At 44.4% G+C, this 115,343-nt stretch carries 104 protein-coding genes, 1 tRNA gene, 1 pseudogene and 1 riboswitch; of the genes and pseudogenes, 36 read left to right on the plus strand and 70 right to left on the minus strand.

Translation table 11 applies throughout. The annotated features are described in order from the left end of the window. The 15 genes from L1271_RS19125 to deoC all read right to left on the minus strand — a co-directional run. Window positions 1-691 (minus strand): GTP-binding protein (locus tag L1271_RS19125; protein WP_235368562.1); only part of this gene is annotated, 691 nt, incomplete at its 3' end. A 57-nt stretch (window positions 692-748) separates the two neighbouring features. Continuing rightward, window positions 749-2,863 carry an elongation factor G gene (gene fusA, locus L1271_RS19130; protein WP_102055956.1) on the minus strand — a complete coding sequence of 705 codons (2,115 nt, stop codon included), beginning with the start codon at window positions 2,861-2,863 and terminating at the stop codon, window positions 749-751. A 27-nt stretch (window positions 2,864-2,890) separates the two neighbouring features. Further along, window positions 2,891-3,361 carry a 30S ribosomal protein S7 gene (gene rpsG, locus L1271_RS19135; RefSeq protein WP_010376219.1) on the minus strand — a complete coding sequence of 157 codons (471 nt, stop codon included), beginning with the start codon at window positions 3,359-3,361 and terminating at the stop codon, window positions 2,891-2,893. A 101-nt stretch (window positions 3,362-3,462) separates the two neighbouring features. Beyond that, window positions 3,463-3,837 (minus strand): 30S ribosomal protein S12, encoded by a 375-nt coding sequence (gene rpsL / locus L1271_RS19140; RefSeq protein ID WP_010367657.1) that lies wholly within the window; start codon window positions 3,835-3,837, stop codon window positions 3,463-3,465. 350 nt (window positions 3,838-4,187) lie between these two features. After that, on the minus strand, window positions 4,188-8,369 hold the full coding sequence (rpoC, locus tag L1271_RS19145) for a DNA-directed RNA polymerase subunit beta' (RefSeq protein ID WP_039494556.1): 4,182 nt from the start codon (window positions 8,367-8,369) through the stop codon (window positions 4,188-4,190). A 109-nt stretch (window positions 8,370-8,478) separates the two neighbouring features. Then, window positions 8,479-12,504, minus strand: a complete 4,026-nt coding sequence (gene rpoB / locus L1271_RS19150) for a DNA-directed RNA polymerase subunit beta (RefSeq protein WP_102055954.1) — start codon at window positions 12,502-12,504, stop codon at window positions 8,479-8,481. A 350-nt stretch (window positions 12,505-12,854) separates the two neighbouring features. Continuing rightward, the gene (gene rplL, locus L1271_RS19155) at window positions 12,855-13,217 is read right to left on the minus strand and encodes a 50S ribosomal protein L7/L12 (protein ID WP_070982798.1); all 363 of its coding nucleotides are present in this window, start codon (window positions 13,215-13,217) and stop codon (window positions 12,855-12,857) included. Between the two features lie 71 nt (window positions 13,218-13,288). Then, window positions 13,289-13,783, minus strand: a complete 495-nt coding sequence (rplJ, locus tag L1271_RS19160) for a 50S ribosomal protein L10 (protein ID WP_010376227.1) — start codon at window positions 13,781-13,783, stop codon at window positions 13,289-13,291. Between the two features lie 337 nt (window positions 13,784-14,120). Further along, complete coding sequence (gene rplA, locus L1271_RS19165) at window positions 14,121-14,825, minus strand: 50S ribosomal protein L1 (RefSeq protein WP_010376228.1); 705 nt, start codon at window positions 14,823-14,825, stop codon at window positions 14,121-14,123. Window positions 14,826-14,831: 6 nt separating this feature from the next. Next, window positions 14,832-15,260 carry a 50S ribosomal protein L11 gene (gene rplK, locus L1271_RS19170; RefSeq protein WP_010376229.1) on the minus strand — a complete coding sequence of 143 codons (429 nt, stop codon included), beginning with the start codon at window positions 15,258-15,260 and terminating at the stop codon, window positions 14,832-14,834. Between the two features lie 167 nt (window positions 15,261-15,427). Further along, window positions 15,428-15,985, minus strand: a complete 558-nt coding sequence (gene nusG / locus L1271_RS19175; RefSeq protein WP_010376230.1) for a transcription termination/antitermination protein NusG — start codon at window positions 15,983-15,985, stop codon at window positions 15,428-15,430. A 4-nt stretch (window positions 15,986-15,989) separates the two neighbouring features. Further along, window positions 15,990-16,367 (minus strand): preprotein translocase subunit SecE, encoded by a 378-nt coding sequence (gene secE, locus L1271_RS19180; protein WP_010376231.1) that lies wholly within the window; start codon window positions 16,365-16,367, stop codon window positions 15,990-15,992. Window positions 16,368-16,500: 133 nt separating this feature from the next. Continuing rightward, a tRNA-Trp gene (locus L1271_RS19185) sits at window positions 16,501-16,577 on the minus strand. A 96-nt stretch (window positions 16,578-16,673) separates the two neighbouring features. Then, the gene (locus tag L1271_RS19190; protein ID WP_102055952.1) at window positions 16,674-17,174 is read right to left on the minus strand and encodes a hypothetical protein; all 501 of its coding nucleotides are present in this window, start codon (window positions 17,172-17,174) and stop codon (window positions 16,674-16,676) included. Next, window positions 17,158-17,907 (minus strand): deoxyribose-phosphate aldolase, encoded by a 750-nt coding sequence (gene deoC / locus L1271_RS19195; protein WP_102055951.1) that lies wholly within the window; start codon window positions 17,905-17,907, stop codon window positions 17,158-17,160. The genes L1271_RS19190 and deoC overlap by 17 nt, the downstream gene beginning before the upstream one ends. A 663-nt stretch (window positions 17,908-18,570) precedes the next feature. Here deoC and cysG point away from each other — a divergent pair. The 6 genes from cysG to cysQ are packed head-to-tail and all read left to right on the plus strand — an operon-like array spanning window position 18,571 to window position 25,489. Beyond that, window positions 18,571-19,992 carry a siroheme synthase CysG gene (cysG, locus tag L1271_RS19200; protein WP_235368563.1) on the plus strand — a complete coding sequence of 474 codons (1,422 nt, stop codon included), beginning with the start codon at window positions 18,571-18,573 and terminating at the stop codon, window positions 19,990-19,992. A 42-nt stretch (window positions 19,993-20,034) separates the two neighbouring features. Further along, the gene (cysD, locus tag L1271_RS19205; RefSeq protein ID WP_010376235.1) at window positions 20,035-20,934 is read left to right on the plus strand and encodes a sulfate adenylyltransferase subunit CysD; all 900 of its coding nucleotides are present in this window, start codon (window positions 20,035-20,037) and stop codon (window positions 20,932-20,934) included. Further along, a complete protein-coding gene (gene cysN / locus L1271_RS19210; RefSeq protein ID WP_235368564.1) occupies window positions 20,934-22,349 on the plus strand; it encodes a sulfate adenylyltransferase subunit CysN in 1,416 nt (471 codons plus the stop codon). Before cysD ends, cysN begins: the two co-directional genes overlap by 1 nt. Before the next feature lie 33 nt (window positions 22,350-22,382). Further along, a complete protein-coding gene (locus L1271_RS19215) occupies window positions 22,383-24,107 on the plus strand; it encodes an SLC13 family permease (RefSeq protein ID WP_029215936.1) in 1,725 nt (574 codons plus the stop codon). An 11-nt stretch (window positions 24,108-24,118) separates the two neighbouring features. Then, a complete protein-coding gene (cysC, locus tag L1271_RS19220; protein WP_235368565.1) occupies window positions 24,119-24,715 on the plus strand; it encodes an adenylyl-sulfate kinase in 597 nt (198 codons plus the stop codon). 3 nt (window positions 24,716-24,718) lie between these two features. Then, entirely contained in the window at window positions 24,719-25,489 is a 771-nt protein-coding gene (cysQ, locus tag L1271_RS19225; protein ID WP_235368566.1) for a 3'(2'),5'-bisphosphate nucleotidase CysQ, read from the plus strand. 48 nt (window positions 25,490-25,537) lie between these two features. Here cysQ and L1271_RS19230 read toward each other — a convergent pair whose 3' ends face one another. Next, window positions 25,538-26,368 carry an arylamine N-acetyltransferase family protein gene (locus tag L1271_RS19230; protein ID WP_102055941.1) on the minus strand — a complete coding sequence of 277 codons (831 nt, stop codon included), beginning with the start codon at window positions 26,366-26,368 and terminating at the stop codon, window positions 25,538-25,540. A gap of 133 nt (window positions 26,369-26,501) precedes the next feature. Further along, entirely contained in the window at window positions 26,502-29,060 is a 2,559-nt protein-coding gene (locus tag L1271_RS19235) for a putative bifunctional diguanylate cyclase/phosphodiesterase (protein ID WP_233525199.1), read from the minus strand. A gap of 228 nt (window positions 29,061-29,288) precedes the next feature. Here L1271_RS19235 and L1271_RS19240 point away from each other — a divergent pair, with 228 nt between their 5' ends. After that, a complete protein-coding gene (locus L1271_RS19240) occupies window positions 29,289-30,296 on the plus strand; it encodes an extracellular solute-binding protein (RefSeq protein WP_102055939.1) in 1,008 nt (335 codons plus the stop codon). On the opposite strand, the gene L1271_RS19245 is transcribed toward L1271_RS19240, so the two are convergent. Both L1271_RS19245 and L1271_RS19250 read right to left on the minus strand, forming a co-directional pair. Next, window positions 30,273-30,935: a hypothetical protein gene (locus tag L1271_RS19245; protein ID WP_010607807.1), complete on the minus strand. Its 663-nt coding sequence runs from the start codon at window positions 30,933-30,935 to the stop codon at window positions 30,273-30,275. The genes L1271_RS19240 and L1271_RS19245 overlap by 24 nt on opposite strands. An 84-nt stretch (window positions 30,936-31,019) precedes the next feature. Continuing rightward, a complete protein-coding gene (locus tag L1271_RS19250; protein WP_010607806.1) occupies window positions 31,020-31,289 on the minus strand; it encodes a hypothetical protein in 270 nt (89 codons plus the stop codon). 198 nt (window positions 31,290-31,487) lie between these two features. Between L1271_RS19250 and L1271_RS19255 the strand changes: the two genes are divergently transcribed. After that, a complete protein-coding gene (locus tag L1271_RS19255; protein WP_235368567.1) occupies window positions 31,488-31,856 on the plus strand; it encodes an RNA-binding S4 domain-containing protein in 369 nt (122 codons plus the stop codon). A gap of 268 nt (window positions 31,857-32,124) precedes the next feature. Continuing rightward, a complete protein-coding gene (gene acnA, locus L1271_RS19260) occupies window positions 32,125-34,860 on the plus strand; it encodes an aconitate hydratase AcnA (RefSeq protein WP_010607804.1) in 2,736 nt (911 codons plus the stop codon). A gap of 49 nt (window positions 34,861-34,909) precedes the next feature. Here acnA and L1271_RS19265 read toward each other — a convergent pair whose 3' ends face one another. Next, a complete protein-coding gene (locus tag L1271_RS19265; RefSeq protein WP_010607803.1) occupies window positions 34,910-35,671 on the minus strand; it encodes a hypothetical protein in 762 nt (253 codons plus the stop codon). Between the two features lie 95 nt (window positions 35,672-35,766). Here L1271_RS19265 and L1271_RS19270 point away from each other — a divergent pair, with 95 nt between their 5' ends. From L1271_RS19270 to L1271_RS19280, 3 genes are all read left to right on the plus strand, one after another. Continuing rightward, complete coding sequence (locus L1271_RS19270) at window positions 35,767-36,204, plus strand: hotdog fold thioesterase (protein WP_010607802.1); 438 nt, start codon at window positions 35,767-35,769, stop codon at window positions 36,202-36,204. A 77-nt stretch (window positions 36,205-36,281) separates the two neighbouring features. Further along, complete coding sequence (locus L1271_RS19275) at window positions 36,282-36,500, plus strand: hypothetical protein (protein WP_102055937.1); 219 nt, start codon at window positions 36,282-36,284, stop codon at window positions 36,498-36,500. Window positions 36,501-36,571: 71 nt separating this feature from the next. Continuing rightward, window positions 36,572-37,657, plus strand: a complete 1,086-nt coding sequence (locus L1271_RS19280) for an NAD(P)/FAD-dependent oxidoreductase (protein WP_235368568.1) — start codon at window positions 36,572-36,574, stop codon at window positions 37,655-37,657. Here the strand turns inward: L1271_RS19280 and L1271_RS19285 are convergent. The 5 genes from L1271_RS19285 to L1271_RS19305 all read right to left on the minus strand — a co-directional run bounded on the left by L1271_RS19285 (window position 37,654) and on the right by L1271_RS19305 (window position 43,438). Further along, window positions 37,654-38,193, minus strand: a complete 540-nt coding sequence (locus L1271_RS19285; RefSeq protein WP_235368569.1) for a DUF4124 domain-containing protein — start codon at window positions 38,191-38,193, stop codon at window positions 37,654-37,656. The two genes, L1271_RS19280 and L1271_RS19285, sit on opposite strands and share 4 nt — an antisense overlap. A gap of 13 nt (window positions 38,194-38,206) precedes the next feature. Beyond that, a complete protein-coding gene (locus L1271_RS19290; RefSeq protein WP_102055933.1) occupies window positions 38,207-38,971 on the minus strand; it encodes an amino acid ABC transporter substrate-binding protein in 765 nt (254 codons plus the stop codon). 104 nt (window positions 38,972-39,075) lie between these two features. After that, window positions 39,076-39,816 carry a phosphoadenylyl-sulfate reductase gene (locus L1271_RS19295; RefSeq protein WP_010607797.1) on the minus strand — a complete coding sequence of 247 codons (741 nt, stop codon included), beginning with the start codon at window positions 39,814-39,816 and terminating at the stop codon, window positions 39,076-39,078. Between the two features lie 38 nt (window positions 39,817-39,854). Further along, the gene (cysI, locus tag L1271_RS19300; protein ID WP_235368570.1) at window positions 39,855-41,576 is read right to left on the minus strand and encodes an assimilatory sulfite reductase (NADPH) hemoprotein subunit; all 1,722 of its coding nucleotides are present in this window, start codon (window positions 41,574-41,576) and stop codon (window positions 39,855-39,857) included. 44 nt (window positions 41,577-41,620) lie between these two features. Then, window positions 41,621-43,438: an assimilatory sulfite reductase (NADPH) flavoprotein subunit gene (locus L1271_RS19305; RefSeq protein WP_235368601.1), complete on the minus strand. Its 1,818-nt coding sequence runs from the start codon at window positions 43,436-43,438 to the stop codon at window positions 41,621-41,623. A 299-nt stretch (window positions 43,439-43,737) separates the two neighbouring features. On the opposite strand from L1271_RS19305, the gene L1271_RS19310 reads away from it, so the two are divergent. Then, window positions 43,738-45,348 (plus strand): endonuclease, encoded by a 1,611-nt coding sequence (locus tag L1271_RS19310; protein ID WP_235368571.1) that lies wholly within the window; start codon window positions 43,738-43,740, stop codon window positions 45,346-45,348. 67 nt (window positions 45,349-45,415) lie between these two features. Here L1271_RS19310 and L1271_RS19315 read toward each other — a convergent pair whose 3' ends face one another. Together L1271_RS19315 and L1271_RS19320 are read right to left on the minus strand one after the other, a co-directional pair. Then, window positions 45,416-46,585 (minus strand): DUF3103 family protein, encoded by a 1,170-nt coding sequence (locus L1271_RS19315; RefSeq protein ID WP_235368572.1) that lies wholly within the window; start codon window positions 46,583-46,585, stop codon window positions 45,416-45,418. A 118-nt stretch (window positions 46,586-46,703) separates the two neighbouring features. Continuing rightward, the gene (locus L1271_RS19320; protein WP_010376275.1) at window positions 46,704-47,084 is read right to left on the minus strand and encodes a hypothetical protein; all 381 of its coding nucleotides are present in this window, start codon (window positions 47,082-47,084) and stop codon (window positions 46,704-46,706) included. Window positions 47,085-47,239: 155 nt separating this feature from the next. Here L1271_RS19320 and L1271_RS19325 point away from each other — a divergent pair, with 155 nt between their 5' ends. The 4 genes from L1271_RS19325 to L1271_RS19340 all read left to right on the plus strand — a co-directional run bounded on the left by L1271_RS19325 (window position 47,240) and on the right by L1271_RS19340 (window position 50,698). Next, a complete protein-coding gene (locus L1271_RS19325; protein WP_235368602.1) occupies window positions 47,240-47,950 on the plus strand; it encodes a hypothetical protein in 711 nt (236 codons plus the stop codon). 85 nt (window positions 47,951-48,035) lie between these two features. Then, the gene (locus L1271_RS19330) at window positions 48,036-48,656 is read left to right on the plus strand and encodes an endonuclease (protein ID WP_010607791.1); all 621 of its coding nucleotides are present in this window, start codon (window positions 48,036-48,038) and stop codon (window positions 48,654-48,656) included. Between the two features lie 63 nt (window positions 48,657-48,719). Next, complete coding sequence (locus L1271_RS19335) at window positions 48,720-50,312, plus strand: S41 family peptidase (RefSeq protein ID WP_010607790.1); 1,593 nt, start codon at window positions 48,720-48,722, stop codon at window positions 50,310-50,312. Beyond that, entirely contained in the window at window positions 50,312-50,698 is a 387-nt protein-coding gene (locus L1271_RS19340; protein WP_010607789.1) for a hypothetical protein, read from the plus strand. Before L1271_RS19335 ends, L1271_RS19340 begins: the two co-directional genes overlap by 1 nt. 23 nt (window positions 50,699-50,721) lie before the next feature. Here L1271_RS19340 and L1271_RS19345 read toward each other — a convergent pair whose 3' ends face one another. Then, on the minus strand, window positions 50,722-51,609 hold the full coding sequence (locus tag L1271_RS19345) for a LysR family transcriptional regulator (RefSeq protein ID WP_010607788.1): 888 nt from the start codon (window positions 51,607-51,609) through the stop codon (window positions 50,722-50,724). A gap of 107 nt (window positions 51,610-51,716) precedes the next feature. On the opposite strand from L1271_RS19345, the gene L1271_RS19350 reads away from it, so the two are divergent. Beyond that, window positions 51,717-52,283, plus strand: coding sequence for an NADPH-dependent FMN reductase (locus L1271_RS19350; RefSeq protein ID WP_235368573.1), 567 nt, complete (start codon window positions 51,717-51,719; stop codon window positions 52,281-52,283). Window positions 52,284-52,404: 121 nt separating this feature from the next. Further along, complete coding sequence (locus L1271_RS19355) at window positions 52,405-53,091, plus strand: 4'-phosphopantetheinyl transferase family protein (RefSeq protein ID WP_010607786.1); 687 nt, start codon at window positions 52,405-52,407, stop codon at window positions 53,089-53,091. A gap of 156 nt (window positions 53,092-53,247) precedes the next feature. Here the strand turns inward: L1271_RS19355 and L1271_RS19360 are convergent, their stop codons facing one another. The 4 genes from L1271_RS19360 to L1271_RS19375 form a co-directional block, all read right to left on the minus strand. Continuing rightward, complete coding sequence (locus tag L1271_RS19360; RefSeq protein ID WP_010607785.1) at window positions 53,248-53,763, minus strand: DUF2489 domain-containing protein; 516 nt, start codon at window positions 53,761-53,763, stop codon at window positions 53,248-53,250. After that, a complete protein-coding gene (yihI, locus tag L1271_RS19365) occupies window positions 53,763-54,350 on the minus strand; it encodes a Der GTPase-activating protein YihI (RefSeq protein WP_235368574.1) in 588 nt (195 codons plus the stop codon). The genes L1271_RS19360 and yihI overlap by 1 nt, the downstream gene beginning before the upstream one ends. A 24-nt stretch (window positions 54,351-54,374) precedes the next feature. Further along, window positions 54,375-55,028, minus strand: coding sequence for a class I SAM-dependent methyltransferase (locus L1271_RS19370; RefSeq protein ID WP_235368575.1), 654 nt, complete (start codon window positions 55,026-55,028; stop codon window positions 54,375-54,377). A 636-nt stretch (window positions 55,029-55,664) separates the two neighbouring features. Next, a complete protein-coding gene (locus L1271_RS19375) occupies window positions 55,665-56,297 on the minus strand; it encodes a c-type cytochrome (RefSeq protein WP_010607782.1) in 633 nt (210 codons plus the stop codon). Window positions 56,298-56,750: 453 nt separating this feature from the next. Here L1271_RS19375 and yihA point away from each other — a divergent pair, with 453 nt between their 5' ends. Then, window positions 56,751-57,389, plus strand: a complete 639-nt coding sequence (gene yihA, locus L1271_RS19380) for a ribosome biogenesis GTP-binding protein YihA/YsxC (RefSeq protein WP_010607781.1) — start codon at window positions 56,751-56,753, stop codon at window positions 57,387-57,389. A 17-nt stretch (window positions 57,390-57,406) separates the two neighbouring features. Here the strand turns inward: yihA and L1271_RS19385 are convergent, their stop codons facing one another. The 3 genes from L1271_RS19385 to polA form a co-directional block, all read right to left on the minus strand. Continuing rightward, window positions 57,407-57,937: a DUF1285 domain-containing protein gene (locus L1271_RS19385; RefSeq protein ID WP_235368576.1), complete on the minus strand. Its 531-nt coding sequence runs from the start codon at window positions 57,935-57,937 to the stop codon at window positions 57,407-57,409. Next, window positions 57,924-58,493 (minus strand): YceI family protein, encoded by a 570-nt coding sequence (locus tag L1271_RS19390; RefSeq protein ID WP_102055922.1) that lies wholly within the window; start codon window positions 58,491-58,493, stop codon window positions 57,924-57,926. Before L1271_RS19390 ends, L1271_RS19385 begins: the two co-directional genes overlap by 14 nt. Window positions 58,494-59,108: 615 nt before the next feature. Next, on the minus strand, window positions 59,109-61,865 hold the full coding sequence (polA, locus tag L1271_RS19395; RefSeq protein WP_235368577.1) for a DNA polymerase I: 2,757 nt from the start codon (window positions 61,863-61,865) through the stop codon (window positions 59,109-59,111). Between the two features lie 432 nt (window positions 61,866-62,297). On the opposite strand from polA, the gene elbB reads away from it, so the two are divergent. The 3 genes from elbB (at window position 62,298) to L1271_RS19410 (ending at window position 66,378) form a co-directional block, all read left to right on the plus strand. Then, entirely contained in the window at window positions 62,298-62,948 is a 651-nt protein-coding gene (gene elbB / locus L1271_RS19400) for an isoprenoid biosynthesis glyoxalase ElbB (RefSeq protein WP_039494621.1), read from the plus strand. A 244-nt stretch (window positions 62,949-63,192) separates the two neighbouring features. Beyond that, on the plus strand, window positions 63,193-63,585 hold the full coding sequence (locus L1271_RS19405) for a c-type cytochrome (RefSeq protein WP_010607776.1): 393 nt from the start codon (window positions 63,193-63,195) through the stop codon (window positions 63,583-63,585). A gap of 222 nt (window positions 63,586-63,807) precedes the next feature. Beyond that, a complete protein-coding gene (locus tag L1271_RS19410) occupies window positions 63,808-66,378 on the plus strand; it encodes a sensor domain-containing diguanylate cyclase (protein WP_211867561.1) in 2,571 nt (856 codons plus the stop codon). Here L1271_RS19410 and rep read toward each other — a convergent pair. Next, complete coding sequence (gene rep, locus L1271_RS19415; RefSeq protein WP_235368578.1) at window positions 66,364-68,379, minus strand: DNA helicase Rep; 2,016 nt, start codon at window positions 68,377-68,379, stop codon at window positions 66,364-66,366. The two genes, L1271_RS19410 and rep, sit on opposite strands and share 15 nt — an antisense overlap. A 191-nt stretch (window positions 68,380-68,570) precedes the next feature. Between rep and ubiK the strand changes: the two genes are divergently transcribed. Next, on the plus strand, window positions 68,571-68,840 hold the full coding sequence (ubiK, locus tag L1271_RS19420) for a ubiquinone biosynthesis accessory factor UbiK (RefSeq protein ID WP_010607773.1): 270 nt from the start codon (window positions 68,571-68,573) through the stop codon (window positions 68,838-68,840). A 66-nt stretch (window positions 68,841-68,906) separates the two neighbouring features. Here ubiK and can read toward each other — a convergent pair whose 3' ends face one another. From can to ilvG, 9 genes are all read right to left on the minus strand, one after another. Beyond that, entirely contained in the window at window positions 68,907-69,575 is a 669-nt protein-coding gene (can, locus tag L1271_RS19425; protein ID WP_235368579.1) for a carbonate dehydratase, read from the minus strand. After that, complete coding sequence (locus tag L1271_RS19430; protein ID WP_010607771.1) at window positions 69,575-70,771, minus strand: methyltransferase; 1,197 nt, start codon at window positions 70,769-70,771, stop codon at window positions 69,575-69,577. The genes can and L1271_RS19430 overlap by 1 nt, the downstream gene beginning before the upstream one ends. 27 nt (window positions 70,772-70,798) lie before the next feature. After that, entirely contained in the window at window positions 70,799-71,851 is a 1,053-nt protein-coding gene (locus tag L1271_RS19435; protein ID WP_235368603.1) for an ABC transporter substrate-binding protein, read from the minus strand. Between the two features lie 122 nt (window positions 71,852-71,973). Further along, the gene (locus tag L1271_RS19440; RefSeq protein ID WP_235368580.1) at window positions 71,974-72,408 is read right to left on the minus strand and encodes a hypothetical protein; all 435 of its coding nucleotides are present in this window, start codon (window positions 72,406-72,408) and stop codon (window positions 71,974-71,976) included. Window positions 72,409-72,465: 57 nt separating this feature from the next. After that, complete coding sequence (ilvA, locus tag L1271_RS19445; RefSeq protein ID WP_235368581.1) at window positions 72,466-74,007, minus strand: threonine ammonia-lyase, biosynthetic; 1,542 nt, start codon at window positions 74,005-74,007, stop codon at window positions 72,466-72,468. A gap of 2 nt (window positions 74,008-74,009) precedes the next feature. Continuing rightward, window positions 74,010-75,866, minus strand: coding sequence for a dihydroxy-acid dehydratase (gene ilvD, locus L1271_RS19450; RefSeq protein WP_102055915.1), 1,857 nt, complete (start codon window positions 75,864-75,866; stop codon window positions 74,010-74,012). A gap of 92 nt (window positions 75,867-75,958) precedes the next feature. Further along, on the minus strand, window positions 75,959-76,882 hold the full coding sequence (locus L1271_RS19455; protein WP_235368582.1) for a branched-chain amino acid transaminase: 924 nt from the start codon (window positions 76,880-76,882) through the stop codon (window positions 75,959-75,961). A gap of 20 nt (window positions 76,883-76,902) precedes the next feature. Further along, window positions 76,903-77,145: an acetolactate synthase 2 small subunit gene (gene ilvM / locus L1271_RS19460; protein WP_010376329.1), complete on the minus strand. Its 243-nt coding sequence runs from the start codon at window positions 77,143-77,145 to the stop codon at window positions 76,903-76,905. Beyond that, window positions 77,142-78,803, minus strand: coding sequence for an acetolactate synthase 2 catalytic subunit (gene ilvG / locus L1271_RS19465; RefSeq protein ID WP_102055913.1), 1,662 nt, complete (start codon window positions 78,801-78,803; stop codon window positions 77,142-77,144). The genes ilvM and ilvG overlap by 4 nt, the downstream gene beginning before the upstream one ends. A gap of 528 nt (window positions 78,804-79,331) precedes the next feature. Here ilvG and L1271_RS19470 point away from each other — a divergent pair. Next, a complete protein-coding gene (locus L1271_RS19470; protein ID WP_102055911.1) occupies window positions 79,332-80,207 on the plus strand; it encodes a TraB/GumN family protein in 876 nt (291 codons plus the stop codon). A gap of 159 nt (window positions 80,208-80,366) precedes the next feature. Continuing rightward, a complete protein-coding gene (locus tag L1271_RS19475; RefSeq protein ID WP_010607762.1) occupies window positions 80,367-80,984 on the plus strand; it encodes a hypothetical protein in 618 nt (205 codons plus the stop codon). Here L1271_RS19475 and L1271_RS19480 read toward each other — a convergent pair. Next, entirely contained in the window at window positions 80,970-82,697 is a 1,728-nt protein-coding gene (locus L1271_RS19480; RefSeq protein ID WP_235368583.1) for a response regulator, read from the minus strand. The two genes, L1271_RS19475 and L1271_RS19480, sit on opposite strands and share 15 nt — an antisense overlap. Before the next feature lie 142 nt (window positions 82,698-82,839). Continuing rightward, window positions 82,840-83,018: riboswitch (Lysine riboswitch) on the plus strand. Window positions 83,019-83,133: 115 nt separating this feature from the next. Between L1271_RS19480 and dapA the strand changes: the two genes are divergently transcribed. The 5 genes from dapA to L1271_RS19505 all read left to right on the plus strand — a co-directional run bounded on the left by dapA (window position 83,134) and on the right by L1271_RS19505 (window position 88,325). After that, window positions 83,134-84,018, plus strand: coding sequence for a 4-hydroxy-tetrahydrodipicolinate synthase (gene dapA, locus L1271_RS19485; protein ID WP_235368584.1), 885 nt, complete (start codon window positions 83,134-83,136; stop codon window positions 84,016-84,018). A 10-nt stretch (window positions 84,019-84,028) separates the two neighbouring features. Continuing rightward, the gene (locus L1271_RS19490) at window positions 84,029-84,769 is read left to right on the plus strand and encodes a 2,3,4,5-tetrahydropyridine-2,6-dicarboxylate N-succinyltransferase (RefSeq protein WP_235368585.1); all 741 of its coding nucleotides are present in this window, start codon (window positions 84,029-84,031) and stop codon (window positions 84,767-84,769) included. Continuing rightward, the gene (locus tag L1271_RS19495) at window positions 84,769-85,974 is read left to right on the plus strand and encodes a PLP-dependent decarboxylase (protein ID WP_235368586.1); all 1,206 of its coding nucleotides are present in this window, start codon (window positions 84,769-84,771) and stop codon (window positions 85,972-85,974) included. Before L1271_RS19490 ends, L1271_RS19495 begins: the two co-directional genes overlap by 1 nt. A 2-nt stretch (window positions 85,975-85,976) precedes the next feature. Further along, window positions 85,977-87,089 (plus strand): succinylglutamate desuccinylase/aspartoacylase family protein, encoded by a 1,113-nt coding sequence (locus tag L1271_RS19500; protein ID WP_235368587.1) that lies wholly within the window; start codon window positions 85,977-85,979, stop codon window positions 87,087-87,089. Window positions 87,090-87,302: 213 nt separating this feature from the next. Next, on the plus strand, window positions 87,303-88,325 hold the full coding sequence (locus L1271_RS19505) for a phospholipase A (protein ID WP_235368588.1): 1,023 nt from the start codon (window positions 87,303-87,305) through the stop codon (window positions 88,323-88,325). A 73-nt stretch (window positions 88,326-88,398) separates the two neighbouring features. Here L1271_RS19505 and L1271_RS19510 read toward each other — a convergent pair whose 3' ends face one another. Next, window positions 88,399-89,298, minus strand: coding sequence for a bifunctional GNAT family N-acetyltransferase/hotdog fold thioesterase (locus L1271_RS19510; RefSeq protein ID WP_010607756.1), 900 nt, complete (start codon window positions 89,296-89,298; stop codon window positions 88,399-88,401). Window positions 89,299-89,471: 173 nt separating this feature from the next. Between L1271_RS19510 and L1271_RS19515 the strand changes: the two genes are divergently transcribed. After that, the gene (locus L1271_RS19515) at window positions 89,472-90,161 is read left to right on the plus strand and encodes a spermidine synthase (RefSeq protein ID WP_010607755.1); all 690 of its coding nucleotides are present in this window, start codon (window positions 89,472-89,474) and stop codon (window positions 90,159-90,161) included. Window positions 90,162-90,193: 32 nt separating this feature from the next. Here the strand turns inward: L1271_RS19515 and dtd are convergent, their stop codons facing one another. The 3 genes from dtd to L1271_RS19530 are packed head-to-tail and all read right to left on the minus strand — an operon-like array spanning window position 90,194 to window position 92,543. After that, window positions 90,194-90,634, minus strand: a complete 441-nt coding sequence (dtd, locus tag L1271_RS19520; RefSeq protein WP_010607754.1) for a D-aminoacyl-tRNA deacylase — start codon at window positions 90,632-90,634, stop codon at window positions 90,194-90,196. Window positions 90,635-90,653: 19 nt separating this feature from the next. Next, on the minus strand, window positions 90,654-91,598 hold the full coding sequence (locus tag L1271_RS19525) for an alpha/beta fold hydrolase (protein ID WP_102055905.1): 945 nt from the start codon (window positions 91,596-91,598) through the stop codon (window positions 90,654-90,656). Between the two features lie 42 nt (window positions 91,599-91,640). Further along, on the minus strand, window positions 91,641-92,543 hold the full coding sequence (locus L1271_RS19530; RefSeq protein WP_442793313.1) for a virulence factor BrkB family protein: 903 nt from the start codon (window positions 92,541-92,543) through the stop codon (window positions 91,641-91,643). Window positions 92,544-92,679: 136 nt separating this feature from the next. On the opposite strand from L1271_RS19530, the gene L1271_RS19535 reads away from it, so the two are divergent. Further along, on the plus strand, window positions 92,680-93,327 hold the full coding sequence (locus L1271_RS19535; RefSeq protein ID WP_010607751.1) for a DUF2959 domain-containing protein: 648 nt from the start codon (window positions 92,680-92,682) through the stop codon (window positions 93,325-93,327). 168 nt (window positions 93,328-93,495) lie between these two features. On the opposite strand, the gene L1271_RS19540 is transcribed toward L1271_RS19535, so the two are convergent. The 6 genes from L1271_RS19540 to L1271_RS19565 form a co-directional block, all read right to left on the minus strand. After that, window positions 93,496-95,451 carry an LTA synthase family protein gene (locus tag L1271_RS19540; protein WP_235368589.1) on the minus strand — a complete coding sequence of 652 codons (1,956 nt, stop codon included), beginning with the start codon at window positions 95,449-95,451 and terminating at the stop codon, window positions 93,496-93,498. 279 nt (window positions 95,452-95,730) lie between these two features. Then, entirely contained in the window at window positions 95,731-96,390 is a 660-nt protein-coding gene (locus L1271_RS19545; protein WP_235368590.1) for a 3-oxoacid CoA-transferase subunit B, read from the minus strand. Next, on the minus strand, window positions 96,390-97,094 hold the full coding sequence (locus L1271_RS19550) for a CoA transferase subunit A (RefSeq protein WP_235368591.1): 705 nt from the start codon (window positions 97,092-97,094) through the stop codon (window positions 96,390-96,392). The genes L1271_RS19545 and L1271_RS19550 overlap by 1 nt, the downstream gene beginning before the upstream one ends. Before the next feature lie 8 nt (window positions 97,095-97,102). Then, window positions 97,103-97,858 (minus strand): 3-hydroxybutyrate dehydrogenase, encoded by a 756-nt coding sequence (locus L1271_RS19555; RefSeq protein ID WP_235368592.1) that lies wholly within the window; start codon window positions 97,856-97,858, stop codon window positions 97,103-97,105. 13 nt (window positions 97,859-97,871) lie between these two features. Continuing rightward, complete coding sequence (locus L1271_RS19560) at window positions 97,872-99,050, minus strand: E22 family MetX-like putative esterase (protein ID WP_235368593.1); 1,179 nt, start codon at window positions 99,048-99,050, stop codon at window positions 97,872-97,874. Window positions 99,051-99,065: 15 nt separating this feature from the next. Next, window positions 99,066-100,370, minus strand: coding sequence for a GntP family permease (locus tag L1271_RS19565; RefSeq protein WP_235368594.1), 1,305 nt, complete (start codon window positions 100,368-100,370; stop codon window positions 99,066-99,068). Between the two features lie 248 nt (window positions 100,371-100,618). Here L1271_RS19565 and L1271_RS19570 point away from each other — a divergent pair, with 248 nt between their 5' ends. Further along, a complete protein-coding gene (locus tag L1271_RS19570) occupies window positions 100,619-102,901 on the plus strand; it encodes a TonB-dependent receptor (protein WP_235368595.1) in 2,283 nt (760 codons plus the stop codon). 97 nt (window positions 102,902-102,998) lie between these two features. Further along, window positions 102,999-103,664 carry a response regulator transcription factor gene (locus tag L1271_RS19575; RefSeq protein WP_235368596.1) on the plus strand — a complete coding sequence of 222 codons (666 nt, stop codon included), beginning with the start codon at window positions 102,999-103,001 and terminating at the stop codon, window positions 103,662-103,664. 4 nt (window positions 103,665-103,668) lie between these two features. Here the strand turns inward: L1271_RS19575 and L1271_RS19580 are convergent, their stop codons facing one another. Further along, entirely contained in the window at window positions 103,669-107,127 is a 3,459-nt protein-coding gene (locus L1271_RS19580; protein ID WP_235368597.1) for a PAS domain-containing hybrid sensor histidine kinase/response regulator, read from the minus strand. Between the two features lie 166 nt (window positions 107,128-107,293). Here L1271_RS19580 and L1271_RS19585 point away from each other — a divergent pair, with 166 nt between their 5' ends. Next, window positions 107,294-107,506, plus strand: coding sequence for a hypothetical protein (locus L1271_RS19585; RefSeq protein ID WP_158299091.1), 213 nt, complete (start codon window positions 107,294-107,296; stop codon window positions 107,504-107,506). A 6-nt stretch (window positions 107,507-107,512) separates the two neighbouring features. Here L1271_RS19585 and L1271_RS19590 read toward each other — a convergent pair whose 3' ends face one another. The 13 genes and pseudogenes from L1271_RS19590 to rpsJ form a co-directional block, all read right to left on the minus strand. Continuing rightward, window positions 107,513-109,465, minus strand: coding sequence for a methyl-accepting chemotaxis protein (locus L1271_RS19590; RefSeq protein ID WP_235368598.1), 1,953 nt, complete (start codon window positions 109,463-109,465; stop codon window positions 107,513-107,515). Between the two features lie 361 nt (window positions 109,466-109,826). Further along, window positions 109,827-109,974: pseudogene (locus L1271_RS19595) on the minus strand (small ribosomal subunit protein uS17); the annotation flags it as partial. A gap of 291 nt (window positions 109,975-110,265) precedes the next feature. After that, window positions 110,266-110,523 carry a 30S ribosomal protein S17 gene (rpsQ, locus tag L1271_RS19600; RefSeq protein ID WP_023398452.1) on the minus strand — a complete coding sequence of 86 codons (258 nt, stop codon included), beginning with the start codon at window positions 110,521-110,523 and terminating at the stop codon, window positions 110,266-110,268. Then, complete coding sequence (gene rpmC, locus L1271_RS19605; protein ID WP_058031280.1) at window positions 110,523-110,714, minus strand: 50S ribosomal protein L29; 192 nt, start codon at window positions 110,712-110,714, stop codon at window positions 110,523-110,525. The genes rpsQ and rpmC overlap by 1 nt, the downstream gene beginning before the upstream one ends. Beyond that, window positions 110,714-111,127, minus strand: a complete 414-nt coding sequence (rplP, locus tag L1271_RS19610) for a 50S ribosomal protein L16 (protein ID WP_095728988.1) — start codon at window positions 111,125-111,127, stop codon at window positions 110,714-110,716. The genes rpmC and rplP overlap by 1 nt, the downstream gene beginning before the upstream one ends. Before the next feature lie 13 nt (window positions 111,128-111,140). After that, window positions 111,141-111,842, minus strand: coding sequence for a 30S ribosomal protein S3 (gene rpsC, locus L1271_RS19615; RefSeq protein WP_010376374.1), 702 nt, complete (start codon window positions 111,840-111,842; stop codon window positions 111,141-111,143). Between the two features lie 12 nt (window positions 111,843-111,854). After that, on the minus strand, window positions 111,855-112,187 hold the full coding sequence (rplV, locus tag L1271_RS19620) for a 50S ribosomal protein L22 (RefSeq protein WP_010376375.1): 333 nt from the start codon (window positions 112,185-112,187) through the stop codon (window positions 111,855-111,857). A gap of 12 nt (window positions 112,188-112,199) precedes the next feature. Then, window positions 112,200-112,478: a 30S ribosomal protein S19 gene (gene rpsS, locus L1271_RS19625; protein WP_010376377.1), complete on the minus strand. Its 279-nt coding sequence runs from the start codon at window positions 112,476-112,478 to the stop codon at window positions 112,200-112,202. Between the two features lie 16 nt (window positions 112,479-112,494). After that, window positions 112,495-113,319, minus strand: a complete 825-nt coding sequence (rplB, locus tag L1271_RS19630) for a 50S ribosomal protein L2 (protein ID WP_010607737.1) — start codon at window positions 113,317-113,319, stop codon at window positions 112,495-112,497. A 17-nt stretch (window positions 113,320-113,336) separates the two neighbouring features. Then, the gene (rplW, locus tag L1271_RS19635; RefSeq protein ID WP_095728987.1) at window positions 113,337-113,639 is read right to left on the minus strand and encodes a 50S ribosomal protein L23; all 303 of its coding nucleotides are present in this window, start codon (window positions 113,637-113,639) and stop codon (window positions 113,337-113,339) included. Continuing rightward, window positions 113,636-114,238 carry a 50S ribosomal protein L4 gene (rplD, locus tag L1271_RS19640; protein ID WP_088529602.1) on the minus strand — a complete coding sequence of 201 codons (603 nt, stop codon included), beginning with the start codon at window positions 114,236-114,238 and terminating at the stop codon, window positions 113,636-113,638. The genes rplW and rplD overlap by 4 nt, the downstream gene beginning before the upstream one ends. Window positions 114,239-114,255: 17 nt before the next feature. After that, window positions 114,256-114,891, minus strand: a complete 636-nt coding sequence (rplC, locus tag L1271_RS19645; RefSeq protein WP_010376387.1) for a 50S ribosomal protein L3 — start codon at window positions 114,889-114,891, stop codon at window positions 114,256-114,258. A 27-nt stretch (window positions 114,892-114,918) separates the two neighbouring features. Continuing rightward, window positions 114,919-115,230, minus strand: coding sequence for a 30S ribosomal protein S10 (rpsJ, locus tag L1271_RS19650; RefSeq protein ID WP_010376390.1), 312 nt, complete (start codon window positions 115,228-115,230; stop codon window positions 114,919-114,921). Window positions 115,231-115,343: the final 113 nt, after the last annotated feature.

Consider the following 115,343-nt stretch of genomic DNA (forward strand, 5'->3'; position numbering starts at 1 on the left):
GGCCTGTTACTACTGTACCACGACCCTGGATTGAGAATACGTCTTCGATAGGCATGATGAATGGCTTATCGATGTCACGCTCTGGCTCTGGGATGTAAGAATCTAGTGCTTCTGCAAGCTCAACGATCTTCGCTTCCCACTGCTCTTCGCCTTCTAGTGCTTTAAGCGCTGAACCTTGGATTAGTGGTAGGTCATCACCTGGGAAGTCGTACTCAGAAAGTAGCTCACGAACTTCCATCTCTACTAGCTCTAGTAGCTCTTCGTCGTCAACCATGTCACATTTGTTCATGAATACGATGATGTAAGGTACACCAACCTGACGAGAAAGTAGGATGTGCTCACGTGTTTGAGGCATAGGACCGTCAGTAGCTGCAACTACTAGGATCGCGCCGTCCATCTGTGCAGCACCTGTGATCATGTTTTTAACATAGTCAGCGTGTCCTGGACAGTCTACGTGTGCATAGTGACGAGTTGGTGTGTCATACTCAACGTGTGAAGTTGAGATTGTGATACCACGCTCACGCTCTTCTGGAGCGTTATCGATTGATGCGAAGTCTTTTGCTTCACCACCGTATACTTTTGCAAGTACGTTAGTGATTGCTGCAGTTAGAGTTGTTTTACCGTGGTCAACGTGGCCGATTGTACCTACGTTTACGTGCGGTTTTACGCGTTCAAACTTTTCTTTTGCCATTTTCAAATTTCCTATAAAGAAATTAAAGTCCAGCCCTAAGACCGGACCGAACTAAAATTACTTAACAGCGCGAGCTGCAATTATTGCATCAGCTACGTTTTTAGCCGCTTCAGCATACTTTAGGAATTCCATAGAGTATGATGCGCGCCCTTGTGTAGCGGAGCGTAAGTCTGTTGCATAACCAAACATTTCAGAAAGCGGTACCTGAGCATTAATTTGCTTCGAGCCACCAAATGCTTCTTCCATGCCTTCAATTATGCCACGACGACGGTTTAAGTCGCCTACTACATCACCCATGTTTTCTTCAGGGGTGATTACTTCTACTTTCATGACAGGCTCAAGTAGAACCGGACTTGCTTCAAGCGCGCCCTTTCTAAAGCCCATCGAACCTGCGATCTTAAACGCCATCTCGTTTGAGTCAACATCGTGGAACGAGCCATCAAACAGAGTAGCTTTAACACCCAATAGCGGATAACCGGCAAGAACACCTTGCTTCATCTGCTCTTGAATACCTTTATCAACCGCTGGGATATACTCTTTTGGTACTGTACCACCTACGATTTCGTTAACGAATTCGTATATTGGCGCATCATCATCAGAGACATCCATTGGTTCTAGCTTCAACCAAACGTGACCATATTGACCACGACCACCAGATTGGCGCACAAACTTACCTTCAGCTTCAACAGAAGCTCGGATAGTTTCGCGGTATGCAACCTGAGGCTTACCAACGTTACAGACAACGTTAAACTCACGCTTCATCCGATCGACAATGATATCTAAGTGAAGTTCACCCATACCAGAGATAATCGTCTGACCCGATTCTTCGTCCGTTTCTACACGGAATGAAGGATCTTCTGCTGCAAGTTTACCAAGCGCAACGCCCATTTTTTCTTGGTCAGCTACTGTTTTAGGTTCTACTGCGACCGAGATTACAGGCTCAGGAAACTCCATACGCTCTAACGTAATTGGCGCTTCTTGAGCACAAAGTGTATCACCAGTAGTTACATCTTTTAGGCCGATAGCAGCCGCGATGTCACCCGCATGAACTTCTTTAATCTCTTCACGCGAGTTTGAGTGCATTTGAACAATACGTCCAAAACGCTCTTTTTTACCTTTAACAGGATTTAGTACCGAATCACCTTGGCTAACTTTACCAGAGTAAACTCGGAAGAAAGTAAGTGTGCCAACGAATGGATCGGTTGCGATCTTAAATGCAAGCGCCGCAAACGGTGCATTATCGTCAGCTTCACGCGTATCTTCGGATTCGTCTTCTAAGACACCTTGGATAGCTTTTACTTCAGTAGGCGAAGGCATGAATTCAATCACAGCGTCAAGCACAGCCTGAACACCTTTGTTCTTGAATGCACTACCTGTCGTCATTGGCACAATTTCATTGGCCAATGTGCGTTGACGAAGGGCTGATTTAATCTCTTCTTCGCTCAACTCACCATCTTCAAGATATTTTTCCATTAGCTCTTCAGAAGCTTCTGCAGCGCTCTCAATTAGATGAGAACGCCATTCTTCAGCAAGCTCAAGAAGATCTGCAGGGACCTCTTCATAGTTGAAAGTCATTCCCTGGTCTTCTTCATTCCAGTTAATCGCTTTCATCTTGATAAGGTCAATAACACCTTTAAATTCATCTTCAGCACCAATTGGTAGCTGAATAGGCACAGGTGTAGCACCGAGACGTTTTTTAACTTGTTCAACAACAGACAAGAAATTAGCCCCCGTACGATCCATCTTATTGACGAAAATCATACGTGGTACTTCGTATTTATTTGCCTGACGCCAAACGGTCTCAGTTTGCGGTTGCACACCTGATGAAGCACATAACACAACAACAGCACCATCAAGTACGCGCAATGAACGCTCTACTTCGATAGTAAAATCTACGTGTCCTGGAGTATCGATGATGTTTACACGATGCTCATCAAACTGAGCATCCATCCCTTTCCAGAAACACGTTGTTGCAGCAGAAGTGATCGTGATACCACGCTCTTGCTCCTGCTCCATCCAGTCCATAGTTGCGGCGCCGTCGTGTACTTCACCAATCTTATGAGAAAGACCAGTATAGAAAAGTACACGTTCGGTTGTAGTTGTCTTACCCGCATCTACGTGAGCGCATATACCGATGTTACGGTAACGCTCAATCGGAGTTGTCCGTGCCATAATATCCTCTTAAAGGGTGTTAGCAGATTACCAACGGTAGTGAGCGAATGCTTTGTTCGCTTCAGCCATACGGTGAACGTCTTCACGTTTCTTAACCGCAGTGCCTTTGTTTTCAGCAGCGTCGATCATCTCTTGAGCAAGACGAAGACCCATTGATTTCTCGCCACGCTTACGTGCAGCTTCAACCAACCAACGCATACCTAGTGCGTTACGACGCACTGGACGTACTTCAACTGGTACTTGGTACGTTGAACCACCAACACGGCGAGATTTAACCTCTACCTGTGGGCGAACGTTATCAAGTGCAGATTCAAAGATTTCTAGGTGCGACTTGCCTGATTTTTCAGCAGCCACGTCTAGCGCACCATATACGATTTTTTCAGCAGTAGATTTCTTGCCGTCAAGCATTACTACGTTAACGAATTTAGCAAGAAGCTCTGATCCGAACTTCGGATCTGGAAGAATTTTACGTTGACCTATTACGCGTCTTCTAGGCATTTTCTTTCTCCGGTATCTTCAGGTCCGTGCTAAACACGGATTCCCAAAACAATATATAAAAATTTAAAACTTAAGTGCTTGGCCTTACTAACGGAGAACCATTAGCCCTTAGGACGTTTTGCACCGTACTTAGAACGAGCCTGTCTACGGTCGTTTACGCCTGCACAGTCAAGTGCACCACGAACAGTGTGGAAACGCACACCTGGTAAGTCTTTAACACGACCACCACGGATTAGGATTACACTGTGCTCTTGTAGGTTGTGACCTTCACCACCAATGTATGAAGTTACTTCGAAACCGTTAGTTAAACGTACACGCGCTACTTTACGTAATGCAGAGTTTGGTTTCTTAGGTGTTGTTGTATATACACGAGTACATACACCACGCTTTTGTGGACAAGCTTTAAGAGCAGCTGAGTTGCTCTTTGTAACCTTGCTACGACGTGGCTTACGCACTAGCTGGTTAATAGTTGCCATTAAATAGCTCCTGAATTAATAAATTACTACTGAAAAATAAAATCTTACCATTTAGGTCAAATCCAATTTTCTTGAACGACTAAAATGGGTGGCCGAATTTTAATGACCAAAGTTTAACCTGTCAACCAAAAGTCGTCATCAGCGCTAAGTAAATGCATGCAATTCGGATGGTTTTGTCTGCGAAGCTATTGAAAGTTAACAAAAGTTGACGATTGCATTGAAAAACCTTTGTTGCAGTATACATATTGATGTGACGCTTTGATGGCAATTCGACCAGCGAGTTGAAAAGGCATAAAAAAACCGCTGCATTCACACAGCGGTTTTTCAATTAATTAGCTAAATGGCGAGGATTACTCGTTGCCACCTAGTAAATCAGCGTTTAGTGCGTCTGTTAGCGCTTGAGTTGCCTCTTCAGCACTTACTGTTTGCTCTTCAACAGCTGCTTCACCTTGCTTACGACGGTTGATACGCTCTTCATGGTATGCGAAACCTGTACCCGCAGGGATCAAACGACCCACGATTACGTTTTCTTTCAAACCACGTAGCTCATCGCTCTTACCGTTAACCGCAGCTTCGGTTAGAACACGTGTTGTTTCCTGGAACGATGCCGCAGAAATAAACGATTCAGTCGCAAGTGACGCTTTAGTAATACCCATTAGTTGGATTTCAAACTTAGCTGGGATCTTACCTTGCATTTCTAGTTCACGGTTAGCGATGTTTACACGTGCAACTTCAGCTTGCTCGCCTACTAGGAACTCACTGTCACCACCATCAAGGATGATACACTTACGAAGCATCTGACGAACGATAGTCTCAATGTGCTTATCGTTAATCTTTACACCCTGTAGGCGGTATACTTCTTGTACTTCGTTAGTGATGTAGTTAGATACATCAGTAACACCACGTAGACGTAGGATGTCGTGCGGAGACTCTGGACCATCGGCGATTACTTCACCTTTAGCCACTTGCTCACCTTCGAACACGTTAAGCTGACGCCATTTCGGGATCATCTCTTCGTATGCATCACCCTCTTCCGGTGTGATCACAAGACGTTTCTTACCTTTAGTCTCTTTACCGAAGCTAACGGTACCTGTGATTTCTGCAAGAATTGCAGGATCTTTTGGCTTACGCGCTTCGAATAGGTCAGCAACTCGAGGTAGACCACCCGTGATGTCACGAGTCTTCGAACCTTCTTGTGGAATACGAGCCAGTACCGAACCAGGTAGTACTGTTGCACCATCTGTGATTTCAATCGTTGTGAATGAAGGTAGACGGATCTCTTGAAGACCACGTTCTTCGTTCTCAATGATTAGTTTAGGCTCTTTCGCGTTTACTTTCGCAAGATCCTTAACAACCACACGTGTTAGACCAGTTAATTCATCAGTCTGTGCTTCAGTGTTTGAATCATCAATATCGCTGAACGATACTTTTGACTCATGTTCAATGATGATTGGGTGACTATGCGGGTCCCAAGTAGCAACGATATCGTTACCTTTAACGTCAGCACCATCTTGTACAGTTAATACTGCACCGTAAGGAACTTTATAACGCTCTTTCTCACGACCGTGCTCATCGATTATCGTGATCTCAGTTGAACGAGACGTGATAACGATTTTGCCATCAGCATTGATTACAAACTTAGCATTGTGAAGTTTCAGATTACCATTGTTCTTAACTTGAACACTGTTCTCTGCAGAAGCTCGTGATGCCGCACCACCGATGTGGAATGTACGCATCGTAAGCTGTGTACCCGGCTCACCGATTGACTGTGCCGCGATTACACCAACTGCTTCACCAGGGTTGATGATGTGGCCACGTGCCAAGTCACGACCATAACAGTGTGCACACACACCAAAGTCGTTTTGACAGGTGATTACAGAACGTACTTTAACTTCGTCTACTGAGTGCTCTTCTAGAAGGTCACACAGTTTTTCGTCAATCATTACGTTACGTTCAACCAGTACTTCTGTTGTACCAGGCTTAACCACGTCTTCAGCAACAACACGACCTAGTACACGCTCACGAAGCGGCTCTACAACGTCACCACCTTCAATTAGCGGCTTCATTACTAGACCTTCTTCGGTACCACAGTCTGATTCATTGATAACCAAATCTTGTGCTACGTCTACTAGACGACGAGTTAGGTAACCCGAGTTCGCTGTCTTAAGTGCCGTATCCGCTAGACCCTTACGCGCACCGTGCGTCGAGATAAAGTACTGTAGTACGTTTAGACCTTCACGGAAGTTCGCTGTAATTGGCGTTTCGATGATTGAACCATCTGGACGTGCCATTAGACCACGCATACCCGCTAGCTGACGGATCTGAGCAGCACTACCACGAGCGCCAGAGTCTGCCATCATAAACACTGAGTTAAATGACGGTTGCTCTTCTTCGTTGCCTTCAGCGTTGATGACCGTTTCTTTTGAAAGATTAGCCATCATCTCGCGAGAAAGGTTTTCGTTTACACGTGACCAGATATCGATAACTTTGTTGTATTTCTCACCGGCAGTTACAAGACCTGATTGGAACTGTTGGTTGATTTCTGCAACTTCAGCTTCCGCACGATCGATGATCTCACCTTTAGTTGGTGGGATTACCATGTCATTGATACCGATAGAAACACCTGATTTCATCGCGTAGTGGAAACCGGTATACATCACTTGGTCAGCAAAGATAACAGTATCTTTAAGACCTAGACGACGGTAACACTCGTTAAGAAGACCAGAAATTTGTTTCTTACCTAGTGGTTTGTTGATCAGTTCAAACGGCAAGCCTTCAGGGATATTCAATGAAAGGATTGCACGACCTACTGTCGTATCTACTAGGTGAGTTAACGTGCCGCGCTCACGTGTTTCTTCGTCGATAGTCACTTCTGTGATACGCACTTTAACACGAGCGTGAAGCTCAGCTGCACCTACACGGTATGCTTTTTCTGCTTCTTTAGCATCTTTAAATACAGTGCCTTCACCTTTACCGTTGATACGATCGCGAGTCATGTAGTAAAGACCTAGTACAACGTCCTGTGAAGGAACGATGATTGGTTCACCGTTAGCTGGTGCTAGGATGTTGTTGGTAGACATCATCAATGCACGCGCTTCCAACTGCGCTTCAAGCGTCAGTGGTACGTGAACAGCCATTTGGTCACCATCGAAGTCAGCGTTATACGCCGCACACACTAGCGGGTGCAGGTGAATCGCTTTACCTTCGATAAGTACAGGTTCGAATGCTTGGATACCTAGACGGTGAAGTGTTGGCGCCCGGTTAAGTAAAACCGGGTGCTCACGGATAACTTCGTCTAGTACGTCCCAAACTTCTGGTACTTCACGCTCAACCATCTTCTTCGCAGCTTTGATGGTTGTCGCCATACCACGGCGCTCTAGTTTACCGTAGATAAATGGCTTGAATAGCTCAAGTGCCATCTTCTTAGGTAGACCACACTGATGTAGTTTCAGCGTAGGACCAACGGTGATAACAGAACGGCCTGAGTAGTCAACACGCTTACCTAGAAGGTTTTGACGGAAACGACCTTGCTTACCTTTGATCATGTCAGCAAGCGACTTCAGTGGACGCTTGTTAGAACCCGTAATTGCACGGCCACGACGACCATTATCAAGTAGCGCATCAACCGCTTCTTGAAGCATACGCTTTTCGTTACGTACGATGATGTCTGGTGCAGCTAGGTCTAAAAGACGCTTCAAACGGTTGTTACGGTTAATCACACGACGGTAAAGGTCGTTCAGATCTGAAGTCGCAAAACGACCGCCGTCTAGTGGTACTAGCGGACGTAGATCTGGTGGAAGAACCGGTAGCACGCTCATTACCATCCACTCAGGGTTGTTACCTGATTGGTGGAACGCTTCCATTAGTTTAAGACGCTTAGTGATTTTCTTACGCTTAGTTTCAGAGTTGATTGTTGGCAACTCTTCACGCATTTCAGCGATTAACTGACCAAGGTCTAGGTCACGAAGTAGATCAAGTACAGCTTCTGCACCCATCTTCGCTTCAAACTCATCACCGTGCTCTTCAAGTGCATCTAGGTATTCTTCTTCACCTAGTAGTTGACCGCGCTCAAGCGTAGTCATACCTGGCTCAGTTACCACGAATGATTCGAAATAAAGTACGCGCTCGATATCACGAAGCGTCATGTCTAGCATTAGACCGATACGTGACGGAAGTGATTTCAAGAACCAAATATGCGCAACTGGGCTAGCCAGCTCGATGTGACCCATACGGTCACGACGTACTTTAGTTAGCGTTACTTCAACGCCACACTTTTCACAGATAACACCACGGTGCTTCAAGCGCTTGTATTTACCACACAAACACTCGTAATCTTTTACTGGGCCGAAGATACGGGCACAGAATAAGCCATCACGCTCAGGCTTGAAAGTACGGTAGTTGATTGTCTCAGGTTTCTTTACTTCACCGTAAGACCATGAACGCACCATGTCTGGCGAAGCAAGACCAATGCGAATTGCATCGAATTCTTCGGTCTTATTTTGTTGCTTCAGAAACTTAAGTAAGTCTTTCACCTTAGCTCTCCTGTCGGAGGTTAATCTTGAGGGCAAGCCACGCTCACCCCTACATTCTTTTCAGTCCGGTTGCAGTTATGCAACGCCGCAGCGCACTGCGGCGGTCGGATTAAATTTCTTCCAACTCGATGTTGATACCTAGCGAGCGGATTTCTTTCAACAGTACGTTGAACGACTCAGGCATACCCGGCTCCATCTTGTGGTTACCGTCTACGATGTTCTTATACATCTTAGTACGACCGTTAACGTCATCCGACTTCACTGTCAACATTTCTTGTAGTGTGTAGGCAGCACCGTATGCTTCTAGTGCCCATACCTCCATCTCACCGAAACGCTGACCACCGAACTGTGCCTTACCACCCAGCGGCTGCTGAGTAACTAGGCTGTAAGAACCTGTTGAACGCGCGTGCATCTTGTCATCAACAAGGTGGTTCAGTTTCAGCATGTACATGTAGCCTACTGTTACTTGACGCTCAAATGCATCACCAGTACGACCATCATATAACGTTACCTGACCACTTCTTGGATAACCACCAAGCTCTAGCATGTCTTTGATTTCAGCTTCACGTGCACCATCAAATGCTGGTGTTGCGATTGGAAGACCACCTTTAAGGTTATCTGCCAAGCGACGGATTTCATCATCAGAGAAGTTAGCAATATCTACTTTCTGACGGCAGTCACCGATTTCGTAAGCTTTCTTGATGAATTCGCGTAGCTCGTGAATTTCACGTTGCTCTTTCATCATTTCTTCAAGACGTTCACCGATACCACGAGCAGCTAGACCCATGTGAGTTTCTAGGATCTGACCGATGTTCATACGAGATGGTACACCCAGCGGGTTAAGTACGATATCTACAGTACGACCTTTATCATCGTAAGGCATGTCTTCAACAGGAACGATAGTTGAGATTACACCCTTGTTACCGTGACGACCCGCCATCTTATCACCAGGTTGAATACGACGTTTAACAGCTAGGTATACTTTAACAATCTTAAGTACGCCAGGCGCTAGGTCATCACCTTGAGTGATCTTACGACGCTTGTTCTCGAAACGCTTATCGTAGTCAGCTTTAAGCTCGTCATACTGTGCAGCTAGTTGCTCAAGCTCTGCTTGATGCTCTTCATCAGCAAGACTTTGCGTTAGTAGCTTCTCAGTATTAAAGCCAGCAAGCTGCTCTTCACTCATACCTGATTTAATCAGTAGGTTACGAGCGTGAGTCAGGATACCGCCTTCAAGGATTCTGAACTCTTCGTTGAAGTCTTTCTTCGCTTCGCGAAGCTGCATATCTTCAACTTCTAGTGCACGTTTGTCTTTTTCAACACCATCACGCGTAAACACTTGTACGTCGATAACCGTACCAGATACAGAGTTTGGTACACGTAGTGAGCTGTCTTTAACGTCAGACGCTTTTTCACCGAAGATAGCGCGTAGTAGCTTTTCTTCAGGTGTTAGCTGCGTTTCACCTTTAGGCGTTACTTTACCTACAAGGATGTCGCCGCCTTTCACTTCAGCACCGATATATACAACGCCTGATTCGTCAAGCTTACCTAGTGCAGATTCACCTACGTTTGGAATATCCGCAGTGATTTCTTCTGGACCAAGCTTAGTATCACGAGCAATACACTGAAGCTCTTGAATGTGGATAGTCGTTAGACGATCTTCTTTTACAACATTCTCTGAAAGTAGGATTGAATCCTCGAAGTTGTAACCATTCCAAGGCATGAACGCTACACGTAGGTTCTGACCAAGTGCTAAATCACCTAGGTCTGTTGAAGGACCATCAGCAAGCACGTCACCACGTACCACCGGCTCACCAACCATACAAGTTGGTTTCTGGTTGATACAAGTGTTTTGGTTTGAACGTGTGTACTTAGTTAAGTTATAGATGTCGATGCCCGCTTCACCTTGGATGCGCTCATCTTCATTAACGTTAACAACAATACGGCTTGCATCAGCATACTTAACGATACCGCCACGCTTAGCAACGATTGTTACACCAGAGTCTTTCGCTAGTGTACGCTCAATACCGGTACCAACTAGCGGCTTATCAGCACGTAGTGTAGGTACAGCTTGACGTTGCATGTTCGATCCCATCAATGCGCGGTTCGCGTCATCGTGTTCTAGGAATGGGATAAGCGCTGCAGCCACAGAGATTACCTGCTGTGGAGATACGTCCATATACTGGATGCTGTCGCTTGGCATAAAGGTTGATTCACCTTTAAAACGACATGGAATCAATTCTTCAGCAAATTGGTTGTCATCAGTTAGCGTTGTATTCGCCTGTGCGATAACGAACTGACCTTCTTCAATTGCTGATAGGTAATCAACATCGTCAGTAACGATACCGTCTACTACTTTGCGGTATGGAGTCTCTAAGAAACCATAGTCGTTTGTACGCGCGTAAGTAGATAGCGAGTTGATTAGACCGATGTTTGGACCTTCAGGCGTTTCGATAGGACAAACACGACCGTAGTGCGTTACGTGTACGTCACGTACTTCGAAGCCAGCACGCTCACGAGTTAGACCACCCGGACCTAATGCAGAAATACGACGCTTGTGCGTTACTTCTGAAAGCGGGTTGTTCTGGTCCATAAACTGTGAAAGCTGTGAAGAACCAAAGAATTCTTTTACTGCTGCAGAGATTGGCTTAGCGTTGATCAAATCCTGTGGCATAACGTTATCTAGGTCACCAAGACTTAGACGCTCACGTACCGCACGCTCAACACGTACAAGACCTACACGGAATTGGTTTTCAGCCATTTCACCTACAGAACGGATACGACGGTTACCTAAGTGGTCGATGTCATCAACATCGCCTTTACCGTTACGGATGTCGATCAATACCTTCATCACGCTCACGATATCTTCTTTAGATAGTGTACCGTCACCTTCGTCTGAATCATAACCAACACGGCTATTGAACTTCATACGACCAACGGTTGAAAGGTCGTAGCGCTCTTCAGAGAAGAATAGGTTATCAAATAACGCTTCTGCAGCTTCTTTTGTTGGTGGCTCACCAGGGCGCATCATGCGATAGATTTCTACCAATGCTTCTAGGCGATTGTTAGTAGAATCAACACGTAATGTCTCTGACATGTACGCACCGCTGTCTACTTCGTTGATGTAAAGCGTATCGATCTTTGAGTGACCTGCCTTCACCAATTCAGCCATAAGCTCTAGTGATAGTTCAGAGTTCGCTTCTGCAATCACTTCGCCTGTTGATTCGTCGATATAGTTTTTAGCAACAACACGACCGATGATGTACTCATGCGGTACTTCAAGAGTGTCGATGCCTTGCTTTTCGATGCTCTTAATGTGGCGTGCAGTAATACGACGGCCTTTTTCAACCAATACGTCACCGTTTGCATCTTTAATATCAAATGCAGCGGTTTCACCACGTAGGCGTGAAGGCACAAGTTCCATCAACACTTTGCCATCTTTTACTTCGAAACTTGTCGTTTCAAAAAATAGTGCCAAGATTTCGTCTGAAGTGAACTCTAGCGCACGTAAGATGATAGATGCTGGTAGTTTACGGCGACGGTCAATACGAACGTAAAGGTTATCTTTAACGTCGAATTCAAAGTCAAGCCATGAACCACGGTAAGGGATCACACGTGCGTTATATAACACTTTACCAGATGAGTGTGATTTACCACGGTCGTTATCAAAGAATACACCAGGTGAACGGTGTAGCTGAGAAACGATAACACGCTCAGTACCATTGATTACAAAAGTACCGGTGTCTGTCATGAGCGGGATTTCGCCCATGTAAACTTCTTGCTCTTTTATGTCTTTGACTGTGCCAGGTGCATCTTTGTCCATTAGCACAAGACGTAGTTTAACGCGAAGTGGAGCAGAATATGTCACACCGCGAATTTGACATTCTTTAACGTCAAATACTGGCTCGCCAATACGATAACTGACGTATTGAAGTTCAGAATTGCCCGAGTAGCTCTTGATAGGGAATACAGAACGGAAAGCAGCTTCCAATCCAGTATCGCCATCGGCATCAGGCGCAATGAACTTATCGAACGATTCCAACTGCATTTGCAGTAGGAAAGGTATGTCCAAAACCTGTGGACGTTTACCAAAATCCTTACGGATACGTTTCTTTTCAGAATAAGAGTAAGCCATGGGGTTCCTCAGCTTGCTGATCTTTGACCCAACCTGTCCAAAATTGAACAGACTTCACTGGCATCTAAGCCATGATAACAACATCTAAATTGTCACACTAACTTGCTTAACTAACGGCTTAAATGAGCACAATTCAGGCTATATTCAAATCGTTAATGTCATCAAATTAGTGTTACTTCAAATGCCATTGCGATTTTCAACAAAAACTTCTAAGTTATTGAAAATTACAGTGAAATTCGAAGATTTATGCACGATAGAAATGCATATCTCTATAGCGCAAAAGGGCCGGTGATTAAATAATCACCAGCCCTTGCCTGATTTCTCAGGCAGCGAACCTAGCGGGAGCTAGATTACTTGATCTCAACTTCAGCACCAGCTTCTTCAAGATCTTTCTTAAGCGCTTCAGCTTCTTCCTTAGATACACCTTCTTTGATAGGTGCAGGAGCAGACTCAACTAGCGCTTTAGCTTCTTTAAGGCCTAGACCTGTTGCGCCACGTACCGCTTTGATTGCAGCAACTTTGTTACCGCCAGCAGCAGCTAGGATTACGTCGAACTCAGTCTTTTCTTCAGCAGCTTCAGCAGGACCAGCAGCAACAACAGCAGCAGCTGCAGTTACACCGAACTTCTCTTCCATAGCTTCAACTAGTTCAACAACTTCCATTACTGACATTTCAGCAATAGCGTCAAGGATTTGGTCTTTAGTTACAGACATTTCAAATTTCCTAATTATTTACGAACCCATGCGGTTCAAAAAATTTATTAAAGAAAGGAGCGTTGCTTAAATTAAGCAGCTTGCTCAGCTTTCTGTACACGTACCGCTTCAATTGTTTTACACAATTTGCCAGCAGACGCTTCTTTCATAGCGCTCATTAAGCGTGCAACAGCTTCGTCGTAAGTAGGTAGCTTAGCAAGCATATCTACGTCAACGATTTTGCCTTCGAATGCAGCAGTTTTAAGCTCAAATGCTTCGTTCTTTTTCGCGAAATCTGCAAAGATACGCGCAGCAGCACCAGGGTGCTCTGAAGAGAAAGCGATTAGGCTTGGACCAACTAGTGATTCATTTAGGCATTCGTAATCAGTGCCTTCTACCGCACGTCTAGCTAGGGTGTTACGAACAACTTTCATCCATACACCAGCTTCACGAGCTTCTTTACGAAGAGCAGTGATTGCACCTACTGTTACACCACGAGAATCAGCAACAACTGCTGAAAGAGCACCTTTGGCAGCTTCGTTGACTTCAGCAACAATTGCTTTTTTGTCTTGAAGATTTAAAGCCATGGGTGTTACTCCTGGTTTATAGAAAAACAAACACGTTTTTCAGTTCTACTCTACCCTGCTAAAAACTTTAGCAGAGATGCTTTTTACGGCGAGAGCCAGAAGATTAGGAAAATCTAGCTGGGATTCACACCGTCTACGTAGGACGATTAAGGCCGAAGCCACCTACGGTCTTGGACGGAAGCGCAATTTATCGATTCATTGTAGACCATGATGGAAACAATTTTCGAAATTATACGCTTCAACCCGAATTCTTTGCTTTGTAAAGAAGCACACTTCTCTACAAAATGGCGCAAAATTATAGTCTAATTTTTACGCCATGTAAACGCTAAACTCTAAATTATACTACTTGAGTATTTAGAGTAGCTTGGTCTAAAGCAACACCAGCACCCATCGTAGTAGAGATGCTTACTTTCTTCACGAAAGTACCTTTTGCAGTAGAAGGCTTAGCCTTCTTAAGCGCGATGATTAGCGCTTCAAGGTTTTCTTGAAGTTGGTTAGCGTCAAAGTCTACTTTACCGATAGTAGTGTGGATGATACCGTTCTTATCGTTACGGTAACGAACCTGACCAGCTTTAGCGTTCTTAACAGCTTCTGCAACGTTAGGCGTTACAGTACCTGTCTTAGGGTTAGGCATAAGACCACGTGGACCTAGGATTTGACCTAGCTGACCAACAACGCGCATTGCATCTGGAGAAGCAACAACAACGTCAAAGTTCATTTCGCCTTTCTTAACTTGCTCTGCAAGGTCTTCCATACCTACTAAATCAGCACCAGCTTCTTTAGCAGCTTCAGCATTTGCACCTTGAGTGAATACCGCTACGCGTACATCACGACCAGTACCGTGAGGTAGTACAGTTGCACCACGTACGTTTTGGTCAGATTTACGAGCATCAATACCTAGGTTTACAGCAACGTCAACACTTTCAACGAACTTAGCAGTAGCAAGTTCTTTTAGAAGAGCAACAGCTTCGTTGATTTCGTACTCTTTAGTCGCATCCACTTTCTCGCGGATAGTACGCATACGCTTAGTTAATTTAGCCATTCTCAATTACTCCTCTACGTTCAAGCCCATTGCACGTGCAGAACCTGCAATCGTGCGTACAGCTGCGTCCATATCAGCAGCAGTAAGATCTGGACGTTTCGTCTCAACGATCTCTTCAAGTTGAGCACGAGTAACTGTACCAACTTTTTCAGTGTTAGGACGACCAGAACCAGACTTGATACCAGCAGCCTTCTTAAGAAGGTATGCCGCAGGTGGAGTCTTCATTTCAAAAGTGAAAGAACGGTCACTGTAAACAGAAATAACAACAGGAACAGGTGCGCCTTTTTCGATAGACTCTGTACGTGCGTTGAACGCTTTACAGAATTCCATGATGTTTACACCGTGTTGACCTAGTGCAGGACCTACTGGAGGACTAGGGTTAGCCATACCAGCAGCAACTTGTAGCTTGATTAGAGCTTCAACTTTCTTAGCCATGATAATACCTCAATTGTGGGTCTTTGCCTCGTGCGCGTGAGGACGCGTACTCAAACGGCTTCCCAGTTAAAAAATTCAGTCTTTTTGCCGCATATTTTTGCGTACAACAAAAAGGCCGCTGATTATAGATTAATCAGCGGCCTTTGACAACTTTTTCAAGTTAGAATTTATTTGTCTTTCTCAACCTGACCAAATTCTAGATCTACAGGCGTTGAACGACCGAAAATAAGTACCGAAACTTTCAGGCGACTCTTTTCGTAATCCACTTCTTCAACCACACCGTTGAAGTCAGCAAATGGACCATCTGTAACACGAACCACTTCACCCGGCTCAAATAAAGTAGCAGGTTTCGGTGCTTCAGCATTTTCTTGCAGACGGTTAAGAATACGATCCGCTTCTTTTTGACTGATTGGTGCAGGACGGTCTGACGTACCACCAACAAAGCCCATTACACGCGGTGTACTATTCACCAAGTGCCAAGACGCATCGTCCATTACCATTTGAACTAATACATAGCCAGGGAAGAATTTACGCTCAGATTTACGTTTCTGACCTGCACGCATTTCAACCACTTCTTCAGTCGGCACAAGGATCTCACCGAATAGGTCTTCTAACCCTTCGATTTTAATATGCTCGATAATGGTTTGTGCTACGCGTTTTTCAAAACCCGAAAACGCTTGGATCACGTACCAACGTAATTTCTTTTCTTTGTTCTCATCCGACATGGGATCAGATCTCCAATCCAGTTAAAAAGCCTACTGCACGGAAAAGTATACCATCTAATCCCCATAGGATTAATGCCATAATCACCGTTGCAATGATCACGATGAAAGTAGTGTGAGTCGCTTCCTGACGCGTTGGCCAGATAACTTTACGTACTTCAATACGTGATTCTTTAGCAAAAGCGATAAAGGTACGGCCTTTTTCAGTCGTTACCAAAATGCCCAAAGCCGCAGCGATAGCTGCAACTACGCCAACAGCGCGTACTAAAACAGATAAATCGGCATATAGATAATTACCAACTACGGCACCAGTTAGAAGTGCAATAGCAGCTAGCCACTTTACCGTGTCCATCGAGCTTGACGAGTTTTCAACATTAGTGCTCATAATCAATTTTACCTTAAATACAGACACAACAACCCCGCATAGAACAGGGTAAATCCATTCAATCCAAATTTACAAATAAGCGACTTAAGTGGTTTTGGGTCACGTTATTTTAAATGTGGACTTGTTGCTGAATTGGCAGGGGCGGCAGGACTCGAACCCGCAACCATCGGTTTTGGAGACCGCTGTTCTACCAATTGGAACTACGCCCCTGCAAAGTGGATGCCCATTATACTGACGAAGCAAACGAAAACAAGTGTAAAAGATATGCAAAGTAACATTTAATCTAAACTTGGTTTTACGACGTCTTCAGAAAAGACGCAATAAATCTCCGTGATAAAAATCACAAAGCACCCAAACTTGCTCAAATGGATGACAATCAGGGATCTCCCAAGTGGCTTTTAAGCGCTTAAAATCATCAAGATGATAGATGGGGCTAGCATTTCGAATTAACAACCAAACACGTTGTGAATCATAGTATTTTTTGGCTTTTTGATTGAGCAGCCGCTGTAAGCCGATACTCAGTTGATCGGAGTCAGCGGCTTGACTCATTGCCGCCAGCTCTCTTTGCGTGGAGAGAGACAGCTGACGTCCAAGCACAGCCATCGCTTCTTTCTCACTTGCATAAAAATGGGCTATTTCTATATCAAGCTGTATTTTTCCTTGATAACAACTGACGTCCGGTTTATTGGGCTCATTGTGCCAAATATGGCGCATATGCACTGCAAACTGCTTTTCATAACTGCGTAAAAACAGTTTAGCCGCGTCATGCTCAAGTTTTATTTTTTCTGCTTCACTCGCTCTGTCCATTCACAACCACTGCTACATCACTCAATAAGCTTGAAGCACCGAATCTAAAATTCTTGGCATTGAGCCACTCGGCCCCCATAATTTCTTCAGCCAATCGTAAATATCGCTGTGCTTCAACTACTGACTTTACTCCACCGGCCGCTTTAAATCCAACCGATTTACCGCTGCTTTTGATTGTCTTAAGGATAACTTCAGCCGCTTCAGGTGTAGCATTGACAGCAACCTTTCCTGTACTTGTTTTAACAAAGTCCGCGCCCGCCATAATGGCAAGCTGCGCGGCTTCCGCAATGAGCTTTGGTTTAGCCAATACGCCACTTTCGATGATGACCTTGAGCTTTGCTTTACCTTGACAAGCAAGCTTGCTTGAATGCACATATTGCCAAGGTGTATCTGGGTCACCCGCCATCAGCTGCTGATAAGGAAGCACAAGATCAATTTCGTCGGCACCATCTGCGATTGCTGAATGAGTTTGTGCAACGACCTGCTGGAGCTTTTGTTCTCCAGATGGGAAGTTGGTCACCGTTGCCACTTTTATCTGCGGCCACTCACGCTTTTCCAACTCTTCTTTTACTAACATCACAAACTGCGGATACACACAAATCGCCGCTGGTAGTCCAATATCAGGGTTAATGCTATTCAATAATGCGAGAATACTTGCCGGCGTATCGTCCTCTTTCAAAGAGGTTAAATCCATTAAACTCAGCGACAACCGAGCATCAGATTGTAAAGTCATTACCGTGTTCCTTTTCATTCTATGTAATAAGCCTAGGGCCTGTTCATCTTTCAAGTTTGTTTTTGCAGCAACTTGATTGGTATTTATACAAGGCAGAGCCTGCGTAGCATAGTTGCTCTATGTGAGCTAGGCGATAAAGACTTTGTGCTCCTGCAAAGTCACCTTACCCCACATCCTTGTGGGGCAACACAGAAAAATGCCAATCAAGCGCTGCCCTTTGGGTTCACCTGAGTGCGCTTTGTTCATTGTTGCTCAACTTTTGCCTAGATTACTAGGCGGCAAATTGAGCGCCGCGACCAAAACCCACTCAGAAGAACAAAAATCAAACAGCAAAGGTCAACAGACCCTAGTTAAATGCATACAGCAGGACCAACAATAGGACAAATGTCCGCATACAATTACCTGTCGGACGCGGTTTTTACTATTGTTCATTAAATGAATATCTCATAACCAAACACTATAATCGTCAAATCACAGCAAAAACTTAAGTTAACCACATGAAACAAAAAGAAAATTACATTTAACTGGTTTTTTTATAACTTTTGGTTATATGGAGTCGGTTTAAATTATTTTTTCCCACATTTGCAACTCTATATGCTGCGCTCTATTACTGATATCAATCAATATTGATATCAACCGTCGTGATGTTTAGCAGAGGTTATCGTGCAATACTTGCCAATTTTTACCAAACTAGAAAATAAACCTGTATTGATTGTAGGTGGTGGTGAAGTTGCGCTGAGAAAGTGCCGCGCCTTTTTGAAAGCCAATGCAGCAGTCACTTTGGTTTCACCTGAGTTTTGCACTGAGCTTTTATCACTAGCAGCGGATGCAAGCGTTGCACTTCGACATAAGCCATTTGATGCATCAGACCTAGATAATGCCATGTTAGTCGTTGCGGCAACGGATATTGAGGCCGTAAATGCAGAGGTAGCAGAGCTTGCTGAAGCCCGTAACCTTTTCGTTAACGTAGTCGACGACCAACCAAAGTGTAATTTTATTTTTCCTTCAATCGTGGATAGAAACCCTATAACGATTGCCATATCCAGTGCTGGAACTGCGCCCGTCCTTGCAAGACGATTACGAGAGAAGTTAGAAACCCTTATTCCACAGCATATAGGTCCGCTGGCAACACTTGTCGGTCAATTCAGACATAAAGTGAAAGCGCACTTTAAACACTTTGCTGACCGCCGTCAGTTTTGGGAATCTGTCTTTGATTCAAATGTGGTAAGTGAAGTACAAGCTGGTAACAATGAAAATGCACAAATTCAACTTGAAGCCATGCTAGAAAGCACTCCCTCCCCTGAAGGCGAAGTTTATGTCGTCGGTGCGGGTCCTGGCGACCCTGAGCTACTGACGCTTAAGGCATTACAACTAATGCAACAAGCCGATGTGGTAGTGTATGATTATCTGGTATCTGACGAAATAATGGATCTTGTACGTCGTGACGCTGATTTAATCTGCGTGGGCAAAAAAGCCGGTAATCATAGTGTTAAACAAGAACACACCAACGAGATTTTGGTTGACTTAGCCAAACAAGGTAAAAAGGTTTGTAGGATAAAAGGCGGCGACCCATTTATTTATGGTCGCGGTGGCGAAGAAGTGCAAGTGTTGGCCGAAAATAGCGTTAAATATCAAATCGTTCCGGGCATTACTGCTGCTGCAGGATGTAGCGCATACGCTGGTATTCCATTAACTCATAGAGATCATGCTCAAGCTATTCAATTTGTGACTGGGCATTGCAAGCAAGATGGACAAGAACTCGACTGGGAAGGCTTAGCTAAGGCGAATCAAACGCTTGCAGTATACATGGGAGTGATTAAATCGCCGCACATTCAGGCGCAATTACTCGCTCATGGCCGCTCGCCGAATACACCTGTAGCAATTGTTGAGAATGGCACGCGTAAATCTCAGCGTGTAGTAAGAACACAATTAGATCAACTTGCACAGACTATTACTGCGCATGATATTCAGTCGCCAGCACTATTGATTATTGGTGAAGTAGCAGCATTACATGAGCAATTAGCTTGGTTTAATAAGAACAATCAAATCAGTAGCTTTGCTCAACCCATTACGCAAGTCGCGTAATAACCGTAACAGATAGTTAAATTTATAAGTAGGACATTAATCATGGCTTTAACCCATCTCCAGCAACTCGAAGCTGAGAGCATAAAGATCATCCGAGAGGTTGCCGCAGAGTTTGAAAACCCGGTAATGCTGTACTCGATTGGTAAAGACTCGTCGGTACTGCTTCATCTTGCTCGTAAGGCTTTCTACCCTGCGAAGATCCCTTTTCCTCTACTCCACGTTGATACCAATTGGAAATTTAGAGAAATGATCGAGTTTCGCGATAGATTAGCAAAAGAGTATGGATTTGAACTGCTTGTGCACAAAAACCCAGAAGGGCTAGAGATGAACATAAGTCCATTTGTTCATGGTTCATCTAAGCATACCGATATCATGAAAACACAAGGCCTTAAGCAAGCGCTAGATCAATATGGCTTTGATGCGGCTTTTGGTGGTGCGCGCCGTGATGAAGAAAAATCTCGCGCAAAAGAAAGAGTTTACTCATTTAGAGATAAACACCATCGCTGGGATCCTAAAAACCAACGTCCGGAGTTATGGAATACGTATAACGGCCAAGTGAACCCTGGCGAAAGCATTCGAGTTTTCCCATTATCAAACTGGACAGAGCTCGATATTTGGCAATATATCTACCAAGAAGGTATTGAGATAGTGCCACTTTACCTATCTAAGCCAAGACCGGTTGTCGAGCGTAACGGAACGTTAATTATGGTCGATGATGACCGTATGCCACTTGCAGAAGGTGAAGTGCCTGAAATGAAATCAGTACGCTTCAGAACGCTAGGCTGTTACCCACTAACGGGGGCTGTTGAATCAGAAGCCGATACACTTACCGGAATTATCGAAGAAATGTTGTTATCTACGTCGTCAGAACGTGAAGGACGAGTGATTGATCACGATTCGTCAGGGTCAATGGAGAAGAAAAAGCGCGAGGGGTATTTCTAATGTCAACAGCAAATGAAGTGAAAGAATTAGGCATTGAAACCTACTTAGCACGTCAGCAAGACAAGAGTTTGTTGCGCATGATGACCTGCGGCAGCGTAGATGACGGTAAATCAACGCTGATCGGCCGTTTGCTGCACGATAGCCATCAAATCTATGAAGACCAATTAGCTGCGCTACACAAAGACAATGAAAAAGTCGGCAATGCGGGTGAAGATCTAGATTTAGCGTTACTTGTTGATGGCTTACAAGCAGAGCGTGAGCAAGGTATTACCATTGATGTGGCTTACCGCTATTTCTCAACTGCGAAGCGTAAATTTATTATTGCCGATACGCCAGGACACGAGCAGTACACCCGTAATATGGTTACGGGTGCTTCGACCAGTGATTTGGCCATTATTCTTGTCGATGCCCGTTATGGTGTCCAAGTTCAGACTAAACGCCATAGCTTTATTTGTGATTCACTGGGTATCAAACAGTTCGTTGTCGCGATAAACAAGATGGATATTGTTGATTTTGATGAGGCCGTATTTGAGCGCATAAAGGCCGACTATTTGAAATTTGCTGAACAACTGAACGTACGAGATATTCGCTTTGTGCCAATGTCAGCACTTAAAGGCGACAATGTTGTAAATCGCTCAGAAAAAACGCCTTATTATCAAGACAAACCATTGCTGGAACTGCTGGAAGACTCTCCTGCGGCAGAGCCTAATCATGGTTTTGAAGCGCGCTTCCCGGTGCAATATGTTGTGCGTCCTAATCTAGACTTTCGTGGTTTCCAAGGCACATTAACCTCTGGTAGCTTAAGCGTTGGCCAAGCGGTTAAAGTATTGCCATCAGGTAAGACTTCAACCATTAAAGAACTCGTGACTTTTGATGGCAATCTAACTCAAGTGGAAACCGGACAAGCATTCACTATCACCCTAGCAGATGAAGTCGATGTGAGTCGTGGCGACGTGATAGTGCCTGTAGAGTCGACTGCTCAGGTGACGAATCAGATCACTGCTAAGCTGGTATGGATGCACGAAACACCACTACAATTGGGTAAAAGTTATAACCTTAAATTGGGTAGCAAGAAAACCGCGGCAATCGTGAAAAATATCGAGCACACTATCGATGTGAATACACTTGAGCACGGCCAAGCCGATTCATTGTCATTAAATGAAATTGCTATCGTAACCATCGAGCTGACAGAAAATGTCGTTGCGGATGAGTATTTAAATAATCGTGAAACCGGCTCGTTTATCTTAATTGATCGCCTATCTAACCTAACGATAGGTGCAGGTATGGTGGAAACGGTTCAAGCCGCAACAGCAACGTCCTCAAGTCAGTTTAGTGAATTTGAGATTGAGTTTAATGCATTAGTTCGCAAGCACTTCCCTCATTGGCAAGCGCTTGATATTTCGAAGCTAAAATAATGCAATTTAGCCTGTTAGACGAGGTATGACGTCATTATGGAACAAGTCATTTTAACAGGCATTATGCTAGCGTTAGTCGTGTGTCTTTTTGCCACACGCATTAACGCTGCATGGCTATTCACAGGCGCAATCGCCACAAGTTATTTGACTGGCCTCATCGATCTTGAATCGATGTTGGTGAATTATGCGAACCCGTCTTTAATCACGCTTGTGCTGCTTATCCTAGTTTCTATTGCGATTGAAAAAACAACCTTAGTCAAAAAACTCGCCCACTCAATGGCACAAGGTAGTCTCGCAAAAGCGGTGATTAAACTGGGTTTATCCACCGCCTTTTTGTCTTCTTTTACCAATAACACTGCGGTGGTTGCTTCGCTGATCACCACCGTTAAAGAGAGCAAAACACACGCGCCTTCTAAGCTGCTATTACCGCTTTCTTATACCGCTATTTTAGGTGGTACGTTAACGCTAATAGGTACTTCTACCAACCTTATTGTTAATGGCTTTGCCGTAGAAGCAGGGATGGCACCGCTGGGCTTTTTTGACTTTACCTTAGTTGGTCTTGCCGTCCTGAGTGTTGGTTTATTGACCATCACGATTATGCTCAAATATTTGCCCGACAACGGCAAAAATAATGATGAGGTCGTGCCGTTTTATTTAGAAGGGAAAGTTGAGCCAAGCTCCAAGCTAGTTGGCCGCACGGTTGAAGAAAACGGCCTGCGCGACCTCAAAGACTTATTTCTTGCTGAAATCATTCGTGGTGAACGACGGATCTGCGCCGTTACGCCACAACAAGAAATTCTTGCTGGTGATGTTCTGCTATTTGTGGGCGACATCAACTCAGTGCCACTGTTACAGCGTTTCGATGGATTAAAGATAGTCCATGATAAACACGAGAAAGACGTTGAGCACTTGGTGGAAGTGGTCGTCAGTCAGTCTTCACGCTTTCTTGGAAAAACCATTAAAGAGATCCGCTTTAGAGAGCAGTTTCATGCTGCTATTATTGCGATACGTCGTGGTCATGATCGCCTACAAGGTGGAATCGGTCAGGTCGAATTACAAGCGGGTGACTCTTTAATACTAGCACCAAGCAGCGATTTTTATGCACTCCCCAATCTCAAACGCGAATTTGTGTATATCTCGGGCCTAGATTTACAAACACATCTATCTCGCAATAAGTCCAACACCGTACTTGCGAGTTTTGCGACAGTGGTTGGCCTTAGCATCTTTGGAGTTGTACCGCTGGTAAAAGGGTTAATCGTGTTACTCGCTGCCCTTGTGGTGCTCGGTACAATTAAAGTCCCAGAGATGAAACGCCGTTTTCCTATTGAGCTTGTCGCTATTGTTGGCAGTGCGATAGGACTGGCGAAGTTAATGATTGAAACCGGGCTGGCAGCCGAGATTTCTTCGAGCTTATTGTGGTTGTTAGGGGATTTTGGTCCTTACGGTGCATTTATCGCCATTTTTGTGATGACTGTGATATTTACCGAACTCATCACTAACAATGCCGCGGCAGCACTTTCATTCCCAGTAGCTTATGCGCTGGCAAGTGGCTTTGATGTAAGTCCATTGCCATTTGTAATGGCGGTAGCCTTTGGCGCATCCGCGAGCTTTATCTCACCTTTTGGCTATCAAACTAACCTCATGGTGTATAGCGCAGGCAACTATCGAATTCGTGATTACGTCACCATGGGACTGCCCTTGTCGTTGATTTATTCAGCGACGGTACTGACTGTTATTCCATTTGTCTTTCCATTTTAATAGAGCAAAGTATGGACGAAAATATTGTTTGGCATAACTATGCCGTAGATAAAACAAAACGTAGCGAATTAAAAGGTCATAAGCCTTGCGTGCTGTGGTTTACAGGCTTTTCAGGCTCAGGTAAAAGCACCGTGGCCAATGCTCTTGAGCATACACTGCAAGCAAAAGGCATACATACCTACCTCCTTGATGGAGATAATGTCAGGCATGGACTGTGTAAAGACTTAGGGTTCAGCGATGAAGACCGAGTCGAAAACATTCGTCGAGTGGGTGAACTCAGCAAACTCATGGTCGATGCGGGACTAATGGTACTCACCGCTTTTATCTCTCCTTTTCAAGCAGAACGAGATATGGTGCGTAACTTAGTCGCAAGCGGCGAGTTTATTGAAGTATATCTAGATACGCCGCTTGCAGTTTGCGAGCAACGAGACCCTAAAGGTTTGTATAAAAAAGCGCGTGCTGGAGAAATAAAACATTTTACTGGCATAGATTCGGCGTATGAGCCCCCAATTAGTCCAGAAATATGTTTAAATACTTCCGAGCAGTCGCTGGAAGAATCTGTCCAGCAGCTAATACACTATCTACTGTCAAAAAATTTAATAGGGTAAGTCATGAATCATACGGATCTGCTGGAAGAAGTATTAAATCTGAGTATTCGCGCTGGTGAAGCGATTATGGAGATTTATGCCAAGGACTTTAATGTTGAATATAAAGAAGATGAAAGTCCCGTCACTGAGGCAGATCTCGCTGCACATCAAATTATTGTTGCAGGCCTAAAAACCCTCACTCCCGAAATGCCGATATTAAGCGAAGAAAGCGCAGGAATAGATTGGCAAGAGCGCCAACAATGGCAAGAGTATTGGCTGGTTGACCCCATTGATGGCACCAAGGAATTCATCAAGAAAAATGGCGAATTTACGGTAAATATTGCACTTATTAATAACGGTGAACCCATTCTTGGTGTTGTTCATGCTCCAGCACTTAATGAAAGCTACCTTGCAGAAAAAAGTATTGGCGCGTTCAAGCAAACGGGTGAAGCTCGCATAGAGCTAAAAGTCACGACAAAGCCCAATCAAGGTTTAATCAAGGTAGTTGGCTCACGCTCACACCCTTCACCAGATTTGGCTGCGTACCTTACCCGCTTCGAGCAAGTCGACATGGTACCTAAAGGCAGTTCACTTAAGTTATGTTTAGTGGCCGAAAGTAAAGCCGATGTTTACCCTCGCCTTGGCCCAACTTCAGAGTGGGATACCGGGGCCGGACACGCGGTGGCGAGTATCGCTGGGGCAAAAGTCAGCCAAGTGAATGGCGAGCCTCTGCGCTATAATCAAAAAGCCGAGTATCTTAACCCCTATTTTGTGGTTTCTAGGTTGGAAGACTAAGCTAGAAGGTGGTAATACCGTAAACTAATTCACGTAAAACCAGTCGAATTAACGTTCGACTGGTTTATTTGCGACGCGAGTTAGGAGTTTATCGTATACGCTTTTTAAAACCGCTCTTGGCGTTTCAAGCAAAAATGTCTCTTTTACCAACTGCTCCAGCTGAGCAAAGCTCTCAACTGCAGTTTCAGTAACACTGCCATCACATTCATGCCATTCAAAATAACTCTGATTACGCAGTAAATAACGATGGCAATCTGTAATTCGAGAAACCACTAAGTTATTCACAAACGCCGCTTCAGGATGTTGATGGGAATAAAAGTGTGCCACTTCACAATCGGATTCGAACACTTCAGCAAGGTCGACATGATATAAAGTGAGCGGTGCTTCTCCTTCCTCTAACAAAGTAACTTTAACTGTGTCTGCTGTTTTTTGTACCTGATAAGTCTGCCGACCTTGGATAGTTAAGGCCTGATTGATGTTAATCGGTACACGAGGAGACTTCACTCCAAACCCCACATCAACCAAATACTGCTCGCCGTCCAAATTTAACAATGTCATCCGATGAGAACGAGGATTGGAGAGGTTACCATTTAGCATTACTCTCGCAAGAACCGGCCTTACCGTAAACCCAAGCTGTTGCAACGCTAAAAATGCCACCTTGTTATGCTCAAAGCAGTAGCCTCCTTGTTTGTTGATCACTAAGCGGTTAAATAGTGGTAATGGGTCAAGCAACAGACGCTCACCATACATGGCATTAATACTTGAGAAGGCGTAACGAGAGAGGTGTTTTTGTTGTAACTCGGTGACCAGCTCAATCCCAGCAAAGTGCTGTAACGATAAGCTGCTAAGATATTGATTGATATTCGCTTCTAATTCCATGACTGACTCCTAAAGTTGATGAAGGCAGGTTAAAACCTCAACCCATGTTAAGGTCAATAGGTATTTTTACTTTTTCAACCATTGTTTCTATCACCTCATAAGATGTCACTTTGTTATCCAAACCTCAGGTTAACTAGGCAAATAACTGATGCACTTTTTTGCTCGGCAAAGCGAGGCGTTTAGCTTCTGCCACAACCAGCGGCTTCGACATAAGATAGCCTTGCGTTTGATGGCAATAAAGCCTTGATAACGTATCAAGCTGTGCTGCCGTTTCAATGCCCTCGGCTGTCACTACTAGATTAAAACTGTGCGCAATCGCGCAAATCGCTTCAATGAGTTGCGTCGCCTTACCACCCAGCTCAATGCCGGACATAAAAGCTCTATCTATTTTAATGCCATCCACGGGAAGATGATTGAGCCGGGCAAGGCTGCTATAACCTGTGCCAAAGTCATCAATATAGATGCCAAATCCCGCTTGATGAAGTTGCTCCAGCGGCCCTATAAGCATGTTTTCCTCTGCCATCATGGCGGATTCTGTCAACTCAAGCTTAATTTGTTTCATCGCAACATTTTCATCCTCACAGCGAGACACTAACCAATCGATAAATTCCTGCGACTGGAGTTGCAACGGAGAAACATTAACCGCGACAAAAAGGGTACTGTCTCCTATGGCATTGATAAAATTGAGCGCCTGATCAAATACCCAGCGACCAAGCTCTGAAATCTTCGCACATTGTTCTGCGATGGGAATAAACTCTGCGGGACTTACTTCTCCGAGCATTGGACTATTCCAGCGTAGTAGCGCTTCAAACCCTTTTAAATTCTGCCCTTTTTGACAATAGATGGGCTGCAAATTCAGGCTTAATTCGCGAGACATGACTATTGCCTGTAGCGCTTGCTCAATCTGGATCTTTCGACCCGCTTCGCAAGCGATAGCATTAGTGAATATATGATAAGTGTTCTTACCTCGCTTCTTTGCCTCATACATTGCAATATCGGCATCATGTAGTAGTTTCTCTGCATCGCAATGTAGACACGGAGCGGTAAAGTGACGTACGCCAACGCTACCACTTACACAATGACTGTTACCCTGATACAGAAATGGCGCTCGGATCCGCGCAAGAATATCTTCAAGCACCCCCTCAATTGGTTCAAGTAGATGCTCATCGTAAATAAGGACGGCGAATTCATCACCACCAAGCCGGGCAATATCGGCATAGCTACTAAGCAGCATACGCATTCTTGTTGCAAATTCAATAAGCAGCTTATCGCCGGCTTGATGGCCTAAGGTATCGTTTATTAGCTTAAAGCGGTCTAAGTCAATATATAGCAAAGTAAACTTGGCGCGTTTACGCTCACGAAGCTTATCAACCAAAGACACAAAGCTCTGACGATTTAGCAGATCGGTCAAGCTGTCATGTTGCGCTTTATATCGCAATTGCTCTTGGAACAGTTTAGCCTGAGTAATATCCGTCACTCTCCCCTCATACAGGCAACTATCCGGTTGATGCAGCCAATGCCCTGAATGTCTAAGCCAGATATGCTCTCCCGATTCTGCTTTTGCTAACCACTCCATTTCTTGGTGAGCTTGCTTCGTGGCAACAATCTGGTTCCACTGCTCATGACACTCAGAGTCTCGCATAAGCGCACTAAAGTCTGTATTTGGCGAAGGAATACGCCCACCAAAAAGTAACGCATTGAAAGCGGGGTTGGAGTCAATGATATAGCCCTCGCGGTCTAGTACAAATAAACCTTCATGGCTATTAACGAATAAACTCTTATACTTACGCTCTGCAGCGACCTGTTGCTGCAAAGCCCCTAAGCGCTTATTAGATTCGACTTGTAACCTGTGGTTAGACACCTCTAGGCTTTTAGTTCTTTCAACAACTAAATTATTGACAGTTTCATTGCGGTTTTTCAGTTGTCTTAGCTGGATCCACACCAATAAAATACAGGCGGCCAAAATACCTAAAAAGAGTATAATCAGTACGCTATGGTTATTTAACCAACTTGGATGTAAACACGCCTCATCATACAACTGCATGGTAATGGGCAAACCATAAAAATTAATGGTGTGTACCGCACTTGGCGTTAAATTCTGAAGGTCGAAACGTGTCTGCCAATCGGAGCTATAAATAATTTCTTTTTTTGAAGAGACCAATAAGTGTTGCTTACGCTGCTGATATAATTGGCCAAATAGTGAATCCAATAAAAAAGGTAACTCAAAACTTAATCCCAGTAGCGTTTTAAACTCTCCAAAACGCGGTTGCTCTATCAATACACTGAGTTTTTGCCTATTTGGCCGGACATAGGTCGTTAAGTCATTCTCATCCCGCTCTGCAAAAATATCTCTCTCAAGTACCTCCGCCTGCCCGACTGTCTGGCCAACTTCAGACACAGGTGCGGCACGGGTAACCACCAGCCATTGGTTAGCCTGATCATCTACATTGCCTCTAATTTTAAAGTCAAAATACCCTCTTTCTCGCTGCACTTTCTCTAATGTAGAGAATTGCTCAGGTGAAACCACTGCGTATGTTTCCATACTCAACCCTAAGTTCGCCGTGGTGAGCTGTGATTGCGCTATCTCATAAAAATCTGCATCTTGATGGGTGTTGAGGTAGGCATCTATCGAATACAGTAGGTGGGCAACGTGTTGCAACTTACTATCCAGTAAGTATTCTAATCGTGTCAACTCCTGCGCACTTTTGCTTTCTGATTGGTTCTGGTAGTAAATATTCGCTATCAAGCCAACATATATCAAACAAGCAAACAACAATATGAACCCCAACACAGGAAATCTTTGCTTAAAAACCTGTTGAGCACTATGGAGAATGGCATTTGTAAAAACGCGTCGTTTAAGTCTGGACATCTTCATCGAACATTGTATGCTACACCTATTCGATAATAATTCTTATTTGCAATGAATAAAAGTAAACTTTTTCTTTTTTTACTCTTTTGGGTACATTTTGATCAAGCGGTTGCGAAGCAACCCCACACCTCGCAAGTAAACGTCTATTCATTTAGAAAATATGAATTAATTCAACCTGTCCTCCAGGCATTTGAAAAAGAGACTGGGATCACCGTAAACCTCGTAAATGGTAAATCAGCACAACTGCTTGAGCGTCTCAAAAGCGATGGCGCGGACTCAAAGGCCGATGTGTTGCTCACCTCCGATCTAATTCAGCTGCATGATTACAAAGCACTACTGCGTCCTATCGACAAGATCACAAATTGGCAAGCAGTAAACCCTGAACTCAAGGATGATGATAAGCGTTGGCTCAGTGTTTCGATAAGGACACGCGCATTATTCCGTAAAAAAGGTGTTTCTACACCCTTGCCCGAGCACTTTTCGGATTTAGATAAATCGCTTTACAAGGGTAAATTTTGCATTCGCCAGTGGTCTCATAGTTATAACTTGACGTTAGCATCGAGCCTCTACGCTTCTTCAAATAGCAATGACTCCTCATGGCTCAACCACGCTAATACGCTATTAGCAAAGCGTCCTGCTGGAGGAGATAGAGATCAACTGCGAGCGCTTGCACAAGGCCAATGTGAATTTGCGCTGGCGAATCACTATTACTGGAGCATGATGCAGCACTCCGAGAATAAGCGCGATAAGGCACTTGCCGAACAGCTAGAGATCCACTTTCTGAAGATGCACTCGGGAAAAACGCCTATTTCTACCACCACGGTTGCGATAGCAAAGCATTCACCCAATGCACACAATGCCGAGCTATTTATTGATTTCTTGCTGAAACCGAGTACTCAATCCATGTATGCTAATTTGCTTCATGAATATCCTGTGATTCAGAGCTCGCAAACGGCTCCTACTCCATTTGTCCCCGCCACGAAACAGGTGAAGCTCGGCCTGCAGCAAGTGTCACGAGCCCAACGAGTTATTAACTCACTCAGCAAAGATCACTTGTAAGTCACAGTTAAATACAGGCACAGGCCCATCGAAAAGCTGCTGGCGGGTAAATGTTTTTGCAGGCTTGGGTCCCTGTAATGTCTGCACTGTATGTTCACGCTCGGCATACACTTGCTGGTAGGGGTGCTGCTCGGATTTCTCATGCCACGTGAGCGTAAGAGAATTACTTTTATAGATCCAACGCCCCCGATACTCAGTGCCAACCTGCTGCCAATGACCATTGGGTTTCAGCTGCAATTGGATAGAATCATCTTTACATTGGTGGGCAAACAATAGATCTGGCAATGCTTGAGCAGCTCTGTTTTGCACCAGATACAACCCCGCGTTATTCGGTGTATAACGGTGCCCTTCCATATTAAATTCTGAAATTGTCAGCGTATCAAAACCAATCTCTTTCACTACATATTCAATATCCCTAAGCCAATTGTCGCCTGAAGTCATCGGTGGAATATTTAATTGTGCACTCTCATATTGTAGCGGTACGGGAAGCTCGGTAAAACGATAATGAATATCTCGCTTTTCTAATGCTTGAACTAAGTTAGCTCTAGTACCTTCATCGAGGCCGGATTCAAAGATATGTAAAGTTTGGGTGCTACAGCCACTCAACAATAAAGTAGCAATTGCGAAAATACGTTGCATTGTCATCCTTGGTGTTACGCCTCGGTTTGAAATGCACCTTCCTAGGGAAGTATGCTTCAACCTCAGTCTTATTAATGCTTCAAATTAACACCTAGACAACCAATTTTCAACAGAAGATTTAGGGTAAAGAATATCTTTAAACAATCGATGCTGTTGATGACGTAAGTGCAGTTCCTGACTTGGCAGCCCTGCTTGCACCTGACTATGATGCTCATTAAATCGGGAGATGACAGAAAGCTTATCCTTGGCTTGTGTGAGAGACTCATTGACATAGTGACGTACATCATCCGCGGTCATTAGATCTGTCTTATCTACATTCATAAGCTCTTTTCTTAATGCTGTGCGAATACCCATCGTTGCCTCCATAAAATACTGATAAAAACAAATCGCGTGGACGGCGTGCAAGATACACACCAAATGCTTCAGTAATGTTAAAGACCCCGGATTTAACGAAAAAGTTTCGTCATTCACCGCAGTAATTTTATATACTGTCGTATAAGGCAATAAGACACTGGCTGTGTTAGGTAAATACGGCATGTTGAGGTTATGAAAATGCAAGATGGGTTTATTGAAATTGAGCTCGAAGAAGAGCCGATAGAATTGTGTAACCTTTTGAAAGTACTCGACTTAGCAGAAACTGGCGGACATGCTAAGTTATTGATCACTGAAGGTTGTGTAGCAGTCAACGATGAAATATGTACGCAAAAACGTAAAAAGATTTATTCAGGCGATATTCTGCATTTTGATGGTGATGAATTTCATTTAACCTTAGCACCTGATGCAACGCCGCAACCGCGTGCAGTTGCCACTCCACGCGCCGAAACGGCACCAACGCCGAGTAAGAAAAAACGACAAAAGTCAGGAAAATCTTACACACAAGTGGACAAAAATACAGGCCGAAAACCCATTTCCTTTGGCTAGCAATCTCACACGTTGACGTATTTAATTACAAAAACGCTCACCTTTTTAGTGCACCGATGCTTCGCGAAAGTGCACTTCCCCCTTGAAAAAGTGTCCAATCAACACTAGGACTATAGCAGTACAAAAAAACGGCAAGTCTGCAACTGGTACATTCTATGCACCTTGTTATGCATTTTTAGAACAAAACCAATTCATTTAATTGGATGCTCTACTTCCCTCTTATATAGAGCAAATCTTAAGTGCAGTTGGTATAAGGAAAGGGTCAAGCATGAATAATTCATATAACACTCTGACTCAGCTTACCGTCGGCGAGCGTCAGGTCCATATTCACTCACTTCCAGCTTTAAGCGATAGGGCAAGAAGATTACCGTTTTCGCTTAAAATTTTATTAGAAAATTTACTGCGTCATGAAGATGGCAAGAACGTGACTGCTCAAGACATCGATGCCTTACTCAACTGGAAGCCGGAAGATAAACCCAGTAAAGAAGTTGCATTTACGCCCGCGCGTGTCGTGATGCAAGATTTTACAGGCGTACCAGCCATCGTGGATCTTGCAGCAATGCGTGACGCTATGGCAAAACTCGGTGGCGATCCAAATAAAATCAATCCCTTATCACCCGCTGAAATGGTCATAGACCACTCTGTACAAGTAGACGAATATGGCCACGATGGCGCCTTTGATCTTAATGCAAAGTTAGAGTACCAACGCAACAAAGAGCGCTATGAATTTTTGCGCTGGGGGCAAGGCGCGTTTGACAATCTAAAAGTGGTGCCACCCGCAACCGGGATCGTGCACCAAGTTAACCTAGAGTATTTAGCACGTGTCGTATTCGAAAAAGAAATCGATGGTATGCCATTCGCCTACCCTGATACATTAGTGGGAACTGACTCTCATACCACAATGATCAACGGTCTTGGCATTTTAGGTTGGGGCGTAGGCGGCATTGAGGCCGAAGCCGCCATGCTTGGTCAGCCAATTTCGCTGCTCATTCCTCAGGTCGTTGGTTTTAAACTGGAAGGACAGTTGCCTGAAGGCACAACCGCAACTGATTTGGTACTCACCGTGACACAAATGCTACGTGAACACGGCGTAGTGGGTAAGTTTGTCGAATTCTTTGGTGATGGCTTAGCAGACTTACCACTTGCCGATCGTGCCACCATCGCCAACATGGCACCTGAATATGGGGCAACCTGCGGTATTTTCCCCATTGATAACGAAACCTTGGAGTATCTACGACTAACCAATCGTGATGAAGAAAAAATTGCATTAATCGAAGGTTATGCCAAACATCAAGGCATGTGGCGAGAACCAGGAGATGAACCACTTTACACCGACGTACTGACACTAGACTTAGCGACAGTGGTTCCAAGCCTTGCAGGTCCAAAGCGCCCACAAGATAGAATTCCTCTCAATGACGCAGGCAAAACAATTCAAGCCCATTTAGGTGAATTCCAACATGAGCGCAGTGAAAAAAATGCCGTGTCAGATCAAGATGAAGCTCGCACTGTTGGTGAAGGCGGGACTTCTCGAGTTGATCAAGATGAGCCCGCGACGCTTGGCGTCGGTAAGGTTACATTTAAAGATCAAGAGTTTGAATTAGTCGATGGCGCCTGCGTAATTGCCGCCATCACAAGTTGCACAAACACCTCTAATCCAAGTGTTATTCTTGCCGCAGGCCTTGTTGCACAAAAAGCAAAGACACTTGGCTTAAAGCCTAAGCCTTGGGTAAAAACCTCATTGGCTCCTGGCTCAAAAGTAGTTACCGATTACCTAAAACAAGCCGAGCTATTGGAACCTCTTGCTGAACTAGGTTTTGATTTAGTGGGCTATGGTTGTACGACTTGTATCGGCAACTCAGGTCCCTTACCGAAAGAAATTAACGAAGCCATCGTTAAACATCAGCTGGTTGTCAGTTCCATCTTATCAGGAAACCGCAACTTTGAGGGGCGGATCCACCAAGATGTAAAAATGAACTTTCTCGCCTCGCCGCCACTTGTTGTTGCCTATGCACTTGCAGGCCGCACTGATATCGATGTCTACAATGAGCCATTGTGCCAAACCGATGATGGCCAAGATGTGTTCTTAAAAGACATTTGGCCATCGGTCTCAGAAGTCAGTGAACTTGTGTCTCAGACAGTCACACAAGCCATGTTTGAGAAGAACTATGCAGACGTTTACCAAGGCGACCAACATTGGCAACAAATCGCGGTAAATCAGAGTGAGCGCTATGATTGGCAAGATAGCTCTACTTATATTCAAAAAGCCCCTTTCTTTGATGATATGAGTAAAGAACCACCAGGGATCCCAAGTATCAAAGGCGCACGCTGTCTCGCTAAACTGGGTGACTCAGTAACGACTGACCATATTTCTCCAGCAGGTAATATCAAGGCCTCGGCCCCAGCTGGGGAGTATTTACAAGCGCAAGGAGTGAAACAAGCTGATTTTAACTCTTACGGTTCGCGTCGTGGTAACCACGAAGTTATGATGCGAGGTACATTTGCAAACGTGCGCTTACGCAATCAATTGGCTCCAGGTACCGAAGGTGGTATTACTCGCCTATTGCCTGAGGGCGAACTTATGAGTATTTTCGATGCTGCGGAGCATTATCAGCAGCGTAATACGCCACTCGTTGTGCTCGCGGGCAGTGAGTACGGCACGGGTTCATCACGAGACTGGGCTGCTAAAGGGTCTTTACTACTTGGGATTAAAGCCGTACTTGCTAAAAGCTACGAGCGTATTCACCGTTCTAACCTCATTGGTATGGGGGTATTACCGCTACAATTTAAACCAGATGATGGCCACGAAGAACTGGGACTAACTGGCGAAGAAGAGTTTGAAATTGAAGGGATATACGACACATCAACCGAAGTGGTAGTCACGGCAACAAATGCGGATGGCAAAGAAATCAAGTTTTCGGCGGATATCCGGATCGATACCCCTAAAGAGTGGGAGTACTACCAACATGGCGGGATTTTACAGTACGTCTTAAGACAAATGCTATAGGCCTCATTTGGCAATACTTTAATGGAAAAGACGGCACCGGCCGTCTTTTTTAAAACCTTTGAGTGTAAATCAGCGTAATTGTATTGATGCCACCATCATCAAGCGCACTGCCAATTCCAAACTTCAGCGCCGATTGTGAACTAAACCAATAATCAGTCTGTAACTCCACTACGGATTGATCAAAATCATCTTCACGTAATCGAGCTGATGCAGAGATCTGCCAATTCTTAGCCAAATAATAGCCAGCATGGATCTGCCAAAAGTCGATGTCGGCTGCGACTTTTTGCATTTTTACATCCCATCCAACGCCATTATCAATCTCTGTATAACGAAAAAATGGCGCTATTGCCGTTTCTGTATCTCGTTCATCCACTCCGTAGTTATCAAATTCTGAGCGCTCACCAATGAGCGTAACACCAAGCTGCATATTCTCACTAACAAAACGTCCCACTTGTACCAGCGCTATCGTATCTCGCGTCGCAGTAAAAAGTGCAGAGTCATCTCTAAATTGAGTTACATCAACGGCAACTCGCCAGTCTCGTCCAATAAAGAACTCAGCATCAGCTTGATAAAGATGCCAATCATCATTTTTAAAACCACCTACAGAGAAGTTATTACTCTTTTGCAGATACCCCTGTAAACCATAGGGTGTACCATCATTCTCTAACTCAGTAAGGTAGTGTCGATACTGAACACCTAAGAATCCATCCTCAATCTCTAAAAACTCTCCGAAACCAACACTTACTTCGTGAGAGTTGGCCATACTGAAACCTGAATAAAATAACAGTCCTATCAGTGATAATGCTTTCATACTTTCCCCTTTATGTTAATGAAACGATTGTAACTACGAAAAAAAATCGCCATAGTAAAAAAATGTAAGCATATGTATTCAAAAGAGAGACAAGTATGGCAATCTGGTTTAAACCCGTAAGTGTAGAGTTATGCAAAAAGCTGGAAGATGGCATGACAGGTAAAGGTACGCTTATGAAAACGTTAGGGATAGAAATCAGCGAGGTGGGTGACGACTACTTAGTTGCTACTATGCCTGCGATTCCTGAACATCATAACCCCATGGGTATGGTCCATGGCGGCGCAAACGTTGCTTTAGCGGAAACCGTTGCAAGTTACGCAGCAAACTTTGTTGTAGATACCGAACAATTCTACTGTGTAGGGCAAGAGATCAATGCTAATCACTTAAAAGCATCGAGAACAGGCATGCTCACAGCTATAGCTAAGCCAGTGCACCTAGGAAAACGTTCATCTGTATGGGAGATCCGCATCACTAACAGTCGCAATGAACTATGCTGCATTTCCAGAATGACCGCCGCAGTGGTATCACGCTAAAACTTGATCTATCACAACTACAAAAAACCAAATCCACCTCATTATTATTGCAACACACAAAATAGTGAGGTGGTACTGTGTCAACTCAAAAGCTTTGGCCTCTGCATATGCTCATCGTAGCGGGATTGATTTTAATTTTCACGGGCCACACCATGTTAACGACCGACTGGCTGAATGATCTTGGTCCGAGCGGTTTTATAATTGGTGCGAGCTGTGTCGCGCTTGGTCTCATTTGTTCTTTACCGACTAAAATATATCTGACCATTTTGCTAATGCGTCGAGAGCACCGAGATTAGCGTATACCAGCTTGATATTGGGTTGGTTTTACTGCACCCTGAGCGTCTACGTTTATGAAGGTACTCAGTTTGTGGAAAAGGTCGACACCCTAATTATTGGCGCAGGCGTTGTAGGCTTAGCGATAGCAGCAAAGCTCAGCCAGAGCCGCAGCGTTATTGTTATCGATAAAGAATCTCGTGTTGGTGAGCATACGAGTAGCCGTAATAGTGAAGTGATCCATGCGGGCATTTACTATCCTTATGGTAGCTTAAAGCACCAGCTCTGTGTTCGAGGAAAAGCACTCCTTTACACGCACTGTGAGCAGCTAAACATTCCCTTTCAGCGACTCGGTAAATTCATTGTTGCGACAAACGCAGAGGAAGCGAAAAGCCTAGAACAAATTAAGACGCGTGCCCATGCTAACTCTGTCACGGATATTGACTTTGCTTCATCCAAGACCATCGAGCAACAGCTCAACTATTTGAAAATACATAGCGCACTATTCTCTCCCTCCACCGGTATTTTAGACAGCCACCAATTTATACTGTCACTCATCGCTGAGATTGAAAGTAATGGGGGGATTGTCGCAATGCAAAGTGAGTTTATTCACGCGCAGCAATTAGGCAGTGATTTTATTGTTGCGATGCGCTGCGATGGCGAGCAGTTCGAAATGGGCTGTGACCAGCTGATAAACAGCGCGGGGCTGAATGCCCCCGATGTGCTCAATAAAATTACCGGCGATAGCGACAAAGCCATCGCCTATTATTGTCGTGGCCGTTACTATCGCTATCATGGTAAGCACCCATTTCAACAGCTCATCTACCCTCTCCCTAACACGCATGGATTAGGCGTACACGCGACAGTAGATTTAGCTGGGCAACTCAAGTTTGGCCCTGATACCGAATATATTGAAAATATTGATTACCAGTTTGATGACTCCCAAAAAGCGCGCTTTGTCGCCGCAATAAAGCGGTACTGGCCAAGTCTGGATGAGAGTAGGCTTACAGCGGATTACACTGGGATAAGACCCAAACTAAGCAAAGAAAAGCAAAGTGACTTTGTAATTCAGTTCGAGGCAACACATGGAATATCAGGCTTTGTTAACTTAATGGCGATTGAGTCACCGGGATTGACCGCAAGTCTCGCCATTGCAGAATATATTGAACAACGACTTTAGCGCTGGTTTTCCTCCAGCGCCTTTTCAAGCTGTTTCGTTCTATCGTCCATCAGCTGTTGGATGTTTTTCGCATCTTCCATCACCTGTTTTACCGCTTTTGGATTTAATGCAGTTGGTAATGCCGAAGCGGTTTCTTTACTTACAGCTTGCGCTGGTTGTTTATTCAGAATACTTGTGTCTTCAGCTGCTATCACGGTAATTTTGCGCTCATCTAATTGATAGTACTGCGACTCGCCGTTTGGATTGGGTTTATCAGAGTAATGCCATTGTCCTTTAGCATCCTGCCAACGATACACTTGTACCCCAGATGTAGGTTGCTGAGTGTCGTCACTCACAAATTCCTTCGTGTGTGTTTTCACTTTATCAAACGCTGTCACACCTTGATCCGTTAATGCTGTTACCTGCTGCTCAACCTTGTTGGTCAACGAATTTACATTTAACCATGGCTTGCCATCAGGGCGCTTCAATACAAACAAACTGGCTAACGCCACCAGCATTATCATAATCATTAAGTAACTTGCGGCTTTCATCTTCATACTCTGACTTTCCTTAGAGCCCATACTTTAACAGTATCTGCTTAAATTGCTCCGTTTTTTTAAAGTCAGCATAAAAGTGATTAAAGTCATCACACAATTTTTTCGCTCTTTGAGTGCGGCCAAACTGCAATTGCAACGGCGCGACATCCGAAACGCCGCGCACGCTGATAGTACTTTTTAATACTGGATATTTCAGCTGTAACCAACGCAGTGTTGGTTCGCCAACAATAGAAAAAGCGAGACTTTTGTCACTTCCGCCCGCAAGCACGGACAAAATATCAAATTCTGAGTAATAGTCTTTGCGCTGCAGCATATTACTATCAAAATACGGCTCTAGCTGAGGATAGGTATAACCAAATCGACCTAAAAATAAATGCTCGTTTAAGCCATTTACATCAAATTGCTCAGCCTGCTTGTGTGTAACAAATACGTCTTCAATTGTGTAAATTGGCGCACTCCAACACATTTGCATAGTACCACGATACCAATGCTCTGACTCCATCCGCACATCGACATTTCCTCGTTCGATTTCTACAGTCGAACGTTTTTCGGGATAAACAGGGTAGTTTGGTTGGTAATGATATTGTGCTGCAAACAGCTCAAAAATATCAATGAGCACACCCCGTTCTTGGGCATGTTCGATAATGAACGGAGGATAATACTGTACTGCAAAGTTGACAAACGTTTTACTTTCTTCCGCAGTCTTGGCATGTCCGACAAAAGATAGAGTACAACTAAATAGCAATAATATCGTCTTTGGAAAGTAGATCAAAGCCACCTCCAAGACCTTGAACGAATAATAGACTAAGTATGACCGATCGCTGGGAATTTCCAAGTCAAAAAGCCAGCCACACTCAAATCTACTAAATGAATATTACGGATCTAAATACCATCACCATCAATATGCAACCCACACTCACGATTCAGACCGAAGAAACGTGTTTCTTCCTCAGTCATACCAGGTTCAAGCTTACGGGTGGTGTGAACATCCCCCATAGAAACATAACCTTGTTCCCAGAGCGGGTGATAAGGCAAATCAAACTTCGTAAGATATTGATACACGTCACGATTATGCCAGTCAATAATAGGGTAAAACTTGACCGTGCCGCGACTGAGCTCAACGATTGGCTTATCCGCACGCGTTGAAGACTGCTGACGACGTAAGCCACTGAACCAAGTGCCTGCGCCAAGTTCCCGTAACGCTTGAGTCATCGGCTCAACTTTGTTTAGGGTATTGTATTTTTTAATCCCTTCTTCGCCTTGCTCCCATAACTTACCATACACCGCCTCTTGCCAAGCAGGACTCTGCTTAGCACGGTATATCTTAAGATTGAGTGCCAAACGCTCTGACAGTGATTCAATAAATTGATACGTCTCAGGAAACAAATAGCCCGTATCGGTAAGTACCACGGGGATATCAGGCTGCTGCTGAGTCAAAAGATGTAACATAACCGCAGCTTGAATACCGAAACTAGAAGACAAAAAGTGAGTATCCGGTAAGTTTTCCAGTGCCCAAGCCACTCTCTGCTCGGCAGTTTTATCACTCAGTAGGGCATTAGCATCCGCGAGTAGCATCCGCTGAGTTGCGCTGTCCAGAGTCAATATTTGCTTAAAATCACTCATTTTCTCATCCAATGGGCAGCCTAGCTGCCCGTTCTAAATCAAGCGTGGAAATCAGTTTTTGACACTTTGACTTCCGCAACGATTTCTTTGCGGATGACATAGTCACCAAAACATTCATCTTCGTTGCGCTCACTGACCCACTGACCAATCAACTCATCTAGCGCTGGCAGGAAGACGTCTTCGCCGACATTCTCCAAGTACAGCTTAGGAATGCGAGTACCAGCACGGTTACCACCTAAATACATATTGTATTTACCAGGTCCTTTACCCACGAATCCAACCTCGGCTAGCATCGCTCGACCACAGCCGTTAGGGCAGCCAACTACACGAAGGATAATATTCTCTTCAGCAACCTCATGCTTGGCGAGCAACCCTTCTACCTTTGTCACAAGCTCAGGTAAATAACGCTCCGCCTCTGCCATCGCAAGTGGACACGTCGGTAGCGATACACACGCCATCGAGTTTTTACGCTGCTCTGAATGCTCGCTATCTATCAAACCATGCTCGCGGGCAATTTGTTCGATTTGCGCTTTATCCTCAGCTGCAACTCCAGCAATAATTAAGTTTTGGTTTGCAGTCATGCGGAAATCCCCTTTGTGGATTTCTGCAATTTTGCGACAACCTGTTTTAAGTGGTTTATCTGGGAAATCTAAAATACGGCCATTTTCGATAAACACCGTTAAGTGATGCTTACCATCAATACCTTCAACCCAACCAAAGCGGTCGCCACGGTGAGTGAATTCATAAGGACGGCTTGGCTCAAACTTCATACCGGCACGGTTTTCAACTTCCGCTTTAAACACCTCAGTACCAAATGTATCTAGCGTATATTTGGTTTTTGCATTTTTACGGTTTACTCGGTTACCCCAGTCACGTTGCACAGAAACCACATGCTCAGCAACGGCAAGTGTATGCTCAAGCGGAATAAAGCCAAGGTCATCAGCTTTACGTGGATAGGTATTAACGTCACCATGGGTCATCGCCAAACCACCACCCACTAGCACATTAAAGCCAATTAGCTTGCCCTCATCTGCAATAGCAACAAAGTTGAGGTCATTGGCATGCACATCGACTTCATTGTTCGGAGGGATAGTCACAGTAGTTTTGAACTTACGTGGTAAATACGTATCACCCAAAATCGGCTCTGCCGTTGTCTCTGTTTTTTCACCGTTCAGCCAGATCTCAGCGTAAGCTTTAGTTTTTGGTAGCAAGTGCTCTGAAATTTTAGCCGCCCACTCGTACGCTTCTTGGTGTAACTCAGACTCGACCGGGTTAGTTGTACATAACACGTTGCGGTTTACATCCCCCGCCGTCGCAATAGAATCGATACCTACGCTATTCAGCAGCTGATGCATCCCTTTGATGTTTGGCTTCAGTACACCGTGGAACTGGAAAGTTTGACGTGTTGTCAGACGAATGCTGCCATACATGGTTTTATCCGCTGCAAACTCGTCAATCGCCAACCACTGATGTGGTTTAATGATACCACCAGGCATACGAGCACGAAGCATCACGTTATGCAGTGGCTCAAGCCGTTGCTTAGTACGCTCTGGGCGGATATCGCGGTCGTCTTGCTGATACATACCGTGGAAACGGATCAATTGGAAGTTATCCGCAGTAAAGCCGCCGGTTAGTTGATCGGTCAGATCCGTTGAAATTGTGCCACGTAAGTGGGCACTTTGTGACTTCAAACGCTCATTATCAGAAAACTTTGCGTTTGCATCGAGCTTACTATTCGGTTTGATTTCAGAGTTGCTCATTGTCTTTCCTACATTAAAATTGGCTGACGGTATAACAAGACGCGTTAGTAAACGTCTTTCTGATAACGGTTTGCGCTACGCAATGCTTTAAGATATTGCTCAGCTTGTTCATCATCTTTCCCTCCATGGGTTTTAATGATGTCGATAAGTGCTTGGTGTACATCTTTGGCCATTCTGCTAGCGTCACCACAGACATAAAAATGAGCGCCCTTTTCAAGCCATGCAAATACAGCTTCGCCCTTCTCGCGCAGTCTATCTTGCACGTAAATCTTTTCTGCCTGATCACGACTAAATGCCAAATCTACATGTGTTAATAAACCCGACTTTACATACTTTTGAATTTCTACTTGATAAAGGAAATCTTCTGTAAAGTGTGGATTACCAAAGAACAGCCAGTTTTCACCCTCTGCGTCACGCGCCTCACGTTCTTGCAAGAAGGCTCTAAACGGTGCGATACCTGTACCTGGGCCAACCATGATCACAGGTGTGGCATTGTCGACAGGTAATCTAAAGTTATCGTTGTGCTCACTGAATACTTTCACTTTCGTGCCTTCTTCAGCACGATTCGCTAAATAACCTGAGCAGCCGCCAAAATGCTTTTCACCAAAGGTATCAAATTCAACTAAACCTACGGTTAAATGCACCTCTTCTTCCACCTCAGCTTGGCTTGACGCGATAGAGTACAAACGCGCTTGTAATTTGCGACAACAATCAACTAGCGCTTGCGCCTCAATGTTGGCAGGGTTTTGCTTTATCACATCAAAGATTTGACGTTCTTCGATATAAGCACGCAATGCCGCTTTATCGTTTGCAAGTGCGCTTAGCTCCTCATTCCCAGTCGCAATCGCATACTTTTCAACAAAGCCAGGATACGACTGTGTTAGCTCAAGATGTTCAATCAACGCCGTTTCTAATGAAACGGTGAGTTCACCTATTTTAACGGTTTGTGCTTTGTCGAGTTTTAAGACATCGATCACCGCCGCCACTTCTTGTGGGTCATTTAAGAAATACACGCCAAGTGAATCACCCGGCTGATAGGTGATATCAGAGCCTTCAAGCGAAATTTCAATGTGACGCACATCTTTGCTTGAGTTTCTGCCAGTGATCTTTTGTACCACACTCAGCTCGGCCGCGAATGGGTTTTGCTTTGTATATTGACTAGCTGCGGCCTGAGGAGCACCAAACGGCATGCTGATAACGTTACCACCACCTGCTTGCTGCTGAGCTTTAAGCGCAGGCTCTAATGCATCTAGCGCCTGTGCGATCCACGCCTCGGCTTCAGCTTCATAATCCACATCTAAGTCAGCTCGCGGCACAACAATTTCAGCACCAAGGGCAGCCAAGCGCGCTTCAAAATCCTTTGCCGTTTGGCAGAAGAATTCATAACTTGAATCACCAAGGCCAATCACAGCTTGCTTTACACCTTCCAGTTTAGGCGCTTTCTTACCCGCTAAGAATTCATGCAATGCTTCTGCATCTTCTGGTGGCTCCCCCTCTCCGTAAGTAGAGACAGCAATCACCAAGAATTTCTCTTTCTTCAGGTTGGCAGGTTTGTAGTCAGCCATATTGACCAACTTAGTCGTCAAGCCACGCGCTTCCGCCCGAGCTTTAATTTGGTTTGCAACCCCTTTTGCGTTACCGGTTTGTGAACCAAATAAAATAGTCAGAGGTGCAGACTCGTCAGCGCCCGCTGTTGCTTGTCCAGCAATACCTGATAATGCAGCTGAATTTGCGGTTGCAGCTAAATAGCCACTCACCCATGCCTGTTGGATTGGATTTAACTCTCCAACTAAGCCTTGTAGTTTTTGCAGTTGTTCATGTGTCAGCGGACTTGCTGCAGCATTAAGTTGACTTAACAACATCATGGATCCCCGTACCCAAAAGGTTTGCTTGCTCATTGCATAACTGGCTCGCACGCAGCGTAGCCTACTTTTATTAGCGTGAAGCATACGTGGCAAATTGAGAGATCAAAAAGAATAGAATCTGCTTTTATATTCCTTTTAGTTATTGAAGGTTGAAAAGTCCAAAGAAAACAGATTAAAAGAAGTTCGATATTTAACCGTTAAAAAGTTTAACATTGCCGTAACAGTTTTGATGCAAAATCAAACTGTCATACACAGACAAATCAATAATACAGATAATCATAATAATGAGACTAAAAATGAAACACGGGAAATATATAAACCTAATACTCAGTTCTTATTGCTCAATACTCAGCTTAAGCGCTGCTGCAGAAGTTACAAATGGCAGTTTCGAGAGCTGGAGCGGTCAAGTCCCTAGTGGATGGACGACGATAGACTCGGGCATCACACTTAGCTCGGTTACGACACCAATAAAAGACGGTAATCTTGCCGCAGCGGTGCAGGTAACCACAGCAACGCAAAGTAGCACAGACTTACAACAGCAAGTAAACGTTGAAGCAGGTAAAAGCTATCAATTTAGCACTTGGGTCTATCACACGGAAGGTGGTGTCAAAGCACGATTAGTGGTGGACGGCTATCATGGCTATTCAGATCAGTTCAATGTCGGGCAGTGGCAACAACTTAGCTATACCTATACCGCAACCGCAACCACTGCGATTAATGTTGGCTTACGTTTTTACGATGGCAGTGGTTTTGACGGTAATGAAACTGTCTACGTTGACGGCTTTGGTCCAACTTCTACCACACCAGAGCCGCCTCAGAGCTGTCAAAATAATAGTGTCACTCTCGCTTTGATGACCGATAATTATGGTAGCGAAACAAGCTGGCAAATCACTAATACAGCAAACACAACCGTTGCTAGTGGTAGTGGCTATAGCAATAATCAATCGGTAAATGAAAACTTATGCCTTAACGACGGTAGTTATACCTTTACGATTTTAGACAGCTATGGCGACGGAATTTGTTGCACCAATGGTAATGGCCAGTATACCTTAACGCACGCGGGTACAACGCTCGCTTCCGGCGGCCAGTTCAGCAATCGTCAAGATCATACCTTTACGCTTGGCACAACCACGCCTCCTCCTTCAGGCGATGGTTACTATGCTTCCACTGCTGGACTGAGCGGTTATGCACTGAAAACAGAGTTACACCAGATTATTCGTAACCACCAATCACAAGGTTATTCTGCTATTTGGGGCTTTATCGATCAGAACGAGCGCGATCGCCATTTTGAAAAAGATAACAGCATCTTAGATCGCTACTCTGAGAAGCCAACGGCAAATGATAGTGTTAGCTATGTTTCTACAGGATCCCAGTGCGGCAGTTACAGAAGCGAAGGCGATTGCTATAACCGAGAACACTCCTTCCCCAAATCTTGGTTTGGCGGTCAAGTAGAACCGATGAATTCGGATATCCATCACATTTTTGCTTCTGATGGCTATGTAAATTCAAAGCGCAGTAACTATCCATTTGGTGAAGTAGGAAGCGCTTCTTATACCTCTAGTAACGGGAGTCGTCTAGGTTCAGCATCTGGTATTAATTACAGTGGCACTGTATTTGAGCCAATTGACAATTTCAAAGGCGATTTTGCTCGTGTCTACTTTTATATGGCAACACGTTATCAAGATGTGATTGCAAACTGGCAAAATAATACCAGCTACAGCAATGCAGTACTCAATGGCACACAACACCAGGTATTCGAAACTTGGGTCGTCAACATGCTAAAAAGATGGCATAACGAAGATCCTGTCGATGCCCTAGAGCAAGCGCGCAACCAAGCGGCTTATGAATTTCAGGGTAACCGAAATCCATTTGTAGACCATCCAGAGTTTGTCGAAGCAATTTGGTAACTATAAATAAAAAGAAATAAAAAAGGCCAGTAACTGGCCTTTTTTCAATAACATATTTGGCTAATATTTAGCGAGGGTTAATTGTAAGTGGCTCAATCGTCACTTTCGCATTACCACTTGCGCCCATATGCCCGTTGTAAGTTTGTCCTTCAAACAAGGTGTAAAATACATCAACATAGTCATCATCGTTAGTAAACCAATGGCTTGGCATTGCTTTGATCAATTGATTCGTCAGTTGCGGGATAATCGCATAGCCTTGAACATTAGGATCAGGAATAGCACGCATCACTTGCGTCACAATATCCAAAAGTGTTGTTGCTAAGTCTTGATAGTTAGTATTGTCGTCTTGCTCCATCAGCAATAAATCTGCCGCTTGCCAACGATATCGCTCCCAATGAATGATAATTTGGTTAGGCGTATAGTCCGTACCATCGTGGTCCAAATATGGCATATCCACAATATCTAGAACAGGCTCATCTCGGGATGGGTTGACGCCTGTTACAATGCCGTAAACTTCCGCAGCCCCAGATACCCAAGGCTCTTCATCGTCATTTAGTCTGATTTTCTTCAATACACTGGTTGAAATCGGCTCTGCATCATCGTTGCTCTGCACAGCTGTTGATGGCATTGCCAAGCCTTGCTTGGCAAACACTTGCTTCATTACCTGAATGCCTTCTTGTTTTACCTTATCACTATCAAGTTCAACGATTAGCACAGGTCGCTCTGGCATTGTATGTGCGTCAAGTAAATGCAATTGACCGTGCTCATCAAAAGCCTCTACATATTGCCAGTGCTTATCATCACCTTTAGGCGCAAAAGCAATTAATGGCGCTTCACCTTGTTGCCACTTTGTTAGCATTTCGCTAGAAGCAATACGCAGCTGGTATAGATTAGAGCTATAGTCAGTCAGGCCTTTTAATGAGCGAGTGTACTGGCTCGCTTCTGTCATGAGCTGCTTAGTTGACCCCTGAACTTGTAGCTGCTCCAGTGAAACTGCATCCTGATACTGGCTAAGTTGAGTTTGAACTTGGGGACCTAAGTGATTAAGTGATAGCGCTAATTTTTTCGCAATTTGCTTTTTTATATCAGCAACTTGAACTGGTGCAGCGTTAAATTTATCAAGCTGCTTAAGTGAACTGTAGGTATTAAGATTAACCTTGTCTGCCGCAGAACTTGCGAAAGACATTCCGCCGAGCATGGCTATCATTAGTGTAGAGAGGGTTACATGTTGTTTCATCTTGCGTTCCTAGAAATAATCCGTGTTATGGAATAAACAAGATAAAACAATAAAAGTAAATTATCAACACGTTAACATAGTTAACATATAAAACAATTTAATCTAGCTTTTAGAGTTTTTATTCTTCTACTGGGTAGATAGTAATTTCTATACCGGCACCTATTGCAGAGATCCTAAGCAACGTATCTGCCTGTAGTGCTTGCGAAAAGCACTTTGGCGACTTGCCTGAGTTAAAACCAATGTCAAAAGTTCGCTTGGTACAACCTAGCCATTGCTTAAGTGCCGCTTTAGAGCAAGACTCAATTAACTCACACAGTTGGTTAATCGCTTTATCAGGGGTTAATTCATTGGTATTTGCTTCGATGCGAGCCAATTGACGATAGTCATCTTGATCGTAATGCAGCACGATAGCATTTTTCTTTAAATCCGAAACTAGCGCACTGATATCCTGCTTTGACTCCAGTTCCAAATCGACATTTAAAAATTGAATTTCAGACATGTATTAAAAGCTACCTTGTAAAGCTAAATCTAGTAATGACTTATTTATCAGTGTGATAAGGACATTACTTATTGGACAATGCGACAATTTGCCACATTCTAAGCACCGTGCATTATAGTTATCATACTCACGAGCAACTAGAATAACATATTGTGATGATTAAAAAACTGCTAAAACCCGCACGTAAACTCCACAAGTACCTTGGCTATTTATTGTTTTTACAGATCTTTGCTTGGCTATTAGGCGGGCTGGTCATGAGCGCGATCCCATTGGCAAAGATCCATGGTAAACACTTAGCGCATAGAAGCTTAGACAACCCCTTTCCCACCGCCGCGTACCAAGCTGATCTCAATCAGTTAGTACAAAGCACGGTGCAAGTGCGCCAAATCCAGTTCGGCCATTTTCTCGATACTCCCATCATCAAGCTAAACCAAGATGAAAAGCTCATTTTCAACGGGATAACAGGCGCACCTTTTACCACTCCAAATCAACAGCAAATAATACAACAGGCCAAGCAACACCTATTAATTGCAGCGGATGTGAGCCATATTGAACGACTTGCCACAGCCCCCAGAGAAGCAGGTTACAAGGAAGATGTTTGGCGAGTCGAATATAACGATATCCTCTCCACCACGCTGTATCTAAGTGCAACTAGCGGTGAAGTTGTGACGGTGCGTAGCACGTTGTGGCGCATCTTTGATTTTTTTTGGATGCTACACATTATGGATTACGACGAACGAGAGGATTTCAATAACCCCTTGCTCATTTCCTTCGCCGCTACGAGTGTACTCTTTTGTCTAACAGGGATATTGTTATTATTGCAATCTCCACCTTGGCGAAAACGTCGCCCTGCACCGAATAAATAAAGGGACTTACTGTACACTCTTGTTGGTATTGATGATTTTTTTGATATAGTGACATTCCCTGTATTCCACCATTTGGTGAGAGGTTATGTCACGATATTGCTATATCTTAGCGCTTAGCTTATTTGTATTAACAGCTAACGCTCAAGAGTTCACGTCTTTCTCAAAAGCAAAGAAACATTTATCACAACAAGTTACCGACAATACCCGCACGCTTTATTGTAATTGTAATATCAAAAAGCAAGGCAAAAAGCTGGTGCCTGATCCCGCAAGTTGTGGTTATACCCCGAGGTTACCTTACACTCGCAATGGCAAAGAAAACGCCCGTGCTCAGCGCATTGAGTGGGAGCATATCGTGCCCGCGTGGGAATTTGGACATCAGTTGCAGTGCTGGCAAGATGGCGGCAGAAAGCACTGCCGTAAAGTCAGTGAGCAATTCAGGAAGATGGAAGCAGATATTCACAACCTTGCTCCAGCGATTGGTGAAATCAATGGGGATCGGTCTAATTTTCGTTTTGGCATGTTACCAAGTACTGAAGCAAACTATGGCGCGTGTCCAGTAAAGATTGACTTTAAGTTACGCCGAATTGAACCACCAGAGTACGCTAGAAAACGCATTGCTGATGCGTACTTTTACATGGAAAAAACCTACGGGTTAAAAATCTCTCCACAACAGCGGAAATTATTCACGGCTTGGCAGAAACAGTGATTGCGAGATAACCCAAGCGGTGCTAGTTTTTAGTCATACAACTAAAACAGGAACGTGAATACGATGCAACGTATTACTCTAGTTTTCGCATCAACAGCAATGAGCTTGTTATTAGCCGCTTGTGGTGGCGGTGGCAGCGATTCATTAGGCACCGATAACCCAGGTAGTAACACTGGACAAACCGAGCCGCCCACTTGGACGTTTAATCAATTTCCTGCGTCAAGTCAGTTAATTAACTATTGCGCCTCCCCAAGAACGGGTACAGACAAATATAACAACGACCAACCTTATCCCGATAAGGTTGGTACGGCGATGCATGAAAAAATGTGGCTCCGCTCTTTTACCAACGAAACCTACCTTTGGTACGACGAAGTACTAGATAACGACCCAACACAATTCGATACTGTTATTGATTACTTCGAGCAATTAAAGACAAACCAAACGACGGCGTCGGGCAATGCCAAAGATCAATTTCATTTCTACGAATCTTATGAAAGCTTCCAAAAAGAAGCGCAATCGGGTGTTGCAACCGGTTATGGCATTCGTTGGGCGGCCATATCCACATCACCACCACGTAACTTTACTGTCGCCGCAGTAGAGCCTAATTCACCAGCCGCGAATGCAGGGATCGTACGTGGAGATAAGATCCTCTCGATAGATGGCGTCGACTTTATTTCAAGTGATAATACCGCTGCGCTGAATGCAGGCCTGTCACCAGAGCAAAGCGAGCCACATAACTTTGTATTTGAAGATAAATCAGGCAACGAAAAATCCGTCACCCTGACTTCAGTCGATATTGAAACCTCACCGGTGCAAAACGCTAAAGTCATTAGCTATGGCGGCAAGCAGGTTGGGTATGTGCAGTTCAATCAATTTATTCCAACAGCCCAAGAAGGATTAATTGAAGCATTTAATCTATTTAAAACACGGCAAATAGACGACCTGGTACTCGACATGCGTTACAACGGTGGTGGTCGCGTCATTATGGCAGCGCAACTAGGCTATATGGTTGCGGGCAACAGCAGCCTAAACAAAACCTTCACTTATAGCACCTTAAATGACAAGCGTACTGCTGAAGAAGAGCGCACCGCTTTTGAGTCTAGAGCAATTAACTGGGCTGAAAACAAGTTTACAACCACCTCTTTACCCACCGTAACTTTACCTAGAGTTTATATCCTCTCGACACGAGGCACGGCCTCTGCCAGTGAAAATGTAATTAATGGCCTGCGCGGCATTGATGTTGAAGTCTTTTTGATCGGTGGTACCACTCGAGGTAAGCCCTATGGCTTTGTGCCCGCGCAAAACTGCGGCACGGTTTACTATACCATTCAGTTTGGTTCGGAAAATGCGAAGGGCTTTGATGCTTATGCCGATGGCTTTACCCCTTCAGGAGCGTCAAGCAGTGGTGAAATTGGCCTAAGCGCACAAGTGCCAGGCTGTATTGTCGCAGATGACTTCTCTGCACCTCTAGGCAGTCAAGAGGAAGATCTTTTCGCCGCAGCACTGACACATATAGATACCGGTCGTTGCCCAAATGTAGCGCAATTTGCGCCTACTGCTCTGCCACAGTATCAAAATAAGGAGCATGCGGTTACGCTTCCAGTCTATCCACTGCGGGAAAATGCAATTTTAATGAAGCCTAAGGATCCGCAATAATGGCGCCGCTAAAAGCGGTGAAAATCATCGCTTTGGCTTTATTGATGCAAGCATGCAATAGCGCGCCTGCATCAACTTCGGTTAATGAGGCTGTACTCTCAGCTTCTACGCCCGAGGTGTTATCACAACTCAAGCAAGCTATAGTAAAACTCAAAGGCGGCGTACCACCGACGCTCGCAAGCACCGTTTTTCAACGTAGTCCAACACTACTGCTTGAGCATGGCCAAAGCCTAGATGGCAATGGCAGTCCAATTTTAGGTGCCCATAATCTCGCTTATGAGAGTTTCATCTTGCAGCTTCGTGACACCCAGTGTGTACTCTACTATCCGAAAAAGGATACTTATGTCGTGCTCAGTAAAGTTAGCTGCAAAAAGCTGGAAAAATAGCGCCTGATCTCAATCTATTAGCCTCAACTCAAATTAGCAAAATGGCGCTTTAACACGTCACACAATGCCTGTACTTTGGCAGTTCGGTGAACCAGTACATGGGTAACTAGCCAAACTTGGCTTAACCATTTTAACTCATCATGCAACACCGGCTGTAAATCTGGATAACGTTTTGCCACATCATGCTGTAGCCCACCAATACCTAAACCGTTAACAATGGCACGCGACGCGTCTGACGTTTCAGATACCCTAAGTGTCACTTGTGTCTCAGGGATATGTTCATCTACCCAAGCGAAATATGGCACTCTTGCATTAAACCCGGCCACACCAGAGACAAAGTAATGCGTCTGTAACGCTTCAAGTGTTTTGGGGATCCCCATACGCTTGATATAGCTTGAAGACGCATACAAGCCTGCTTCTAAAGTATTTAGATGCTGCACTATGTAGTCGGGCTCATCGGGCTTTGGTCCTGCCCTCACCGCAACATGCGCCTGTCCATGATCTAAGCGTAAACGCTTTTGGTCGAGAATGACTTCAAGTTGTACCTGTGGGTGTAATTGCTGAAAAGTCAAACAAGGCTCCGACAGCATATCCATAAAACCACTGACCGTTGTCACCAAAAGCTTACCTCTAAGCTGGCTGTCCGAAGCAACAATAGAAGTACTCAACTCCATCAAGCGCTCGTCTATTTGACTCGCCGTCGCAAGTAACTTTTCTCCTGCCTGTGTTACCTGATAACCTCGGGCATGACGGTGAAATAACCGCGTTCCCAGTGCTTCTTCTAAGCTATTTATTCGCCTCAGTACCGTGCTGTGGTGGATCTCTAAATGCTCTGCCGCCGCTGATAAGGTACCAAGCTTGGCAACCGTATAAGCGACCTTAAGATCCTGCCAATCTGTGAATTTATCCATAACCACCTCTGTGCATATATGCACATAAGCTTTGCGTTTATTTCGGTTTTGTGCAAGTAAAATTTTGCTACTATCACTTTAACGAAACAAAATAAGGTATCAGCAAGATGACTACAGCAAAAATTATCGCACTCGCAGGCAGTTTAAGAAAAGACAGCTACAACCAATTACTCATCCAAGCCGCGGCAAACTTTGCACTAGAAAGTGGCGCAGAAGTAGAAGTGATCAAGTTACAAGATTTAGATATTCCAATGTTCGATGAAGATCTTGAAGCGCAAGGCACACCAAAAGGTGCTCAACTTTTAAAAGACAAGCTGCGCGATGCCGATGGTATTCTATTAGCAAGCCCAGAATACAATGGTTCTTTCACTGCGGTGCTCAAGAACGCAATAGACTGGGCCTCTAGAACAGAACAAGGTGCAGTGCCAGCATTTAGAAACAAAGTAGTGGCACTCTATGCGGCCTCACCAGGCGGCTTAGGTGGATTACGCGGTCTAAACCATGTCCGCGATGTGTTATCTGGCATTGGCAGTTTAGTACTCCCAGACCAATTGGCTGTACCTAGCGCATTTAATGTATTTGATGACCAAGGTAAAATTAAAGACCCAGAGCTTGCTGAAAAAGTATCAAGCCTCGCGCTGCAACTGGTGTCAGTTGCAAGTAAGTTAAAATAACTTTCAATCTCTCGTTCATATCTTGCTATGGACGCTTAGCTCATGCACACTAAGCGTCCAAAGCGAATTAGAGGCGCAATATCAGCCTTGTAATAATGGATACGAATAACGGGAGTCAGCTTTGCAAAGCACTCAGAGTCACCTATTTACCCCCTATCTCTCACACCATTTTCATTGCATTCAGTTTGACCCTGACAGCTTTAACGCGCATTCCTTTGAACAGCAAAATATACTCCTGCCCGCTTCACTTGATAAAGCGGTAGCGAAAAGGCGAGCCGAGTTTTTAGCGGGACGAATATGTGCCAAGACTTGCCTAGCGCATTTTGGACAAGGTGACTTTACACTGCTTAACGGCTCTGATCGGGCGCCTATCTGGCCTGCTAATATTGTTGCCAGTATCACGCATACTCGAGGGATCGCGGCTGCGATTGCTACAGATGATATCGCCGTGAAAGGCTTAGGCATTGATATCGAAAGAGATATGAAACCGAAGCAAGAAGTCGAACTACAACGACAAATTCTACATCCTGAAGAAGCTGAAATTTTTACACTATTCGGCGAGCAAGTGCACTGCCCGTTGACTGTTATTTTCTCGGCCAAAGAGAGCATATTTAAGGCACTTTATAGCACGGTGCAAAAGTTCTTTGGTTTTGATGCTGTCAAGCTGACTCAGTTTGATGACAAGAAACTTATTTTCACTTTGATGGAAACACTACACAAGAATTTAAGCAAAGGACAACAAGTGGAAGTATATTACCAATGCAAAGACGCCTTAGTGCTGACCGAGTGTGAATACATCGCACAGTAAAATCATGCCTATTTGACTTAATACTTACTCAACTTGAAGGAGTAAACCTGACCCAAGGTGGGTTAAGAATTTCTCATTTGGAACTAAAAACGCCCACTTGGGGCGTTTAATCTGAAGTGTGGATAAAGATTCACTTAGCCGTTTTCCAAAGCCAACTTACTGAAACATAACATTTTCACTGCCAGCAGCCGCTTTAAAGCGCGCTATCAGCTTTTCACAGTCCTGTAAGATCTCCGCTTCTAGGCGCTCTTCAGCACGCCAACGCTGGCTATCCATTTTGAAAATCTCTTTTTTAGAATACTTCTTACGCGCGTCATGAGTTGGCATTTCTTTGACTTCATCATACATCTGATAAACACCAGGATAACTTTGTTGTAAGTCAACTTCCTCGTCAAAGCTATATTGCGAGATGAGTACCCAAACTCGTAAACACCCTTCAGAATATTCACATTGTTTTTCCTTCATCGCACGCGCGATCAAGTTAACGCTATCCGCAATTTTTCCATTGCGCTGCTGCCGTGACTTTTCAAGCTCAGCAGCCTTTTGCTCGCGATGTTTGGCAATCTGCTCTTTTTGCACCTTCAGTTGCCATAGTAATTTACCCGCGTAAAACGCCAGTCCAGCAATAATCAGGGCACCAATAATGATTGCGATGATCCATGCAGTATTCATTACTTATCATCTTCCTCAAAGTCGTCGTCTAACCATTCATTTGCTAGATCATTACTCATAAACTGATCCATTGGATCATCTTCTAGCATATTGCCTTCTTCAAACTCATCATCAATTCCTAAGATCTCACATAGCTCCTGATGACGTGCAATGCCGCGATTGAAGTATTTCGCATCTTTACCTGTTAGCAGTTCACCGCGCTCATGGCGTTCAAGTAGCGCCATCAAGCGTTCATCATTTTCTAACTGCTCAAGTTCTTGCTCTGGAGTTAACGTCTCTACCGCTGTAGTTAACTTAACTTGCGGCTGTAGATGGCGCTTCATCTCTGGTTGTGTATTCGACTTAGTCGGTTGTGGCTCTGCAACCAAAGAAATGGGCTTTTTGCTACCAACACGCGGATCTTTATTGGTCGTCGTGTTTGATTGCTCTTTCACTAGGATCTCTGGTGCATTTCTAGAACCCGGCTTTTTACCTTTGGTTTTTTTGCTACGCTGCTCTTTGAGTGCACGTAACGCTTGTAGCTTTTCTTTACTCAGCCTTGGTGTTCCATTGGCTGCAACTTTACGTGTCTTTTTCTTTCTGGTCATAATTGGTTATCCAAAATTCTCGCGTTAACTACGCTTGGTGAGAATGATGACATCATTCCCAATAAATTCTAATTCACAATCCTGCTGCGCGGCAAAATACGCAAAGCTTTCCCGACTAAAAAATGAAATATGCGTCAGGTCATTTTTATAGTGCCAATTCGCAAAGCGTGCTTTATCAATGACGAGCTTGGTCATCAAGGCTAGCGGCTTTCCCACTTTTAAGCATGCTAACAATTGCGTTAATACTTTTGCAGGTTCTGCTAAATGTTCCACCACTTCTGTACTGACGATAAAGTCGTACTGACGAGTCAGTACACTGGCATCATTAGCATAGTACAGGTCAAACAAAGCAACTTGATGCCCAACTTCTTCAAGCATTTTCGCAAGCAGCGGCCCTGGCCCACAGCCAAAATCTAAGCCTTGGCTTGGTATCACCAAACGTGCCAACAGTGGATCCGTCACTCGTGCTAGAAAGCGACGATAGCCTTCATCAGCCAGATCGTTTTCATGGCTATCATAAATGGCCTTTTCTTGAGCTGGTGTTAATCTCGACTTGGGATCAACCATCACCAACTGGCAGGTTTGACATTGCCAGTACAGTCGATACTTGTCTTGATGGTAGGCTTCAAGCTGATTACCTTGGCACAGGCCACAACTGAATAGAGTTGAATCTTGCAATGGTCAACAGTGATTGCTTAATAAGGCGGCTATTGTATCAGGTATAATAGAGGCAACCAAATAAAAAGGCGGCAGAGATCACTCTCTACCGCCTACTAATCTGAGCGTCACAACTGGACACTTCTCCCTTCGACTTTTAAGTCTTATTATTGTTCTTTTTATTTTATTGTCGTCCGTATTGTTTTTATTTTAGACTTCCGTGACACTTTCCATATTGTTTTTATTATGAGACTTCCGTGATTTTCTTATTCTCGGCCTTCCTGACGCTTTCTTGATAGTCCTTCGTATCTAACTAGATACATAACTTTGCCACCTACGCTTCCGTATCGAATTGTCCCTTTTTTTGTATTGCTTGGCGACAACGAATAATCTACGCTCCTGAGCTTGAGTTACAACTGTTTAATAACAAATTTCTTACCTTAATTTTTTTAATTAAACAGAAAAAAGATGAATTACATAAACTTACACTGAACAACAGCTTAAAAATAAGCTAAAACTCACATGTTGCACGAGCAAATATCTCACATGAAAAGTGAGATATATCTCATAACCTCAACAACAAAAAAAGGCAGCCTATGCTGCCCTTTTTTCAATAGTAGGAGTTTACACTGAGAGAGGTAAACTCACTATACGACTTTAGTGTAGACCACCTAAGTACTTAGATAATACTTCGATGTCTTTATCCGTAAGCTTCTTCGCGATATCACGCATCATACCATTCATGTCATTGTTGCGAGTGCCATCACGGAACTTCTCAAGCTGTGATTTGATGTACTCAGGGTGCTGGAATGACACTTTCGGGAACTTAGCTAAAGAAGTACCATTACCACGAGGACCGTGACACGCAGCACAAGCAGGAATACCACGCTCAGCATCACCCGCTTTGTATAGCTTTTGACCTAAAGCAACAACATCTTCAGGCGTTGAACCCGCAGACATAGGTAAAGAAGAGAAATATACAGCTAAATCTTTCATATCTTGATCTGACAGCGGCATAGCCATACCACTCATCACAGGATCCATACGCCCTTCTTTACCACCAGACGTCATACCTAGCTTAAACTCTTGTAGCTGCTTATAGATATAATCTGCATGCTGACCTGCGATTTTAGGATACATAGTCACAGGGGCATTGCCATCTGGACCGTGACATGCTGCACACGTTGCAGACTTTGCTTTACCTGCTTCCGCGTCACCATCGAATGCCGATGCGTTGCTTGCTGACAACGTACCAAGCAACATTGTTAAAGTTAATGCTATTTTTTTCATGGTAAATTCTCTGTTTCCGACCCTGTAATTTGTACCCTCGCGAACAAAGTCGCTCTCTTTATTGCTCGGGCAAATAATACCAATCAGTACTAATTAGGTTGTTATGTTAATCAGATGAATCATACATGCAAACTTAGCAAATATAACGCCAAACAGCACCGATCCATCTAAATACGCCTTGCTCAGTAGTGACTACTGATAGGTATACACTTTAGATTGACATTGCAATTTCTACATTCTACACGATATTACTTTCTCTGGCACGTTTTCTGCCCATATTAAGCTTATAATTTATAGGGACTTGACCTAGATTAATTAATATTGGGACGACGGTTTGGTCAATTAGCGACAAAAGCGGCGTTTAGAACAAATCTCACAATGCTTTTGGTTTCCGTCATACTGTTATAAAATACGCAATTCCATCCGCGAAAGTTTAATCAGTTAGGAGTCAGCGTGCTAAAATCTCGCGTTAAATACAATCAGGCACAATTTATCACAAGTGCCCCAGATATCAGTAAACTGCCACCAGACACTGGAATTGAAGTTGCTTTTGCGGGTCGTTCTAACGCTGGTAAGTCGAGCGCGCTCAATACGCTTACAGACCAAAAGCTGGCACGCACCAGTAAAACACCTGGCCGGACTCAGCTTATTAATACTTTTTCTCTAGGTGAAGATCAGCGTTTGATTGATTTACCTGGCTATGGCTTTGCGAAAGTCCCATTAGAGATGAAAAAGAAATGGCAAAAAGCATTAGGTGAATATTTACAACGCCGCAAATGTCTTAAAGGGATTGTGGTATTAATGGATATTCGTCACCCTCTTAAAGACCTCGATATGGATCTCATCAACTGGGCGACTGGCAGCAATATACCGGTATTAGCGTTGTTGACCAAAGCCGATAAGCTAAAACAAGGTAAGCGCAAAGCAGAAGTACTACAAGTACGTCGAGCGCTAGCTGAAATAGACGGTGATATCACCGTTCACGCGTTTTCTTCTTTGAAAGGTATCGGATTGAACGAATTGGCGTGGAAACTGGATGATTGGTACTTAGGTCCGTTTGTGAAAGAAGCTCAAGAAGAAGCGAGCGAATAATCAAACGTAGGGCGCGCTTAGCTAAGATAAAAGCGCGTCTTTGCCGACATCAGATAAAGACCTTTTTCATCTTCCTCGAGCAATTCAGCCCACTGATAATAGACATTTCGTGAAATTCTAGCGGTTAAACCATAATTGAGTGTGAGAAATGGAATATCTCCTCCATTAACATGCTCAAGGGCTAGTGGAAACACATCACAAATGGGCCACTCACGGCCTAAATTATCTATCGCGATAATACAAGATGATAACTCCAAAGCCGATGCTTCATCACAATAACGCCATTGCTCGATAATAAAAGGATGAGCAAGCACCTCAATCTCACAACTTTCTGCTGGTGTTTTTAACCAATACTGTTGACCATCAAAGGTTAAAACACTAGCAAACAAGGCAACAAGTGATTGCCGTTTAATTTCACGCCCTTGATGAAACCAACGACCATCCGCAGCAATTTTTATGTCAGAAAAACCGCACGACGGCGCCGACCAATTTTCGGTCGGCGCATGAGTCGTAACATACTGTTTGATTAACGAATCAATTTTGTTCATCAAAAACCAAGTTGAAGCTAACAGGCACACTAGTCGCGATAGTCTTCAGACCCGCAATTTCTCGTAGCGCTTCAATTCCTTTATCTAACCCAAACTGCTTAGAATCGAGAATAAATGCATTTACCGGTGTAACCACCAAGCCATTAGCACTTTTCGTTATCAATAAGTCTAGGCTGATCTTTTGGATCTGACCATGCAGTGTCAATGTTGCTGTTACATCATTGATTTTTTGTGTACCAGCTTTAAGTTTAGCAAGCACTTCAGAAACATCAGCGTTAACTTTCGCCTTTGGGTGTTGCGCTACATTGAACAGCATCTTTTGCATGCGTTCATTACGGATCGGGATCATCGTTTCAACGCTTGCCAAGTCAATATTAACCTCAAGCTCGCCTTTAGCAGATAATGTACTATCTATCGTTTTAAAATGATGTACTTCTGCAACGCTAGTCTGTTTCACAGACACAAAACTAACATCGCTTTGTTGTTGATTAAATTGCCAAGCTGCGAACGCCTGAGAAGAAATAAGTGCACTACCTAAAAGAAGGTACTTTAGCATGACGACTTCCTTATGAAATGAGAGTGAATTGCATTTGAGCGCTCAGTGTAAAACGCAGTGCAAATTAAATAAACCTTTAATCATAAACTCGTCGTTATGTTGGAATACTTTTACGCCCATCGTATTCACTTTATAGCGAGAAAATAGCCTTAGTAGCCAAGCAAAAACGTTGTGATTTAGCTACCCTAAACGATCAATTTTTAACGAAGTTAATAGGGGTTTCATATGCACATTGATTGGGGAGTTACATCAATTGCTATCATCTTTGATAAGAGAAGAAAAAGACGGCCCGTAAAAGTTACGAGCCGCTATAGCAATCTGGGGAGAAGCTATCAATACACTGTATCCTCTTTCGAGAGATACATCATCAACAGGATGTCCTACAGGATGAGGACGGCGCGAACTCTAACAAATAGACGTCCAGAAATAAACACCAAAAAGCAAAACTTGAGCCAATTTGATAAACTTTCAACGTTAATTTGTTTTTTGTTACTAGGGATTAACAGGAGCTACAAAATTAAGACGCTATGCTGCTAGTGTATACTTGCCAACAAAGATGAATGAAGTTGCACTAGTCTAATCGAATAGTGCAACTCGGGTAGATTTTAATATCAACTAGTGTGCTTGTTCCCAGTTGTCACCACTGTCGGCTTCAACTAGTAACGGTACATCAAGTGCTGCCGCAGCGCTCATCAACTCACAGATCTTTTCACTGTATTCAGCAACTTTATCGCTGTGTACTTCAAACACCAATTCATCGTGCACTTGCATGAGCAACTGGATATCATTGCTATCACAGCTTTGTAGCCATTCATCCACTTTAATCATCGCTTTTTTGATGATATCCGCCGCAGTGCCCTGCATCGGAGCGTTGATAGCTGCACGTTCTGCTGCTTTTCTGCGAGCGCCATTACGCGCATTGATATCCGGAAGATACAAGCGGCGACCGAATAAGGTTTCTACATACCCTTTATCAGCAGCCTCTTCACGCGTACGCTCCATATACTCTAATACACCAGGGAAGCGTTCAAAGTACATATCCATATAATGTTGCGCTTCATTTCTTGGAATATCTAACTGACGTGACAGACCAAACGCACTCATGCCATAGATCAGACCAAAGTTAACCGCTTTGGCTTTGCGGCGCATATCAGAAGTCACTTCCTCAAGCGGCACGGAAAACACTTCAGACGCCGTTGCACTGTGTACATCTTTACCTTCAGCAAAGGCACTCAACAACCCTTTGTCTTGTGACAAATGTGCCATGATCCTAAGCTCGATTTGGCTGTAATCCGCCGCAACGATTTGTTTATTATTGTCGGCAACAAATGCCTGACGAATACGACGTCCCGCTTCATTACGGATCGGAATATTTTGCAAGTTAGGATCGCTTGAGCTTAGACGGCCCGTTGCAGTAACGGCTTGATGATAAGAAGTGTGCACGCGACCGGTATCCGCATTAACCAATTTTGGTAATTTGTCGGTATAGGTTGATTTCAGCTTAGCCAAGCCTCGGTGCTCAATAATAAGTTTTGGCAGAGGATAATCATGCGCCAACTCTTGTAGCACTTCTTCGGCCGTTGAAGGCGCGCCTTTTGGCGTTTTCTTAATCACTGGCAGCTCAAGTTTGTCGAACAGTATCGCTTGTAGTTGCTTTGTTGAACTCAGGTTGAACTCCTCACCTGCAATTTCAAAGGCTTGTTGTTCAAGCTCACCTAAGCGTTTTTCAATCTCGATACTTTGCTTCGCTAGCATATCGCCATCGATGTGCACACCGGTGCGTTCAATGCGAGAAAGTACGCTCAGCAGTGGTAATTCAATCTCTGTAAATACCTGCTTAAGGCGATTTTCTTTTTCAATTAACGGCCAGAGATGTTGATGCAATCTCAGCGTAATGTCTGCGTCTTCCGCTGCATAAGGTGCCGCCTTTTCTAGCTCAATTTGATTAAAGGTCAGTTGGTTCTTACCTTTGCCTGCGATGTCTTCAAAGCTAATGGTTTTATGGCCTAAATATTTTAGCGCCAAGGAGTCCATATCGTGGCGAGTTCCTACGCTGTTAAATACGTAAGACTCCAACATGGTATCAAAAGCGATCCCCTGCAGTTCAAGCCCTGCACGAGCAAGCACACTTTGATCATATTTTAAATTTTGACCCACTTTTTTGATCTGAGGATCTGCAAGTAGCGGTGCCATGATCTCAAACACTATATCTTGAGAAAGCTGCTCAGGTGCTCCCACATAGTCGTGATTGATCGGTAAGTAAGCCGCTTCGCCCGGTGCAACCGCAAAGCTCATTCCAACTAGATCCGCCTGCATATAGTTAACGCTGGTGGTTTCAGTATCAAAAGCGATGAGCTGGGCTGCTTTTAACTTAGTTACCCAGTCATCAAGCTGTGCTCTTGTCAAAATGGTCTCGTACTGGGTGTCGACCTGCGCCGCCGCAGGCGCCGACCCTTCAGCCTCCACATCAACGATATCAGCTTGTGACTGACCATCCAGCAATTCAGCTAACCAACGCTTAAATTCACACTGACCATATAGCTCGATTAAGCGATCTTTATCCATCTCAGCTATCTTAAATTGCTCTAAGTCTTGCTCTACTTCACAATCCAGCTTAATGGTGGCTAATTCATACGACAGTTTTAGCTGCGCTTGGTGTTCCTCTAGTTTTTTCGCCATGGTTTTTGAGCCACGAAAACCTAAATCAGCAATTTTGTCTAAGTTTTCGTAAAGCGAATCAATAGAGCCTAATCCCTGCAGCATCGCCAATGCCGTTTTTTCACCAACGCCAGGTACGCCCGGAATATTATCGACCTTATCTCCCATTAACGCGAGATAGTCGATGATCAAGTCAGGACCAATACCAAACTTATCCACTACCCCTTCAGGGTCTAAGATCGTATTCGTCATTGTGTTGATCAACGTGACATGTTCATTAACCAATTGCGCCATATCCTTATCACCAGTGCTGATTAGCACATGGCGACTTTGCTCTGACGCTATTTTAGAGAATGTACCGATCACGTCATCGGCCTCGACACCACTAATACTTACCAGTGGCAGGCCCATTGCTTTAATTATTTCGTGGATCGGCTCAATTTGCGTTCTCAGATCATCCGGCATAGGCGGACGATGCGCTTTATACTCGCTATACATTTCGTTGCGGAAAGTTGGCCCTTTAGCGTCAAAGACTACTACCATATGACTTGGTTGATATTGCTTAAGCAAACTCTTAAGCATATTGATCACACCGTAGATCGCACCAGTTGCTTCACCTTTCGAATTTGTTAAATGTGGTGGCGCATGATAAGCACGAAATAAATAGGAAGAACCATCAACCAAGATCAACGGATTTTGAGGGATCTGAGACATAAATATTGGATCCTAAATTAGTCTTTTGTGGAGTAGAATGTAAGGATGCCACAAGGCACAAGATAAAACGAGTTTCGCGTTATCTCATCATTTAGATAAATCGTGCTGCACCTGTGGATAACTTTGTAGACAAACACGAAAAATCGCTCCGGAACTTTGTTTTAAAAGTCAGAGTGTAAATTAAAACTTTGATTTACTTGCGTTTTTTGTGCCTTTTTTATTGTTATTATCTTTACCGCTTTGTGGATAAAGAATTTTTTTAGTCACGCTTAACAAACTAGGTGAGTAAAAAATAGCCTGATTTTCTCAAGCGGAGGAGTATACTAACACAATTGATCAAAGATCATAGAAGATCCTTTATAATTTTTTAATTCGTGCATAATTCTTTTTATGCATATAGCGCGCATGATGTGACATTGAAGGGAGAAATGAATGAAAAAAGTAGCGGTAATTTTAAGTGGCTGTGGTGTATTCGACGGTGCCGAGATCCACGAGTCAGTATTAACACTACTCAATCTTGAAAAAGCAGGGGCAAGCTATCAGTGCTTTGCACCTAATATTGATCAATTCCATGTGATCAATCACATCACCGGTGAAGAACAAGATGAACGTCGTAATGTTCTTGTTGAAGCCGCCCGCATTGCACGCGGAGAAATTGCAGATCTGGAAACATTAAGTGCTGACGAATTCGATGCTTTGGTATTACCAGGAGGTTTTGGTGTAGCAAAGAACCTTTCCGATTTTGCTTTTAAAGGCGCAGACTCTACGATCCTTGAAAGCGTAAAGCGCGTATGTCGTGAGTTCAATCATCAGCAAAAGCCTATTGCTTATTTATGTATTGCACCAGCACTCATCGCCCATATCCATACACCGGGTACACTCGCGACCATAGGTAATGATGTTGATACCGCAGCGGCAGTTAATACGCTTGGTGCAAAGCACGTGGATTGTGAAGTGACCGAGATCGTCGTTGATGATAATGAAAAAGTGATTAGTACACCGGCATACATGCTGGCGTCATCCATCCTTGAAGCCGCGACAGGTATCGAAAAGGCGGTGACGAAGCTAATCGAAATGGCATAAAAGCGATCGCTTCTCCTACCCATTCGTAATAGTAAAGGAAAATGTTAGAGCCGATCGATTCACATTTCGGCCTAACGTTATTGCAAATTTAGGCGAAAAAGCTTGCCCTAACGCAATAAATTAATGGTTTTAACCATTTATACTCAAGTTTACGTTTTATAAATGAACAGGTGACGTTATAATCCCAATAATTCCGTCATCCATTATCGTGATTGAACACGTTCAAACGAAGTGAGCAAGGTAAATGAAAAAACTTTCAGCAGCACTTTTATTGCTATCAACAGCCGCAGTTGCGCAACCATACGACAATTCTTTAACTGAAGAAGCGATTAAGAAACGTCTTCAGCCTATCGGCTCAGTATATTTAGCTGGTGCTGAAAGTGCTGCAGAAGCCGAGCCATCAGGACCTCGTTCAGGTGAGCAGGTTTATCAAGCAGCATGTTTTGCTTGTCACGGCACAGGCGCACTAGGTGCACCAAAAACAGCTGACGATTGGGCGCCTCGCATTGCCAAAGGTAAAGACGTATTACTAGACCATGCGATCAATGGCTTCAATGCAATGCCTCCTCGTGGTACTTGTATGAACTGCTCGGATGATGAGATTGCAGCGGCAATTGATTTCATGACAAGCAAATAAATATTTCAACTTCTCTATATTAGGGTAAAAAGACTTATTGGACAGTGCAGCGTTTATCGCTGCATTTTCGTCTCAATATAGTGCCATAAAAGCCATGATTAACGCTGGCTTGATATCGCTCTATAAAGCGAGCAGGAATGAGAAATTTACACTTGACCGCTTCGGCTAAAAGTGAAACTATTAAGCTCAATAATTAAACAACAATAAGAACTGGTTTCGTCATTGGAAGAGCCACAACAGCAGGTTAGGAGACTATCTCGGCGAACCGCCAGATTAGAGTCTTTACTTAAAAAGTATAAAAGAAAGTCTCAACTTCAATACACACTAATTCAGTTATCAGAACAGGCTAGTACTGTTGCTGAGCTTACCTTGTTGTATCCCGCAATCCACAATATTCTGTCTCAATATTTACCTAGCAAAAGCTTTTATGTTGTCCTGCAAAATCGCTTTACTCAAGCGCTTGAGCTATCGTATTTTGTTGATGAGAAAGATGGTATTTCTGTCCCTCTTCATGAAGCACATCACTTCAAAGATGGTGTAACTGGGTTTGTATTTAAAACCGGTGAAACTGTTTACCTCACCAAAGACGACATGCTATCGCGAGCCAATGCTGGCGATTTTAAGATAATGGGTAGTCAAGCAGAGCATTGGGTAGGTGTACCTATCTATCGCGATGGCGCAATTATTGGCGTTATGGTGTCGCAAAGCTACGAAGCGGAACAATCCTACAGCGATCATCAAGTTGAATTGCTTGAAGTGATGTCATTATATTTGGCCACAGCGATTGAACGCGTTAAAAAGCGTGAGTTACTAGAGTCTGAAGTGAAAATTCGCACGCGGGCACTAATGCAAAGTAATGAAGCACTTAATAAAGAAATAGAAAACCGCAAGCGTGCGCTAGAAAGACAGCAAATCTTATTCAAGATCTCTGAATTAGCAACCCAGTTCTCCGATATTGACGATGTTTACCAACAAGTTCACGACATTATTCGTTCTATTACTTTTGCCGACAACCTCTACATAGCGCTTTACGATAAAGAGACGAATTGGCTCACCTTCCCGTATAGCGTTGATGAAAAAACCAGTTACAACCCTCGCCCATTTGCAAAAGGGTATAGTGAGCTGGTCATTCGTACTGAGCAAAGCCAATTGATAGATAGTACCCGTGCCAAAGCCTTAGCACTAGAGGGCACGGTAGAGCGCCCTGCAGGCTATAACCACAAGCTTGCTGCAACGAGTTGGCTTGGTGCACCATTAAAAACGGCTACTGGCGTCATCGGTCTGATCGCATGCCAAGCTTACGAGCACAAACACGAATTTAATTATGATGATGTTGAGCTGATCTCGTTTGTATCTAATCAGATTGCCTCTGTACTACAAACGCACCTAGCGAACCAAGCACTTAAGATCAGTCACCAGCAGTTAGAACATCGAGTTGCGGAGAAGACCAAAGAGCTACAGCAAGCCAATTTACATCTACAAATGCAAATGGAAGAGCGCAAAAAGATTGAGCAACAGCTTTATCATGATGCCCATCATGATTCACTCACGGGTCTACCAAACCGTAGTTTGTTTTTAACTCAGCTCGAAAAGACGCTGCAAAAACATCATCGTTACCCCGAAGATAACTTTGCCGTTCTCTTTATCGATTTAGATAAGTTTAAAGACATAAATGATGAATTAGGTCACCAAGCAGGTGATCAGTTTTTGGTGTGGGTGGCTCAGTCGTTTTTAGAGTGTATTCGTGAACACGATTTATTAGCACGACTTGCCGGTGATGAGTTCGTGATCTTACTTGATCACCTAACCGATCGTCAGCAAGCGGAAGATGTCGCCAAGCGTATTATCAAAGTCATGCAGCAACCTTTCTGCTTGAAAGGAGTATGCATGCAAAGTGGTGCCAGCATAGGTATCACCTATAGTAATAAGCTGTATCGTAACACCGATGAAATTATCAGAGATGCCGATGCGGCAATGTACTATGCCAAAAACGCTGGCCGTGGTCGCTATGAATTTTATCATCCATTACTTACCGCAAGCTCAAACGCTCAGAAGCAACAAGAACAGCATCACTTAGATAAGCTCCCTACTCACTTCCGCTGCACGGAAATCGTAAACTGGTCAGATAGCGCCCAGCCAATTGGCTTTTTGGAAGCCTTTGGCGAACATCCAGTATTAGGCAGCACCAGTTTTGATATTCTGAAAAAGTTTGCCGCAGAAAAATCTCAGCTGCTTGAAATTGAATTGCATCTACTAAACAAAGCGCAAGAAATAGCACGTAACCGCGATGAAGATATGCTATTTGGTTGTTCTGCAATGTTACTAGAAAGTGCACATTTTGACGCGTTAAAGCAGCAGCTACAACGGCAAGACAAAACACTTTGTTTACTCTTCGAAGAGAGCGAAATTCGCTTTGCTTCTAGTCAGCAAGTATTAAATCTCAGAGCCTTGGCCGATATGGGGATCCCTATCGGACTGAATAATTTTGGTAAAGATCGCTGCGATCTAACCCTGATCAGCCAAGTTGACTTTACCTATGTCTTATTAAGCTCGACGTTTAGTAAACGCGTCTTACAACAAACGAGTTATGAGGTTCAATTGCAAGGTATTTTAGCCGTTACTAAAGTGAAGAATATTAAGGTCATCGCCCGAGGTCCTGCGATTTTAAACTTTAGAAGCTTACTGGAAAAGCATGGCTTGCAGCTATTTTTTGGCAAACAGCAAATGTTGGATAAGGGCAACGAACGTGTAGCCTTTATCCAAAATTTTGATAACGAATCAGTCCCGTCTTAGCATTGCCCGTAAATTCGCAACGTTAGATTTACCTTTTTCCATTCGTTCTGCCTGTGTCGCTACAGGCTTTTTCCCTTCAATTTGTAAATCATCTTGCGGCAATTCTTGTACAAAGCGACTCAGCTCTGGGGTGATTTGCTCACCAAATTGACGACGACTTTTGGTATAAGTCAATGTTAGGGTTTGCTGAGCGCGAGTTATACCAACATAGGCCAAACGCCTTTCCTCTTCGACATTATCTTCGTCAATACTCGTTTGGTGGGGTAGTAACCCTTCTTCCATCCCCACCATAAATACGTGTGGATATTCAAGACCTTTGGACGCATGCAGCGTTAATAACTGTACTGCATCTGAGTCATCTTCCTCTTCATTGCGCTCAAGCATATCTCTTAATGTGAGTTTGCTTACCACTTCTGGCAGTGTCATGGCGGGGTTATCAGCATCTCCCGTGAGCATATCACTTATCCAACGGTATAGTTCTGATACGTTTTTCATCCGCATTTCCGCCGCTTTAGCGCTGGGAGATGACTCGTAAAGATACGCTTCGTAATTAATTTCACGGATCATATCTTTTACCGCTTCCAAGGTATCTCCGCGGGTTGCTCGGTCGGAAAGCTCAACCACCCAGCGCGCAAATCCCATCAATGCATTTAAGCCACGACCCACCAAACGGTCCGCAAGCTCTGACTCAAAACACGCCGCAAATAGACTAATATGACGCTCGTTGGCAAAGCTTCCTAGCTTTTCTAATGTTACCGGACCAATCTCGCGTCGTGGGGTATTGACGATACGTAAAAATGCGTTGTCATCATCTTGATTCACTAAGAACCGCAAATAAGCCATGATGTCTTTGATTTCACTGCGTGCAAAGAACGACATACCGCCACTAATTTTGTATGGAATACGGTTGGTCATGAGTGCTTTTTCAAACACTCTAGCTTGGTGATTTCCACGATAGAGCAATGCATAGTCGCGATAGCTGGTACGTTTCATAAACTTGTGTGAAATGATCTCGGCGACCACACGCTCCGCTTCATGTTCTTCATCACGAGTCGCTATCACACGGATCGGATCGCCATACCCCAGTTCACTAAACAGCTGTTTATCAAATTCATGGGGATTGTTGGCGATAAGGATATTCGCAGCCTTTAGGATCCGCCCTGCGCTACGATAGTTTTGCTCCAACTTGATAAGTCTTAGGCCTGGAAAGTCTTTGCTCAGTAGCACTAAGTTTTGCGGTTTAGCGCCACGCCATGAATAGATAGACTGATCATCGTCACCAACCACAGTAAAACGTGCGCGCTCACCTACCAGCAATTTCACTAACTGGTACTGGCTGGTATTGGTATCTTGATACTCATCCACCAGCAAATAGCGGAAACGTTGCTGCCAGCGCTCTCTCACATCAACTGACTGATTCAAAAGCAAAGTTGGGATCATAATAAGATCGTCAAAGTCTAGGGCATTGTAAGCACGCAGCTGTGTTTGATAACGCGCATAAAGCTGAGCGAATAGCGCTTTTTGTGGCTCTCGCGCTTCTCGAATAGCACGCTCAGGCAAAATAAGCTCGTTCTTCCAGTTACCAATCTGCATTTTCAGCAAATTGAGTAAGTCTTTATCACGCTCAAGCTCTTTTTCAGTGAGTTCACTTAACAACTGATTCGTGTCTTGATCATCAAACAAGGAAAAGCCAGGTTTATACCCTAAGGTCTTGACCTCTTTTTTAATGATTTCCAGCCCTAATGTATGGAATGTCGACACCCACAAACCCTTAGCTTCTTGCTTGCCCAAAGTTTGTGCCACACGTTCACGCATTTCTTTCGCCGCTTTGTTGGTAAAGGTGACCGCTGCGATATTCTTTGCTTTGTATTCACACTGCTGCACTAGGTAGGCAATTTTATTGGTAATAACCCGGGTTTTACCTGAGCCCGCACCTGCCAATACAAGGCATGGACCACTGATATATTTTACCGCTTCGTCTTGTTTTGGGTTGAGCTTCATGCAACTAATCCGGTTATCTTCTCGCTTGGCACAATGTTGGCTACAACTGTCAGTGCTGAGGGGTTGAGGAATTCTTATAAACAGTCCCTAGTTTATCGTATCCATGTAAAACTATGAAGCGAACCTTTTCCGTCTGCGGCGCATAAGGTAAGATGGACTTTGTATACTGACTCGCAAGCTAAGGTAAGAAGATGATTAATCCAGCCAAAATTGAAGAAATTGCTAAGCAAATTTCCAGTAACATGCCACAGGGCGTAAAAAATCTTGCTGAAACATTTGAAGCAAGAACGAAACAGGCGATCCAGAGCAAATTATCAGAAATGGATTTTGTTAGCAGAGAAGAGTTTGATATTCAAAGCAAAGTGCTGATCCGCACGCGTGAAAAATTGGTTGAACTTGAAGAAAAAGTGGCGCAGTTAGAAGCACAACTTGCCAGCCAAGCATCCGACTCGCAGAAATAAGCAACCACAGCTTCGGATAGTAAAGCGTGCGCTTGTGGCGCACGCAATCTCTAAACTCTGTTGACCCTAGCAATAGCGCTGGTTCACACCAAGCAGAGACTTTTCATAGCAAAGCGACAGTTGCTCCATATTTTCTACGGCGTTCACCACCTCATTTAAGAGGCCATCAGCAAGGCCATAAACCCACCCGTGTACCGTCAAAGCTTGACCTCGCTGCCAAGCATCTTGAACGATATTGCTCTGACACACGTTACGCACCTGTTCTATCACATTTAACTCGCAAAGCGCCGCACACTGCTTTTCTTTGCTCGCTTGTTCAATAATCGCTTGGTGTTTCTCTTTCACATCAGCGACATGACGCAGCCAGTTATCGATAAGGCCAAACTTAGCATTTTCGAGCACCGCTTGCACTCCACCGCAACCGTAGTGACCGACCACCATAATGTGATCTACTTTGAGCACCTCAACCGCATACTGCATGACCGACAAACAGTTGTGATCAGTATGCACCACGACATTGGCAACATTGCGGTGAACAAACAATTCTCCAGGCATTAAGTCAACAATCTCGTTGGCAGGCACACGAGAGTCAGAGCAGCCGATCCATAGATAATCTGGATTCTGTTGTTGCGACAGTTTTTTGAAAAACTCAGGATCACTGGCATTGGTGCGATCTGCCCACTGTTTATTATTATCGAGTAAGTGACTCAGTGGACTTGGGCTCGTATTACACATTAATGGTTCTCCGACTGACGTTCAGCCTGTATCAAAATATTCCTTGGGGTGAGCGACTTTTCGCAAAAAGTACTAAGGGTGACATCATACCCAGCTGCTTGCAGATATAAAACCCTATCCAGGACCAACCAGATCTCAATCGCACGACGAAACACGTGTCGTACTAGCTCAATTCTGTCCGTTACTTGCTTTCGTTCACGCCCAATACGTTCATATTGGTCAAAATCAATTCCGTCAGGTAGGACGAGCTGCTTCTGCTCAGCTGCCCAATAACAGAATTCACTAAACGACCCCGAAAAAATAGCCTTATTGACCGAAGGCACACTCACGTAATGTTTATCTGCGGTAAGTTCTCTGCGCAGCGCATCAAACCCTAAGCGCCAACTCACCTCTTTTTTACGTACTTGTGCCACTCTCCCGGGTGCTGTAACTGTCTCTTGCAGCGCTAACTTCATATCGTGATGAGATAAGTTGAGCTGACTCTGCTGTGCTTCAACACTCATGGCTTGATAATCAGGTGGTGTAAATAAGTGATAGCAGCATGGAGAGAGCGATAGCTTTTTCATGCCATTCGCCACTGCTTGGTGCATAAATACACGATGTAATTCACCACATGCATGCAGGGCAATACCATGGCGGTTTTCAACGAAGTGGTGATGTATGTCATCTTTCAACACGTCGGCACAATGAAAATGCAAGTTTAGATTTTGCCGCTTCGCACTTTCCTCTCCTTGTCGACACAGATCCGCTTGAAGCTCAATACTGTTCACTTCAGGCGCGCCATGATAAGAAAGCAATCGGCCTAAATGACCTTTACCTGCGCACCACTCTAGTACCGATGCTTTAGTTTCGTTTACTGCGGCAACAAAGTCTTGAAGTTGCTCTAATTTACGTCCCTTTATGCCATTGCTCAGCCAAAACGGTAACTCATCTCTACGGCCCACTTTTTGCGGTAAAGCACTTAAGACCGTAAGTTGTTCAAGTTCGGGAATATAGCGACTAAAAAAAGTAAAAAGGGCATCAGTGTCACTGTCTAATGTTGATACTGCATCGTCGCTTAATCGCAGTAATTCAGATTGTAGTTGTGGCCAAGGAATAGTGAGATGCTCAAAAGCAACGACTTGCCAATATTGTCGGGTATCGAATAATAATTTATCTAGAAGTTGAAAGCGTTTGCTCGGTTCCACAATGGCCACGGTTGTCAGGGAAACAATACCCTTATTCTAGCGTAATTGTTGATGATATTTACGAGAAAAAATTAAGTGGATATACATTGGAATACAAACCAATGTCAAAATCGCTGCAATAATCAACACCCAAGATAACTTAGGTTGTTCATTCTTCACTTCTGAATAAATAAAGCGCGCTTTGTGTTCATGAAACTGACTCACATCTAAGTGATATAGCTGTGCTATCCATTGCCATTTTGCCGTTGACATTGTTCCAATTGGAATATTAGCCACCTTTATGAACTCCGTTAACTTCTCTGCCTCAAATGCGAGCTGTTCCAAGGATTTTTGGGTAGCGTATTGCTGCTTCGTTATCGCTAAGGTTTCTTCTAGATGTAACATAGCGTATCGCCAACCTTTAAGGCTCGCACGACGAAAGCGTTTAACAAGCTCAGGGCGGTTTTCTAGTACGCTTTCCGTAGTAAAGAGCACGTCAGCATAAACGTTTAAACCAAACTGCTTTGGGCAAATTTCACGGGTTGATAGACCGCTTTGCTGTACTGCATAGGGCTCATTGGTGCTATAAACTTGCATCGCATCAAATTTACCAGCGATAAAGTCTTTCAGTGGCTCATTGCCTGAATACAAGCGCATATTTTGTGTATTGACGCCGGCACGTTGCAACATCATGAGCAACTCACCGTTTTCTGTGTGTCCTAAATGACTGAGGCGTTTCCCCTGAAAATCACGAGGAACATAAATATCACTGTCGGCTCTTACCATCCAACAATAAGGAGAAGACTGTAACACCGCTGCAAGCGCCACAAAGGGTTTACCATTGAGTCTTTGTTTTAAGAGGCCTGAGTGAAACACTCCAAACTGAGCTTGACCATATAACACACGAAAATCAACGTTAGGATTATTGGGATCGGCAGGAAGAATATGAACGTCTAACCCTTCCCTATGATAAAACCCTTTTTCCTTTGCCATATAGTAACCAGCAAACTGAAATTGATGTGTCCACTTTAACTGTAATGTGACTTTTTCAAGGGCTGCAATTTGAGTGCTCAAAAATAAAAGTAATAACGCAACATAGTACCTAAACATCATATCCTTGCGTTTTTCAACTGATAATAGCTAACTATAGTTTAAGGTGCTCAGGCTGCCATTAAGATTGGGTAAGTATTGAATATAACAGTGAGTTAAGTACTACTTTAACTGACTAGGGTTCAAAGCAGCTGTACGTTGCAATTCTCTATATGTGTACCTAGTATGTTCTTAAGGTGATGATAGATCTGCTCTTGGCTGCCTTTGCACATAATGTCATAGCCATTACCATTATTCTTCTCGATGATCCCAAGGTAATTATCATCAATAGCGACAGACTCAACTTGCGCTATTGGCATCATAATTTTATTTGCCCCGTAGATGAGCATTAACTTCTCGCCCTCTTTTAATAACATTTGCTCTGGGCGTCTGTTGGTACCTGTACCACCTTGGAATACGACCGATATCACTGTTATTGCAAACGCAATTGGCAAGAAAAGTGTGTGCTCGATCAGGTCTGGCCAAAGCGCGCTCACACCAAAATATAAGCCCGCAAACAATACAAGCCTTGCAACTAACGTGATGAAGATGTCCTTATTTGTTCTTTTTCTAATCATGTAATCCACTGATAAAATTAGATACTTTCATGACCAGCGTACCTAACTCAGTACTTATTATCCAGCCTTTTGCTTTGTTAACTGCTCGCCATGCAAAAAGCGTGTAAAACACGGGTTATTTGTTTCTTCTTGAAATTGATACGCTAACTTTGCAAGATGTTCATCAAAACGCTCATAATCACTGGGCTCAACTTCAAAAGCGGCTAACACATTACCCTGTGCCGCACCGTGATTGCGATAATGAAATAAAGTAATATTCCAATTACAGCCGAGCATGTCTAAAAAGCGCGCTAATGCGCCTGGATATTCAGGAAATTCAAACCGCAATAAACGCTCATTCATGACGCTTGGTGGTTTACCACCCACCATATATCTCACATGTAACTTTGCCAGTTCGTTATCTGATAAGTCGTCAAACAGATAGCCATTTTGATGCAACGAGGCGGTTAACTCAGTTAGTTCTTGCTGGCCATTTCTAAGTCCAACACCAACAAAAATTTGCGCTTCGCCACAGCCGGCATAGCGATAGTTAAACTCAGTGATCGCTCGGCCACCAAGAGAGTGACAAAAACGCTTAAAGCTGCCTTTTTCTTCAGGAATAGTCACCCCGAGCAATGCTTCGTGTTTAGCACCTAGCGCCGTTCTTTCGGCGATATACCTCAACCGATCGAAGTTTAAATTAGCGCCTGACAAGATAGCCGCAACACTCAGCCCCTTTTCGCCCGTTTGCGCGAGCCACTTCTTCAAGCCCGCAGTTGATAACGCGCCGGAAGGCTCTGCAGTTGCTCTCGTCTCCACAAAAATATCTTGAACCGCCGCACAAATTTCATCGGCATTAACCGTCACGACTTCGTCGCAGAACTTTTGTGCTAATCGAAAAGTTTCTGTACCAATAAGCTTTACCGCCACGCCGTCCGCAAAGCCACCGACTCGCTCAAGCTCCACGGGTTCTCCCGCTTCAAGCGCGGCTTTAAGGCATGCACTGTCCTCAGCTTCGACCCCAATAATACGGATATCAGGGCGAAGTGACTTCAAATACACCGCCATTCCCGCAAGCAAACCACCACCTCCTACAGGAATAAATACGACATCTAGTTCATCAAGTTGCTGAATTAACTCTCGCGCCACCGTACCTTGGCCGATGATCACATCTTTATCATCAAACGGCGGGACAAAAACACCACTTTGCGCTGCACAAAGCTCTAGCGCGTACTGCTTTGCCGCATCGAAGTGATGGCCGTGTAAGATCACTTCACCACCGAGCTTACGAACCGCGTTGACCTTGATCTCTGGCGTAGTCACAGGCATTACAATGGTGGCGTGCTGACCTAGATGCGTTGCACTTAGTGCAACCCCTTGAGCATGATTACCCGCAGAAGCGGTATACACCTGCGATCCTTTCGGTAACTGACGTAGCTTGTTATACGCACCACGCAATTTGAAAGAATAGACCGGCTGTTGGTCCTCTCTTTTCAGCCAAATTTGGTTACCAAGCTGGGCTGACATTTGCTCTAATTGATTCACTTGCGTCACCTCAACGAGCGGTGCCACATTCGCCTGAATAATGGCTCTAAAGTAATCAAGCTCTTGGGAAACCATCGCTAGCCTAACTCCTCTAGTTTTTGTAAGTCACGTACCGCGCCTTTGTCGGCACTCGTTGCTAACAGTGCATAGGCTTTTAGTGCGGGACTCACATAACGTTCTCTGTTAACTGGTTTGTACGCTTCTTTACCACGAGCGAGTTGCTTTTCATGGCGCAGCGCCAACTCGGTGTCGTCCAGTTTAACGTCAATACTGCGATTATAGATGTCGATGGCGACAACATCGCCGTTTTCAACCAGCGCCAAATTGCCACCACTGGCAGCTTCTGGAGACGCATGACCAATAGAAAGTCCAGAAGTACCGCCAGAAAAACGACCATCGGTAAGTAAAGCGCAGTCTTTATCTAGCCCCATCGATTTAAGATAGCTAGTTGGATACAGCATTTCTTGCATACCCGGACCACCTTTAGGCCCTTCGTAGCGAATGATCACTACATCACCTTTCTTAACTTGGCCACCCAGTATCCCCTCGACGGCATCGTCTTGAGATTCAAATACTACAGCGGGCCCCGTAAAGCGCAGCATTTCATCGGCCACCCCGGCACTTTTCACGATACAACCATCGGGCGCTAAGTTACCTTTCAATACTGCAAGGCCGCCATCTTGCCTAAAGGCATGCTCAATGGAGCGAATACAGCCACCTTCACGGTCTAAATCCAGCTCGTCCCAGCGATACTCTTGGCTCATAGCTTGGGTAGTGCGGATCCCAGCAGGCCCCGCGCGATAGAAAGTTTGTGCCCGTTCATTATCACTGTCTGCAGCATTCCAACGCGCAATAACTTCACCTAGATTTCCGCCAGCAACGTGCCCCACCGACAAGTCCAATTTATCGCCTCTGGCCAGCTCGTTGAGAATGGCCATAATGCCGCCAGCACGGTGAACGTCTTCAATGTGATACTGTTGTGTTGCCGGAGCAACTTTACACAAAAAGGGTGTGCTACGAGATAAGCGGTCTATGTCATTCATATCAAAATCGACAAAGCCTTCTTGCGCAGCCGCCAATAAATGCAGCACGGTATTGGATGAACCGCCCATCGCGATATCTAATGTCATGGCGTTCATAAATGCGGCTTGGTTAGCAATGTTGCGTGGCAGCACTTGCTCGTTGTCTTTACCATAGTACTCATCACATAAAGCCATGATGCGATTTGCTGCGCCCAAATAAAGCTGTTGGCGGTCTTTGTGTGTCGCTAGTGTCGTACCATTACCAGGTAACGCTAAGCCCAGCGCTTCTAAAAGACAGTTCATGGAGTTGGCAGTAAACATGCCTGAACACGAACCACAAGTAGGACAAGCAGAGCGCTCAACTTGCTCAGAGTCTTCATCACTCACCGTCGGATCTGCGCCTTTTACCATGGCATCGACAAGATCCAATTTTAGATCGATATCCGCTAAACGAGTTTTTCCCGCTTCCATCGGGCCGCCGGAAACAAAGATCACCGGAATATTCAACCGCAGTGCCGCAAGTAGCATACCAGGGGTGATCTTGTCGCAGTTAGAAATACAGACCATAGCATCGGCACAATGAGCGTTAACCATGTACTCTACCGAATCTGCAATTAAGTCTCGAGACGGAAGCGAGTAAAGCATGCCGCCGTGACCCATGGCGATACCATCATCAATAGCAATGGTATTAAATTCGCGAGGTACGCCGCCAGCTTCTGTTATCGCATCAGCCATCAATGCGCTAAGTTGATTGAGGTGAACATGACCCGGAACAAATTGGGTATATGAATTCACGACCGCAACGATCGGTTTATGGAAATCACTGTCCGTCATTCCCGTTGCTCGCCACAATGCACGAGCTCCCGCGCGTTGTCTGCCCTCAGTAGTTGTCTTGCTCCGTAATTTAGCCATGTTTCACCTTTTTCTCGGCTATGCCGAGTTCCTCATTCCCACAATTTACAATGCGCTTTTGTTCGGGCCGTTTGACCCCGATACCAATAAAATTATTCGTTTACGTACTCTAACCAGCCATTTTCGTCATCAGCTTGACCTTTAACCAAAGCGAAATAGGCCTGCTGTAACTCTTCCGTAATTGGACCTCTACCACCATTACCAACCGTAATTTTATCTACGCTGCGAACAGGTACTACTTCCGCTGCGGTACCAACCATAAAGAACTCATCAGCAAGATAAAGCGCTTCGCGAGCGATCGGCTCTTCACGTACTTCATAACCGCGTTTTTTCGCCAAATAGATGATAGTGTCACGCGTAAGACCTGGTAGAATACAAGCTGTGGTAGGCGGGGTGTAAAGCACGCCTTTTTTCACAACAAATAAGTTCTCACCAGCACCTTCGCTCAGATAACCATTAACATCAAGCGCGATCCCTTCAACATAACCATTACGCTTCGCCTCACCTGAAATAAGCTGTGAAGATAAATAGTTACCACCCGCTTTAGCCGCTGTAGGCATGGTGTTTGGTGCAAGGCGGCTCCAAGAAGAAACACACACATCAACACCTTGCGCTAAGCCTTCTTCACCAAGGTACGCACCCCATTCCATCGCAGCGACTGTCATATCTGCACGGTGCGATTTCGGATTTAAACCAAGGCCGACATGACCTAAAAATGCAAATGGACGAAGGTAAGCATTGGTAAAGTCATTTGCACGGATTGTCTCTTTACATGCCGCAATTACTTCCTCTTGGGTAAAAGGAATTTCCATACGGTAGATCTTCGCGGAATCAAAGAGGCGCTGAATATGATCGGTTAAGCGGAAAACAGCTGGACCATTTGGCGTATCGTAAGCACGGATCCCTTCAAAAACTGAGCTGCCATAATGTAAAGCATGACTAAGCACATGGGTGGTCGCTTGAAAATAAGGAACCATTTCACCGTTATGCCAAATTACTTCTGATGTTTGTGTCATTGTTAACTACCTTAATTCTTCTAAATTGCCTGTTTCTGTAGTGTATGCAAGTCAACCGCTTGCACTTCTACTAGCTTACTCAGTTGTGAGGTTAATAAATAGATAGGTTTGTCACTATCTACCGTCATTTTGACGTGGAATAAGTCATCTTGACCTTGTAATTCCAAATTCGTTAAGCGAAATCCGCGATGTCTGGCTACGCGTAAAAAGCGCTCCACTGCGATACTCTGTTGTTTTACTGCAACGGTTAAATGGTGTTTCATGAAAGGCTCTCCGTCATCATTTCATCATTGGCAGCACCAGGTGGAACAAGCGGCCATACGTTTTCTTTATCGTCGATACAAGCATGTAAAATATAGGGCCCTTGCGCATTCACTATGGCGTCAACGGCGTCATCTACTTGGTTTGCATGAGTAATTGTCTGCCCAGGAATACCGAACACGGCAGCCAAAGAGACAAAATCTGGATTGTCTGACAGGTCGGTTTCACTGTAACGACCGTCAAAAAAGAGTTGCTGCCACTGTCTCACCATACCCAGCCTTTGATTGTCTAATATCAATATCTTAACGGGCAGGTTATTACGGCGGATGGTTGCTAACTCTTGAATATTCATCATGATGGAGCCGTCGCCAGATACCGTGATCACCGTGTTGTCTGGACGTGCTATCTGTGCCCCAATTGCAGCAGGTAAGCCAAATCCCATCGTGCCTGCACCGCCACTACTTAAGTGATTGCTTGGATGACTGAATTTCATGTGCTGGGCCACCCACATTTGATGTTGGCCTACATCGCAGCACACTACCGCTGTATTGGGTAGCTTCTGGCTAAGTTGATTTAACAAGTACGGTGCAAATACTTTTTCGCCAGGATAGTCATAACGCCATGCATGTTGACGTTGCAGTGCTTCGATGGTCTCTAGCCATTCGCTATTCGTAACCACACACTCAAGTTGTGGCAATGACTGTTTTAAGTCTGCAATAAGCGAAGCCGCTGCGGGTTTGCGTTTACCCACTTCTGCAGGGTCGATATCTAAATGGATCACCTTTGCCCCTGCAGCAAACTTTGCCAAATTCCCCGTTACACGGTCGTCAAACCGTGCCCCGATACATACCAATAAGTCGCATTGCTGAACCGCCAAATTAGCCGCTTGAGTACCGTGCATACCTAGCATTCCTAAGTCATAATCATAATCCGGCGTTACGCTGCCCAAAGCTTTTAGCGTCGATACGGCCGGCATATGGGTCTTTTCTAAAAATTGCATCAGCTGTGACTGCGCATCAGCGCTTTGCACGCCACCGCCAATGTAGGCAACAGGTCGTTTAGCGTCACATAATAATTGATTGGCTTTTGCTACTTCAGTTTGTGAAACCTTCGGCTGTTCGTCTTGTGGCGCAGCAAAAGGATGAAAAGGTACTTTAGCTAACTGGATATCTTTGGGAATATCGACCAACACCGGACCGGGTCGACCAGACTGCGCTAAGTACATGGCTTCTTGTAATATCTCAGCCAAGTCTTCCGCTCGCTCAACCATGTAGCTGTGCTTAGTACATGACAAAGACATGCCCAGTACATCCACCTCTTGAAAGGCATCCGAACCGATAGCAGCGGTCGGCACTTGCCCAGTGATAGCCAATAGCGGAACTGAATCCATCATGGCATCAGCAAGTGCGGTGATAAGGTTCGTCGCGCCGGGTCCAGAAGTGGCAAAACAAACCCCAAGCTTGCCAGTACTGCGAGCATACCCAACAGCAGCAAAACCAGCACCTTGCTCATGACGAGTCAAATAATGCTTAACTGGCGCGCCATACAAAGCGTCATAAATGGGCATGATGGCACCACCTGGGTAACCAAATACGTGTTTAACGCCTTGCTCTTCTAGCACCTTGATAACAAGTTGTGCGCCGGTTGTTGAATTGCTCATGATCTGCTCTCAGTTGCCTTTTTTATGCTCTAAAACGAAAACGCCCCCCGAACCTTTTGGTGCGGGGGGCGTTTATGCTGATACTTTTCTTACAGCACTAACTAGCCCCCGCGGTAATAATAATCACCACGTTGATAATCACGACTAGTAGAGTTGCTGTTAGTAACATTGCTTGAATTCCGTAAATTTAAACTTGGCAATCATTCAGTGTAAGCACTGTGCTGCCTCTTTTTCTATTAATACCGCGCCTTGCACACTGAAGTCAACACAAAAAACTATGCTATTTAAAATTAAAAACCCGAGTTTAACGCATAAAAAAACCAAAAAAACACAAACTAAAGAATTAAAACAACCACACATTTTAAAATGCGAATTTTCTATTGGTTCAGTTTCGATATAACGAAAAATTTACTTTCCCGATTTGCCCATATGAAATTTTTTCTACCGCCCAAGCGTACTTCATTTTTTAGTGACATTCACATTTCGATATCGCAGACTGACTTTTTAAAACCAACAGGGATCATTACTATGGTTAAAGTATTTTCACCATTGTTATTTATTTATCTTTACTTAAGCCTTTTCAGTAATCTCGCCAACGCAGAAGTTGGCCTGTGGAAAGTAGAAAAGGACAACAAAACGTCGTACTTATTTGGTACCGTCCACGTCGGTGACGAACAAATGCATGGTTTACCAGCCAAGGTAAAAAGCGCCATTGCGAGTAGTGATAGAGTCATGGTTGAAGTGAACTTAGAGGCGCTTTCTCCATTTGCGATCCAACAGCGCTCCATGCCATTTATGCTGTTAAAAAACAACCAAACACTAAAAGATCAGCTCTCTGCAGAAGTCTATCAGAAGCTACAAGACTACTTTTCCAAAAAGCAGATAGATATCGCCTTATTTGAACGCTATGCGCCATGGGCCGTGATGATAACTATGCTACAACTGGAATATCAAAAGCTTGGATTTACCGATACCAATGGCATCGATAAACAAGTAATTGCCTACGCAAACGAAAAGAAGATCCCAATTGGTGAATTTGAAACCTTAGAATATCAACTTGAAATGTTCAGTCAGCTGAGTATTCATAGTGACGCTATGCTCAAGGAAACATTTGCACAGATGTCTGATTTGAACACCTACTTCTTGGATTTAGTTTCCGCATGGCGAAGCGGCGATTTAGAGAAGTTATCACATTACTATCAGGTAAGTTTTTCGGATGATAAATATGGCAAATTAGCCGAGCAATTGATGATCATTGAACGCAATAATAACTGGGTGAAAATGCTTAAAAAGCAGCTCCCCAATGAATCAACGTTTATTGCCGTTGGTGCATTACATCTTGTTGAAAAATATGGTCTTGTTGAGCAGCTTAAAAACAATGGTTATTCAGTCACCCGACTATAACACTCAGCGCTATCTTGCCAAGAGGTAAGCAGTTTACTTTGTAGGCGTGTTAAACAGATACTTCCATTAACACGCCCTAAAAAAATAAAAATCTTTTTAAACCTTTTCATTTTTATGTGCGACTTACCTTTCAAACACTCTCGTTGAAGGTAAAAAATAATGAAAAAGGTAGCGTTAGTTTTAGCATTAAGTGCAGCGGCAATGACTGCACAAGCAGAAGATTCAAAAACCATTACAGCATCATTCCCAAGCAATAGCCTAGCCGAGTTAGAAGTGGATATTGCCGTAGGTAAAATCGACCTACAAACTTACAACGGCGACACCATAGAGGTCGAAATTTTGGTTGAACCGAAAGAGTCAGACAGTTGGTTTGGTAAACCAGATGTGAGTGAGGCCACCCTAAACAGCAACACATCAGGGGATAAATTATCACTTGAGATCAATTCGGATGATTATGAACTATCTTGGCAAGTTAAGGTGCCTGTTAATTTGGCTTTAGATGTTGAGGTTGGTGTTGGCAAAATTGATATTCAAGATCTTAATAACTCTGCTGATTTAGAGGTAGGCGTAGGAAAAATTAAAATTGAGACTACCACCACCGATTTCAAAAAAGTGTCTTTAGATTCAGGTGTTGGTAAAACGGCAATGTCAGGTTTTGGCAACGTAGAAACTTCCGAAAAGAGTATGGTTGGCTCGACAACAGACTATCGTGGTCAAGGCCAGTATTCCATCGATGCAGAAGTCGGAGTTGGAAATATTCGTTTAAGACGAGACTAAGTCTCCACACTTATTCAGTAATAGCGCCACTTTGCTATGCAGCACATCCGGTTGCAACGGCTTATACAAATGAGCCGTTGCGCCAAGTGCGTAGACCTTATCCAGATCCTCCGCATTGGTATTTGCGGTCACGACCAAAATAGGCACAGCTGGATCTAGCTTTCTCAAACGCTCAGTGGCTTCAAAGCCATCCATCACAGGCATATTCAAATCCATTAGCACGATATCAAACTTACCCACCTCATATACTTCAAGGGCACCTTCACCATGTTCGACATGCGTTACCAATTTTGCTATGGGCTGAAGCATTTTTTCAATCACGCGTGCATTTAGTAAATTATCTTCCACCAGTAAAATGCGAGCCGACACCTGCTCCATTGTATGAGCCGGTACCTGTTGATTGTCAATTTCAATAGGGACTCTCAGGATTGCTCTTGTACCGATTGGCTCCCTTGCACTAAAATCTAATCGTCCTCCAAGCGCTGAGGTGAGTAATTGGCAACGCTTCAGCCCTAACTGCGTGCCTTGAAAATGCTCGCTATGCACAGCTTCTCGTAACTGCTGATAGTCGAACCCAGGCCCAGTATCTTCAACGACAAATTCTAAATATGGTGTATCTTCATCTATAACCAAATCCGCAAATACTTGAATGCTGCCACGCTCAGTAAATTTAATTGCATTATTAACCAATTCACTGATCAACCAACCAACACGCTTACAATCACAATAACAAGTCACATCTAACTCATTACTCAATGCCAAATTAAAAGCGAGAGATTTCTTGTGTGCGGTTAGTTGAAAGGCGATACAAGCTGACTTTATTACTTCTCGCAATGCGACTTGATGACGCTCAATAACCACTTCTTGCTCGGAAAGGTTATTAAAGTCTTGAACCGAATAGAGTAATACATCCAATTGATTTGCTGCGCTTTTCACATGCTGTAATTGCTGCGTGTCTTTGCTCCTCAGATATTCATCTAAATACCCCTGAATGGCCTGCAATGGTGTTCTTAGCTCGTGACTAACGCGTGCTAAAAATCGTGATTTTGAGTGTAATGCATCGTCAGCAAGCTTTCTTGCCGCCTCTAATTTATCGAGTGCTTCAGCAATTTCTCGCGCCATTGGGCGAAATACAAGTTTCGCTTCTATAAACAGTAGCAACAGTCCAAGTAGCCAGATTAACAATTCTATTTTCCTCACCATCTCTGTTTTACTTCGCGCATGCTGCTCGAATAGTGAAACGGCATCATTCAGGTTTGGGAGTATATGCTGAGACGCAGTAAAGATTTGCTCCATTAATTGAGGAGTGGATTGCTGTAACCGAGACCTTGATAAAGTGACAAAAGTAGTACTTTGCAAATCCAACTGCACCGGCCCTTGGTAGTAAAGCGCTGTAAGCGCCTCATTCAGATAAATAGCCTCTCCACTACTTTCTGTTTTAGTTAAAAACTCATGATTACTTTCAAACTTATCAATGGCTTGACGCAGCGCTTCACTATCTCGTTGATTGTCTTGCGCACTATATAGCGCGATACGTTGGGACAACATCCGCTGCATACCCGCAATATTAATTACGTGTGCATCTAGGCTCTGCTGATACAGTAGATATTGCATAACCCCCATCGCCATCGACAACAATATAGCCATAGCTAGTAACGCCCCGATATAGCGATTTTTAACTTTACTTATTAACGACATATTTTTGTTTTTCATCTCATAGCATTGTCTCAGCGGCAATGTTAAGTGTAGTTAACAATCGTATTATTTACAGTCTGATGCTTGACACCTAGACGGCCAAAATGTTTCAATGCGCGTTCACCCTATTTAGATAGTTTGATGCCACGGCGTCAAATTGAGGGCTGGAAGAGGTGCGTTATTCAGGTAACTAAGTGAAGGAGAGCAAACTCCGTTGCAGCTTAGTGAGGGGAATATACGCCGAGAAATTGAGTTATTGTTTGCTAATACTCATTTCGGGCGACTGGGCTGAATCCCAGCGACTGTCACCAACATACTTGGTGGAGAGCTTCTGGTCTTAGAAAAATAAGGCCATTGGCTGCCTTATCCTTTTTAAGTCCATTGCTCTTCGAATTTTAACAGTTCGAAGTTTGGACACCCTCCTAACTCCGAACATGATTTAAGTTCGGTAGAGATGAAATCACAATTCAACTTATCTGACTATCCGTTGTGGACGGCCTTAGTAACGCCTTTTGATGCTGAAAATCAGGTTGATTTTAACGCATTAACGACGCTTGTACGCGATCAAGAGCAAGCTCGTAACGGTATTCTTTTACTAGGCAGTACCGGCGAAGGCCTTGCGCTTACCCAACAAGAACAGCAACAAATCGTTGAGTTTGTTTGCCAGCTCGCCCCAAGCGTACCACTTATGGTTGCCGTTGGCGGCAGTGATCTTGAGCAGCAAACACAATGGGTGCGCTTTTGTAATTCGCAGCCCATTCATGCGCTCTTACTTGGCTCACCAATCTACGCAAAGCCCGGCAAAGTTGGTCTGGCACATTGGTTTAGTACGCTACTCGATGAGAGCCATAACCCTTGCATGCTCTACAATGTACCTGGTCGCAGTGCCGTTGCTATCGCCCCTGACCTACTCGGCGAACTAGCTTGCCACCCTAATCTGTGGGCACTAAAAGAAGCCAGTGGTGATATTGCCACCTTTGAAGCATTTCGTCAGGCAGCACCTGATGTCGCCATCTATAGCGGCGACGATGGCCTTATGCCCTACTTTGCACAAGCAGGTGCAACGGGTCTGGTGTCTGTTGCGGCAAATGCATGGCCGCAGCAAACCGCAGAATTTGTAAGGCGCTCGTTAAGCGGCACCTCTCCTAATTTATTTACCACCTGGTCAGAAGCTGCAAATAGCTTATTTGCAGTGGCAAATCCCATTCCAGTCAAAGTGTTAATGCACTTGCAAGGTAAGCTCACAAGTCCAAACTTGCGCCCGCCACTGACACATTTGGAACTCACCCATACCGATGCGATCACTCGCGCGAACGAAACGATTTTATCTTGGAATTAAGGCAGTAAACATGAGCTGGTTAACCCTACTAAACGATTTAGAAAATGGCACAGTACGTGCAGCAACACAGGATGAGCAAGGCCATTGGCATGCTAACGTAGAAGTAAAACAAGGGATCCTTGAGGCATTTAGAAATGGCGTAAATACGGAATTCCCAGGTGGTTTTGTTGATAAGGATAACTTAGCACCACGCGGATTTGCTGCCCAAGATGGTGTTCGTATGGTTCCAGGCGGAAGCAGTGTAAGACGTGGCGCTTACGTCGCAGCGGGCACAATCATTATGCCACCGGCTTATGTCAACATTGGTGCCTATATTGATTCAGGTACTATGGTAGATAGTCATGCGTTGGTTGGTTCTTGCGCGCAAATTGGTAAAAATGTGCACCTTAGCGCAGCGGTGCAAGTGGGTGGTGTATTAGAACCAGTTGGAGCAAGCCCTGTTGTTGTTGAAGACGATGCCTTTATTGGTGCAGGCTGTGTATTGGTTGAAGGGGTTGTTGTTAAACGCGGTGCCGTATTAGCACCGGGTGTGCGCCTTTCAGCAAGTATTCCTGTCTATGACTGCGTGAACGAGCACTTGCTTGACAAAGGTGAAGCCATCCCTGAAAACGCGATAGTGATCCCAGGCTCTCGTCCAGCCTCAACTGAGTGGGCACGCGAGCAGGGATTAAGTATGTCATGCGCACTTATCGTAAAATACCGTGATGAACAAAGTGATGCATCACTGGCGCTGGAAGAGGTTCTACGCTAATGACTTGGTTGAGCACGTCACAGCGAACTGCAGCTGAGGCATTGATCCAGCAACAAGATACGCCATTCTTTTGCTACGATTTAGATAACCTAAGTGCACATGTTAAGCCCTTAGTTGATCAGCAAATCGTTAAGCTTTGGTATGCCGTAAAAGCGAATCCGTTATCACATATCATTCAAACCCTAGATAACGCTGGGTTTAACTTTGATGTGGCATCTAGCGGCGAGCTTGATCAGGTGTTATCTCAAGGGATCGCACCTGAACGCGTGCTCAACACAGGTCCTGCCAAATCGCTAAAGCAGATCCGTCATTTTGCCACACAAGGCGTACGTATTTTCGTGGCTGAAAGTCACAATCAAGTACGCTGGTTAAATCAAGTGGCCGAAGAGTTTGAGCTTCAATTTGAAGTTTTACTGCGGGTGCAGTTACGCTTTGATAAAGCAGAGCACAATCCACTTGGTGGCAATACGCTGACTCCTTTTGGTCTTGGCGCAGAGCAGTGGCAAGCCCTAACTTTAAGTGACTACACCTACCTAGACTTTGTCGGACTGCATATTTTCCAGTGGGGCAATATGCTCTGCAGTGATACGCTCGCTGAACTTTGGCAGGCTATGGTTGCACCTTTAGTTCAGCTCGCTGCTGATTTAGGGATTACTCTAAAGGTGCTCGACTTAGGTGGCGGCCTTGGCATTCCCTATGATAGGCAAAGCCCTTCTCTCGATTGGCAGAAATTATTAGACACGCTCGCATTGATAAAATCCGCCACGCAAGTGCAAGAATTATGGATGGAGTTAGGCCGCTATGCGGTTGGCGAATGTGGTTTTTATCTCAACCCTGTGGTGGAACAAAAGCAAAACTACGGTGCACAACAACTGATTGTCGCAGGCGGTGTCAATCACCTGCTGCGTCCGGCCGTTACCGGACAAGCTTTCCCCGCTGAATTGTTACGCCAGTCTCAAGCTGAGGCCATAGACTTTCATATTCATGGCCCACTTTGCACAGCATTGGATAAATTAGGCACCCTAGCCTTACCAAGCGACAGTGCCGATGGCGATTGGCTTGTTTTCAGTCAGTGTGGCGCTTACGGCTACACCGAAAGTATGCCGTTCTTTTTATGTCATGAGCTCCCTGCAGAGTACATCATCTCAGCTGGAGAAATCAGCTGTGTCCGTGAAGCAGAGCCCGCTTCAAGTTATTTGAGGTAAACATGAATACCATTACACAACAACATATTCAGGTTGGTGAAATTGCCAACGGCTTGCCTTTGACTATTCCAGTCTATCGCATCAAAGGCGATGGCAGTGGGCCTAAGGTGTATATTCAAGCGAATATGCATGGCGCTGAAGTGCAAGGTAATGCAGTGATTTATCAACTGCTGGAACAGTTGAAACAATTGTCATTAAAAGCGGACATCACCTTAGTGCCTTACGCAAACCCGATTGGTTGTAATCAGAAATCTGGTGAGTTTACCTTAGGGCGTTTCGATCCAATTACGGGCACGAATTGGAATCGAATGTACATCAACCATTCCGGGTTGGTTGCCGAGTTTGTGGAGCAAAACCCGACGCTATCAATAACAGAAATCGCTCAGCAATTTCGCCAACGATTAGTTGAGTGTACTCAGGCACTACTTGATGGGCCCTTAGATAGGTTGACGACAGGTAAGCGCATCGCCTTGAATTTACAGCGTCTAGCTCATGAGGCTGACATTGTTTTAGACCTTCATACGGGACCAATTTCAGCAAAACACCTGTATTGTCCTGAGTATGCAAAAAACAGCGCTCGATATTTTGATATTCCACATGTGTTACTTATTCCAAGTGACTTTGATGGAGCAATGGATGAAGCCAGTTTTTGTCCATGGTGGAACTTGCAGCAAGCCTATCAGGCTATAGGCCGAGAGATCCCAGTATTAACCGAAGCGTTTACAGTTGAACTTGGCTCTCAAGAAAAGATTGATTTAGCGGAAGCATTGAATGACGCTAACAGCATTTTGAGCTACTTGAACCATAAACAGGCCTTTCAAGATGCGCACTTTATGCCACAAGACATCACCCGTTACGTCTGTCGACTAGAAAATTATCGCGCCTTTTATGCCCCAATGGGAGGCATGGTGGAGTATACGGCAAAGCTTGGAGAGCATATCAAGGCGGGTCAAACCATCGCCAAAATTCTCAGAATGGAGCGCTATTTATCAGAAACGCCCTTAAATGAGATCAAGTTAGACGAAGATGCCATCGCCATTTTGCACTTTGCCTCTGCTAGTGTGAATCAAGGTACTGAGCTTTATAAGTTTTTTACTCAAGTTGAAACGCTTTAACTTGAGTACTTTTATTGCGTGAGAGTAAGTCAAAGCAAATAAGCTCTGCTTGTTTAGCTTAACGCTTACTAAGGTATGGCGGCGATAGCCGCCACCTTTTTCTTATTCGACCGTATTTTTCTTTCTGACATTTTTGACCTTCGAGATTCATTTCCCTTTCATTATCATTGGTTAATAATGTAATCAATTGTACTTACTCTCGGCGCACACAGGATGAAACTTACACACTTATCAATACCGGCTTTGGCCTTGCTTACCTTGCCACTTTACGCTCAAGAAGCCCAACAGGAAGATGAAATCGATTTAGTCAAACAGTGCGTGCTAAACGCGGTGTTAACTGGAGAAAAAGATAAAACCATAGAGCAGGTCCGTACCGAATGTGCCGAGGCTGATGCAGATAATACCTTAAGCCAATTAGATAAACGCATGGCGCGTGAACGTGTAACGGAAAAAAACCGTAATGTATTAACACCACATAAGCGTAACTATATTTTGCCAGTTTCTTATATGACCAACGTCAACAGCAGACCATTCGACGGTCTAAAAGCCATTGACGATGAAGACGGCGAGCCAATCGACAACTTTGAAGCCAAATACCAAATCTCGTTAAAAGCGCCTATTTATAAAAATTTTTCGGATAAAGATCAGGCAATCTATTTTGCTTTTACGCTGCAATCATATTGGCAGCTGTACAACAAAGATGTGTCTTCGCCATTTCGTGAAACCAACTATGAACCAGAAATCTTTTGGATTAACTTTTTAGATGATGAAAACGTGCTGTGGGGCGATGAGATGGCCTTTGTACTTGGGATTTCCCACCAATCTAACGGTCGCAGTCAACCAAACTCCCGCTCTTGGAATCGTATCTATGCGAATTTTATCTGGGAAAACCGAGGCTTTGTATTCAGCTTTAAACCTTGGTATCGCTTACCCGAAGACGACAAAGAAGATGCCTTGGATCCACGCGGAGACGACAATCCAAATATCGATGAGTACTTAGGTCACTTCGAGTTTAGTGGGGTATATCGCCACGAAGAGCATGAGTTTGGCTTTATGTGGCGCAATAACTTAAACAGTGATAATCGCGGTGCAATTCAATTAGACTGGTCATTCCCGATTTGGGGAAGGCTGCGCGGCTACGCACAATACTTTAATGGCTACGGCGAAAGCTTAATAGACTATAACACACATACCCAAAGGCTCGGTATTGGCGTGCTACTCACTGATATTCTTTAAGCGCATTCGAATACAAAAAAAGCTCTGAAAACTCAGAGCTTTTTCGTTTGGAAAGCTGAGAATAATTCTCTACTTATTGCGGTTTAATTACCACAAACTGTCCCTCAAATTTAGCAACTAGCATGTCACCATCATAGACATTCACTGGCACCACATATTTTGCTTTGCCAGCCGTCTCTAGCGCTTGCAATTCACCTTCACAGTCCGCAATGGTAACCGTTGCCGCTGGTGCCGTGGTTAAAGGTTTTAGATATTTAATATTGGCGTCAGCCAACACAATATCTCCCTCTAACCCAAGCTCTTTAAGTGCTAAATAAGTCGCCCCCCAGCCCGTTAGCGTCGCCATGCTATATATAGAACCTGCAAACATCGAGTTGTGTAAATTGAGGTTCGCTTTTAAATCAGCCTTAGTGGAAAACTGCCAATCTGTATAGCTTTCTACTTTAATCCCCATCGCATCACTGATTGGAATAGACTCGCGCCAAGTATTTTGTAATACATGGGTCCAATCTGGCTGCCTAAACCAGCCCGGCTCTGTAGGTCGTTGCTTTACCATCTTCCAGTGCTGCACATCGCCATAGGCTAAGTGTGCCTTTTCAACCACTTGATAGCCATGACGTTCGTAAAATGATAACGCGCGCTCGCGAGCATACAAAACCAGCTCTTCTGCTTTTTGCGTCCACGCAATAACCTCAAGCTCGTGTAGCAAACGACTACCTAAGTGATGACCTCGATGCCCTTCTGCAACGGCCATATAGCGTACTTGTGCTTGCTTATGATTGTTAAAATGGAGCCTAGCTACGCCTAACACTTCACCATCATTATTTTTAATGTAGCGATGTTCAGCTTCTTGTTCTAAATCATCCTGTTCGCTGCCACGAGGTTGATCCCATGGCGCTCTTAACACCTGCCAGCGTAACTGGTAATAGGCTTGCCAATCTTCGCTGCTTTGTGGTGAAGTTACCTCAAACATCACTGACTCCTGTTTTGTTATTAGCCTGTTAAATGACTTTGAATCTAGTACGGATACACCCTACAAGATAAGCTCAGTGTAGGGAATAAAATGCGCCAAAACACTTATCCCTTAGTGTAAAAACTGGTGGACAAGCTGGCATTCACAAAATCCTCGTCTATGATGATGTTATCATGGGAGAATTTATTACGCATTCAGGCACTATCAGCAACGATTTTGTGGACCGGAGCCACCAACTAGGACACTTGCTATATTGGCATAAACAAGGCAGAAATAGCATCCAAGTGCGGCAAGAGAAATCGTTGAGATGGCTTCTGATAAACAACACATTACAATCCGTTGTGGAGTTAAACCACCCGGAGCACTTGTTATTTCCTCATTTAAAAACATTCGCGAGTCGCTGGCAGCAAGTCGCCCCGCCGACCAGCGTACTGGAGCTGGGTCTTGGCGCAGGTGCAATCCGTGATTACCTCAATGCCACTTATCCAAATTGTCATATTACCACCATAGATAACAACCCAGATGTGATCCATTGTTACAAACGCTACTTTGGGGGCGACCCTTTGTGCGATGTTAATTGTGTTGATGTATTTAAAGCGTTGCAACAAGGCAAACGCTACGATTGGATAGTGCTCGATTTATTTAGCGAACTTGAGCCCCCCATCTTCTTGTTTCAGCACCAGTTTTATCGCCTACTCAGAGCTGCTATTAATGATGGGGGCCGACTGTATATCAACTTTTTAACTGAGCATGAGTCGCAGCTCAAGCAACTTCAACACTTATTAATTACCAACTTTGGTAAAAAGCCCTTTATCGAAAAAGTGCCGGACTACGCCAACATAATTATCGAGGTTAAACGCTAACACTGGCTGACCCTAGTTTTTTCGTCAAATCACTATTCAACACTAAAATTAAAAGTCACAGGGCCGTCATTCAGTAAACTCACCTTCATATCCGCAGCAAATTGTCCCGTCGCGACTTTCAAGCCAGCTTCCTTAGCTTGAGCCACAAAGTATTCGTAGAGTGTATTCGCTTGCTCAGGTGTTCCTGCGCTCGAAAAACTTGGCCTCATGCCTTTTTTGGTGTCTGCCGCCAAGGTGAATTGCGATACAACCAATAGTTCACCTTCAATGTCTTTTAAACTTAAATTCATTTTTCCCTTGTCGTCAGTAAAAATACGGTAGTTACTTACCTTGTGCAGTAACTTATCCGCCGTTTGCTCTGTATCCGGCTTTTCAACGCCTAATAGTAACAATATCCCCTGATCGATTTGACCTACAATCTTACCTTCTACTTCTACCTTTGCTTCGCTGACCCTTTGAATTAGTCCTTGCACTACCTACCTCTTGTGACTGCTAATGATGCTGAATTTTGCACAGTAATAGATCAGCCGCCCGCCTTATTGCTTCTGCATAAACGGGGTTAGCACAACAATGCCCAACCCCATTTAAAATCAGCAACTGCGCCTTAATGCTTTGTGCTAACTGATGAACTGGTGCGTACCGACACATTAAATCATGCCGACTGTGAATAAACCAGATAGGTAAGTGATTGAGCTGATGTGCATCTGCTGTAATTTGCTGTGTTTTGATAAAGCACTGGTGACTAAAAAAATGCACCATATGCTGTGCTTTACTGAGCTGCTTGTCTGCTTTGCAGAGCCTAATACCTTGCGTATCGCTATCCGTTGTGATCAGATTATCCCACTCACACCAGCGCTGCGCCGCTTTTCTTTTGAGTAACTCATCCTCGCTAAAAAGTGCCGAATGATAATGGTCTAGCAAGGATTCCACAGTTTGTGCACCTTGTGCAAAGGCAAGATACTGCTCTGGATAAATTTGTGCGGGGGCACCTTGGCTACCATAAAGCCAATGAAGATCCGCCTCATTGCCCAAAAAACTCGACCACAACACCATCCCCAAGACATCTTCACGATGTTGCTCAGCATAAAGCAGTGCCAGCATGGCACCGAAAGACTCCCCGGCGAGTACAACCTTTTGCAGCCCTAAATGCGCACGAATGGAATGAATATCTTTCAGCAGGTTCGCGGTATTTATATTACCAAAGTCAGCAGGCGTTGAGTTGCCACAGCCTCGCTGACTAAACAGGATGATGCGGTATTTTTGCGGATTGAAATAACCAAGCACATTACGAGAATGGCCCTGACCTGGGCCACCATGCAGCATGATAAGTGGTGTGCCATCACTGCAGCCATATTCCTCTATGCCCAATTGATGTCCTTCACCTACCGCGAGATGAAAGCGACGTAATGCATCGCCATGTTGATACAATAAGCTCATAACTCCCCCTTGGGGGCTTAAGCTAACCGTTATCGGTAAAAGCTAAAGTCCCTGCGCGTCTGGTGGGTCAAACTCCGAGCTTGCATCTAGTCCTGCAGCTTCCATATCTTGGGTTAAGCACACGGTAAACTCAGCACCTAACAACACCACTATCCAAGATAAATATACCCAAACAAAAAGAATAGGTACTGTTGCGAGTGCCCCATAGATAACTTCGTATGAGGGAAAATGGCTAATGTATAATGCAAAGCCTTTTTTCGTTAGCTCGAATAACAAAGCTGCAAACAAAGCACCCGGAACCGCGGCTCGAAATGACACACTGGTATTTGGTACTAAAGTATAGAGCATGATGAAGCCAACCATAGAAATTAAATAGGGCAACATCTTAATTAGTGCACCACTAAACCCTGGGATCCCTTGATCGGCAAATGTCACTAAAGAAACGATATAAGATGTCATACCAATACTCGCGCCCAATAGCACAGGGCCAAGCGTGAGCACCATCCAATAAATCGCAAACGAAATCATCAATGGACGTTTTTGCTTCACTCGCCAAATTCGGTTGAGCGTGGTGTCAACATTACGAATAAGTAATAAAGCCACGACGGCCAAAAAACTCACCCCCACAGCTGTCATCTTATTCGCGTTGCCAGTAAACGCACTGATGTGCTCTTTAATGGTGTCCGTCGATGTTGGCACAAAGTTATTGAACACAAAGTTTTCAATTGCAAAACGCGTATCTTCAAATCCAGGAAACGCCGAAAAAATTGCTACACCCACCGCAACTAAGGGGACCAACGATAACAGTGTGACATACGCTAAATAGCCCGCGTTGACCGTGATCTGGTCCTCAATACACCGCTTACTATAGCGGCGCCACCAGCTAGGCTGAGAATGTAAGAATCGCAGTGCTACGACCTTCATTTCGGTTATTCTTTGCATCATAATCAAGTTAATATTCATGGATCACTTTACACATCATAACAATCCCCGCCATAATTTATAGCGCTAAATAGTAATATATAACGACGGTCACATGGCCACTTACTGATTATTGACCTTCTAGAGCCCGGGAGTGCAAATGAAGAAACTCACCTTAAGCGCAGTGTTACTTTTACTCGTTACTGGCTGCCAAAGTGCCTATTACGCCACCATGGAAAAGTTTGGTGTGCATAAACGCGAGATATTGGTTGATCGTGTCGAAGAAACAAAGGAGTCCCAAGAGGAATCACAAAAAGAGTTTCAATCGGCATTGGAAAGACTCACCACGTTAATTAATTTTAATGGTGGTGAGTTACAAGAAGCCTATAACCTGCTTAACGATGACTACCAATCATCCCTTGCCGCTGCTGCTGAAGTAAGTAGCAATATAGACAAAGTGGAAGACGTGGCAAACGCGCTATTTGACGAGTGGCAAGATGAACTTGAGCAATATTCGAGTGCAAACCTAAAACGTGAGAGTGCTAAGCAATTAAGTCAAACACAGCGCCAATTTGAACGCTTACTTCGCTCAATGCGCAGCAGTGAAGCCAAAATGCAACCCGTGCTCGACTCACTACAAGATAATGTGCTGTACCTTAAGCACAACCTAAATGCACAAGCGGTAAGCGCTATTAAAGGTGAGTTTACAGGGTTAAAGCGTGATATTAGCGCCCTAATCGCAGATATGAATCGCTCTATTGAAGATTCGAATAAGTTTATTGCTGAGATGAATGCACGTAGCGCGTGAGTATCTTAGCCATTAACTGGTGATAAATAAGACTAAATAGTATCACCCAAAAAACATACCTCACTGCTATAGTGATTTGCACTTATACGAATACGATTAAAGGCCATACTAATCAATAGATTAGTATGGCCTTCGGATTTAACAGTCTATATTGGCCCGCGTCGTAGTTTAATGAGGTGCAGGACTCCCCATTAGTAATTGCCATGCAGCAGCCATATAAGTTTGATATTCAAGGGCTGGTGCTGGCTGCTCAACACTTTTATCACCCAGTTTGGGGTTAACCTGATAGCTATAAAACTGCTCACCATCACCTTGTTTCCAAACTCGCTCCGTATCTCGAATTGTTTTATAACCAAAAACATTTTCTGGTGCTTCAGAACCAACAAGTGAATAGCCAAAACTAGAAAATGATGTGTTGGGCCTTGCTATCAAGTCCATAATTGTAGCTGTAATATCCATATGTGAAGCAATTGTTCGATTGCTTAATTTAGGTGAAATCCCTTGACCTAATAAAAGGATGGGTACGTGAGTAAGTTCGTACAAGTTAGGCTTAGCATGAAAATAGCGGCGGCTGTAGTGATCTCCCGTAATGATAAATAGCGCGTCAGGATATTTGCGTTGCATATTATCTACAAACTTTCCCATCATTTGATCGGAATACCATAAGTGTCCAAGAGTGTTAGCAGATAACACCTCATCACCCATCCGCTGAAACTGAGCAGGGTAGTCACCATTTTTCCAAGGATAATCACTAGCTGATAAATCCAAATTAAATGGACCATGATAGCTAGTAGTCATAATCAAGTTAAAGCTATTTTCTGGCACTGACTGACTAACGAGATCAAATAGCTGCCCATCATCAACCCCCCATACACCGGCACTGCCCTTACCTCCTGCATTTGCCGCCGAATAAATATGATCGACGCCATGCCTACTCATAAAATCACCTACTGTTTGCCAAGACAATAAGCCACCATAAAAAAATTGTGATGTATAGCCTTGCCCCTCCATCAAATGGATTAGCGAGTAAGTATGAGCCTTACTCGTGAGACGGCTCATGTTAATACCACTAAATGGAATCCCTGTAACTAGACTGGATAATGAGTTCATTGTGCTTGATGCAGCAGGCAATGCTTGTTCAACGTAAATACCCTTTGCTTTTAGTCGATGAAAATTTTCTGTTAGCGCCAAATCCCTATATTTATCCTGCAGAGGCCAAGAATCAAAGCTTTCCATCACAATGTAAAAAATGCGAGAAGGTTTTTGAATTAAGGGCCCCATACTACGAGTCTCATTATTTAGCAGCGCAGCATCAACCTCATGCTTATCGGCTAAATAAGGGTTAGTACTTGACGTAGTGAGCTGATTTAATTCACCGTAGTCTTGTATCGCGTAAAAGAAACTGCGAAATGGGTTAATAACTAAATTGTTTACAAATGGATCAGTGGTAACAGCTGACCACTTTCTCGATGCAGGACGGGAGTCAAATGAACCTCTAGCGGCGCAAACGAACATAACAAACACCAATATCGAAATAACTGCTTGTTTGATTCTGCTCTTCGGACAAATATTTATTAGTAAGCGATAGTTTCTCTTATCCACAAAACGAGTCCATGCGACCACGCAAGTTAGCAGTACACCTATGCTCAACAAACTACCCCAAGGTTTATACTGCTGAATCGCGGTGCTCAGTATGGCCTGCTGATCATCATATAACCCTTCCAGCATAAAATAATTATATTGAGTTCCATACTCACTGATATAAGTTATCCCGCAGATTCCTAATAATACAAAAACACTCAGATAGATTAGCCCTATCGTATTACGTGCTCGTCTAACCCAATTATCTAATCGCAAAGGCTGTAGGAAACAATTCAGCAAAAAAGGAATAGCGAGACAAACTCCAGCAGCAGAGGAGTCAAATTTAAAACCGGTAGCTAAGGCATCAAACAGTTGGCCAACCGTAAGATCATACGATACTTTTTCTTTAAAGTTAAAGAGATAGAAAACTCTAAATGACATAAGTAGAAATACCCCACTCAGCCATAATAAAAGTATCTTCCAACTCTCAGTAATAAAAAGGTACCACCGCCCCACCTTTGGTGCGCTAAAAGAAGCTTGCATTGAATGTCCTTTGCAAATTGTAATAAACAATTGTACCAATTTAAGGTTTATATGGGAGGCTTTACAGGTAAGTGTTTACTATTTTTTACAATTTTATGACTACGATGAGAAGCTATAGCATGGGGAAGGATAATTAAGGAAAAATAGGATTTTTAGATAACTGAGAAGAAATTTTGGTTACAAGCCACCTTGTGACAGCAGCGTAGAATAACAAATGTAGCGCAGCTCGCGTTACAGCCAGCTGCGTGCATAGCGTGGTAACTCAGCTTTAGTGCAATCCTAGCTAAACGCCATCTCCGGTACGTCATCTGGGCAAATCAATATACCAGCGGTTTTGGCTTGTATTTCCGCGATGCTAACACCGGGAGCTCGCTCAAGTAAATGAAACGCACCACCTTTGACTTCAAGCAGCGCAAGATCGGTTACTATCTTATTGATACAGTTTACGCCGGTGAGCGGTAAACTGCAGTGCTGTAGTAGCTTGGACTCGCCTTGTTTATTCGCATGCGTCATGGTACAAATTATATTTTTAGCCCCAGCGACAAGATCCATCGCGCCACCCATGCCCTTGATAAGCTTACCTGGGATCATCCAGCTGGCAAGATTACCGTGCTGATCTACTTCAAAAGCGCCAAGCACTGTCAGGTCCACATGACCGCCACGGATCATTGCAAAGCTTTCTGCCGAACTAAAAATGGCAGCTCCTGTACGGGCCGTAACGGTTTCCTTACCCGCGTTGATCATATCCGCATCCACTTCCTGTTCAGTTGGATAAGCGCCCATGCCTAATAAGCCGTTTTCCGATTGCAGCATCACATCCATGCCCTGTGGCACATAATTGGCCACCAGCGTGGGGATCCCAATGCCAAGGTTGACATAAAACCCATCTCTTAATTCCTGTGCCACTCGCATGGCCATTTGCTCTCTGGTTAGTGCCACTATGCTTGCTCCTTCACAGTACGTTTTTCGATGCGTTTTTCGAACTGTCCTAGAATCACTCTGTCGATATAAATTCCGGGGGTATGAATTTGGCTCGGCTCGATTTCGCCGGGCTCAACTATTTCTTCCACTTCAACGACAGTAATTTTTCCAGCTGTTGCGGCCATCGGGTTAAAGTTCATGGCGGTGTGGCGATAAATACAGTTGCCAAAACGGTCTGCTTTCCACGCTTTTACAATGGCAAAGTCTCCCGTAATACTCGGCTCTAAAATATATTCTCTATCACCAAACGTTTTTACCTCTTTACCCTCAGCGACGGGTGTACCAACGCCTGTTGCGGTGTAAAAAGCGGGGATCCCAGCTCCACCTGCGCGCATCTTTTCTGCAAGTGTCCCTTGTGGAGTTAATTCAACTTCCAATCCACCGCTCAATAACTGCTGCTCAAACAAGGCGTTTTCCCCCACATAAGAAGCCACCATTTTGCGGATCTGCTTATCCTCAAGCAAAATCCCTAAACCAAACCCGTCTACTCCGCAGTTATTAGAAACCACGGTTAAGTCCTTTGTGCCCGAGTGGCGTATTTGGCTTATCAAACCTTCAGGGATCCCACACAAACCAAAGCCCCCTGCAATCACGGTCATGCCATCACACAGTCCTGCCATTGCTTCTTCGTAGCTTACGACTACCTTATCAAATCCAGCCATCATTCCTCCTATTGCACTGTCCAGCCGCCGTCCAGCACTATGGCTTGACCAGTAATGTTGCGTGACTCATTTGCGAGTAAAAAATTGACGGCATGAGCAATCTCATCCAACCCTATAAAGGCCTTTTTCGGCATTGGCGCCAACATGATATTGTTTATCACTTCATCTTCGCTGATCCCATGCTGTTTCGCTTGCGCGGTAATTTGCTCTTCTACCAATGGGGTTTTTACATAAGCGGGGCAAATGGTGTTCACGGTGATATCGCAGTCTGCGGTTTCCAGCGCCAATACTTTGCCAAATCCCATTAACCCATGTTTTGCAGCGACATAAGCAGACTTATATTTAGAAGCAACTAGAGCATGGATAGAACCAATATTGACGATGCGACCAAAGCCTCCTTTACGCATATGCGGCAATACCGCCTTACACAACATGGCCGGGCCTGTTAGCATCACGTCTTGCAGCAATTGCCATTTATCTTCTGGATAATGCTCTAGTGCTTCAACATGTTGCACGCCTGCGTTATTGATAAGCACATCAATGTTATCGTGCTGACGGATAAAGTCAGCGATGTCTTGCTTATTAGCGATATTGAGTGCAAACGCTTGTGCATTTCCTCCGTCACAGACGATAGACTCGGCTACCGTCTGTGCTTGCGCTAAGTTCAAATCTACGAGCAATAAGCTGTAACCTTGTTTGCTCAGGGCCATCGCGATATAGCGACCAATGCCACTTGCAGCCCCTGTGATCAACGCCGTCTTCATCGTCACTCCTTGATTATTTTGCTAAGAACTGAGCAATGGTGTCAGCCTGTGATTGAATTGAAAAAATACCGTCTAAATGCCCCCAAACGCCTTCTATCTCTGTAATTTGCACGTCTTTATTCTTGGCTTTAAGGGTTTCTGCTAACTTACGAATGGGCTCAGGCCTTAATAACAAGTCATTGCTTGCAGGCATCAACAAAACCTTTGCTGTGATTTTATCGATAGCGCTATCAAAATTACCTTGCATGCCTGCGGTGTATAATTGCGAGGCGCGGACTAAATACAAGATAGAATTCGCATCTTGCGTTTCGGCCCTCTCTCGTGCGCGTGTGGCTAGCGTTTGGCTGAGTTTAGGAAGCTGACGAATATCTTGTTTTGCTTTGGGATCAAGCACAATAAAGTCTGGAAAACTGGCGTTGTAAATAGCGGGGTGCATCGCGTCTTGAGTAATATTAAGCATCGTGGCCGTGAGTCCAGCAAGCGGCCTTTCCCCGTCGTAGTAGTCCCCGCCCTGCCAATTTGGATCAAGTCGGATAGGTAAAGCCCATTTCTCTAACGCCGCAACGGTCCAAGCATCCATCTTTGCCGCGCCAATCACATGAATTAAACGTGACACTTTTTCGGGATAGCGCACCGACCATTCTAACGCTTGGAAAGACCCCATAGACGCGCCCATCACCGCATGTAGTTTGTCGATACCTAAGCTATCCAGTAGTTGCTTTTGCACTTCAACAAAATCACCGATAGTCACCACGGGAAAATCCAAGCCGTAAGGTTTGCCTGTTTTCGGATTAATAGACGCCGGGCCCGTCGTGATCACATCTTTACTATGCCAGTTTGCATTGACCAAAGTATCTGCGCTTATCACAAAGTACTTGTTAGTATCTATCGCTTTACCCGGGCCGATAATGGCATCCCAGTAACCTGCCAATACGTCAGACTCTCGATACTTACCCGCAGCGTGAGATGTGCCAGAAAAGAAATGCGTGATCAAAATTACATTGCTTTTGTCAGCATTTAATTTGCCATAGCTTTCCCAGCCGACCTTAACGTCAGGAATGTTGGCTCCAGACTCCGTAGTAAAATGCGCGAGTGTAAATGCCCGCTTTTCAACCAGCATAGGTTTGTTTGTCTCACTGCCATAGACAATATTGCTGGCAACGAACAAAAGTAACAGGAAAATCCGCTTCATTGCTGTATCACTCCGTTAAAATAGGATGAATAGGGTTAATGCGAGGGCAACGCCCACCAGCGGCACGACCGCAGTTAACGCTGCCATGGACCAATATGCTCGTTGATGTGTTTCTTTACAGATGGCGCGAATTGTTGTGACCACATAACCATTGTGCGGTAAGGTATCCAAAGCGCCTGAGCTAATTGCCACAACACGATGTAATTGTTCTGGATTGACACCCGCATCAATGTAGTGCGGTGCCACTAAGGGTAACGCAATAGCTTGCCCACCGGATGCCGAACCAGTTAAACCGGCTATTACACTTACCGCCACAGCGGCGCCAAGTAGCTCATTACCGGGCATCTGTGTCATCATCTCGACCGCTAATTGAAATGCCTCGGTGTTTTTTGCTACCGCACCAAAACCCACTACCGCACTGGTATTACCGATAGCAACTAGCGCCCCAGTTGTGCCTAAGTTAATCGCGGCCCCCATGTTATGAAAATGCTTAAAGTTAATCGCGACAATACTGAGTACACCGCCAAGTAGAGCTACAATGAGTGCACTTTGCTGCAGCACATCATGAAGTGTAAAAGATAAAATCAACACCACGATTAGAGGCAGTACGCCAGTGATTGGATGAGGATAGTTACGTTCATGGATTTCAGGGTCGTCTTCTTTCGCTTCAAAGTGCTCACCATTTGCCACCGCTTTGGCTATCATCTTTTTCAACCACCAATAGCCCGTAATAGCCATAAACGTGGCAACCACTAGACTGACTTCCCAAGCTGCATAAGGCGAAGTGCCTAAATATTTTATTGGGATCCAGTTTTGGATTTCAGGAGAGCCTGCCGAAGTCATGGTAAAGGTGACCGAGCCGAAGGCCAGAGTTGCGGGAATAAAGCGCCTTGGTAAATTGGCATCTTTAAATAAGCTAAGCGCCATAGGATAAACAGAGAAAGCCACAATAAAAACACTGACGCCGCCATACGTTAGTACCGCACAGGCAATCACCACCGCTAATACCGCATGTTTCATACCTAACTTGTCGACAATATAACGTGCCACGCTGTCGGCAGCACCACTGTTTTCCATGAACTTACCGAACAAGGAGCCAAGCAAAAACATGAAAAACCAAGCACTCAAAAAGCCAGCAAAGCCATCCATATAGAGTGTAAGAAAGCTGCTTTCTACAGCTTCTGTGGGAAATAGCGCAACGCCACTCGTTAATGCGACCAATAAAGCGCACAGTGGAGCTGCGATAAACAAGTTTACGCCACGGAGAGTTAGCCAAATAAGCAGGCCAAGTCCCCCTGCCAGTCCAAGCATACTGAGCATAAGGGCTTCCTTTTATTGTTATTAATGCCCATTATAAATTGATGTGTTGGGCATGCTGTTGATGAATATCAGTGTGGCGTGCAAGCACAATAAAAACCATAGTACTAAGGTTATAGAAGCCCTACACCCCGTGTTAATCCTAGCGTATCAAGGCATTAGTACTAAGGTACTAATAGAAAAACTTTACAACTCCCCTATGCTTCGGTGTGACAACAAGCACCCAAAATGACAATAATAGGGACCACAGGATGAACATTTACCAACCTAGATATTCAGCTATCGCGTTGGCTATTACACTCGCAACTCAAGTCAGCCCAGCGGCAGCAGAACAAGCAACACAATCAGAAGGCAAGCTAGAACGCATTGAAGTCACGGCGCGTAAGACGGTAGAAAACCTTCAAACCGTTCCAGTTGCAGTGACTTCTATCGGTGAAACCGATCTACTCGAAAATGGCATTTCGATACTCTCTGAAGTCCAGCAGTTTTCACCCAATACCACACTTCAAGCTAGCCGAGGCACTAACTCTACCCTCACTGCCTTTATTCGTGGTGTCGGGCAACAAGACCCATTATGGGGTTATGAACCTGGTGTCGGCATTTACGTCGATGACATTTATTTAGCAAGGCCGCAAGGGGCCGTACTCGACCTCCTTGATGTACAACAGATTGAAGTACTACGTGGACCGCAAGGAACGCTATATGGCAAAAACACCATTGGTGGTGCAATAAAATATGTCACTAAGGAAATGTCTGGCGATGCGACATTTAACGTGGAGGGAACGGTTGGTAGTTATAATCAACGCGATCTTAAGATCACAGGTCAATTGCCGCTCGTGGAAGACACGCTCTATCTAGGTTATGGCTTTGCTACTTTGAATCGAGATGGTTTTGGCGAGTTCAAGGTTTCAACGCTACCCGGCCAAGACAAGGAAAACTACAATAAAGAAATTCAAGCTGCGCGGTTAACTTTGGAATATCGTCCAAGCGACGATTTGTTCTTCCGGTTAGCATGGGATAAAACCGACGATGACTCCAACTCTAAAGGGGGTTATCGCTTGTTGCCGAGCTTACTGACTGACGCCCCCGTGCCCGACAGCGTATTTGATTCTTACACCAGTATGCCAACTTGGAATAAAGTCGAGCTTGAGGGATATAGTTTGACCGCTCGCTGGGATCTTTCTGACGCCACCACGATAAAATACATTGGTGCTAGCCGAGATAGTTACTCTCCGACCAATATCGACTTTGATAATACGCCATTACGGATCTTTGATGTACCCGCCATTTATGATGACGAGCAAACCACGCATGAGATACAGCTAAGCCATGCAGGTAACGGCTATAAATTTGTCTCAGGTCTATATTATTACGATGGCGAATCATGCGGTCAATTCCAAGCAATTTTGGAAGTGTTAGGACAAAGCTTGGGCGCTCCTGGTCTTACGCGAGAAGTCAGTGGTTGTAACAACTCAAATAGTAAAGCCGCGTACATTCAAGGCACCATTGATTTAGCAGAGCAGTGGTCGCTCACATTGGGCGCTCGTTATACTAAAGACAGCAAAGAGGCACAAGTCAGCAATGGTTTGGTCTTTGATGTCGTGTATCCCGAATCAAATTGGATCCCAGGTTATACACGCCCTGCTGGTGAACTCGTACCGTCAGTGCTTGACGATGAAGAAGATTGGTCACGGTTTACACCAAGAGTGGGAGTGGAATATCAATACAACCGCGATATTATGTTCTTTGCCAGCTATGCTCAAGGATTTAAATCCGGCACCTTCAACCCCAGAGCCAGCACCGCAGAGCCTGCTGCAGACCCTGAAATCGTAGATTCATTCGAAATCGGAATGAAAAGCGAGTGGAACGATAATCTAAGAGCCAATATCACGCTATTCACGTTAGATCACAAAGACCGCCAATATATTTCCGTATTGCCCGGTGCAACTTCTGCCGATCTAAACCAACGACTTGGCAACATTGGTAAGTCTACAGCAAATGGTATTGAAGCCGAGCTGAGCTATGTCGCTACAGAGGCGCTGAGTTTTGACGCCGCAATAGGATATATAGACAGCGACTTCGAAGAGGTACTCGACACTAACCCAGACACAGGCGCGACATTTGACAAATCAGACCGCTTTAGTATTTCTAACACCCCTGATTTAACTTTTAACCTTGGGGCGACATACAAACTCTACAGTGATATTGGCGATTGGGTATTCAATGCCAGCTACTACCATCGTGGTGATTATGTCTTATTTGAGGAAGATAGCCTACTGACGCAGGATAGCTATGGTTTAGTCAACCTGAGTATTAATTGGTATAGCACAGACGGCAATTGGCGTGTTGGTCTTCATGGGAAAAACCTGACCGATAAAGAATATATGATAGGAGGCTATCAGTTCGTGACACCAGACCCGAGCGATCCGAGTAATGTGAGTAAGTACACGCCGGGGCTTGGTGGTGATAATACTTTGATAGGCTACTTTGGCGACCCAAGAACCGTTTCGCTTACCGTGGGTTATCGTTTTTAGCACCGAAAGCGAGGCTGCAAGGGAGCCTCGCTATCTCAATCACTTGATGTAGTTTTGGAAATACCCTATAACAACGGATACTAGGAGTTAGTTAAGGATGCCTCAGGTGCAAGCAATTATCGCTGATGACCACCCATTATTTCGCAGCGCACTCAAACAAGCCGCTGCACAAGCGATTGGTCATGACCCTATCAAAGAAGCCAGTACCTTAGACAGCTTATTCGAGATGTTGCTCGCGCATCCTGAAACAGAGCTAGTATTTTTGGACTTATCTATTCCTGGCGCGAAAGGTCTCGAAGGTCTTGCCCGGTTAAGAAATCAATACCCAGACATATTAGTGATCATGGTTTCAGCCAACGAATCGGCAGCCGTTATTAGCCAATGCATTGCCCTCGGGGCAAGCGCTTATATTCCCAAGTCTTCCTCACTAGAGGTGATCAGTGATGCCATCAAGCTCGTTATTGAAGGAGAAACTTGGTTACCCGAAATCGTGGATATCGCGCCTGAAAATGACAGCGAACAAGCGCAATTTGCGCGTAATTTAGAAAAGCTAACTCCCCAGCAATATCGAGTATTAACCATGATTGCCGACGGCCTTTTGAATAAGCAGATTGCGTATGCAATGTCGATTCAAGAGACCACCATCAAACAGCATGTTTCAGCTATTTTAAAAAAGCTCAATGTGTATAACCGCACCCAAGCTGGGATCCTCTTTAATCAGCTGGCTACGGATGTGCATCTCGACGATGAAGCGAGCACATAAACAACTAGATTAGTCGCTTAATCATGCGCTTTAGGGCTGGCGTTTTAAGTGGTTTATAGAGTAATGGGATCCCTGCATCACTCACTCGCTCGCGAATAGCCTCGTCGTGGTTAGCCGTGTTAATAATGATTGGCATATCATCAAGCTTAAGCGCTGCTATCACCTCAAGTCCCGTGACACCATGATCAAGCTGATAATCCGCGATCAGCATATCTGCACGACTCGTTGCTTGCAGCGCGCTAAGCTCTGCTTCATCTCGCGCCACAGCTACTTGGCACCCCCAACTTAGTAATACTTGAGATAATGCATTAAGTGCGTTGGCATCATTATCTAGCAACCAAATAGATAGACCCGATAATTGCGAATCACCGCTGGGCTTGTCAGCGGTTACTTCGGTCTTTTGATCCGTCTGCATTCCAAAACTTGGCAGTGTTAAGGTAAATTGTGTGCCTTTATTAAGTTGTGACCCAAGGGTGATGGGAATTTCCAACACTTCGCAAATTCGTTTGCTGATCGCAAGTCCAAGTCCTAACCCCTGCGCTAGCTCTTTACTGTGAAGCTGTTTGAACTCTTGAAATATGGCGTCCTGATCTTGCTTTGCAATGCCCACGCCTGTGTCTTCAACAATGATAGAAACACTCTCCCCCTGACATTCAGCAATAAGTCTTACCGTACCAGACTCAGTGTAACGGATAGCGTTACTCAGTAAGTTTCCCAATACCCTTTTTAGCAGTGCTTTATCGGTGTAGAGCATGACATCACAAACCTGCACTGCAAACGCTAATCCTTTGTCTTTCGCAACCGCCCCATATTCATTTTCCAATGGTTCCAGCAGTGACGACAATGCAAAGCGCGAGCGATTAACCTTAAACGCCCCAGCCTCTAACTTTGTGAGCTCAAGAATGCTCGACAACAGTTCTTCAGCACTTGCCAATGAACTTTTGATGCTTTGCGAAAGCTCAGCTAAGTCGGTCCCTTGGGCCTTTTCACTCATCAATGAACAAAACAGGCTCGCTGCGTTAAATGGCTGTAACAGATCATGACTCGCTGCGGCGAAAAAGCGGGTTTTACTCTCCGTTGCATGCTCTGCTTGGCGCTTAGCAGAAGATAAAGCTCGGTTGGCATCTATCAACTCTTTAGTCCTTGCCGCGACTGTTTCTTCTAGGTTCACATTAACTTGCTCTAGTAAGGATTGTTGTTTTACAAACTCAGTGATATCCGTATAGGTCGTTACAAATCCACCGCCAGGCAATGGGTTACCTTGCATTTCAAACACTCGGCCATCGTGGTGCTCACGGCGGTAGCGATATGCATTGCCTCGTCGTAAATGTGATAGACGCTTCTCTACTTGCTGCTCGACATCAGCATCACCAAATAGCCCACGCTGCGCATTGTAACGAATAAGCTCAGCCACAGGACGACCGATAAACAGCGCATTGTCTGGATAGTTAAACATTTCTGCGTAGCGCTGGTTCCAAGCGACCAATTGCAGTTGACTATCTACTACACTTATCCCCTGACTGACGTTTTCTATCGTCGACTGCAGTAAGTCGCGATTAAAACGTAGCACCTGTGACGCTTCATCTACAAATTCTGCAACTTGCTCTAAAGGCTGGCGCTTTTCATCTTTGGCGACATCTAAAATCAGTTTCGCAGATGCCCCGCCAACGAGCGTCGACATCTCCCGTTCGATCATATTTTCCACTTGCAATGGCGCTGGCAGTTTCCAGTTTGCAGGCTCTTTAGGAAAATGAAGCTCAACAAGCTGCTGCGCACGCGCTTGCTCGCTAAAGCGCTGCAGTAATGTTGCCAAATCCTGGAAACTCAAGACCGTGTTAGCGGACTGTGCAGATTTTGACGGCATTACAAATTTATTGCTTTGTAAGCGCTCAGCAAGACGAGCGGATGAAATAAACGGCACCAGCAAATAAACCAACAAATTTGCACTTAAAGAAATCAGGACGGACTGGCTCGTACTGTCTAACCCCAGACCCAAAAAGTCTAAAGGTGCTAACCATGTGATATTCAAAGGCCCCGCACTCAACCAGTGACTTTCGAAGTTAAAGCCACTAATGAGGCTCGGTAACAATAGCGTGTAAAACCAAATAGCAAAACCCGTCACGATCCCCAATTGCGCACCTAAGCATGAAGCCCCACGCCACCATAAACCAACCACCATCGCGGGCGCAAACTGCGCAACCAAGGCAAATGACATCAGTCCCATATTGGCCAACGTGTTGCCCTCAGCAAGCACGCGATGACTGGCATAACTCAGTAATAAAATGCCAACAATAACCACCCGTCGAGCATTGAGCAGATTAAACTTAGATAAACCCCGATGGCTCGAATTTAACTGCGAGCGGCGCAACAAAAATTGATTGATAAAGTCATTGGTGATCATAATAGATAGCACGATGGCTGAGACTATCACCATACTCGTCGCCGCAGAGAACCCACCTAAAAAGGCTGTCAAAGCGACTAAAGGTGCATCAGATCCCAGTGGTAGGGCAAGCACAAACGTATCGTAACCAACATCTTGACCATTAAAATACACCAGCCCGGCATAGGCGATTGGCAAAATAAATAAATTAATCAGCAACAAATAAACGGGAAACAACCAGCGTGCGGTCTTAAATTGATTTTGTTCATCATATTCAATAAAAGAGGTATGAAACTGCCTCGGCAAACACAGCGTTGCTAATACCCCTAAAAGAACATGAACTAAATAAACATAGGTTGGGCTAGCCGATGCCTCTATTTGCTTGGTAATTCCCTGCTGCGCTGCCTGGTTAAATAAGTGAGTGGGCGATTCAAAGAGCACAAAACAGACATAAACACCGACAGTAATAAACGCCAGCAACTTAACTAATGACTCAAAGGCGATTGCAGTCATCAACCCTGGGTTATGCTCACTCGGTCTCAGCCTACGTGTACCAAACAAAATGGCAAACAGGGCTAACAGCAAGGTGATATAAAAAGTACTATCCTGCCAAAACGTGACACTCACCCGCTGGGTGTCGCTTGTTAGCATACCGATACTGGCGCTGGTGGCATTAAGCTGAAGTGCAATATAGGGCACAACCGCAATAACAGAGATCAGAGAAATGAGTCCAGACAAACTAGAAGAATTACCGTAACGAGTGGCAATAAAGTCCGCCATGGAAGTGAGCTGCTGCTGGCGGCATATTTCTGCAATTCGTGTGTAGACTTGCCAACCAAATATAAACAGTAAAATCGTGCCAACATAAGTTGGGGCAAGCCACCAGCCATTATTTGCCGCTTGCGCGGTAGTACCAAAAAACGCCCAAGAGGTGCAATACACCCCTAGTGACAAGGCATAGGTAACTTGCTTGGCACGATAAGATCTAAATTTAGTACTCGCCCTATCTGCGCCCCATGCAATGGTAAATAAAAGCGCTAAATAAAGCAGCGCAATAAGACTGATCAGCCCGATAGAAAACATAACTGTGATGATTTTTTATTGTTTGCTCTAGCATAACGGCTGTACTGTAAAAAAACAGCACACTTTAGTGCTATCCCCTCCGGACCTATGAATTTTTTGCAATTGACTAATGATTACTTTTAAAACAAAAATATTTACCTAACGTTAACAGAAAAGGAAATTGACAATGCAATTTAAGTTAAACAAAAAACGTCTTAAGAACCTATCAGACATTAACACGCAGTTATCTCCTCAACATACTCCACGGATAAATGGTGGAACGGGTTCATGGCCAACTCCAGCAACCACATCGATTAGAGAAAGGACGTGTGGTTCTGATATAGCTTGCCAAACCTTGCCGGCGTTAATGTGTCAGCCAGACTATAGCCGAATTTGCTAACAGTACTTATAATCTAAAACTGCTCACCGACTTATCGAGTGTGCGGGATAAAGACAGCAGCGATAATGCTTCATCTGACGCGCGCTCGGCTCCCGTAGCAGTCTCTTGTGCAGTTTCACTGATTTCTGTCACACTTTGCGAAAGCTGCTGTGTAACCGTGTTTTGCTCCTCAGAAGCACTGGCAATTTGTAGATTCATATCTTTAATTGTGCTCACAGATGAAGAAATAGCTTGTAACACTTCATCCGTTTTCGCCGATTTGTCTGCTGTATCTTTAGCATCTTTAACGTTATCTCGCATCATGCCAACGGAGCGCTTCGCTTCATTTTGCAATTTAGAGATCATCTCTTGAATTTCGTCTGTACTCTTCTGGGTGCGACTCGCAAGGCTTCTCACCTCGTCAGCCACTACGGCAAAGCCTCGCCCTTGTTCGCCTGCTCTTGCGGCTTCAATCGCTGCGTTGAGCGCCAACAAATTAGTTTGCTCCGCGATACCCCTGATAACATCCAAAATAGAACCTACCGACTCTGTTTCTTGTTCAAGATTCTCAATGGTTTTGCTAACATTTTCTATTTTACCAACTAGACCTTCCATTGCTTGCTGTGTTGCAACAACAACTTGAACACCTGAATTAGATTGAGAATCCGCATCGGTCGCGGCATCCGCTGCGAGTTGAGCACTTTGGGTTATCTCAGCAATCGTAGCAGCCATTTCATTCATCGAAACAGCACTATGACTGAGTTGCTCCATTTGGTTATCTGCTCCTTGTTTAGACTGGGAGGTGATAGCACTAAGAGTTTCCGACGAGGAAGATAATGCATGCGTGGAGCTTTGAATTTCTGCAATGATGGCTTTTAGTTTGTCAGCCATATCACGCATTGCCAAATAAATACCGCTCACCGATTCCCCCCTGTCAAACTGTATTGTGAGGTCGCCACTGGCTATCCTTGATGCCACTTCTGCGATTTCTTTTGGCTCCCCACCAATAGGGGCTTTGATTAGTCGTGTGATATACCAACTTAAAAAGCAGCCTAACAAAATTACCACAACAGATACTGCAATAATAACTGTTACTGTCTTCCTACTCTCACTTTGAGCTATGGGACCTAATTCATCCTGTCTTTCCTTGATCGATTCTTTCACACGTGCCAAATGCTCTGCGATATTTTGACCATTAATATTTAGTACTTCGGTAATCAGTCGATTTCTCTCTGTGATAATATCTTGTACTTCTCTCACTCCATCTAAGTAGCGTTCTCCTGATTGTTCTATATCAAGCAGTAAATTTTTTGCATTTTCATTCATAAACCTAGACTTAGACTGAGTTAGAAACATCTTCTCTTGCTTTAGTTCATCCATGGCTCTGTTGTAGTCATTTAACTGGTTACTCACTAAGAATTTCGTTACGAAAAGTCTTCCTAGCAGCAGCTTTTCCTGCATATGTGTAGCAGCGGCAAGTCCTTCAAAGTCACTCATATCAATGCTAGATTCTATTAATTGCGAAATATTCTTGCGCATTTGAGGGCCTATTTTATCCAGCCCGTCATGAACCACAGTATTTCTACGACCATAAAGTGCCATAATCTCCCTAAAAGCAGTTTCATATGTAACCAAAGCTGTTTCACTTTTTTCAATAAGCTGCTTGCTTTCTTTTTGACTAAGGGCCTCCTTGGCTTCCGCTAGTTCATCATGTAAAAGCCTTACCTTCTGTTCAAATTGTTCAATATCGTCTTTTGATTGCTGCTTCAAATAATTCAGCACATTGATCCTAAGCGAGAGCAAATTCGCTTCTAATGTACTTGCTAGATTGCTAGCCCTTGCCAAAGAGCGATACTCAACAAAATTACTATAACCGCCATTCAATCCAACATAAGCGACGCTAGAGAGTGCAACCATAAGTACAATCATTACTCCAAATGAAGTAGATAATTGTTGGCTTAACCTTAACTTAGAAAGCATAAAAGCACCTGACATTGTATTTATAGATAAGCCTATCAGCATTCATAGATGCCAAAACTATTAGCTTGTATTTAATACAATAATCATTGTCGTGTTTTTTGATTTAGTAAAGAAATGTACCGATTAAAAATCGAACAAAGTAAAGTAACGACCTTTAATGCTCCATATTTATGATTGGCTTGTTGAATAAGGAGCGGCGTATTACGTCCAGCACTGCGATAAAACTATCTACTCTGGAACAAATAAGTATATAGAGGTAATAACCAACCATCTTCGTTGCGCTCAAACATACATCCATAAACGCAAAAGCCCCAGCAGATGCCGGGGCTTTATAAAAGTCTAATTTAGTTAAAAACTAAAATTAAGCTTTCTTAGGACGTTCAATCACGTCAACTAGCGTCCAAGATTTTTTCTTAGAGATTGGCGCACATTCGCGAATAGTCACGACGTCACCTGTGAGTAGCTGTGTTGTTTTCATCGTGTGCGTGCAACTTAGTTGTACGCTTGATGCTTTCTTTCTATAAAGAGTACCGTAGATCGGGTGGTTATACCAATTGCACTAAGTCTCCAATCAATTTGAAGGGTGAAATACCATATTAGCGTCGTTAAAAATTTCTCATTTAGAACAACTAAATAGCAAAATTTTTGCCTAGCTACTAAAGCTATTTCTCCGCTTCAAATTGCTCATTTACCTAATACAATTGGTGCTCGATAGCTGCTTATAAGAGCTATCCAGAAACGCAAAAGCCCCAGCTGATGCTGGGGCTTTATCAAAAGTCTAATTTAGTTAAAAACTAAAATTAAGCTTTCTTAGGACGTTCAATCACGTCAACTAGCGTCCAAGATTTTTTCTTAGAGATTGGCGCACATTCGCGAATAGTCACGACGTCACCTGCTAGTGCCGTGTTGTTTTCATCGTGTGCGTGCAACTTAGTTGTACGCTTGATGAACTTACCGTAGATCGGGTGTTTAACCTGACGCTCGATAGCAACAACGATTGATTTGTCCATTTTATCGCTTACTACACGACCTTGAAGAGTACGGATCTTATCGCTCATTATGCACCTGCCTTCTGGTTAATAACCGTTTTAACACGCGCAATGTTGCGACGTACTTTTCTCAGTTCGTGAGTTTGAGCTAGCTGACCAGTGCTCGCTTGCATGCGCAGATTAAACTGCTCACGAAGTAGCTCTAGAAGTTCAGCATTTAGCTCTTCTACGCTTTTGTCTTTTAATTCGCTAGCTTTCATTACATTACCGTCCGAGTTACGAAAGTTGTCTTGAATGGTAGTTTACGAGAAGCAAGGTTAAATGCTTCACGAGCAAGCTCTTCAGAAACACCTTCCATTTCGTAAAGAACTTTACCAGGCTGAATTTCAGCAACCCAGTATTCAACAGAACCTTTACCTTTACCCATACGAACTTCAAGCGGTTTTTCTGTAATTGGCTTATCTGGGAATACACGGATCCAGATTTTACCTTGACGCTTGACGTGACGTGTCATAGCACGACGAGCTGCTTCGATTTGACGAGCAGTCATACGGCCACGGCCAGTCGCTTTCAAGCCGAAAGAACCGAAGCTAACTTTGTTACCGCTGGTAGCCAGACCACGGTTGCGGCCTTTGTGTACCTTACGGAATTTTGTACGTTTTGGCTGTAACATTAGTCGCTACCTCTTACTTAGCACTTTTTTTAGCTTTCTTCGGCGCACGTTTAGCTGGCTTCTCTTGCTCTTGAACTAGTGGAAGACCACCAATTACTTCGCCTTTGAAGATCCAAACCTTAACACCAATGATACCGTAAGTGGTCAAAGCTTCTGAAGTTGCGTAGTCGATATCAGCACGTAGAGTGTGTAGAGGTACACGACCTTCACGGTACCACTCAGAACGTGCGATTTCAGCACCGCCTAGACGGCCGCTTACTTCAACTTTGATACCCTTAGCACCTAGACGCATTGCGTTCTGTACTGCGCGCTTCATAGCACGACGGAACATAACACGACGCTCTAGCTGAGAAGAAATACCGTCAGCAACTAATTGTGCATCTAGCTCTGGCTTGCGTACTTCTGCGATGTTGATTTGCGCAGGTACACCAGCAAGCTTAGTTACAGCTTGGCGAAGCTTTTCAACATCTTCACCTTTTTTACCGATAACAACACCAGGACGAGCTGTGTGAATTGTTACACGGATTGATTTAGCTGGACGCTCGATAACGATCTTAGCTACAGAAGCACTTTTCAATTCCTTAGTAAGGTATTGACGTACTTTGTGATCGCCAAAAAGCTGTTCAGAGAAATCTTTTGTATTCGCGTACCAAGTAGATACCCAAGGCTTTGAGATACCTAGGCGAATACCAGTAGGATGAACTTTTTGTCCCATTACTTATATCTCCTAGCTATCCGATACCACAACAGTGATGTGGCTTGTACGCTTAAGGATGCGGTCTGCGCGTCCTTTAGCACGTGGCATAATACGTTTCATTGTAGGACCTTCGTCTACAAATACTTTAGCCACTTTAAGCTCATCAATGTCAGCACCTTCGTTGTGCTCCGCGTTCGCGATAGCAGACTCAAGTACTTTCTTAACTAATACAGCCGCTTTCTTCGGGCTGTACGCCAGGATTTCTAGCGCGCGATCAACCGGAAGTCCACGGATCTGATCTGCCACTAGACGTGCTTTCTGCGCCGAACCAGAGGCGAATTTGTGTTTAGCTAATGCTTCCATCATACCCTCCGATTAACGCTTCTTAGCTTTCTTATCCGCAGCGTGACCGCGGTAAGTACGTGTAGGTGCAAATTCACCCAGTTTGTGACCGATCATTTCGTCTGTGATGAACACAGGAACGTGCTGACGACCATTATGGACAGCGATGGTCAATCCGATCATGTTAGGTATGATCATTGAACGACGGCTCCAAGTTTTAATTGGCTTCTTGTCACCGCTTTCCAACGCTTTCTCTACCTTCTTCAGCAAGTGTAGGTCAATAAATGGACCTTTCTTGAGAGAACGTGGCATGGCAATTCCTCAACTATTATTTAGTACGACGACGTACGATAAACTTATCAGTACGCTTGTTCTTACGAGTCTTGTAACCTTTAGTAGGTACGCCCCATGGAGATACAGGGTGACGACCACCAGAAGTACGACCTTCACCACCACCGTGTGGGTGGTCAATCGGGTTCATGGCAACACCACGAACTGTAGGACGGATACCACGCCAACGATTTGCACCAGCTTTACCTAGTGAACGTAGCATGTGTTCTGCGTTACCTACTTCGCCAAGAGTCGCACGACAATCAGACTCAACCTTACGAACTTCGCCAGAGCGAAGACGTAGTGTTACGTATTGACCTTCACGAGCAAGGATCTGTACGTAAGCACCAGCAGAACGTGCAATTTGTGCACCTTTGCCAGGTTTAAGTTCAACGTTGTGTACAGTAGAACCTACAGGGATATTACGCATAGGTAGTGTGTTACCAACCTTGATTGGTGCATCAACACCAGATTGGATTGCATCACCTGCTTTAAGACCCTTAGGTGCAATAATGTAACGACGCTCACCGTCTGCATATAATACAAGAGCGATGTTTGCGCTACGGTTTGGATCGTACTCTAGACGCTCAACTTTAGCTGGAATGCCATCTTTTGTGCGTGTAAAGTCGATTACACGGTAGTGCTGCTTATGACCACCACCGATGTGACGAACCGTGATACGACCGTTGTTGTTACGACCACCTGATTTAGAGTTTTTCTCTAATAGCGGAGCGTAAGGCTTACCCTTGTGTAGATCAGGGTTAACCACTTTAACGACGTGACGACGACCCGCAGAAGTTGGTTTACACTTTTGAAGTGCCATAATTCTAACTCCCCTTATTACTCGGCGCCGCCGACAAAGTCTAGCTCGCTACCTTCTTTAAGAGTAACGTATGCTTTTTTCCAATCGCTACGACGGCCAAAACGCATACCAGTACGCTTTGTCTTACCCTTAACATTTAGAGTGCGAACACCAGTTACTTCTACTTCGAAAAGCTTTTCAATAGCAGCTTTGATTTCTGCTTTGTTTGCATCTTTAGCTACTTTGAAAACGATAGTGTTGTTTTCTTCAGCAGATACAGTGCTCTTCTCAGAGATGTGTGGAGCAAGGATTACTTTTAAAAGACGTTCTTCACGGATCATGCTAGCGCCTCCTCAAGTTGCTTAACAGCAGCAGCAGTAATCAGAACCTTATCGAAAGCGATTAGGCTTACTGGGTCGATGCCAGCTACGTCACGCGTGTCAACCTTGTACAGGTTACGTGCAGAAAGGAATAGATTCTCATCTACTTCTTCAGTCACGATTAGTACGTCTTTAAGCTCAAGTTCTTTAAGCTTAGCTACTAGTTCTTTAGTCTTTGGTGCTTCTAGACCAAAGTTTTCAACAACTACTAGACGATCTTGACGAACAAGCTCAGAAAGAATGCTCTTGATCGCACCGCGATACATTTTACGGTTAACTTTTTGGCTGTGATCTTGCGGCTTAGCTGCAAAGCTCACACCACCGCTGCGCCAGATTGGGCTGCGGATTGTACCAGCACGTGCACGGCCAGTACCTTTTTGGCGGAATGGTTTCTTACCACCACCGCGTACTTCAGAACGTGTCAGTTGAGCTTTAGTACCTTGACGAGCACCTGCTGCATAAGCAACAACTACTTGGTGTACTAATGCTTCGTTAAACTCACGTCCAAAAGTAGCTTCGGAAACTTCAAGCGCGCCAGCGCCTTTAATTGCTAATTCCATCACTAAATCTCCAGGACTTATGCTTTAACAGCTGGTTTAACGATAACGTCACCGCCGATAGCGCCAGGTACTGCACCTTTAACTAAAAGCAAGTTACGCTCTGCGTCAACACGTACTAGTTCAAGGTTCTGTGTCGTTGAACGAACATTACCCATTTGACCGGCCATTTTCTTACCTTTGAAAACTTTACCAGGAGACTGGTTTTGACCGATTGAACCAGGAGCACGGTGAGATAGAGAGTTACCGTGAGTTGCGTCTTGCATGCTGAAGTTCCAGCGCTTAACACCACCTTGGAAACCTTTACCTTTTGAAGTACCAGTAACGTCTACTTTTTTCACTTCTGTGAAAAGTTCAACAGTTAGCTCTGAACCTACTTCAAATTCACCTTCACCGCCGTTAAGACGGAATTCCCACAGGCCGCGACCCGCTTCAACGCCAGCTTTAGCGAAGTGACCCGCTGCTGGTTTGTTTACACGGCTTGCTTTTTTCTCGCCTGCAGTAACTTGAAGCGCGTTATAACCGTCAGTTGCGTCAGATTTGATCTGCGTAACACGGTTAGGAGTCGCTTCGATAACTGTCACAGGGATAGATACACCATCTTCAGTGAAGATACGTGTCATACCCACTTTACGACCGACTAGACCTAATGCCATTTTCCTAAAACCTCTCTAATCTTCCGATTAACCCAGGCTGATTTGAACATCAACACCAGCAGCAAGGTCTAGGCGCATTAGAGCGTCTACAGTCTTGTCAGTTGGTTCTACGATGTCGATCAGACGTTTGTGGGTGCGGATTTCATACTGATCACGCGCGTCTTTGTTTACGTGCGGAGAGATCAATACTGTGAAACGTTCTTTGCGCGTAGGTAGTGGGATTGGACCACGAACCTGTGCACCAGTGCGCTTCGCTGTTTCCACGATTTCCGCCGTTGATTGGTCAATCAAACGGTGGTCAAAAGCTTTTAGGCGAATACGAATGCGTTGATTTGACATTCTTAAACCTCAAAATAAAAAGAGCATTTAAAAAGAGCATAAAAAAACGACCGAGACTAACTCAATTATTCCTGAGAAGTCGGTTGTTAATTTATTTCTACCGTTGAACTCAC

The sequence above is a fragment of the Pseudoalteromonas sp. OF5H-5 genome (assembly GCF_021530695.1).
GTDB lineage: Bacteria > Pseudomonadota > Gammaproteobacteria > Enterobacterales > Alteromonadaceae > Pseudoalteromonas.

Bases quoted from the DNA above. Each gene is read 5' to 3' on its own strand.
- rpsQ (WP_023398452.1), bottom strand. From the start codon at position 110,523: ATGAGCGATAAGATCCGTACTCTTCAAGGTCGTGTAGTAAGCGATAAA.
- L1271_RS19270 (WP_010607802.1), top strand. From the start codon at position 35,767: ATGGCAATCTGGTTTAAACCCGTAAGTGTAGAGTTATGCAAAAAGCTG.
- L1271_RS19490 (WP_235368585.1), top strand. From the start codon at position 84,029: ATGAGCTGGTTAACCCTACTAAACGATTTAGAAAATGGCACAGTACGT.
- L1271_RS19335 (WP_010607790.1), top strand. From the start codon at position 48,720: ATGCAACGTATTACTCTAGTTTTCGCATCAACAGCAATGAGCTTGTTA.
- rep (WP_235368578.1), bottom strand. From the start codon at position 68,379: ATGAAGCTCAACCCAAAACAAGACGAAGCGGTAAAATATATCAGTGGT.
- rpsG (WP_010376219.1), bottom strand. From the start codon at position 3,361: ATGCCTAGAAGACGCGTAATAGGTCAACGTAAAATTCTTCCAGATCCG.
- L1271_RS19575 (WP_235368596.1), top strand. From the start codon at position 102,999: ATGCCTCAGGTGCAAGCAATTATCGCTGATGACCACCCATTATTTCGC.
- secE (WP_010376231.1), bottom strand. From the start codon at position 16,367: ATGAGCACTAATGTTGAAAACTCGTCAAGCTCGATGGACACGGTAAAG.
- L1271_RS19565 (WP_235368594.1), bottom strand. From the start codon at position 100,370: ATGCTCAGTATGCTTGGACTGGCAGGGGGACTTGGCCTGCTTATTTGG.
- L1271_RS19515 (WP_010607755.1), top strand. From the start codon at position 89,472: ATGGGAGAATTTATTACGCATTCAGGCACTATCAGCAACGATTTTGTG.
- L1271_RS19190 (WP_102055952.1), bottom strand. From the start codon at position 17,174: ATGGACAGAGCGAGTGAAGCAGAAAAAATAAAACTTGAGCATGACGCG.
- rplL (WP_070982798.1), bottom strand. From the start codon at position 13,217: ATGTCTGTAACTAAAGACCAAATCCTTGACGCTATTGCTGAAATGTCA.
- ilvA (WP_235368581.1), bottom strand. From the start codon at position 74,007: ATGGTTTCCCAAGAGCTTGATTACTTTAGAGCCATTATTCAGGCGAAT.
- L1271_RS19320 (WP_010376275.1), bottom strand. From the start codon at position 47,084: ATGTCTGAAATTCAATTTTTAAATGTCGATTTGGAACTGGAGTCAAAG.
- L1271_RS19245 (WP_010607807.1), bottom strand. From the start codon at position 30,935: ATGCAACGTATTTTCGCAATTGCTACTTTATTGTTGAGTGGCTGTAGC.
- cysQ (WP_235368566.1), top strand. From the start codon at position 24,719: ATGAATCATACGGATCTGCTGGAAGAAGTATTAAATCTGAGTATTCGC.
- ubiK (WP_010607773.1), top strand. From the start codon at position 68,571: ATGATTAATCCAGCCAAAATTGAAGAAATTGCTAAGCAAATTTCCAGT.
- can (WP_235368579.1), bottom strand. From the start codon at position 69,575: ATGTGTAATACGAGCCCAAGTCCACTGAGTCACTTACTCGATAATAAT.
- L1271_RS19250 (WP_010607806.1), bottom strand. From the start codon at position 31,289: ATGGGTATTCGCACAGCATTAAGAAAAGAGCTTATGAATGTAGATAAG.
- L1271_RS19360 (WP_010607785.1), bottom strand. From the start codon at position 53,763: ATGAATACTGCATGGATCATCGCAATCATTATTGGTGCCCTGATTATT.
- L1271_RS19405 (WP_010607776.1), top strand. From the start codon at position 63,193: ATGAAAAAACTTTCAGCAGCACTTTTATTGCTATCAACAGCCGCAGTT.
- L1271_RS19325 (WP_235368602.1), top strand. From the start codon at position 47,240: ATGATTAAAAAACTGCTAAAACCCGCACGTAAACTCCACAAGTACCTT.
- L1271_RS19285 (WP_235368569.1), bottom strand. From the start codon at position 38,193: ATGAAGATGAAAGCCGCAAGTTACTTAATGATTATGATAATGCTGGTG.
- L1271_RS19315 (WP_235368572.1), bottom strand. From the start codon at position 46,585: ATGAAACAACATGTAACCCTCTCTACACTAATGATAGCCATGCTCGGC.
- elbB (WP_039494621.1), top strand. From the start codon at position 62,298: ATGAAAAAAGTAGCGGTAATTTTAAGTGGCTGTGGTGTATTCGACGGT.
- L1271_RS19525 (WP_102055905.1), bottom strand. From the start codon at position 91,598: ATGAGCTTATTGTATCAACATGGCGATGCATTACGTCGCTTTCATCTC.
- rpoB (WP_102055954.1), bottom strand. From the start codon at position 12,504: ATGGCTTACTCTTATTCTGAAAAGAAACGTATCCGTAAGGATTTTGGT.
- L1271_RS19585 (WP_158299091.1), top strand. From the start codon at position 107,294: ATGCAATTTAAGTTAAACAAAAAACGTCTTAAGAACCTATCAGACATT.
- L1271_RS19390 (WP_102055922.1), bottom strand. From the start codon at position 58,493: ATGCTAAAGTACCTTCTTTTAGGTAGTGCACTTATTTCTTCTCAGGCG.
- L1271_RS19570 (WP_235368595.1), top strand. From the start codon at position 100,619: ATGAACATTTACCAACCTAGATATTCAGCTATCGCGTTGGCTATTACA.
- L1271_RS19265 (WP_010607803.1), bottom strand. From the start codon at position 35,671: ATGAAAGCATTATCACTGATAGGACTGTTATTTTATTCAGGTTTCAGT.
- rplK (WP_010376229.1), bottom strand. From the start codon at position 15,260: ATGGCTAAGAAAGTTGAAGCTCTAATCAAGCTACAAGTTGCTGCTGGT.
- cysN (WP_235368564.1), top strand. From the start codon at position 20,934: ATGTCAACAGCAAATGAAGTGAAAGAATTAGGCATTGAAACCTACTTA.
- L1271_RS19310 (WP_235368571.1), top strand. From the start codon at position 43,738: ATGAAACACGGGAAATATATAAACCTAATACTCAGTTCTTATTGCTCA.
- polA (WP_235368577.1), bottom strand. From the start codon at position 61,865: ATGTCTCAGATCCCTCAAAATCCGTTGATCTTGGTTGATGGTTCTTCC.
- L1271_RS19500 (WP_235368587.1), top strand. From the start codon at position 85,977: ATGAATACCATTACACAACAACATATTCAGGTTGGTGAAATTGCCAAC.
- L1271_RS19295 (WP_010607797.1), bottom strand. From the start codon at position 39,816: ATGAGTGATTTTAAGCAAATATTGACTCTGGACAGCGCAACTCAGCGG.
- L1271_RS19350 (WP_235368573.1), top strand. From the start codon at position 51,717: ATGACTACAGCAAAAATTATCGCACTCGCAGGCAGTTTAAGAAAAGAC.
- L1271_RS19550 (WP_235368591.1), bottom strand. From the start codon at position 97,094: ATGGCTGGATTTGATAAGGTAGTCGTAAGCTACGAAGAAGCAATGGCA.
- rpsS (WP_010376377.1), bottom strand. From the start codon at position 112,478: ATGCCACGTTCTCTCAAGAAAGGTCCATTTATTGACCTACACTTGCTG.
- rplA (WP_010376228.1), bottom strand. From the start codon at position 14,825: ATGGCTAAATTAACTAAGCGTATGCGTACTATCCGCGAGAAAGTGGAT.
- L1271_RS19510 (WP_010607756.1), bottom strand. From the start codon at position 89,298: ATGTTTGAGGTAACTTCACCACAAAGCAGCGAAGATTGGCAAGCCTAT.
- rpsC (WP_010376374.1), bottom strand. From the start codon at position 111,842: ATGGGACAAAAAGTTCATCCTACTGGTATTCGCCTAGGTATCTCAAAG.
- L1271_RS19230 (WP_102055941.1), bottom strand. From the start codon at position 26,368: ATGGAATTAGAAGCGAATATCAATCAATATCTTAGCAGCTTATCGTTA.
- L1271_RS19440 (WP_235368580.1), bottom strand. From the start codon at position 72,408: ATGATTAGAAAAAGAACAAATAAGGACATCTTCATCACGTTAGTTGCA.
- L1271_RS19560 (WP_235368593.1), bottom strand. From the start codon at position 99,050: ATGAAGCGGATTTTCCTGTTACTTTTGTTCGTTGCCAGCAATATTGTC.
- L1271_RS19240 (WP_102055939.1), top strand. From the start codon at position 29,289: ATGAATAAAAGTAAACTTTTTCTTTTTTTACTCTTTTGGGTACATTTT.
- L1271_RS19540 (WP_235368589.1), bottom strand. From the start codon at position 95,451: ATGCAAGCTTCTTTTAGCGCACCAAAGGTGGGGCGGTGGTACCTTTTT.
- rplW (WP_095728987.1), bottom strand. From the start codon at position 113,639: ATGATCCGTGAAGAACGTCTTTTAAAAGTAATCCTTGCTCCACACATC.
- L1271_RS19340 (WP_010607789.1), top strand. From the start codon at position 50,312: ATGGCGCCGCTAAAAGCGGTGAAAATCATCGCTTTGGCTTTATTGATG.
- rplV (WP_010376375.1), bottom strand. From the start codon at position 112,187: ATGGAAGCATTAGCTAAACACAAATTCGCCTCTGGTTCGGCGCAGAAA.
- L1271_RS19375 (WP_010607782.1), bottom strand. From the start codon at position 56,297: ATGAAAAAAATAGCATTAACTTTAACAATGTTGCTTGGTACGTTGTCA.
- L1271_RS19535 (WP_010607751.1), top strand. From the start codon at position 92,680: ATGAAGAAACTCACCTTAAGCGCAGTGTTACTTTTACTCGTTACTGGC.
- rplC (WP_010376387.1), bottom strand. From the start codon at position 114,891: ATGGCATTAGGTCTAGTCGGTCGTAAAGTGGGTATGACACGTATCTTC.
- yihI (WP_235368574.1), bottom strand. From the start codon at position 54,350: ATGACCAGAAAGAAAAAGACACGTAAAGTTGCAGCCAATGGAACACCA.
- ilvG (WP_102055913.1), bottom strand. From the start codon at position 78,803: ATGAGCAATTCAACAACCGGCGCACAACTTGTTATCAAGGTGCTAGAA.
- acnA (WP_010607804.1), top strand. From the start codon at position 32,125: ATGAATAATTCATATAACACTCTGACTCAGCTTACCGTCGGCGAGCGT.
- rplJ (WP_010376227.1), bottom strand. From the start codon at position 13,783: ATGGCTTTAAATCTTCAAGACAAAAAAGCAATTGTTGCTGAAGTCAAC.
- ilvD (WP_102055915.1), bottom strand. From the start codon at position 75,866: ATGGCTAAATTACGGAGCAAGACAACTACTGAGGGCAGACAACGCGCG.
- rpsL (WP_010367657.1), bottom strand. From the start codon at position 3,837: ATGGCAACTATTAACCAGCTAGTGCGTAAGCCACGTCGTAGCAAGGTT.
- L1271_RS19475 (WP_010607762.1), top strand. From the start codon at position 80,367: ATGAAAAAGGTAGCGTTAGTTTTAGCATTAAGTGCAGCGGCAATGACT.
- L1271_RS19330 (WP_010607791.1), top strand. From the start codon at position 48,036: ATGTCACGATATTGCTATATCTTAGCGCTTAGCTTATTTGTATTAACA.
- cysC (WP_235368565.1), top strand. From the start codon at position 24,119: ATGGACGAAAATATTGTTTGGCATAACTATGCCGTAGATAAAACAAAA.
- rpmC (WP_058031280.1), bottom strand. From the start codon at position 110,714: ATGAAAGCTAGCGAATTAAAAGACAAAAGCGTAGAAGAGCTAAATGCT.
- L1271_RS19305 (WP_235368601.1), bottom strand. From the start codon at position 43,438: ATGTTGTTAAGTCAACTTAATGCTGCAGCAAGTCCGCTGACACATGAA.
- L1271_RS19455 (WP_235368582.1), bottom strand. From the start codon at position 76,882: ATGACACAAACATCAGAAGTAATTTGGCATAACGGTGAAATGGTTCCT.
- ilvM (WP_010376329.1), bottom strand. From the start codon at position 77,145: ATGAAACACCATTTAACCGTTGCAGTAAAACAACAGAGTATCGCAGTG.
- L1271_RS19555 (WP_235368592.1), bottom strand. From the start codon at position 97,858: ATGAAGACGGCGTTGATCACAGGGGCTGCAAGTGGCATTGGTCGCTAT.
- rplD (WP_088529602.1), bottom strand. From the start codon at position 114,238: ATGGAATTAGCAATTAAAGGCGCTGGCGCGCTTGAAGTTTCCGAAGCT.
- L1271_RS19345 (WP_010607788.1), bottom strand. From the start codon at position 51,609: ATGGATAAATTCACAGATTGGCAGGATCTTAAGGTCGCTTATACGGTT.
- L1271_RS19495 (WP_235368586.1), top strand. From the start codon at position 84,769: ATGACTTGGTTGAGCACGTCACAGCGAACTGCAGCTGAGGCATTGATC.
- cysD (WP_010376235.1), top strand. From the start codon at position 20,035: ATGGCTTTAACCCATCTCCAGCAACTCGAAGCTGAGAGCATAAAGATC.
- L1271_RS19255 (WP_235368567.1), top strand. From the start codon at position 31,488: ATGCAAGATGGGTTTATTGAAATTGAGCTCGAAGAAGAGCCGATAGAA.
- rplP (WP_095728988.1), bottom strand. From the start codon at position 111,127: ATGTTACAGCCAAAACGTACAAAATTCCGTAAGGTACACAAAGGCCGC.
- L1271_RS19505 (WP_235368588.1), top strand. From the start codon at position 87,303: ATGAAACTTACACACTTATCAATACCGGCTTTGGCCTTGCTTACCTTG.
- fusA (WP_102055956.1), bottom strand. From the start codon at position 2,863: ATGGCACGGACAACTCCGATTGAGCGTTACCGTAACATCGGTATATGC.
- dapA (WP_235368584.1), top strand. From the start codon at position 83,134: ATGAAATCACAATTCAACTTATCTGACTATCCGTTGTGGACGGCCTTA.
- rpsJ (WP_010376390.1), bottom strand. From the start codon at position 115,230: ATGTCAAATCAACGCATTCGTATTCGCCTAAAAGCTTTTGACCACCGT.
- L1271_RS19590 (WP_235368598.1), bottom strand. From the start codon at position 109,465: ATGCTTTCTAAGTTAAGGTTAAGCCAACAATTATCTACTTCATTTGGA.
- L1271_RS19385 (WP_235368576.1), bottom strand. From the start codon at position 57,937: ATGAACAAAATTGATTCGTTAATCAAACAGTATGTTACGACTCATGCG.
- deoC (WP_102055951.1), bottom strand. From the start codon at position 17,907: ATGACTTTACAATCTGATGCTCGGTTGTCGCTGAGTTTAATGGATTTA.
- L1271_RS19435 (WP_235368603.1), bottom strand. From the start codon at position 71,851: ATGTTTAGGTACTATGTTGCGTTATTACTTTTATTTTTGAGCACTCAA.
- cysI (WP_235368570.1), bottom strand. From the start codon at position 41,576: ATGAGCAACTCTGAAATCAAACCGAATAGTAAGCTCGATGCAAACGCA.
- rplB (WP_010607737.1), bottom strand. From the start codon at position 113,319: ATGGCACTTCAAAAGTGTAAACCAACTTCTGCGGGTCGTCGTCACGTC.
- L1271_RS19470 (WP_102055911.1), top strand. From the start codon at position 79,332: ATGGTTAAAGTATTTTCACCATTGTTATTTATTTATCTTTACTTAAGC.
- L1271_RS19530 (WP_442793313.1), bottom strand. From the start codon at position 92,543: ATGATGCAAAGAATAACCGAAATGAAGGTCGTAGCACTGCGATTCTTA.
- L1271_RS19580 (WP_235368597.1), bottom strand. From the start codon at position 107,127: ATGTTTTCTATCGGGCTGATCAGTCTTATTGCGCTGCTTTATTTAGCG.
- L1271_RS19480 (WP_235368583.1), bottom strand. From the start codon at position 82,697: ATGAAAAACAAAAATATGTCGTTAATAAGTAAAGTTAAAAATCGCTAT.
- nusG (WP_010376230.1), bottom strand. From the start codon at position 15,985: ATGTCGGATGAGAACAAAGAAAAGAAATTACGTTGGTACGTGATCCAA.